This window comes from Saprospiraceae bacterium (genome assembly GCA_016712145.1).
Lineage (GTDB): Bacteria > Bacteroidota > Bacteroidia > Chitinophagales > Saprospiraceae > Vicinibacter.
In genome coordinates this window covers 2,210,858-2,326,200 of sequence record JADJRO010000001.1, presented here as the reverse complement: position 1 = coordinate 2,326,200, position 115,343 = coordinate 2,210,858, and the positions used below count along the sequence as shown (strand labels likewise).

At 35.8% G+C, this 115,343-nt stretch carries 58 protein-coding genes, 1 tRNA gene and 1 pseudogene (1 of these 60 cut by a window edge); 39 read left to right on the top strand and 21 right to left on the bottom strand.

What is annotated here, in order from left to right; all coding sequences use genetic code 11:
* Nucleotides 1–245, bottom strand: the 5' portion of a protein-coding gene (locus IPK91_09605) for a nuclear transport factor 2 family protein (protein ID MBK8297512.1). Its footprint begins 166 nt before the window's first position; the window shows 245 of its 411 coding nt (coding positions 1–245); the start codon lies at nucleotides 243–245; its stop codon lies beyond the left edge, outside the window.
* Nucleotides 246–439: 194 nt separating this feature from the next.
* Between IPK91_09605 and IPK91_09600 the strand changes: the two genes are divergently transcribed.
* The 9 genes from IPK91_09600 (at nucleotide 440) to IPK91_09560 (ending at nucleotide 24,120) form a co-directional block, all read left to right on the top strand.
* Nucleotides 440–5,008 (top strand): tandem-95 repeat protein, encoded by a 4,569-nt coding sequence (locus tag IPK91_09600; protein ID MBK8297511.1) that lies wholly within the window; start codon nucleotides 440–442, stop codon nucleotides 5,006–5,008.
* Between the two features lie 7 nt (nucleotides 5,009–5,015).
* Nucleotides 5,016–8,027 (top strand): CHAT domain-containing protein, encoded by a 3,012-nt coding sequence (locus tag IPK91_09595; GenBank protein ID MBK8297510.1) that lies wholly within the window; start codon nucleotides 5,016–5,018, stop codon nucleotides 8,025–8,027.
* A gap of 116 nt (nucleotides 8,028–8,143) precedes the next feature.
* Nucleotides 8,144–11,020, top strand: coding sequence for a CHAT domain-containing protein (locus tag IPK91_09590; protein ID MBK8297509.1), 2,877 nt, complete (start codon nucleotides 8,144–8,146; stop codon nucleotides 11,018–11,020).
* 101 nt (nucleotides 11,021–11,121) lie between these two features.
* Entirely contained in the window at nucleotides 11,122–14,328 is a 3,207-nt protein-coding gene (locus IPK91_09585; protein MBK8297508.1) for a CHAT domain-containing protein, read from the top strand.
* 266 nt (nucleotides 14,329–14,594) lie between these two features.
* Nucleotides 14,595–17,588 carry a CHAT domain-containing protein gene (locus IPK91_09580; protein MBK8297507.1) on the top strand — a complete coding sequence of 998 codons (2,994 nt, stop codon included), beginning with the start codon at nucleotides 14,595–14,597 and terminating at the stop codon, nucleotides 17,586–17,588.
* Nucleotides 17,589–17,958: 370 nt separating this feature from the next.
* A complete protein-coding gene (locus IPK91_09575; protein MBK8297506.1) occupies nucleotides 17,959–18,732 on the top strand; it encodes a DUF1295 domain-containing protein in 774 nt (257 codons plus the stop codon).
* A 97-nt stretch (nucleotides 18,733–18,829) separates the two neighbouring features.
* Nucleotides 18,830–22,156, top strand: a complete 3,327-nt coding sequence (locus IPK91_09570) for a CHAT domain-containing protein (GenBank protein MBK8297505.1) — start codon at nucleotides 18,830–18,832, stop codon at nucleotides 22,154–22,156.
* A gap of 219 nt (nucleotides 22,157–22,375) precedes the next feature.
* Nucleotides 22,376–23,788, top strand: coding sequence for a peptidoglycan DD-metalloendopeptidase family protein (locus tag IPK91_09565; protein ID MBK8297504.1), 1,413 nt, complete (start codon nucleotides 22,376–22,378; stop codon nucleotides 23,786–23,788).
* 128 nt (nucleotides 23,789–23,916) lie between these two features.
* On the top strand, nucleotides 23,917–24,120 hold the full coding sequence (locus IPK91_09560; GenBank protein MBK8297503.1) for a hypothetical protein: 204 nt from the start codon (nucleotides 23,917–23,919) through the stop codon (nucleotides 24,118–24,120).
* 87 nt (nucleotides 24,121–24,207) lie between these two features.
* Here IPK91_09560 and IPK91_09555 read toward each other — a convergent pair.
* A tRNA-Phe gene (locus IPK91_09555) sits at nucleotides 24,208–24,280 on the bottom strand.
* A gap of 417 nt (nucleotides 24,281–24,697) precedes the next feature.
* On the opposite strand from IPK91_09555, the gene IPK91_09550 reads away from it, so the two are divergent.
* Genes IPK91_09550 through IPK91_09540 form a run of 3 tightly spaced genes read left to right on the top strand, consistent with a single transcriptional unit; the run spans nucleotide 24,698 to nucleotide 26,716 of the window.
* Nucleotides 24,698–25,504: a hypothetical protein gene (locus IPK91_09550; GenBank protein ID MBK8297502.1), complete on the top strand. Its 807-nt coding sequence runs from the start codon at nucleotides 24,698–24,700 to the stop codon at nucleotides 25,502–25,504.
* Between the two features lie 59 nt (nucleotides 25,505–25,563).
* On the top strand, nucleotides 25,564–26,241 hold the full coding sequence (locus IPK91_09545; protein MBK8297501.1) for a DUF547 domain-containing protein: 678 nt from the start codon (nucleotides 25,564–25,566) through the stop codon (nucleotides 26,239–26,241).
* A 52-nt stretch (nucleotides 26,242–26,293) separates the two neighbouring features.
* Nucleotides 26,294–26,716, top strand: a complete 423-nt coding sequence (locus IPK91_09540) for a hypothetical protein (GenBank protein ID MBK8297500.1) — start codon at nucleotides 26,294–26,296, stop codon at nucleotides 26,714–26,716.
* Nucleotides 26,717–26,975: 259 nt separating this feature from the next.
* Here IPK91_09540 and IPK91_09535 read toward each other — a convergent pair whose 3' ends face one another.
* The 3 genes from IPK91_09535 to IPK91_09525 all read right to left on the bottom strand — a co-directional run bounded on the left by IPK91_09535 (nucleotide 26,976) and on the right by IPK91_09525 (nucleotide 29,873).
* On the bottom strand, nucleotides 26,976–27,338 hold the full coding sequence (locus IPK91_09535; protein ID MBK8297499.1) for a hypothetical protein: 363 nt from the start codon (nucleotides 27,336–27,338) through the stop codon (nucleotides 26,976–26,978).
* Nucleotides 27,339–27,794: 456 nt separating this feature from the next.
* Entirely contained in the window at nucleotides 27,795–28,646 is an 852-nt protein-coding gene (locus IPK91_09530; protein MBK8297498.1) for a hypothetical protein, read from the bottom strand.
* 417 nt (nucleotides 28,647–29,063) lie between these two features.
* Entirely contained in the window at nucleotides 29,064–29,873 is an 810-nt protein-coding gene (locus tag IPK91_09525) for a hypothetical protein (GenBank protein MBK8297497.1), read from the bottom strand.
* A gap of 665 nt (nucleotides 29,874–30,538) precedes the next feature.
* Between IPK91_09525 and IPK91_09520 the strand changes: the two genes are divergently transcribed.
* The 4 genes from IPK91_09520 (at nucleotide 30,539) to IPK91_09505 (ending at nucleotide 37,105) form a co-directional block, all read left to right on the top strand.
* A complete protein-coding gene (locus IPK91_09520; GenBank protein MBK8297496.1) occupies nucleotides 30,539–30,964 on the top strand; it encodes a hypothetical protein in 426 nt (141 codons plus the stop codon).
* Nucleotides 30,965–31,586: 622 nt separating this feature from the next.
* Nucleotides 31,587–33,455, top strand: a complete 1,869-nt coding sequence (locus IPK91_09515; GenBank protein ID MBK8297495.1) for a T9SS type A sorting domain-containing protein — start codon at nucleotides 31,587–31,589, stop codon at nucleotides 33,453–33,455.
* An 87-nt stretch (nucleotides 33,456–33,542) separates the two neighbouring features.
* Nucleotides 33,543–36,431 (top strand): CHAT domain-containing protein, encoded by a 2,889-nt coding sequence (locus tag IPK91_09510; GenBank protein MBK8297494.1) that lies wholly within the window; start codon nucleotides 33,543–33,545, stop codon nucleotides 36,429–36,431.
* Between the two features lie 221 nt (nucleotides 36,432–36,652).
* A complete protein-coding gene (locus IPK91_09505; protein ID MBK8297493.1) occupies nucleotides 36,653–37,105 on the top strand; it encodes a hypothetical protein in 453 nt (150 codons plus the stop codon).
* A gap of 67 nt (nucleotides 37,106–37,172) precedes the next feature.
* Here the strand turns inward: IPK91_09505 and IPK91_09500 are convergent, their stop codons facing one another.
* From IPK91_09500 to IPK91_09490, 3 genes are read right to left on the bottom strand one after another with little or no spacing between them, the layout of a single operon-like run.
* Nucleotides 37,173–37,937: a response regulator transcription factor gene (locus IPK91_09500; GenBank protein ID MBK8297492.1), complete on the bottom strand. Its 765-nt coding sequence runs from the start codon at nucleotides 37,935–37,937 to the stop codon at nucleotides 37,173–37,175.
* Nucleotides 37,934–40,861: a histidine kinase gene (locus IPK91_09495; protein ID MBK8297491.1), complete on the bottom strand. Its 2,928-nt coding sequence runs from the start codon at nucleotides 40,859–40,861 to the stop codon at nucleotides 37,934–37,936. Before IPK91_09495 ends, IPK91_09500 begins: the two co-directional genes overlap by 4 nt.
* A gap of 53 nt (nucleotides 40,862–40,914) precedes the next feature.
* Nucleotides 40,915–44,031 (bottom strand): VCBS repeat-containing protein, encoded by a 3,117-nt coding sequence (locus IPK91_09490; protein MBK8297490.1) that lies wholly within the window; start codon nucleotides 44,029–44,031, stop codon nucleotides 40,915–40,917.
* Between the two features lie 737 nt (nucleotides 44,032–44,768).
* On the opposite strand from IPK91_09490, the pseudogene IPK91_09485 reads away from it, so the two are divergent.
* Together IPK91_09485 and IPK91_09480 are read left to right on the top strand one after the other, a co-directional pair.
* Nucleotides 44,769–45,922 (top strand): annotated as a pseudogene (locus IPK91_09485) (ATP-binding protein).
* Nucleotides 45,923–46,099: 177 nt separating this feature from the next.
* Entirely contained in the window at nucleotides 46,100–49,690 is a 3,591-nt protein-coding gene (locus IPK91_09480; protein MBK8297489.1) for an HYR domain-containing protein, read from the top strand.
* Nucleotides 49,691–49,943: 253 nt separating this feature from the next.
* Here the strand turns inward: IPK91_09480 and IPK91_09475 are convergent, their stop codons facing one another.
* Nucleotides 49,944–54,209: an HYR domain-containing protein gene (locus IPK91_09475; GenBank protein MBK8297488.1), complete on the bottom strand. Its 4,266-nt coding sequence runs from the start codon at nucleotides 54,207–54,209 to the stop codon at nucleotides 49,944–49,946.
* 724 nt (nucleotides 54,210–54,933) lie between these two features.
* On the opposite strand from IPK91_09475, the gene IPK91_09470 reads away from it, so the two are divergent.
* Complete coding sequence (locus IPK91_09470) at nucleotides 54,934–57,894, top strand: CHAT domain-containing protein (protein MBK8297487.1); 2,961 nt, start codon at nucleotides 54,934–54,936, stop codon at nucleotides 57,892–57,894.
* Nucleotides 57,895–58,000: 106 nt separating this feature from the next.
* Here IPK91_09470 and IPK91_09465 read toward each other — a convergent pair whose 3' ends face one another.
* Nucleotides 58,001–59,170: a hypothetical protein gene (locus tag IPK91_09465; protein MBK8297486.1), complete on the bottom strand. Its 1,170-nt coding sequence runs from the start codon at nucleotides 59,168–59,170 to the stop codon at nucleotides 58,001–58,003.
* Nucleotides 59,171–60,262: 1,092 nt separating this feature from the next.
* Here IPK91_09465 and IPK91_09460 point away from each other — a divergent pair.
* The 7 genes from IPK91_09460 to IPK91_09430 all read left to right on the top strand — a co-directional run bounded on the left by IPK91_09460 (nucleotide 60,263) and on the right by IPK91_09430 (nucleotide 90,291).
* Nucleotides 60,263–77,401: an HYR domain-containing protein gene (locus IPK91_09460; protein MBK8297485.1), complete on the top strand. Its 17,139-nt coding sequence runs from the start codon at nucleotides 60,263–60,265 to the stop codon at nucleotides 77,399–77,401.
* Nucleotides 77,402–77,546: 145 nt separating this feature from the next.
* The gene (locus tag IPK91_09455) at nucleotides 77,547–77,843 is read left to right on the top strand and encodes a hypothetical protein (GenBank protein MBK8297484.1); all 297 of its coding nucleotides are present in this window, start codon (nucleotides 77,547–77,549) and stop codon (nucleotides 77,841–77,843) included.
* Between the two features lie 182 nt (nucleotides 77,844–78,025).
* Complete coding sequence (gene tnpA / locus IPK91_09450; GenBank protein ID MBK8297483.1) at nucleotides 78,026–78,448, top strand: IS200/IS605 family transposase; 423 nt, start codon at nucleotides 78,026–78,028, stop codon at nucleotides 78,446–78,448.
* A gap of 740 nt (nucleotides 78,449–79,188) precedes the next feature.
* Nucleotides 79,189–84,267 carry an HYR domain-containing protein gene (locus tag IPK91_09445; protein ID MBK8297482.1) on the top strand — a complete coding sequence of 1,693 codons (5,079 nt, stop codon included), beginning with the start codon at nucleotides 79,189–79,191 and terminating at the stop codon, nucleotides 84,265–84,267.
* Nucleotides 84,268–84,526: 259 nt separating this feature from the next.
* Nucleotides 84,527–85,903, top strand: a complete 1,377-nt coding sequence (locus tag IPK91_09440; GenBank protein ID MBK8297481.1) for a Gfo/Idh/MocA family oxidoreductase — start codon at nucleotides 84,527–84,529, stop codon at nucleotides 85,901–85,903.
* 83 nt (nucleotides 85,904–85,986) lie between these two features.
* Complete coding sequence (locus tag IPK91_09435; GenBank protein MBK8297480.1) at nucleotides 85,987–86,988, top strand: tetratricopeptide repeat protein; 1,002 nt, start codon at nucleotides 85,987–85,989, stop codon at nucleotides 86,986–86,988.
* Between the two features lie 135 nt (nucleotides 86,989–87,123).
* Nucleotides 87,124–90,291 (top strand): CHAT domain-containing protein, encoded by a 3,168-nt coding sequence (locus IPK91_09430; GenBank protein MBK8297479.1) that lies wholly within the window; start codon nucleotides 87,124–87,126, stop codon nucleotides 90,289–90,291.
* Nucleotides 90,292–90,351: 60 nt separating this feature from the next.
* On the opposite strand, the gene IPK91_09425 is transcribed toward IPK91_09430, so the two are convergent.
* From IPK91_09425 to IPK91_09415, 3 genes are read right to left on the bottom strand one after another with little or no spacing between them, the layout of a single operon-like run.
* The gene (locus IPK91_09425) at nucleotides 90,352–91,239 is read right to left on the bottom strand and encodes a hypothetical protein (GenBank protein ID MBK8297478.1); all 888 of its coding nucleotides are present in this window, start codon (nucleotides 91,237–91,239) and stop codon (nucleotides 90,352–90,354) included.
* A 39-nt stretch (nucleotides 91,240–91,278) separates the two neighbouring features.
* A complete protein-coding gene (locus IPK91_09420) occupies nucleotides 91,279–91,842 on the bottom strand; it encodes a sigma-70 family RNA polymerase sigma factor (GenBank protein MBK8297477.1) in 564 nt (187 codons plus the stop codon).
* 39 nt (nucleotides 91,843–91,881) lie between these two features.
* Nucleotides 91,882–92,049 carry a hypothetical protein gene (locus tag IPK91_09415; GenBank protein ID MBK8297476.1) on the bottom strand — a complete coding sequence of 56 codons (168 nt, stop codon included), beginning with the start codon at nucleotides 92,047–92,049 and terminating at the stop codon, nucleotides 91,882–91,884.
* 243 nt (nucleotides 92,050–92,292) lie between these two features.
* Here IPK91_09415 and IPK91_09410 point away from each other — a divergent pair, with 243 nt between their 5' ends.
* The 7 genes from IPK91_09410 (at nucleotide 92,293) to IPK91_09380 (ending at nucleotide 100,055) form a co-directional block, all read left to right on the top strand.
* Complete coding sequence (locus IPK91_09410; protein MBK8297475.1) at nucleotides 92,293–93,075, top strand: hypothetical protein; 783 nt, start codon at nucleotides 92,293–92,295, stop codon at nucleotides 93,073–93,075.
* A 94-nt stretch (nucleotides 93,076–93,169) separates the two neighbouring features.
* Nucleotides 93,170–93,943, top strand: a complete 774-nt coding sequence (locus tag IPK91_09405) for a hypothetical protein (protein MBK8297474.1) — start codon at nucleotides 93,170–93,172, stop codon at nucleotides 93,941–93,943.
* A gap of 66 nt (nucleotides 93,944–94,009) precedes the next feature.
* Complete coding sequence (locus IPK91_09400; GenBank protein ID MBK8297473.1) at nucleotides 94,010–95,020, top strand: hypothetical protein; 1,011 nt, start codon at nucleotides 94,010–94,012, stop codon at nucleotides 95,018–95,020.
* A 47-nt stretch (nucleotides 95,021–95,067) separates the two neighbouring features.
* The gene (locus IPK91_09395; protein MBK8297472.1) at nucleotides 95,068–96,459 is read left to right on the top strand and encodes a hypothetical protein; all 1,392 of its coding nucleotides are present in this window, start codon (nucleotides 95,068–95,070) and stop codon (nucleotides 96,457–96,459) included.
* A 754-nt stretch (nucleotides 96,460–97,213) separates the two neighbouring features.
* A complete protein-coding gene (locus tag IPK91_09390; GenBank protein ID MBK8297471.1) occupies nucleotides 97,214–97,771 on the top strand; it encodes a hypothetical protein in 558 nt (185 codons plus the stop codon).
* Nucleotides 97,772–97,791: 20 nt separating this feature from the next.
* Nucleotides 97,792–99,174: a hypothetical protein gene (locus IPK91_09385; protein ID MBK8297470.1), complete on the top strand. Its 1,383-nt coding sequence runs from the start codon at nucleotides 97,792–97,794 to the stop codon at nucleotides 99,172–99,174.
* A 47-nt stretch (nucleotides 99,175–99,221) separates the two neighbouring features.
* Nucleotides 99,222–100,055 (top strand): hypothetical protein, encoded by an 834-nt coding sequence (locus IPK91_09380; protein MBK8297469.1) that lies wholly within the window; start codon nucleotides 99,222–99,224, stop codon nucleotides 100,053–100,055.
* A gap of 77 nt (nucleotides 100,056–100,132) precedes the next feature.
* Here the strand turns inward: IPK91_09380 and IPK91_09375 are convergent, their stop codons facing one another.
* Nucleotides 100,133–100,663: a hypothetical protein gene (locus IPK91_09375; GenBank protein MBK8297468.1), complete on the bottom strand. Its 531-nt coding sequence runs from the start codon at nucleotides 100,661–100,663 to the stop codon at nucleotides 100,133–100,135.
* Between the two features lie 156 nt (nucleotides 100,664–100,819).
* On the opposite strand from IPK91_09375, the gene IPK91_09370 reads away from it, so the two are divergent.
* The 4 genes from IPK91_09370 (at nucleotide 100,820) to IPK91_09355 (ending at nucleotide 104,387) form a co-directional block, all read left to right on the top strand.
* On the top strand, nucleotides 100,820–101,020 hold the full coding sequence (locus IPK91_09370) for a dodecin domain-containing protein (GenBank protein ID MBK8297467.1): 201 nt from the start codon (nucleotides 100,820–100,822) through the stop codon (nucleotides 101,018–101,020).
* A 102-nt stretch (nucleotides 101,021–101,122) separates the two neighbouring features.
* A complete protein-coding gene (gene thrS / locus IPK91_09365) occupies nucleotides 101,123–103,042 on the top strand; it encodes a threonine--tRNA ligase (GenBank protein MBK8297466.1) in 1,920 nt (639 codons plus the stop codon).
* A gap of 3 nt (nucleotides 103,043–103,045) precedes the next feature.
* Nucleotides 103,046–103,729, top strand: a complete 684-nt coding sequence (locus IPK91_09360) for a DUF4918 family protein (protein ID MBK8297465.1) — start codon at nucleotides 103,046–103,048, stop codon at nucleotides 103,727–103,729.
* A 124-nt stretch (nucleotides 103,730–103,853) separates the two neighbouring features.
* Nucleotides 103,854–104,387 (top strand): hypothetical protein, encoded by a 534-nt coding sequence (locus tag IPK91_09355; protein MBK8297464.1) that lies wholly within the window; start codon nucleotides 103,854–103,856, stop codon nucleotides 104,385–104,387.
* 266 nt (nucleotides 104,388–104,653) lie between these two features.
* Here IPK91_09355 and IPK91_09350 read toward each other — a convergent pair whose 3' ends face one another.
* Together IPK91_09350 and IPK91_09345 are read right to left on the bottom strand one after the other, a co-directional pair.
* Nucleotides 104,654–105,709 (bottom strand): IS3 family transposase, encoded by a 1,056-nt coding sequence (locus IPK91_09350; GenBank protein MBK8297463.1) that lies wholly within the window; start codon nucleotides 105,707–105,709, stop codon nucleotides 104,654–104,656.
* A complete protein-coding gene (locus tag IPK91_09345) occupies nucleotides 105,706–106,023 on the bottom strand; it encodes a transposase (GenBank protein ID MBK8297462.1) in 318 nt (105 codons plus the stop codon). The genes IPK91_09350 and IPK91_09345 overlap by 4 nt, the downstream gene beginning before the upstream one ends.
* A gap of 340 nt (nucleotides 106,024–106,363) precedes the next feature.
* Here IPK91_09345 and IPK91_09340 point away from each other — a divergent pair, with 340 nt between their 5' ends.
* On the top strand, nucleotides 106,364–106,639 hold the full coding sequence (locus tag IPK91_09340) for a hypothetical protein (protein ID MBK8297461.1): 276 nt from the start codon (nucleotides 106,364–106,366) through the stop codon (nucleotides 106,637–106,639).
* Between the two features lie 6 nt (nucleotides 106,640–106,645).
* On the top strand, nucleotides 106,646–107,779 hold the full coding sequence (gene ltrA / locus IPK91_09335) for a group II intron reverse transcriptase/maturase (protein MBK8297460.1): 1,134 nt from the start codon (nucleotides 106,646–106,648) through the stop codon (nucleotides 107,777–107,779).
* Nucleotides 107,780–108,119: 340 nt separating this feature from the next.
* Here the strand turns inward: ltrA and IPK91_09330 are convergent, their stop codons facing one another.
* The 5 genes from IPK91_09330 to IPK91_09310 all read right to left on the bottom strand — a co-directional run bounded on the left by IPK91_09330 (nucleotide 108,120) and on the right by IPK91_09310 (nucleotide 115,267).
* The gene (locus IPK91_09330; GenBank protein MBK8297459.1) at nucleotides 108,120–108,506 is read right to left on the bottom strand and encodes a hypothetical protein; all 387 of its coding nucleotides are present in this window, start codon (nucleotides 108,504–108,506) and stop codon (nucleotides 108,120–108,122) included.
* 91 nt (nucleotides 108,507–108,597) lie between these two features.
* Nucleotides 108,598–110,460, bottom strand: coding sequence for a molecular chaperone HtpG (gene htpG, locus IPK91_09325; GenBank protein MBK8297458.1), 1,863 nt, complete (start codon nucleotides 110,458–110,460; stop codon nucleotides 108,598–108,600).
* 604 nt (nucleotides 110,461–111,064) lie between these two features.
* Nucleotides 111,065–112,423 carry a peptidylprolyl isomerase gene (locus IPK91_09320; protein MBK8297457.1) on the bottom strand — a complete coding sequence of 453 codons (1,359 nt, stop codon included), beginning with the start codon at nucleotides 112,421–112,423 and terminating at the stop codon, nucleotides 111,065–111,067.
* A 2-nt stretch (nucleotides 112,424–112,425) separates the two neighbouring features.
* Nucleotides 112,426–113,298, bottom strand: a complete 873-nt coding sequence (locus IPK91_09315) for a hypothetical protein (protein ID MBK8297456.1) — start codon at nucleotides 113,296–113,298, stop codon at nucleotides 112,426–112,428.
* 7 nt (nucleotides 113,299–113,305) lie between these two features.
* Entirely contained in the window at nucleotides 113,306–115,267 is a 1,962-nt protein-coding gene (locus tag IPK91_09310) for a peptidylprolyl isomerase (GenBank protein MBK8297455.1), read from the bottom strand.
* Between the last annotated feature and the right edge of the window lie 76 nt (nucleotides 115,268–115,343).

Genomic DNA, 115,343 nt, shown 5'->3' with positions numbered 1-115,343 from the left:
ATGCTATCAGCTACGATATGCTCATATATTAAATAGTTTGAAAGGATATGATTTAATACTTCTTGTTTTGTTTCAACCCAACCATTGGAATGACCATATGAAAGCTCGGGATGTAAGAGTTCCTCAAGTTGCATTGAATCTTTTTGAATCAAGGCATTATGCAGAGATTTGGCAGCTGAAATGATCGGCAACGATTGCTGAGCACTTGCGTAAAAGCAACAGAGCACCAGGAAGTATTTAAACATATAATATATTTTTAAATGTAAAACTACACAAAGGACTAAAATTTTCAATTTTTTATGGATATCAGGGCAAGAATGAATTTTTTCATTTGTAATTTTTTGTATCTTGGCTATTCCATTTAATATATATTAGCATTAATTGAAATATAATATTTGGAGCCAATTCAATAGTCTAATCAAACATAAATTTTAAATAAATGAAAAGCGCAATTTTATTTTTATTTTTAAGTATATTTTCACTAAGGTGTTTTTGTCAAATTAAAGACCTGGAACAAAATTCTAAAAGGCAAGAACCCAGGACAAAGAATAATTTTGATAAGGCTAAGTTAGCGCGTATCAGTTTCCAAAAATTGGATTTAAATTATAAGACACTGGAATCAGATGCTTCAGGATTTCCTAAGAGATTTTCCTGCAAATTAATACATGCAATCGAAGCAAAGCAAAGATCGACCTATTGGGAACAAAATTTATTAGACTTATTAGGCCTTAGGCATGAAACGGGAGTTAGTTATCAGAAAATTTCTGAGGACTTAGATAAAAGGGGGATTTGGCATGCCAAGTTTGATCAGTTTTACAATGGAATTATTGTTTTAGGAGGGCAATATTTTATACATGAATATATAGACCGTCAGATTCTGGGTCATGGAAATGTGTTAATGCCTGAATCAAGAATTAATGCAAGAGTTGATTCATCTCAAATTCAAAATTTTATTGAAAATTATTTTAGAAATAAAAACCTTTTGGATGACCCAATTCACGCGTCAAATTTTCAACTGGCATATTGGTTTAATACCAACGAACAAAAATGGTTTCTAATATACAAAACGACTGTTCGTTGTAATACATATGAAAACTGGATGGTATATCTGGATGCAAGCACAGGTCAAATTTTGAAATCTACAAAAACACAGTGTAGTTTTCACAAAGAGGATGCCCACATCGGAAGAGATCCCAAAGTTTGTTGTGATGAAATTAAACAAAAAAGCAATTCAGCCAATTCAGAAATTGCTGGAGGTGAAACAACCCTGGCAAAAGATTTAAATGGGGTGGACCGTACCATCAATGTTTGGCGTGAAGGAGCAGATGTTTATCTTATTGATGCTTCAAAACCAATGTTTAAAGCAGGTCAATTCCAATTAGCTAATCCTATAGGAGCTATCTGGACACTGGATGCTAAAAATTCATTCAATCCTTTTCCTGGAAAAGATCAGATCAGTTCGAAGACAAATAATTATACAACAGTATCCGTTTCCACGCATTACAATGCGGGCCAGGTGTATGATTACTTTTACAATACACACGATAGAAATTCTATTGATGGAAAAGGCACAACCATTACTTCTTATGTAAATTTTGGATCCAATTATGTAGGAGCCTTTTGGTCCAATGGAACGATTCATTACGGGAATGGAAATGTTTCTAAAGGCTATTTACCTTTTGCTAAAGGAATCGATATTGGCGCACATGAAATTTCTCATGGAATTATCGATGCATCTGCAGGATTGGAATATGATGCTGAAACCGGTGCAATTAATGAATCGTTTGCAGATATATTTGGAGTGCTGGTCGATCGAACAGATTGGACGCTTGGAGAAGATATCATTGTTCCGGGACATCCAATACGCCCAACAGGCGTGGAGCGAAACATGGCAGATCCCAACCAGGGATTGCCGAAAGACAGTTTTCGGATTGGGTGGCAACCAAAACACGTGAATCAACAATATAAAGGATTGGAAGATGGTGGTGGTGTACATTGGAACAGTGGTATTCCGAATCATGCATTTTATTTATTTGTGCAAGGTATGATCAACACAGCCGGCAGTGAGGAAGCAGCTAAACAAATAGCCGAGCAAGTATATTATCATGCATTGATTTTTTATTTGACCCGGCAAGCTGATTTTAAAGATTTACGTGCATCTATCGAACAAGCATGTAAAGATTTATATGCAAATAATGCCGATGTTTTAGCCTCAGCAAATACTGCATTTGATATGGTTGGAATCACAAGCAGCAATAATCCGGGTGGCGGCTTGTTTGATTTTAGTCAAAAAGATTTGCCGGTTAACCCCGGAACAGAATTTGTAGTGTGCACCCGATTTAATGTAAATGCCAACAGAAATGAAGGGGTTTATATTAGAGATATGACGACGCATACATTCCAGCAATTGAGTAATTTAAATATTGTAAGCAAACCTTCTGTGACAGATGATGGCACCGACATTTATTTTGTTGCTACTGATTTAAAAGTGTATCGTCTGCGATACAATCCAAGTACATTTACATATGATCAAAGTTTACTGATTGATAATCCAGTTTACCGAAATGTGAGTGTCTCTAAAGATGGTAGATTTATTTCATTGCTCGAATTACCAACGCAGAATAATAATAAATTAAAAGTACGCGATTTGCTTACTCAGGATGAGCAAATATTTACGTTAACAAATACAGAATTACAGGTAGGCTTGCAGAGTTCGACCGTTACACAAATTGGATCTATGGATTTTGATCCTAGCGGACAATATATTATGTATGATTGTTTTAGTACCAATGTAATTGTTGGAGGAAATTCATTTCAACAATGGGATATTGGCGTGCTCCGTTTTTGGGATGTTGCAGGAGATCAATTTGGAGATGGTGCGATTGAAAAATTGTTTCGCGCTCCTTTGGCTGATATCAGTCAAGATGTAGTTTATCAATTTAGAAATCCGGTTTTTGCTAAAAATTCTCCTTATGTCTTGGCTTTTGATTTTTATTTCACTGACTTTGGAAATCAAACTTATGGTGGCAGTTTTGGAATTGTAGGGACCAATATTGAAAAGGGAGAATTAAAATATATTCAACAACAACGAGTCGGATTGGCTTATCCAAATTATTCAATGGAAGATGACAGTTTGAGTTTTGACGATGGGTTTCAAACACCTACGCGACCTACTCGAATTCATACAGTCGGATTGGCAGCTTCAAAAATAGATTCGAATGGAACATCAAATCGTTTTCTCAATGGCTACCGTTGGGCGAGTCGATTTGGTAATGGGAAACGAAAATTAATTAATTATTTTCCACTTGCAGCAGCTGATCATTTTGTAACAGACGAAGATCAACAACTTGCTGCGACGGTTGTAACCAATGATCGCCCCAGCAATGATGGCTCGAATAATTGGAAATTGAAGGGCGCAAATGGAGGTGCTTTAAAAGGGACTGTTACCATGATGCAAGACGGTCAATTTGTTTATAAACCCGATCCCAATTATTTTGGATCTGACCAGTTTAATTATGTCTTGTGTGATGTTGATTCTGATTGTTCGGAAGCAACTGTTTTAATTGATATAAATTCCATAAACGACATTCCCATCGCAGTTATAGATAATTTTATAACAAATGAAGATCAGAACTTAAATGGAGATGTATCAACAAACGATCAACCATGTATAGATGGCGGGAACCAATGGAAATTAAAAGGAACCAATGGCGGCGCATTGAGAGGTGTTGTCAGTATGGATGTTGATGGTAAATTTAATTACAAGCCTGAAGCAGATTTTCACGGTCAGGATGAATTTAGTTATACATTGTGTGATGTAGATTCGGATTGTTCAGAAGCTATTGTTAGAGTAATGATTAATTCCACCAATGATATTCCCATCGCAGTTGTAGATAATTTTATTTTAGATGAAGATCAGGAATTAAATGCGGATGTTGCTTTAAATGATCAACCTAGTCCAGATGGAGGAAATCAATTGAAATTAAAAGGTTCCAATGGAGGTGCTTTAAAGGCAATAGTAACAATGAATTTAGATGGTACGTTTAATTTCAAGCCTATTTCAAATTATTATGGAATGGATGAATTTACCTATGAATTATGTGACGCAAATTCTGATTGTTCTCAGACTACAGTCAAGGTATTAATTAATTCGGTAAACGACTTACCCATCGCTTTTGAAGATAATTTTAGTTCTGATGAAGACCAGGTATTATCTGGAAATGTTAATGCAAATGATGTTTTAAGTCCAGATGGAGGAAATCAATGGAAATTAAAAGGTGCGAATGGTGGTGCTTTAAAAGGAGTAGTAAGCATGAATCCCGATGGCCAGTTTAGTTACAAACCTGATGCAAATTATTTTGGGACAGACCAATTTGTATATGAATTGTGCGATGGAGAACCCGATTGCGCAGAGGCTTTGGTAAATATTACCATCAATTCAATTAACGATTTACCGGTTGCAATTAATGACCAATATAGCACCAAACAGAATCAAATGGTGGTTGGAGATGTTTCTCTCAATGACGTTGCAAGTGGTGATGGAGGCAATTTATGGTTGTTGGTAGGTGCGAATGGAGGTGCTGCCAATGGAACCGTTAGTTTAGATCCTTTGGGTGCATTTAGTTATCAGCCTAAATTGGATTTTGTCGGAATGGATTCGTTTCGATATAGAATGTGTGATACTGATCCGGATTGTGCAACGGCAACCGTAAACATAAACGTTGAATCAACAGTAGGAACCCATGAGAAGTTAATTCCTATGGTGATATCCATAAGTCCAAATCCGTTTCAAAATAACCTCTTGATTAAATTTGATTCAAAATCAAATTCGACTGGATTGTTAACCTTTTTTAATATTCTTGGAAAATGTACAGAACAACAACAAATAACAATTAATTCAGGGCAGCAGTTGATAAATTTAAATACAAGTGATTTAAATGAAGGTATTTATATTTTAAGAATACAAATTGAAAATCAGAATCAACATATTAAGTTAATAAAGAAATAGAATTTTTATGAATTTGGTCAAGCAATTAACTTATATAATTGTATTGATTCCTTTTTTGGTATCTGGTCAAAGCAGCGAATCCATTGCGATCAAAGAGATAGACAGTTTACTTGAATTGTCTATAGATTTTGCAGAAAATCAAGAGTTTGAAAAAGCTTTTGAACTGAATGCAATGGCTGAAAAATTAGCATTAAGTAAATTTAGCAATGCATCTGTTTCTTTCGCTAACTGTTTATTAAACAAGGGCAAAATTTATTATTATAAAAGTGAATTTGTTGATGCTGAAAAGTGGTTTTTACAATCCAAACCAATATTTGAAAATACATTAGGCAAAGGAAGTTCAGATTATGCTATGAACTTGCATATGCTAGGAGTAATTAACTATATGACTGGTAATTACAATAGAGCAGAACAGTATTATCTGGAGTCAAGAGCAATTAGAGAAGAAATCTTTGGAAAAAGCAGTGTAGATTATGCAGCCAGTATTTTGAATTTGGGTCTGGTATATACGGATTCTGGAAATTATGAGAAGGCAGAACCCTTGTATCTGGAAACGAAGGAAATTTTTGAAGCTAAATTGAAAAACATGGAGCATCCTTTATACTTAAACTGTCTTAATAATCTCGGAATTTTATATTATCAGATGGGAATCTATAATAAAGCGGAGCCCTTGGGATTAGAAGCGAAACGTATTCGCGAACGTAATTTGGGAAAAGAGCATCCTGAATATGCTCAAAGTCTTAACAACCTTTCAGTATTATATACGGCAATGGGGAATTATGAAAAAGCAGAACCATTTGCTTTAGAAGCAAAAACAATTTTTAAAAAAGTTTATGGCATAGAACATCCTCATTATGCATCCAGTGTTTCCAGCCTTGCAAATTTATATTATTATAAAGGTAATTTTGAAAAAGCACTAAACCTTGAACTCGAAGCTCGTGAAATAAATGAAAAAGTATATGGAAAAGTCCATCCAGAATGTGCACTTATTATCAATAATTTGGGAAATACCTATATGGACTTGAGACAAATGGATAAAGCAGAAGTATGTTATCTTGAATCTATGCGTATCTATGAAAAAGTGCACGGCAAGGATCATCCGGATTATGCCTGGAGTTTGGGAAATCTTGCAAATTTTTATCTTGCAAACGGTCAATTTGAAAAAGCAGAAAGTTTTGCTTTGGAAGTAAAAAAATTAAGGGAAAAACTTTTAGGAAAGCAACATCCGCATTACCTGGATGTTTTGTACACCTTAGCATATGTCTATGAAATTAAAAAAGAGTATCAAATTGGAGAACGGATTTTAGAAGAAGCTGCTTCTCTTGAACAAGCTCAGGTTTCTTCAGCAATTTCATATTTATCAGAACAGGAACTTGCCAAATATATAGACATGTATAAAAGGAATGGCAGTGATATGGCAAATTATACTTTAGCCTGTAAAGAGTCTGGTGGAAATTGTAATAAACTAACTGAATTAGTATTCAATAACGCGTTATTTTATAAAGGATTTTTATTAAAAGCAAGCTCAAGGATGAATGTTTTAGCAAGTACTAATTCGCTGGCTACAGATATTTATAAGAAACTAAAAGGCTATCGTCGTCGATTGGCTTCAGAATATTCTTTACCTATTTCAGAGCGAACAAACTTATTGGAATTAGAAGACAAAGCAAATGCTGCTGAAAAGGAATTATCAAGTTTAATTTCTGAATACGAAGCTGAAAGCAAACAACTTTCTTGGAAAGATATACAATCTAAACTTACTGAAAATGAGGTCGCTATTGAGTTTTTGCATTTACCAATTCAATTTCCTCATAAATCGGGAAAGATAATTTATATAGCATTAATACTAAAATCAGGAATCCAACAAATAGAATTTATACCTTTATTTTATGAGGAATCTCTTGATTCTTTATTGCAATCGAACACCTTGCGTCGGGCTGATCATGTTAATAATTTATATACCCATTTTGACCGGGGTGCAATTGCACCTGAAGAATCTAAAAGGACACTTTATGATATTCTTTGGAGACCTCTTGTTAAGGAACTAACAAATGTAAAAACAATTTATTTCTCTCCAAGTGGCTTATTACACAGAATTAATTTGGATGCAGTTCCTATTTCTGAAACAGAGACTTTAGCAGACAGGTATCAATTAATTGGGATAAACAGTACGAGGCAATTAGCCATTCCTTCACAAATAAAAAATAATCGAAACGATGCTGTTTTATTTGGAGGAATTCAATTTGAACAGGATTTTACAATCAAAGCAGAAGAGAATTTGCTTACATCCCGTTCAATGGAGGAATTAGCATTTAGTTCTGTAGATTCTACATTGAGAGGTGGAAGTTGGAATTATTTGCCCGGTACAGAACGAGAAGTGAATGCTATTGAAAAGATCATGCAATCTAATGAATTCACTGTTGACTTGAAAAAGGGATATCTGGCTACAGAAGAAAACTTCAAGAATATTGGGACAAACAATACTCCTTCACCTCGAATCCTACATATCGCAACGCATGGATATTTCTTTGCAGATCCCAAAACTAATAGTCAGCAGTCACTATTCAATAATCAAACAGGAAGCGTGTTTAAAATGAGTGAACATCCGATGCTTCGTTCCGGATTAATACTTGCAGGAGGCAACGCAGCCTGGCAAGGAAAACAAACACTGGAAGGACGAGAAGATGGAATTCTCACGGCATACGAAATTTCTCAGATGAATTTATCGAATACAGAACTCGTTGTGCTATCCGCATGTGAAACCGGATTAGGTGATATTCGGGGAAATGAAGGTGTATATGGATTACAACGTGCTTTTAAGATCGCTGGAGCAAAATATCTCATCATGAGTTTGTGGCAAGTACCAGATAAGCAAACCTCCATGTTGATGACAACATTTTACAAGAAATTGTTAGAATTGAAAATGACGATACCAGATGCATTCCATGCCGCTCAAAAAGAATTGCGGGATCTTGGATTGGATCCGTATCAATGGGCTGGGTTTGTGTTAGTTGAGTAATTTATTAATAATTCTAAATCCTCATTCCCCGCGCTCATTATGATTCTGTATTTTACTTGGCTTGGTAGTGTAGTTTTTAAGTAGAAAGTATAATATTGCACTCTGAATGTAAAAATTTGAAATACACGAACCTTATTTTAATATTGTTGGCATTAGACCGTCTTTCCGCTCAAGCAATTGATTCTAGTGCAATTAAACAGGTAGATAGCCTCATTCGAGTATCGCGTGACTACACGAGTAAAAGAGATTTCGATAAAGCGCTAGAAGTCATTTCTGAAGCTGAACGTATCGCATTAAAAAATCTTGGAAGGGAGTCAGCATCGTATGGTAGTTGTGCCTTCAGTCGGGGTAGGGTGATGCATAACAAAAAGGATTTCCCAGAAGCCGAAAAATTTTATATAGAAGCCAAAGTCATCCGAGAAAAAGTGCTTGGCAAGGCACACCCCGCTTATGGCTGGTCCATGAATAATCTTGGACTCTTAAACAAAGATATGGGCAATTACGATAAAGCTGAATCCTATTATCTTGAAGCCAAAGCCATCTGGGAAAAAGCATTGGGTAAGGAGCATTTCAATTATGCCGCAAGTATAAACAATCTTGCAAGCCTGTATTGGACTTTGGGTGACTACGAAAAGGCAGAGCCACTCTATCTCGAATCCAAAACCATTAGAAAAAAAGTGCTGGGTAATGAACATCCAGATTATGCGGCAAGCCTCAACAACTTGGCAAGTCTTTACATTGAAATGGGGAACTATCTAAAAGTCGAGCCACTAATTCTTGAAGCCAAAGCCATCCTGGAAAAAGTGTTTGGAAAGGAACATTTTGAATATGCCAAAAGCTTGGAATATTTGGCAATCTTTTATCATGATATGGGCAACTTTGAAAAAGCCGAGCCTCTTTATATCGAAGCCAAAGACATCCGTGAAAAAGTATTCGGAAAGGAACATTCCGAATATGCCTCAAGCATTAATAACCTTGCAGTCCTGTACGATGATATGGGTAACTATGAAAAGGCAGAGCCTCTTTACCTCGAATTCAAAGCTATCATTGAAAAAACACTGGGCAAGGAGCATCCTGATTATGCAACAAGCCCTAACAATCTGGGAAACCTTTATTATGAAATGGGCAGCTACGAAAAAGCTGTGGCCCTCCACCTCGAAGCCAAAGCTATCAGAGAAAAAATGTTGGGCAAGGCACATCCAGATTATACTGCAAGTTTAGACAACCTGGCACGTGTATATGAAAGACAACATCGATATTTAGCCTCGGAACCATTACTAGAAGAAGCATTTTTCCTGAGGCAAACCAGATTTTTAAACGCCACATCTTTTCTTTCGGAACAAGAACTTGCTCAATATTTAATAAAATATCAAAAAGGCGGAGACCGATTGAATTCTTATTTATTCGCACGCCCAAACATTAAAGCACACTCCGGAATTCTGACTAATTTGGCATATAATTATGCCCTTTTTTATAAAGGCTTCCTCCAGGCCGCTGCTACTCGGCTGAATGCTCCTACGTTTATTTCAGCAGAAATGGTAGACTTGAATCTCCAACTCAAAAGCTACCGTCGTCGGCTCTCCGTTGAATACACAAAGCCAATCGCTGGGAAAAAAGGCATCGCCGAATTGGAAGAAAAAGCCAACCTTGCAGAAAAAAAACTTGCCCGTTCAGTTTCGGGTTATGCAGAGGCTATCCGTCAAGTTAAATGGCAGGATGTAAAAGATGGTTTAAAAAAAGCAGAAGCTGCTATCGAGATTGTTCATTTTAAGATCAATTTTCCTAGTTATATGGATAGTATCATGTATGCAGCCCTACTGATTGAACCTGGATCGGATCAGCCTAAGTTTATCCCACTTTTTGAAGAAAAATCTTTGGATTCCCTTTTATATTCCAAATCAGAACGCAGAGCAGATTATGTCAATAGTTTGTACACGTTATCAGATCGTGGGGCAGTAGCCATTGATGCTCCTAAAAAATCACTGTATGATATTTTATGGAAACCATTAGAAAATGAATTAAGAGAAATTAAAACGATTTATTTTTCACCGAGCGGATTATTGCACAGAATTAATTTGAATGCAATTCCCGTATCGGAAACAGAAGTATTAGCAGATAGATATCAATTAGTTGAATTAAACAGTACACGCCAATTGGTTATCCCCAATCAAATAAAGCATATCAATAACGATGCTGTTTTGTTTGGTGGAATTCAATTTGAACGAGATACTAATTTCATTTCAAATGAACCCTTGATTGTTTCACGATCAAGAGGAGAATTGTCTTTTCAAAACACAGATACAACGTTAAGAGGAGGATCCTGGAATTACCTTTCGGGAACAGAACGAGAAGTCAATGCTATAGAAACAATCATGCAACATTCAGGAGTGAAAACCAATTTAAAAAAAGGATTAAATGCAACGGAAGAAGCATTTAAAAATATTGGTATAAATAATGCTCCATCACCAAGAATCTTGCACATTGCAACCCACGGCTACTTTTTCCCCGATCAAAAAATCAATAGTCAGCAATCAGCAGTCAGTAGTCAGAAGGAAAGCGTATTTAAAATAAGTGATCATCCTATGTTGCGTTCCGGTTTGATTTTGGCAGGAGGGAATGCTGCATGGCAAGGAAAACAAGCATTGGAGGGAAGAGAAGATGGAATTTTAACTGCTTACGAAATTTCCCAAATGAATTTATCCAACACTGAATTAGTCGTATTGTCTGCATGTGAGACGGGATTGGGAGATATCCAAGGCAATGAAGGCGTATATGGATTGCAAAGAGCATTTAAAATTGCAGGAGCTAAATATTTAATCATGTCGCTATGGCAAGTACCCGATAAACAAACCAGTTTATTGATGACTGCATTTTATAAGAAGTGGTTAGAAGCTAAAATGACGATACCAAATGCATTCCATGCTGCTCAAAAAGAATTGAGGGATCTTGGATTGGATCCACATCAATGGGCGGGATTTGTATTGGTAGAGTAAAGTTTCATTTTTGATTTCATTTGGTTTTCTATTAATCACTAGAAATTGAAATTATTTTCAATTTAATACCTTCCTTTTAACATTGTAAATTTATTTTATTTATGAAATTTAAATTCTTAATGGTATTAATTCTAATATCCCATTACATTAGTTCCCAGTCAGACACAAGTATAGTATTAGATAAATTGGATAGTCTGTTTGTATTATGTGATGCCTATTCTGAAAAAGGGTCGTTTAAAGAAGCATTTGATGTAATTGTCGAAGCTGAAAATTTGAGTATTAAATGGTTTGGAAAGGAATCTGCATCTTATGGAGATGTATGTTATTTTCGTGCTTTCGTTTATAAGTTAAAATTGGAGTATGGATTAGCTGAAAAATGGCTGTTTGAGGCCAAGGCAATTCAATTCAAAGTGTTAGGAGAAAATCATCCTTATTATTCCGCAACAATTAATACATTAGGTGCTGTTTATATTGAATCAGGAGACCTTGTAAAAGGAGAAGAATGTTTATTACAATCGAAAAAACTCAAGGAAAAGTACGAGGGGAAGGAAAATGATGGTTATGCAGTTGTGCTAATTAATATTGGCTCTTTTTATCAGCGTGTTGGTAGATATGAAGAAGCATCACTTTACTACTTGGAGGCTAAAGAGCTTTATGAAAAGCACTTGGGAAAAGATAAAAGGCATTATCCAACTACTTTAAATAATTTAGCTTCATTAAATACAGAAATTGCGCAGTTTGAATTGGCTGAAACTTATTACTTCCAAGCACTTAGCAGCACAAAATTATTATTTGGCGAACAAAGTCCTCCGTATGCACTTATCCAGGATAATATTGCAAGATTGTACCAAATCATGGGAAATTATGAAAAAGCTGAATGGATGTTTTTGGAGGCATTAAATACAAGAAAAGCCTCTTTAGGTACCAATCATCCAAATTATGCATCCAGTTTAAATAATTGCGCAACCTTGTTCAGGCAATTGGGTAAATATGATAAAGCTGAGATCTTTTTACTAGAGGCAATTGAAATTCTGGAAAAAACATTAGGAAAAGAAAATGAATGGTACTGTTCTACACTGCAGAATCGAATTGATGTTCAATCGCGTAAGGGAAATTATCAGAAGGCAATTGAAATGCAAATTGAACTTAATAATATTTGGTTAAAAACTCAGGGAGATAGTAGTCTTACCTATTCAAAATCACAAATTGCATTGGCAAGTTATTATATGAGCTTGGGTTTTTTGCAAGAAGCAGAAAAATGTTATCAAATAGCTATTAAAATTGTAGAAAAAAAGTTAGGAAAGAAACATTATTCATACGCTGAAAACTTATCTCATTTAGCTAGTTTATATATTGAGAAGCAAAATTATAAACTGGCTGAAAAATTGCAGTTGGAATCCATTAAGATTACAGAAAAAGTTCTAGGTACTGAGCATATAAACTATGCAAATCGCTTGTTTAATTTAGGATTGATTTATGAATTAATGGGGAAATTTAAAAAGTCAGAATCATTATTTTCAATTTCATCTGCAGTTATAAGAAAAAATATTATGAATGCCTTATTCCACCTTTCAGAACAAGAAATGAATCAATTTATATTGACTTTTGCCGCAAAACAAGCTTTGATATTATCATTTGCACACAATACGAACGGAAGGACAAAGATAGCAACAACTTGTTTTGATAATTCCTTGTTTTTTAAAGGATTCCTATTAAACGCTTTTAATAATAATAGACATTTAATTGGCACTGATTCGATTACTATCGCGAAGATTAATTTGTTAAAATCTTACAGCCATTTGTTGGCAAAGGAATATTCTAAACCTATTTTATTGAGAAAAGGAGTTAAAGAGCTGGAAGAAAAATCCAACGAACTTGAGAAAACAATCGCACGATTAAATATTGATTTTGATCATTCCACCCAACAAATAAGTTGGAAAGAAGTACAAAAATTATTGAGTCCGGATGAAGCCATTATAGACTTTATTCATTTTAACTATTCAAATAAAAGGGGCACGGATAGTATAATTTACGCAGCTATGGTACTTAAATCTGGGAATCAGCTGCCTCTATATATCCCATTGGTTGAATCTAAACAACTTGAAGAGCTTATGACTACAAAGAAAGGCCAGAATAATTTAACCCAATTATATGCTTTTCGGGGTGTTAATCCTATTAAAGTTATTTCAATGAATACTATTTATAACTTGGTTTGGAAGAATTTAAAAGGTGAATTAACTGGAATAAAGAAAATTTATTATACTCCAACTGGATTATTACATCGAATAAATTTTGATGCCATCCCAATTAATGATACAACCATTTTATCTGACCAGTATCAATTGAATCGATTGAATAGTCCAAGGCAATTAATGTTTCCTAAAACAATGGTTCAACAAAATAATGTGGTTACAATGTATGGTGGAATTCAATTTGATCGGGATAGTTTTTTTGGCCAAACAGAAACTCACGATACTATTCTTAAATACAGAAAAGGAGATATAGTTAACTTTAGATCTATTGACACTACAAATAGAGGAGGAAGTTGGAACTATTTGATTGGCACTGAAATGGAAATAAACTCCATTGAAGCAATTACGAAACAAGCAGGCATGCAGAATATAGTTAGAAGTGGAAACCAAGCAACGGAGGAATCTTTTAAATCAATCGGAACAAACAATATGCCTTCACCAAGAATTTTGCACATTGCTACTCATGGTTATTTTTTTCCTGATCCTGACCGTACGAACTCCGCAAAAAGCGGAGTGGCGCAAGACAGTGCAGCAAGCGAGGGAACTGCGCAAGCAGCTTCATTAAATCCTATTGCTAAATTTGAAGCAACAGAAACTGTGTTTAAGATGTCAGAACATCCCATGCTTCGATCAGGACTAATAATGGCAGGCGGCAATGAAGCCTGGCAAGGAAAACAAACTTTGGAAGACAGAGAAGATGGAATACTTACTGCTTATGAAATTAGCCAAATGAATTTGTCAAGCACCGAGTTGGTAGTCTTATCTGCTTGCGAAACCGGCTTAGGCGATATCCAAGGAAACGAAGGCGTTTATGGATTGCAAAGAGCATTTAAAATTGCAGGAGCAAAATATTTAATCATGTCGCTTTGGCAAGTACCCGATAAACAAACCAGTTTATTGATGACTACATTTTATAAGAAGTGGTTGGAAGACGAAGGTCCCGATAAAGGCGGGAAAAAAATGACGATACCAGATGCATTCCATGCCGCTCAAAAAGAATTGCGCGAACTAGGCTTGGATCCATATCAATGGGCTGGGTTTGTTTTAGTAGAATAAATATTAATGGTAAATTGTAAATTATAAAGGGTGAATTTTTAATAGTTGTTAGGTGAAAGTTGTTAGTTATGAATTAATTTTTCAGACTTTCCTAATGACTACCACCCTAGAGATGCTACGCTTCTTTTCCTATTTGCGATCAGCCACAAAACCATTCAGACTCCTTGCCATGAATCAGAAGTTAATAGTCACTAGTTTATACTTTTAATATTATACTTACCTTTGAGTTTAGTATTAAGAAGGTGAAATTTTAATTTAAGACAGAAATGAAAAACAGCATCATTATCATCGTTCTATGTTGGACAAATTTTGCTTTAGCACAGGAATTGATCGATTCGGCCACCTTGAAACAGCTAGACAGTCTTCTGAATGTTTCTAAAAATTTGCGGGAGAAAGGCGACTTGATTAAGTCATTTGAATTAGATAGTTTAGTTTCAAAACAAGCTTTGGAAAAATTAGGTAGAAATTCTGCAGTCTATGCAAACAGCTGCATAAGTCGGGGAAAGTGGAATTTAGCAAAGAGCAATCACGCAGCAGCAGAAACATTTTATTTTGAAGCCATCCATATTTTTGAGACTCTTTATGGTACAGAGCACAACCTCTATGCAAAGGCACTAAATAATTTAGGAGTCTTGTATTATTTGATGGGAAAATTCGAACCGTGTGAATCAATTTATTTGAAAGTTAGGGATATTCAGGAGAAAGCTGTAGGGAAAAATCATATTGATTTTGCAGTAAGTCTAAATAATCTGGCACTTTTGTACAAAGAATTGGGGCGGTACGATAAAGCAGAACCCTATTATACAGAATCGTATTTATTATTCAAAAAAATTCTGGGGGTAAATCATCCTCAATACGCTAAAAGTGTAACCAATCTGGGTGTTTTTTATTTTATTATTGGAGCTTATGATAAAGCGGAGCCTTTATATTTAGAATCAAAGGAGATAAGGGAAAAATCACTGGGAAAGAAGCATCAAGATTATGGTGTAAGTTTAACCAATTTAGGTACGCTCTATGCTGCAATGGGCAATTTAGATAAAACAGAACGCTATTATATTGAAGCAACCCAAATATTTGAACAAGTAGTAGGCAAAAATCATCCAAAGTATGCGCAGAGTTTATACAACCTGGCTTCTTTATACAATGATTTACATAGAGACAGTCAAGCCTTGGTTTTGTTACTTGAGGCAAAAGCCATATTATTTACCGAACTTGGAACCAAACACCCGGATTATGTAAATTGCATTCACCTGCTTGCACATGCTTATAAAACTTTAAATAATTACGAGCTGGCAGAATCGTATCACCGCGAAGCATTGGAAATCCAAAAATCCATAACGGGAAAAGAGCATACTGCTTATGCAAACAGTTTGATTTCTTTAGCAAAAATATTTATGGAGACAAGCAGGGATAGCCTGGCTGAGCTTTTTTTAACAGAGGCGCAAACAATATTTAAAAGAGTAATAGGGAGTGATTATGCTGAATACGCAACCGTATTAGGATATTTGGCAATTGTTAATGAAAAAAGATCAAATGTTGAGTTAGCTGATAATTTACTTTATGAATACATGGTGCTGAGCCAAGAGAAATTAATCAAATCTGTTCTATACCTATCTCCGGAAGAATTGAATAAATACGCAGATAGAATTGCAAGAAATTTAGCAACACTTTTATCAATAAATTACAGAAGAAATATGATGGGCAACCATTCGGCAAACTTAAACAAAGCAATATTTAATACAGCTTTATTTCAAAAAGGTTTTGTTCTAAATGCCGCCAATCGCTTGAATTTGTTGGCAGCCGAAACAAGTGAATCCAATGAACTAAATACAACACTCCAATCTTATAAACGGAGGTTGGCAAAAGAATATGCAAAATTGTATTCTGAGCAAAATAAACAACTGCTGATTGAATTGGAAGAAAAGGCAAATATTGTCGAAAAGGATTTAGTTAAAAAGGTGAATGGTTATTCTGATGCAAGCACTCAGGTTCAATGGAATGATGTAAAATTAAAATTACAGCCTGGGGACGCTGTATTGGAATTTGTAAACTTTAAATTGGATTTTCCTAAGAAAACAGATAGTATAATCTACGCAGTGCTTCTGTTGCGATTTGAAGATTCCATACCAGTTTTTATCCCGCTTTTTGAAGAGCAGCAATTAAGCTTAATCCTCCAAGGGCATTCAGCTGGTAAACAAGCAGAAATTTACGCCAGCCGCGGCGTTTCTCCGATACGAGTTCAAGATTATACTAGCCTCTATAATTTAGTTTGGAAACCAATTGAGATGTACCTGATAAATAGCAAAAAAATATATCTAGCCACTTCAGGAAATTTACACCGATTGAATTTCACTGCAATTGCAATTTCAAATACCACGGTGCTAGGAGATAAATATAAATTTACTCAAATTGGGAGCACCAGGCAATTAGTCCAGTCACAGAAAAAAAGTTGGAATCAAACACCAGCTGCATTGATTGGTGGTATAAATTATAATATTAGTGAACCGAATACAACATCAAAATTGCAAGTAGAGAGCAAAGAACTTGAATTTGCAAGTTCCAAAACCAATGTTGCGAATAAGAGTTCGCAATGGAGTTTCCTTCCTGGTACGGATCAGGAAATCAGCAGCATTTTTAGTCTATTTAAGAACAATAACATTCCAGCGACTCAATTCCGCGATCGTTTTGCAACAGAATCTGAATTTAAAGCCATGGGGAAAGGAAACCAATCGCCGCGAGTATTGCATATTGCGACACATGGTTATTTTTTTCCTGATTCAAAATCCAATAGGCAACAATCAGAATTCAGTAGCCAATCGGAAAATGTATTTAAAATAAGCAATCAGCCGATGCTACGATCCGGTTTAATTCTTGCTGGAGGAAATAGCGCATGGCAAGGTGATCAAATTATAGATGGAAAAGAAGATGGAATACTTTCTGCTTATGAGATAAGCCAAATGAATTTATCAAATACAGAATTGGTCGTTTTATCAGCTTGTGAAACCGGACTCGGTGATATCCAAGGCAATGAAGGCGTTTATGGATTGCAAAGAGCCTTTAAAATTGCAGGAGCTAAATATTTAATCATGTCGCTTTGGCAAGTACCCGATAAGCAAACCAGTTTATTAATGACTGCATTTTATAAAAAATGGCTTGAAAACAAAATGACGATACCCGATGCCTTCCATGCTGCTCAAAAAGAATTGCGGGATCTTGGATTGGATCCGTATCAATGGGCTGGGTTTGTGTTAGTTGAGTAAATTATTAATAAATCTAAATCCTCATTCTCCGCTCTCATTCTGATTCTGTATTTTTGGCGGATGCCGACGCTATTGGTCGGCATGCTGACACGCTTCGCTTCGTCAGCATTTGTGTTGGTGGAATGATTAATTAGCTGATGGTTGTCAGTTGTCAGTTGGTAGGTACAACAAATAAGCTGTTACGCAAGAAAGTTCATGCTATAAATTCTCAATATTGCAACATTGCGGAATTGTAGCATTGCAGGATATAAATCAGTAGTCAGCAATTAGAAATCAATAGTCAGTAAAGCTGTAAAACAATAATCCAAAAGCCTATAGACTTCCTTTCTAGAGACTTCTTCTTGTTCTCTCAAATGAAATACATTTGTACATGAATCAAATCAATTTGGAATCATTTCTCCTGATCAATTATTGCTGGATAGCTTTGGCGATTCTTGTCCATGTTACCATGTTTTATATTAAAGCACCTTTTGGACGACATACCTCAGAAAAATGGGGCATAAGTATAAATAATAAATTGGGATGGTTTGTTATGGAATTGCCTTCCTTGGCAATCATGGTGTATTTTCTTATTTATGGCGCGAATTCATTGAAATCCTATGTTTGGATTTTATTTTTTCTTTGGATTTTTCATTATGTCAACAGAACCTTGATCTATCCGCTTCGAATTAAAGCTACGCCTAAACGCATACCGCTTGCAATTGTTGCGTCTGCCATTTTTTTTAATTTTGTAAATGCAGGTTTAAATGGTTATTATTTATCGGCTTTAGCTCCGATAAATAAGTATAATGAGCTCTGGATCGTTAGCTGGAATTTTATAATAGGCATAGCTTTGTTTTTGACTGGAATGTTTATCAACTGGAAGACAGACACTATGTTGATCCGATTAAGAAGCACAGGAGAAACCGGATATAAAATTCCAAATGGCTTTTTATTTAATTTTGTAGCCTCCCCCAATTTATTTGGAGAAATAATACAATGGCTTGGTTTTGCTGTAATGGCCTGGAATTTACCCGCATTTGGATTCTTTATTTGGACCTATTCAAATTTAGTTCCACGGGCTAAAAATCACTACGATTGGTATCATCAAAATTTTCCGGATTACCCTAAAAGTCGAAAAATTATTTTTCCGTTTATTTATTAATTTCTACTCGGTTGAATTCATTGTATTTGAAATCAATTTTTTAATTTAGGGGATCATTAATTTATATTTATATTTAACTGTTCTTTTAATAAGTTCCATGTACAGGGTATTCGGATTATTTATTCTTTTTTTTCCTTTGCTGGGTAAATCACAAGAGACCAATGCAGATGTTATTCGAATGCAGATGGATAGTCTCAATAAGGTGGTTGTCAAACATATTGATTTAGGAAAATTTTATTTAGCCTTACAGCTCAATAAACAAGTGGATTCCATTGTTTCAATTAATTTGGATAGCATTTCAGCTTCTTTTGGTCTTTATTGCTTAAACAAAGGAAGAATTAATGCTTTTTACAATAAAGTAACAGATGCAGAATTTTATTTTATAAAAGCCAAATTTGTTTTTAAAAATAAGCTAGGCAGTACCCATCCGGATTATTTAGAGACTTTAAGTTTTTTGGCAAATTTTTATAAGGAAATCGGGTCTTATAAAAATTCAGAAATATATTATGAGGAGTTAAAAAAATTATTAGCTAAAACATTTACCAAGAGGGATACTAAATACATAGCTTGTCTGAATGAAATGGGTCTACTCTTTAAAAACATGCAACAATTCAAGAAAGCAGAATCTTATTTATTGGATGCGAAGGAAATACAATTAGCAAGTTTAAGTGCAGACCATCCGGATCTTGCAAATACCTTTAACAACCTGGGCATTTTGTATAAAAATATGGGACGATATGAGGAGGCAGCTCATTATTATAATGAAGTGTTGCGGATTCGGAAAATTCATTTAGGTACGCTGCATCTACTCTATACCAGCACATTGACAAATCTTGCCAATTTATATATTGACTTAGCAAATTACTCCTTGGCTGAAAAATACTTTTTAGAGCTTATCCAGTTGCGTGGAAAAGCACACGGTCAAAATCACCCGTATTATGCAACCAGTTTGGAGGGCTTGGCGCAGTTGTACAGAGCAATGGGGATTTATAATAAAGCAATAGCCTATTCCATGGAAGTTAATACTATTCGAGACCGCAGTCTTGGAAGTTTTCACAGTGTATATGCCGGCGGACTAAGCAATTTGGCACAGATTTATACAGAAACCGGAAATTATGAGGATGCATTGCTTCTCTATCAAAAGGCCCTAGCGATCTACAAAGCTACTTTAGGTAAGGACCATTTGAAATATCTCGAATGCCTGAATCGAATGGCTATTTTATACACCTATAGAGGAAATTATGTAAAAGCAAGATCCTTCTTTGAAGAAGTGTTGGATACCCGAAGCAGGCAATTTGGAAAGCAAAATACCCAATACGCAGATGGGCTTGCTGGTTTGGCTTTTTTATTTAATGAAATGGGTGTATGCGATTCATCTGAATTCAAACTATTGGAATCTTTGAAGATAATTCAAATGGTTTTGGGTTCGAAGCATCATAAAAGTGCACAGGTGATGGATAAATTGGCGGATTTGTATAAGGATATTGGAAAAATTCAACAGGCAGATGCATTGTTTAGAAGGGCTAAAAATATTCGGGAAGACATGTTGGGCAAAAAACACTTTCTCTATGCTATGAGTTTAGCGCACGTAGCTAATGTCTGTGAAATTCAAAAAAAATACAATGAGTCCGATCAATTATTAGCGGAATTAAACGAACTTGATCAGAATCGAATGCGAAGTGCAGTTAGCTTTCTATCAGAAATAGAACTTGCAAACTATATTCTTTCTTTTCAATTGCGTACAAATGAATTGGGTGCATTTATAAATTCACGGCCCTTGAATAACCATGAAAAGTTGACAAGTCTTATTTTAGATAATACCATTTTCAGCAAGGGTTTTCTGTTAATGGCAGCTTCGCAGTTAAATTATAGTTTCTCTGATGATCCAACGTTTGAAATAGATAGAAATAAATTAAGAGGATTGCGCAAGCAACTTGCTGTTGAATATGCTAAACCAAAATCTGAACAGCGGAATGTATCTGAGTTGGAATCGAAATCCAATTCGATTGAAAAAAAATTGAGACGATTGAATTTAAATTATTTACAATATGCACAGCAAGTTAAGTGGCAGAAAATACGAGATCGGTTGACAACCAATGAAGCAGCCATTGAATTTATTCCATTTCAGATTCAAAATCAAGATAAACAAGTTGCCGTAATGTATGCCGCCATTGTACTTCGGGCGGATTCTAAATCTCCCCGATTTATTAGCTTGTGTAAAGAGACAGATCTTGATTCTCTTATAAAATCAAAATACAAATTGCGGCAAGATTATATTAATGCAATGTATAATCTTTATAACAGAGGGGTTGTTGAGGCTAAAATTTTGAATAAATCTTTATACGAATTGGTGTGGAAACCTATTGAGTCTGAATTAAACGGAGTCAAAACTATTTATTATTCACCTGGTGGATTGTTTCATCGAATCAATTTGAGTGCGGTGCGTTCTTCTAAAAATACGACCCTTGCGGATCAATTTCAATTAGTCGAACTTAACAGCACCAGGCAACTCATTTTGCCAAATAATTTTAACAGTACAACAAATAATGCCATCCTTTATGGAGGCATCTATTATAATACTTCGGATACTGCTTCTTTAACTGGAGTAACACAAAATCAACAAGCGGATTTAAAAGATATAGCTATAGATTCAACCAGAGGTAGAAGTTCCTGGCCATTTCTGGATGGTACAGAACACGAAGTGAAGACTTTGAATGATCTATTGATAGCTGCTGGATTCAGTGTTACATTAAAAACGGGTTATGATGCAAGCGAAGAATCTTTCAAAGAGTTAGGTTTATCAAGTAAACCGTCACCAAGGATCATTAACATAGCAACCCATGGATTTTTTTATCCTGACCGAACGAGTTCTGCCAGAGGCAGAATGGCGCACGACAGTGCGGCAAGTGAGGGAACCGCAAAAGCGGCTTCAATAAAGCCTCAATTTATTACAAGCGACCAGCCTGAGTTTGTAATTTCTGAGCAACCTATGATGCGTTCCGGATTGATACTTGCTAATGGAAACGATACCTGGCAGGGGAAGAATATCCTAGCTGGCAAAGAAGATGGTATATTAACTGCTTATGAAATTTCTCAAATGAATTTATCCAATACCGAGTTGGTTGTTTTATCAGCCTGCGAAACAGGCTTGGGTGATATTCAAGGAAATGAAGGAGTGTATGGATTGCAACGGGCATTTAAAATTGCAGGTGTTAAATATATCATCATGAGTTTATGGCAGGTGCCAGATTTAGAAACATCTGAATTCATGATTTCATTTTATAAAAATTGGTTGGGGGTCGATCCAAGCGATAATCAAAATAAGAATAGAAGCATTCCGGAAGCATTTCGATTAGCCCAAAAAGCAATGAAAGAGCGATTTATCAGTCCTTATCAATGGGCAGGATTTGTGCTGGTTGAATAAAAATCAAATGTCCATACTCCGCATGCTCCGCTCACATTCTGATTCTGTATTTTTTTGGCGGGTGCTGACGCATTTGGTCAGCATGCCGACAAGCTCCTCTTCGTCACCATTTGTCTTGTTTGAATAAAGCAATCCAAAAAGCAGTATTGGGCAAATAAAAACAGCTCAGGCAGCATATTTTTCTTTTGTTGACTCTTTAAATTAGTACCTTAGATCATTATGAAAAATCATTGTATAAAGACATTATTGATTGCAGTTTCAGTCTTGCTTAGTATCCCATTAATCGCTCAAATTCCAATTCATGATCCTGGTATTCAAGTGGACGAATCAAGTTTTTTTACCAACAATGCAATGAATCCATGTGTGACGGAGACTTTATATAAAAACATTGAACAACGTTGCATGGAAAACAACCAGCGAATGCAGCCAGAAAAGAAGATGCAAACAGCGGTCGTCTCATTGGAATGGCCGCTTCGTGCAGCGGACCGTTTAACGGATTGTAGTTTTTATCGGGTTTCGGCATATGTAGATCAGAATACGACATCAGGAGCATTTCAGGATTTTAATTGTGGGACAAACACCTACGATGGACACAGAGGGACCGATATTTCGATTTGGCCTTATAATTATTTAAAAATGGATTCTAATTGGGTGGAAGTGATTGCAGCTGCTCCCGGAATGATCATTGATAAACACGACGGAGAATTTGATAAAAATTGCGCTACGAATACCATGATGCCTAATTATATAGTAGTACAACACGCAGACGGTTCCAGAGCCTTGTATTTGCATATGAAAAAGAATTCACTAACTGCAAAAACAATTGGTCAAAGCTTGGAGCTTGGAGAATTTATTGGAATTGTAGGAAGTTCCGGAAATTCATCCGGTCCGCATTTACATTTTGAAGTGTGGGCTGGTGCTACGGTAGCAACCCGTATAGATCCATTTAAAGGAACTTGCAATGCATTAAATACGACGAGCTGGTGGGCAAAACAAAATGATTATAAAGAAACAGCCATTGTGAAAGTTTCAAGCAACTCAACAGACATCGTAATTCCTGCATGTCCTGCAACAGAAATTCCAAATGAAACGAATGTTTTTCAAATCCCATTTCAAGGTTCGGGATTGCCCGCAGGGTTTGCAAAATTTTATATTTTTTTAAGAGATGAACTCAGCGGTATGACCGCCGATATCAGTATCTTAAATCCGGATGGCTCGGTATTTACCAGTTGGACTTATACCAGCCCTGCAGACAGTAAGACCCGCATTCAGGGCTGGTCAAAAAAATTACCTACCAATCCTGGTAAATATACGTTTAAGGCAATATACAATGGAAAAACCTGTGTTTCACAATTTGAGATCACATTGCCGGTTCAGACAAAAACTGAAAAAGTGAATTCCGACTTTATAATTTATCCAAATCCTACCAATGGACAATTTACGATTCAATTAGGAGAAGCATGTGATGGAACGCTGAAAATTTCCACGATGTTGGGTACAACTGTTTATACTGAGCGGATAAGTCAAAGGCGAACTGAATTAAATATTCCTGTCAGAAATGGAATTTATTTTTATGAATTTCAAAATGACAATGGACAGAAGCAATCTGGAAAAATACAGATTGAAAACTAACAAAGGGCTGTAAAATACAATCAAATTTCATTGTTTTAGTAAAAACACATAATTTAAGCGAGACAAACGCTGACATTTTCTTATATTTATCATTAAGAATTTTAATTCAGCAATTAAATCAAACAATTATGAAATTACTAGACCTCTTGACCCCTGCCGGATTTCACATTCATATTAATCCAAATCACATTATTCATATACAAAACTCCGGCACAAACAATACTCTAATTCATTTTGTAAATTCTTCAAATACAAAAGAAGGAGTTGCACCCTATTCAATCATTGTTAAGCATACACTGAATGAGGTGTTGGATAAAATAAGCAAGATTTAAATTACTGGCTTTTTATTTATCCTGAATTGAAATAAAAAGGGTAAAAAACAAAACCCTTGTAAATTTTAAACTTACAAGGGTCATTTGTGGTACCTCCAGGAATCGAACCAGGGACACACGGATTTTCAGTCCGTTGCTCTACCAACTGAGCTAAGGTACCTCCTTCAAATAGATGAATTTATAAATTCATCTATTTGAAATTGGGATGCAAATATATATTAAATGTAAAAGACTGGAAAACAAAAACAAAAATAATGAATTCTATAAGCGATATAAAATATAAATAATTGCAAATCAATATATAATGTATATAAAATAAAATTAATCTAAAAAATTAATTCACATAAGATCGTAATAAAAAGCGATAAAAATTGAGAAGGATTTTCAGTCCTCCCGCCCCGGCGGGATGAGCTAAGGTACCTCCAGACACGATGAAAATAAGGATCTCCCATCGTTTTAAGGAAATTGGGCTGCAAATTTAAACCCAATCCTTAAACATTTAAATCAATTGAAGCTTTCTCTGTAATTTTATGCAACATTTTGGAAGCCAATTCATTATATATTTTTAATCCATTTCATGCCTAACCGAATTCTTCAAACTATCCTATTAAGTCTTTTTGGATTGACCCTTTTATTTACCGATAAAAGCACGGATGCCTGCCTTTGGTATATCATTCCCACAGGCATTTTGGCTATGGCCAGTTTCGTCTTAGGTAAATTAATTAATGAGTACTGGTTTACCAAATACAAGCCCGTTTTGGATGATTATGAAATAAAATGGGTCAGTAAATTCATACCCTATTTTATGCATTTAGAGGACGCTAATAAGGTAAAATTTTTATCACAACTGGCACTCGAATTGAAGCAAAGGGAATTTGTTTCAATGACCGATAAAAAATTACCGGAAGAATTAAAATTAATGGCACTTGCACCTGCAGTTCGTTTAGGTTTGGATCTCAACAATCCGTTGGCTGTAAAGTATCACAAAATCGTTTTTTATCATACGGCGTTTCCTTCACCCCAATATCAGTATTTGCACCTATCAGAAACGTTTCATGAAGACGGCGTTTTGATTTTTGCCAGCGATGCATTGCAATCCGCTCACGTCCAGCCCGGCGCATTTTTTAATACAGCACTTTATGAATGGGCATGCGTTTTTATTGAAATTTTTAATTTGCAAGATAAATTTCCACTTGATGATGCAGAATCCTGGATACTCATTGAAAAAATCTTACATACTGAGAAAAAACGCTTACACGATTATATGGGCATTCCAAAATTAAATGTCGCAGCGATTTTAATCTACTGTTATTTAATGTATCCACAAAAATTAGAAGAATCAAGTCCGGATTGCTTTAAGTTTATTAATAGTTTAGTTGATTAATGCGAAATTTTATCATTCTGATTGGTTTGTCTATTTGGTTTGAGTGTAACTCACAATCCTTGTCGCATAATCTATGGAGTGACATTTTGAATTCCAGCGTTGATACCAATGGAAACGTGGATTATAAAAGAATAATGAAAGACAGCATCCAATTAAATGAATACCTTGAAAAATTGTCAAACAATCCACCAAGGCCTACCTGGACTGTCAATGAGTCAAAAGCATATTGGATCAATGCGTACAATGCCTTTACAATTCAATTGATTTTACGTAATTATCCGATCCGTTCAATTAAAGACATTGGGAGCCGCATTCCGTTTATCAATTCAACTTGGGATATTCCTTTTATAACGATTGGATCTGAATTGCTTAGTCTAAATACAATAGAACACCTAATACTTCGAAAAACTTACAAAGATCCTCGCCTTCACATGGTATTGGTTTGTGCATCTAAATCCTGTCCGTCGTTAAGAAACGAAGCCTATACAGCAGGATCACTGGATCTTCAACTCGACGAACAATGTTATAAATTTTTAATGGATCCCGGTAGAAATAAAATTCAAACTTCGGAGTTAAAGATCTCCCAACTGTTTAAATGGTATTCATCTGATTTTAAGAAAAGGGGTGGAATCATTCCATTCATCAATAAATACAGTGAAGTAAAAATTCGAAAAAATGCCCAAATTGACTATTTGGAATATGATTGGTCATTAAATGAAAAAACAGCTCCTAATTAAACCATTTTTTAATTTTAAAGTCTTAATTTAGTATCAACAAAATAAATCTAACATGAAAAATCTATTAAAAGCCATTCAAATCCCACTATTCTTGATGTTGTCACTGACTTTCATCTATGCTGCTAACACAAATTGTCCAGAAGCCCTTCAAGGTCGTTGGGAACAATTGGGAAGTCGCACCGTAAAATTTGGTATGGACCGAGATGAAATTTTGGTGATAGCCAAAGAAGGATTTTTTACCGGATTAAAAATCCGAGTTACTAATTCTGCTTTAAACATGCATAAAATGGTCATCCATTTTGGTGACGGCACCACCCAAGATGTAGAATTAAAAAATAATTTCAAAGCTGGCCAAGAAAGCCGGGTGATTGATTTAGCAGGCAACCGGAGGGTGATTACCAAAATCGTATTTTGGTACGATACAAAAAATGCACGCCAAACCAAAGCGGTCGTTGAACTGTGGGGAAAGCATTAATCAATTACGAATTACGGATTATGGGAACGTAGTGGACATCCCGCGTACTCGCGGGACGAATTACGAATAGAGGAATTAAACCTTGGATTCTAATTTTCGGTAGTAGTTGTGAAGGTGAGGCGGAAATTCCTGTTTGCTCAGTGTATTTATTAAGTGTGTCTTGCTGCAATCATTTGTTAGGACATTAATAATAAAAAAGTCAGTTCAAAAATGAACTGACTTTTTTTATGCTTTACAAATACTATACAGCCAATCGGCTTTAGAGCCAATAAGCCGTATTTAGCTGCTTATTTCGTGTGATAAGCTGGGTTGTGGGTAAGTGGATTGCCACATTTAGCACAATTGCCTGAGCACCGGCACCACCTGGGCAACCTTTGCTGCAGGTAAAATGCCAAACACCTGCTGCATTTTGAGCTGGTTCAGGAGCAGTGGTTGGAGCTGGAGGGGTAATGGTAGTTCCACCAGAAGCATCTTGCGTAGCAGGAGCCGCACCGGCATTTGGATCTTGAGCAGGAGCAGTAGTTTCCGTAGCAGGAGCCGCATCTGCTTTTTTCTCAGATTTACAAGAAACCAAGCAAAGCCCTAATGAAAATAATACAAAATAAAGGATAGAAGATTTCATAATTTGAAGGTTTGTGATTAAGGGGCAAAAATAAGGATCTATTAGGATTTTTTTGAATATATTTTGGAGGATTGGGGGAATGGGATTTGGCCAATGTTTAGGAAAATAAGACCTCGGGAGATGCCTATTCTGGAATATATTTAAAAACAAAAGCCGGTTAATTAGGCCGGCTTGTTTCATGAAAAAAATGATTGTCAAGCAAAGCTTGGTTGTTGTGTATAATAGGTAATCATCAAAGTATGTAAATAGAATATGTACAAATAAGAATAATTAAAATCTTTCATATCTATCCCCAAAATTGTAATTCTCTTCATGTTCTCGCATGCGTCTTTCCCAGGGAATATCTCCTGGAGGGTTTTTAAATGCTGTATTCCTATTTGAGTCGATAACTTTGATTTTAACAACATTCCCCTTTGTATCCCAATTAATGGCACTAATCGGTTCCTATTATTCCCACTATCTAAAATAATGTGAAGCATCGCCATACTTTGAAATAGATGATTCATATTTTCCAGATTTTCGTTCTCGTGTAATAATTTCTTTCTTAGTTGAATCTTTATATATTATGTCGTATTCGACTTTCGGAAAAGACCATACATTAATAGTGCCTTTTCTATCAGCGTTTGATTCAGATACAGAAATGCTATATATTACTTTTTCTTTATATGGATTCTTGGTAACACACATAACGCTCGAATCAATTTTTTCAACATAGGCTTGGTGTTCTTTTGTGGTCCAACACCAAAGATCCATCTTTTTGGGAAAATATGATGTGTTAATTATTGGTTTCCAGTTTGAATCTGCATAAGCAAAACCTTTCTTTGGAATTGATTTTCCGTTCTCCTTTCTCCTCTTAGATGCCCACCATGTACATTCACCATATTGACGGGAAGCGATTGCTGGAACTAATTTCCCAATATTGAAACTAACTGAAGTTGAATTATTTCCAGCTGGTTTTACTGAAATAATTGCTTTTTCTGTAGGTTCACTATTGAAATTTGCTTTGAAAGTTACAACAATAATTGCATCTGACCAACTTTCAATATTAGTAATTGAATATGAATTGACACCAGTAATTTGAACTGCCCCTTTGCTATTTCCAAAACCAGATCCTTTAATTTTCAATTGACTTTTTACAGACGATTCGGTATCTCCAATTATATACCCCAAAAATTTGTTATTATCGTATGAAGTTGGGTAACCCAATATAGTACCTGAAATACTAGTTATTTTTGGAGGTGCTAGCACTTTATTTGGACTATTTGATTCAATGAATAATAAAATAAACAAACAATTAATAAAGCTCATAATAAAATATTTTAAGCAATTAATTCTTAAAATTATGATTTACATTTCGATCAAACATACAACACCGAAAATTTGGGTTATTATTAAATAATTTGGCGCATATTGTTGATGATTATGTTATTGTCAAATCTCACTTGGTTAAGACGTATAATTAAAAGATCTAAATGGTGTTGATATATAACAATATTAGCATGTGTCTTATAAGACTTGATTATAGATTTAATGCAGTATTTAGTTGAAAGGATACGTTTAATTTAACATAAAACATATCCCAAATTAAAATCTAGATTTTGAAACTAAAGGGAAAAATATTTTATTTACTATGAATTAATGCTTTAATAAATAATAAGTTTGAATTTTATTATAAATAGGTTTTGTTTTTATAATATTTTATCAAATGATTTATCAGTAGAAAAGTTAACGAAAAAAATGGGTAGCTTTCATATCATTTGTAGATTTCCCGAAATAGCCTGTTTTTATGATTCTTTTATTTTGCGAAATATGCTCTATTTCAATGAAAGCTTTTGACCAAACATCTGTTTGACCATTTTTGTCAGGATTTGATTCAGATAAATCTATTTCATATTTAAGTATAGGGCGTTTACTATTGCCTAATTGTTTTACATTAATTTTTTCTATAAAGGCAAGTTGAGAGTCTGAAAATTTCCAAATGTCATGTTTCATAGGTTCATAAAATTCATTAATATTTTTGTACTTTGAATCTGTGAAAATTGGAGTAGGTATTGTCTTTCCAAATTCTTTTCTACGTTTTGCTACCCACCAAGTGCATTCTCCAAATTGGTGGGTGCCAACAGATGGAGCAATTTTAAAGTCATGTGAAACATTTTGGCCGTTAATACCTGAAGTTTTAAGGTTAATTATCGCTTTTCTTGGTTGTGCATTATATCCAACTCTAATTGTGAAAATGATTTTGGTATTTGTCCAGGAGATTATTTTGTTTATTTGGATGTCTTTGCAAACAATATTTAATGTGCCTTTTGTAGCACCTGTACCTTCTATTCCAAAGCCACTTCCTTCTAGCGTTAATAAATTTTCCTTCTCTGTATCCCCAATTATGTATCCTTCAAATAAAACGGGATTATAAGAAGTTTGTTTAGCAACATGATTGCCTGTAATTTTATCAATTCTTGTATTCTCATTAATTGAATTCGATAGAAACGAATGTAAATTCGTAACAAATAATGAATTCGATGGTATTTGACCCATCGAGAGGCAAACAATAAATAGATACTTATAGAGAATCATATTTTAAATTTTGATTTAAAATTAATTGCAGCAGCTAGATATATGATAAATCTATAGATGTATTATATAATTCGGCGCCTTTTAATAAAAAATGGATAAATAGTAGAATGATTTTATAAATTCCACAATTAATTACCCATATTTTTAGAATTTACATTATTTTGAACGGTGAACGAATTAAACGGCGTTGAAAATTTAAGTGAAATATGCTAAAACGAACCTTATATTAATTGATAGTTTGAATTTAGATTAGACCTGGATTTTTTGTATTACTATTGAATGTAGGGGGTATTGTTCTCCAAATTTTTAAATTATTCTCCGAATTTTGCGAAACAAAACCTTCTTTGACCCAGAGGTATAATTTTGTTTAGCTTCACAATTTGAGAACCTTCTAGGTTTAAATATTAATGACCTGCAGTATAGGACAGATTTAATCTTAATAGATATGAAATATATTGAAATTACTATAGATCTTTTCATTTTTTCTTATTCCTCCTGAGGGCAAAGTTCTTCGTTTATAATGTTCCAATCGTATAATAGATATTGATGTGTATAAAATTAAAATTGTGAAATAAAGTGATATCTGAATTTATTAAATTATATGACAAATTTAAATCATAACTAAAATGAATAACTTTAAGTTAATCGCTTCAGTGATAATGACTGTCTTTATATTGACGTTTGTTCACGGACAAGATGAAGGACCTATTTCAGAAATGTATTTGAAAGGTAAATGGAATGCTGAGTGCATTATGGAAGTATTAAATCATTCACTTATTCGTAGTTGCGAACTATGTCCTTGGGTGGTTGACCCAAACAATAAAAGCAACGTATCAAACAAAGATATTGAAATGAATTTTGGTGCTGACTCATTAACCTTAAATCATAACGGAGCAATTACAACTGTTCCATACACCAGGAATAAAGACACTCATGCTTTCACTTTCGCCTTGAACAACAGGCAATACTCCTTCCGTGTTTTCTATTACAACAAGCAAAGAATTCTTGAGGACAGTGACGGACTTCTTATGGTTTTGACAAAAGTTAATTAGTAGAAATTGAAAATGCTGCGAACTAACACGCAAGACCAGGCCGCGATGCATGCTCGGACAAAGCGTGTTCGAACTTTAAATGATTCAGCTTCATGGCAAAAGTGCGGTGATCCGTATAATATAAAGAGTAAAGGAAATATTTTTTTTGAAGGGTTTGTTCGATTATCAAAGTGTGGGCTTCTAACGGAGTGTGCGCAGGTGCAAAAAAGGCGAACTGCTATGCAGTGTAAACTTACATTCTTATTATTTGCATTTTTTACAGAGACAGTATCGTATTTAATCACTCAAAAAAATTACTTTGTTAATCTCTACTTCGTTACTTCAATAAATATGACGAAAGAAATTTTAAATCATTTTGATTAACTTTTATTACTGAATTGTTTCATTTTGAAAATTTGAACTTTATGGACTATACATACTTAAAAATTTGAAATGTTACTTTATGACATTTTATAGTCTTTATAATTCTATGTTATTACTATATAAGTATTTGAATAATAAATTTATAATTAGTAAAAATATGTGTGAAAATATATTTAACAGGATAGTAATTTGTATTTTGTTTATTTTATTCTTGCAACCGACCACAGTTAACTGCCAATGCAATAGATTAAAGGATTCATTGTGCCTTGTTGCATTCCATAATTCTGCAGGAGGTTTAGATTGGTTTAAGAAATGGAACCTGAATGAGTCTATGGACAATTGGTGGGGTATCAAATTGAACTCAAACGGATGTGTTACATGTATTGATATGGATGGTATTTTTGATTGCGGCGCACAAGGCAATAGAAAGGGTAACAATTTAATTGGAACATTAAATGATTCTATATATTTTCTTAGTGAGTTATCACAACTTAATCTAGAATACAATAAATTAACTGGAATACTTTCTCCTGATATAGGAAAATTGAAAAATTTATTAGTTCTTAACTTTGGTTTCAATCAATTTAGTGGAAGGATTCCTTATGAAATAGGTACCCTTCCTAATTTATATCAATTAAACCTTAAGAATAACAATTTAACAGGAACCATACCAGGGTCGCTTGGAAATATTCCACTGCAGATACTTTGGTTAGAGAATAATGATTTGTCAGGTTGTTTCAATGACTCGTTAAGATCGTTATGTAATGTATGCTGGAATGGAAATTTTAACAATCCAAAATTGCCATATAGTGGAGGTACATGGACGAATTGGAAATTCATTTTTTGTGGGGGAGAACAGCAAGTAGGAGCACCTTGTAATGATGGAATTACAAATACTTTGAATGACACCATTACTCAAAACTGTGAATGTAAAGGTAAACCTTTGGCGCCTTGTGCAAATTACGATTCTATATATTTAATTTCTTTATATCATAGTACGAATGGTCCCAATTGGATAAACAAATGGAATCTTTTGACTCCTGTTTCACAATGGTATGGCATTAGTCTTAATCCAGGTGGTTGCGTTAGTGCAATACAATTAAATAATAATAATCTTGTGGGTGTTTTACCAGATAGTCTTTTTGAAATACTTGACCTTGAGAAATTAGAACTATCTGGGAACTTGTTATCTGGTTCTATCTCAAATTCAATCAATCAATTAAGAAATTTAAAATTATTAGATTTATCTAATAATTTATTAAATGGATCGGTTCCACCAGATTTAGGTGACCTTTGTGAATTAAAGTCAGTTTTTTTAAATAATAACAGGTTTATTGGAAGCCTTCCTATGGATCTTGTAAAATTATACAATTTAGATAGTTTCAATGTCAATGGTAACTTTTTTGAATCAACTATTCCTCCAGTTTTTTCAGTATTATGTAGTATTAATTACATTTTGTTTAACGACTCAAATCAATTGAATGCATTTCAAATGAAGTGCAGTGATCAATTTTGGTTGGACCAAGCAGATGATTCTTTAATTCTTAATTTGCCATGGCTGATGAAGTTTAGAGACGACGTGAATTGTGATAGTTCATTTTGGGAATGTTCAAGCTTAGAGAATTTAGAAATTGGTTTATGTGAAGTCAGAAATGTACCTTTCATTTTTATTAGTGGTGGATGCAAATTTTTGGAGCAAAAAATTACTTGGGTAAATTTATACACCACAAATGGTGAAATTATTGAAACGATTACTAAAATTGATAGTTTTAAATATATTAAAATTGGGATATTGCCAGTAAAGGAAATCGATTTAATTGAGTTTGATACTTTATGGCATTGTTTAAAAAGTATTACTTCGACAAGTTCAGCAAATGAAGGTTTAAAAATAGAAATAAAATGTGCCCCTAATCCAGTTAGCAAAAATTTAATTTGCAATATTCCTGAACTTTGGGGCCTTGTAAGTATTAATGTATTTGATTTATTTGGAATTAACGTTTTAAATTTTAAAGAAATCAGCTGTGGAAATGTTGTTATAGATTTTGGTGATTTGAGAAATGGAATGTATATTATGGAGATAAGTAATAATAAATCAAGATTTGTTACTAAAATTTTGAAATCTGACTAATTGTCCTGCAATTATTATTTACTAATTCTAATTTTTACTTATACAATTGTAGCGAATTTATTTGTTATTGCATTCTAAGGTTCTTGAATGAAATTTACATACTTATTTTGTCTATTTTTTTATACTTTTTCTCTTTTCAGTCAAAGTAGTTCTATAGCTGTTAAAGCTGAGCTTACTCTTGTTAAAAGCCTATTAGATCAAAACAATCCTGTAAAAGCTTATAAAACATTAACTACATTGGTTAAAAATTCAACTAGCTTTTATCAAGAAGATAGCCTTATGATATATAGTTTGATGATTCAATGCCATGCATCTTTAAAAGATTATGAAGCCGCCATCAAAGATTATCAAAAAGCGCTTACACAACAAATTCAGAATGATACTCTTCTCGGTCAGATCCACGATCATATGGGTCGTTCGTTTTATCAACTAGCTGATTATTTAAGTGCAACGGTCCATATTCTTGAAGCACGGGATTTATATAAAAAGCTATACAGCAAAGAGGATAGTTTATATATCTCTACGTTCAATACACTTGGTCTTATATATGCCAGCCAAGCACGTTACAGCGACGCTGAAAAAGTTTTTCAGGAAGCAAGACAAATAAACCAGCGGAAGACTGGCGGTGGCAATATTCAATATGCCCGCATCATTAATAACCTTGCGGATGTTTATTGTAAGTTAAACCGATTTGATCAAGCAGATGGATTGTACACTATTTCACTTAGGATAAAAGAAAAAATAAGCGGTGCTTTTAGTAAAGATTATGCAAAGACGCTCTACAATCTAGCAAATTTTCAGGCAAGTTTGGGAAGATATGAAAAAGCAAAAAGTACAATTCTGCAAGGCATTGCAATTTATGACAGTTTAAAAGATACCAAATCAACAGAATATTTAAAATTTCTTGACAACCTTAGTATTCTGACTGAAAAAACAGGAGATATAAAAAATGCAGAGCGATTGTATTTAGATGCCTTAAAAAGAAGAGAGCTTGTTGGCACTATTAAGTCCGCTGAGTATGCAATTAATCTTAGTAATCTTGGCAAGTTGTACCTTGATCAAGGAAAATCAGAAATAGCATTTCAATATATTGAAAAAGCGGTCCCGCTTACTGCAAGTATCTATGGCAAAAATCATCCTATTTATGCAGGGATATTGATCTCAATGGCAACCATTCAATCAAAACAACTGAAGCACGATCAGGCTAAATTAAATTACGAAGAAGCTATCCGAATAATACAAAAAACCTTAGGAAAAGATCACATTGAATATTTTCATTCTCAATTTGAATATGCAAAATTTTTGCGAAAAACTGGAAATAAGGAACAAGCCATTGCGCTTTTTCAAACTATTGAAAAAATACCCCGAAATTTTTTAAAACGAGCTACTCGATTTTTATCAGAACTGGAATTGGATGAAAAAATTAAAGAGTACAAATCATTTATTTATGAAATTTATAGCTTTCAGTTAGCAAACCCTCAAGACAAAAACCTTGCTAAACTTGCATATAATATTAGTTTATATTATAGAGGATTTATCCTTAGTAATTTGCAGCGCATACGCATAGGAATGGATAAAGCCCGTTTCGTTGCCAATTCTCGCGATGAAGTAATTTCCTTGCATCGACAATTGGAGTTTGAATTAAATAAAGCCATAGGTGAACGGGCTAATACTACAGAATTAGAGCGAAAGATTTCTGAAATGGAAAGCCAAATTTCACATACCATTGGATCTTTTTCAGAGGAGTCTATGGAATATTCTTGGGAAGACATTCAATTTGCTTTGAGCGAAGGAGAAGCAGCAGTGGAGTTTATTTCATTCCCAGTTGGATTATCTCAGGACACTGTGTTTTACGGAGTGCTCTTAGTAACAAAATATGCTGACGCACCCCAATTCATTAGCCTGTGTTATGAATCCGAATTTGAAAATTTATTAAAATCCAATACCAATCGAACAGCCGATTATGTAAGTAGTATTTACAATTTTTCCAGTCGTGGTGCTATGGCATTAGGAGAGAAAAAACCTTCACTTACAGAATTGATCTGGACACCTATACGCGAGCATTTGAAAGAGATTCAAAGAATTTATCTGGTACCCGATGGCTTGCTAAACCGGCTAAACATTGCCGCCCTACCCATTTCTTTAGAAGCTGTAGTTTCAGATAGCTTTGAAATTATATTAATGAGTAGCACAAGACAAATTGTCCCAACAGATGTTCAAATTCTAGCATACTCAAATAAAAATTGTTTGGTAGTTAGCGGGGTGGATTATGATATTGAATCAACAGAAACATTTGCAAGCAGGAATTCAAATCCCTCCACAGCAGGTACTCAAACAAAAACTTGGACTGCCTTGCCATGGGCTGAAAAAGAAGGTGTTGATGTTTCTAAATTATTACAATCCAATGGATTTAAGGTTGCTTCTTTACAAAATACCATCGCTACAGAAAAAGGAATTTTTGATAGTTTGGAGTCCAAGAAAAACTGGAGAATTCTACACTTTGCAACGCATGGTTATTTCAATACTTCAAAAAACCAGACTCCGTCTTCAAATTTTTATGGATCCGGTATGATGAATAGTGGGCTGGTCTTATCTGGTGCCAATAGTTTTCAGTCAATCCAAAACGATACCAAGACGGAAGACGGACTATTAAGTGCTTATGAAATTAGTCATCTTGATCTATCCCAAACAGAATTGGTTGTGCTTTCAGCTTGTGAAACAGCTTTAGGTGATCTGAAAGATATTGAAGGGGTATATGGCCTTCAAAGGGCTTTTAAACTGGCAGGTGCAGGACAAATGATCATGAGTTTATGGCAGGTTCCAGATCGTGAAACCAAAGACTTTATGTTGAGCTTTTATAAAAATTGGATTTCCGATACCTCCAGCATTCGAAATGCATTTAAAAAAACACAATTGGAATTCAGGCAACGATTTGTAAATCCCTATCAATGGGCTGGATTTGTTTTGTTGGAATGAAGGGGAGTTGATAGCTGATAGTGGTTAGTTGATAGTTGTCTATCGTCCATGGTCTTTAATCGGTTAGTCCAATTAACAATTCTGAATTCTTTGTTCTAATTCGCCCTTTGAAAAATACTTGCTTTTTTATAAAAAGTACTATATTCAAAGTGACAATATTGTATAGGTTCACTATCCAGTAGTTAATTTTTATAATATAAAAAAAAATCCTCATTTGCTTTTTGATTTTAAGTAATTTCCGTAGTTATAGTCAAACTCAAATAGCTTGTGATCGCAGTTCAGATAGTTCAGAGTTAGTTAAATTTTATCAAAATTTTAATGGTAACCAGTGGAATATTCGAACGAATTGGTTGGTTCAAGGAAGGCCCATTTCTACTTGGTCAGGAATTTTATTGAATGCAAGTGGTTGTGTTGAAGAAATAAATCTGGATAGAAATAAATTAAATGGCGTGATTTTCGATTTTAATTTTCCCAATTTGCGCAAATTGAATATTGATTACAACAAGATCCGCGGGACAATTCCTGACTTTACAAAGCTTTCTGAATTAAAATTATTAAATTTAGCACACAACGAATTAACTGGATCCATTCCCAATTATTTCTCATTGGCAAAATTGACCAACTTGGATTTAGCAAACAATTTATTAGATGATAGCATCACCTTGATTAAGTAAATTAAAAGATAGAAAATTAATACGGCTACTATTTTGATGAGAATATTTGAATCACAAATTGCATTTCTCACCCTCCACACAACCACCTCTTCAAATCCTCGCCGCCTCTGCGCGAAGCTAATATGGGATCTTGCCAATTGTGAAGGATGAGGGTTTTACTTTGATGTATATAGGATTTTAAGTAATTGAGATTTACTAAAATACTTTGACTCACCGTGAAAAATTGAGGATGCTCCAGTAAGAGTTCTTTGAAGTACCCTAAATGACGGGAGGATACAATGGGATTTGAATGTTGTGTACAATATATCTTCGTTAATTGCCCTTCGTGTGAAGATTGTAAAAATAAAATTTGATCTAAATCAAGCAACTCGATTTCTCCTTTGATTTTAGGCACCCGTAGTTTGTTGCTGTGAAAACCTCTAATCGGAATTTTGTCTTGTACTTGAGATTGCATGAGATTCTGCTGATGGATTGCCTGATCGATGCTGATTTGCAATTTCTTGCGATCAATGGGCTTGGTTATATATCGGAGTGGATAGTATTCGAAAGCTTTTAGGATTCTGTCTGAATCTACATAGGCAGTAATAAATATAATGAGTTTCGGACAATACAATCCTTGATTATGTAAATAGTCCAGCAACTCAAACCCATCGTGACTTCCTAAATTAATGTCCAATAACAAAAGATTGGGTTGAACTGTTGGGATTTGTTTTATAGCTGAAGTATAATTTTCAGCAAATCCAGTTAAATGCAATTGAGGAAAATCCTCCTGTATATATTTTTGAATCAATTCCCGGGGATCGCACTGATCTTCTACGATGTAGTAATTCATGACTTTATTTTAGGATAGCTGATTTGTACCATCGTGCCATTTTCATTGCTGGATATTGACAAGCTGATATCAATACCCATGGATTTTAATAAGGCCAGCCGCTGCTTTACTATTTCTGCTCCGGATTCTTCTTGTTTTCGTTCGCGATGCATGCGCGATCTTTTTGCTTGGTCAATTCCAATTCCATCATCTTCAATGATAACATCCAGGCTGTGTTGATGCTCGGTGAGTATAATGCGTATTCTTCCTTTTCTCGATTCCCGACCGTCAATACCCCAGACGACCGCATTTTCAACATAAGGCTGTAAAATTAATGGAGGTACACACCATTCTGTTGCATCAAACGCTGGTGGCAATTGAATTTTCCAATCTAAATTTCCATTGTGCAATACATTTTGCATTTCTAAAAAAATACGAATTATTTCTAATTCCTCATTGATGCGGATCAGACCGCCTTGTTCATTGCTATTGATACTGCCAAGAAATTTTCGTAAAAAATCGGCAACCTGTAATAATTTTTCATTGGCACGTTCTGTATCCTGGTAACTGACAGAATTTTGTATGCTTGTTAAGAAATTACTCATAAAGTGGGGATTGATTTGAGCAGTCAGCATGCGAGCCTGGTGATATTTACTTTCTTGCTTAAGCAGGTGTACTTTTTTCTGACTCATTTTATAATGATAGAATGCATAGATCAATCCTAAAATGAATAGTACCAGTATGCAACTGACTAAAATTGGAAAATAGGGTTCTTTCCAAATTTGTTGTTCTACTTTGAATTTTAATAAAGCGGCTTTACCAAGAGGATTGTTTTGAAGTTCATCCCAATTTGTTTCCAATTCCAAATTATAGGTACCAGATGCAAGTTCAGGTAAAATAAAATACTGGTATGGAAACCAATCACTCCAGCCTGTTTTATTTTGGATGCGGTATCGAAATCTGCAATCAACTGGGCGGTTGGTGCCGATGAGGTCAAATTCAATACTAATCCCTTTACCATTTTTACAAGTAAGTATGTTGGATTGATAGGCTATATATTGGCCGTTTAATTTCGTAAACTGTATGCGCAATGCTTCTTCATCATGCCATAAATCAGTTACGGGTATTACACAGAGGCGGTCAAAGGCACCAACATAATAATTAGAGCGGGAATCAACATAAGCTGCATTTTGATCTGGCATCATACCCGGAAAACCATTGTTATAATTGAATTCGCGATACTGTGTTTTATCTTTCAGGTTCCAAACTGTGATTCCTTTATTGTGACTAATCAATAAAAGACTGTCTTTATAATTAGTCAGGCTGCTAATAATGTTAGTATTTAGAATTTCTAAGGACAAGGAATAAGTATTTGAACGAATTCCAAATTCCCATACACCATTATAGGTGCCTATATAGAAACTGGTATCACTTGCCTTGCATATTGACAGTATTCCTTTAGCCAAACACGCTTCATTTGGAAAATACTGAAAGTTTTTTTTCTGAATATCATACTTGATCAATCCTTTCCTGGATCCTGCCCAAATCATTCCTTCAGTGTCTTCATATAAACAAAGTGTATGAAAACTTAAAAAATCTTTATGATCCCATTTCACAAATTCTAGTTCCTGCGTAGTTGGATCATAAATAAAAAAACCACCTCTTTGAGCTCCCAATAATTTATTAATTCGTGAGGACCAACTCAAGAATAGGGAAGCTGTGAAATCTGGATTTTCTTTTGATAGTTTGGGTATTAACTGAAGCTTATTATCTATAAGGCTGTATATTTCATTTTCTCTATAAAGGAAAACCCTACCTGTTGCGTCCATGCATGGATGAAAATACCAAAGCTCTTTTGAACTAATTCGTTGGATGGAACCATCCGGTTTTATCAAAAAGAGTCCATTTAAAAAATCTCCAACAATTAGTTCATGGTTTTTATTTTCAATGATCGCCCAAGGAAACGGAATGCTATCTTTATTATAAAATAAAAATCCTGCCTTTGAAATTTTAATCAAGCCCCGTTCCGTTCCCAGCCAATAATTATAAGAATCTATGCAGAGTGCTGTGATATCGGGTTTACCTCTTTCATTTTTAAAAAAGGCATGCAAATTCAAATTTTTGTTATTCAAACCATTTAATGCATTCCAAAATAAAGATTCCCTCCCTTCGTTTGGAGTATAGATGTATTCCCCCTTTTCAAAAAGTACAGGTATTTTGGCAATCAGGCTATCTTTTAGATCGTAAATCAAAGCAATACCGTCCTTAAAAGTACGGTATAAATAAGTTCTCATTACTGGATAGGATCCCAGTTCTTCGGCTTGATAATTTTTAAAAATTCTGACCGTATCCTTATCATAAACTCCAATTGAAAAACTGTTAGCCAATACAGTATAAAATTTATGTGTAAATGGGTCATAAAATATATTGCGCAATGGTTTTCCACAAAGGTTTATCAGGTTCCTTTTGCTAAAATTACCATTGGAGAAAATGTTTAGTTCGCTGTAACTGTCAATGAAATAAAAACTGTCCTTGTAAAATGCTGAACAAACTGCATCATGAAGGGCGGATTCAAATTTATAGGCCTTCCATTCGACGCCATTGTATATGGTGAGTCCATCTTTAGCGATAGCCCATATACAGTGACTGCTATCTTCATAGAATTGATGGATATCGCCATAGATTCCCAATTGCGCTACATCAAAGTTTTCAAACGATTTGCCATTAAATCTTGAAACACCACCCTTAGTTCCAATCCACAAATAATTGCGCGTGTCCTTAAAGAGTGTAGTGATTTGAGGATGTATGAGTCCTTCGTGGGTGGAGTAGGTTTTGGAATAGGGGGATTGCGCGAAAGATGAAGGCAAGCTTACTAATAGCAAACTAAGCAAGACCAATCCCCACTCAACAAGTTTATGAAAAATCGATTCAAAACCAGGTTTCAATGTTTATGCTAAATTGATTGCAATCTAAATGCAATATTTGAATTCCAAACTATTTATAATTTAATTAGTTTAAATAGCGCTGCTACGGTCGTGTTATCCAGTTTAAGAAAATAGATGCCACTTGGAAACTGCGTTAAATTTAAATTGAATGTTTTGCTAAATTGACCTTCCTGAATCAATTTTCCAAGCTCATTTATAACTTGATACTTGATAAGCTCGTATGGAAAATTGGTATGAATATGAAATATATCTTTTGAAGGATTTGGTGAAATTTTAAATCGTTCATTTTCACTGGTAGTTATAATTTTAGAGAATATAAATTGAATCTGATTTGAAGTGTCTGATGAGCAAGCATTTTCAGTTACTACTGAATAGAAGGTTCCATTGCTAATAGGAGTATATTCCTGAGCTGTAGCCCCAGCGATGGATCCATTTAAATCATGCCATTGGTTACCAGATTGAACACTTGAATGGAGCGAATTTCCAATAAGGCTAACAACCGGGGTGGTGGGTTTACCAGAAATAGTAAATGATTGTTCGGGTGCCCAAGCACTTGCAGTCTGTGCCTGATCAACTGCTTTAACGCTCCAGTAGTAGGTTCCGGGTTGTAAGTTATTTAAGTTGTAAAAGTTATTCTGGATATAGTTACTATTATGTATCGATGCCACATCGGAAGCTCCCGGGTTACTGCCAACATAAATTTCATAAAATAATGTGTTTACCGGTGAATGATCATCCGCAGATTCCTTCCACGAAAATTCAACTTTATTACAGCCCGTTTTGGTAATAAGTAATTCGGGAATAGATGGAGGTAAATTATCGTATAAGTTACAATTTTTATACAACTTGTTTGCTTGTTCGTAATGTCCTTCCCGAATTACATCAAGTTTTCCATCATTATTGTAGTCTGTAAATGATATGTTTTTTCCCTGCCAATTTTTAGGAACCCAAGTCGGTTTGAATTGGTCTTCTTCTGCCAATTGATATCCTTCAATCGTTATTATATCAGAGAAATCAGCAGGGAGATATGCATCAATCGAATTGAAATTATCCTGACCATCGTTGCGTATAATTCTTGGAGCTGAACGATAAATGACAGAAGGGGTCCCTCCACCAGTACCTCCAACAGACCATTGCATTCCGAGAGCTCCAAGAATCAATATGTCCAAATCACCATCATTGTCATAATCACCCCAATCTATTGAGCTGTATGCATAAATAACCCATTTTTTATAACTGATTTGTTTTTCAAAGTTAATTCCTTGTAGATTTTTAAATATATCCAATGTAGCAGCAGGCCTCGTATCAACACTTAGGATTCCACCTGGATAAGTGACAGAGATGTCCGCGCGATTTCCAGTTATTGAAATATCAGGCCAACCATCATTGTCGTAATCTCCGAATTTCGCACAGCCGTTGTCCACATTAGTAAAATGCATTCCGGTTTCAAATAAATTCCCATTGTCATTGCGATACAACAAAGTATTACGCTTGGTTCCATCATGTCCAGTAAGAAGCACATCTGCATCCCCATCATTATCGTAATCACCTATATTACAAGAACTATTTTTTAGTAATGGTAAATTATGTGGCAACTCTATGAATTCTTCATTTAATACACTAAATATTTTACAAATTATGGTATTTCCATTTCCCTCGCCTCCTAAAAGAATTTCATGACTCCCATCTTGATCGAGGTCAAAACTTTCAATATATCCTTCTTTGATTCCAGGAATGTTAATATTCATAAGTTCAAAATTTCCTATATTGTTTTTATATACAAAGCTTCGACAAGTTGAATCCTTGCTTTGGTATCCGCTTAAGATAAAATCATTCCACCCATCGTTATTAAAATCAATCCAGAGTGCTGAGGACAAACTTAAACGAGGAAGTTGGATATTCACCAGTTCAAAAGTGTCGTTACCCATATATCTATACAGCGAAGATGAATCGAAGCCCGTAACGAGCATATCCTTAAAACCATCTTTATCATAATCAGCCATTTTAATATTTCCCTTGTAATTTGTAAAAAAGTTTTGCTTCAGCTCATGGAACAACTGTACTTTAAAATATCTGGAAATGAATTGATTTTTTTGACAGTTACCACTATTCAAAACAGCAGTGATTTGATTAAAGCCCTCATAATTGTAATAAACTTCATATGGCCCTGCTCCGCTACCTGACAATACCTTGCCTTGTCCGAAATCCCAAACTAATTTATCGGATAATTCTTGCTCTCCAATAAATTTTACAATAACATTTGATGGTGCAGTTTTTGATTGTTCAACATGGATGTCGTAAGGGGTCGAAGAAAGTTGAAAGAAAAGCTTTCGAATGGATTTTTCATTTTTTAAGTTAAATTGCCTGATAGGGTGTACATAATTATATGGATGACTCTTAGGGTGTTTGTAAGAAACACTATCAAAGAGTGCGAAATACCAGGCTTCTGACTTTGAGAACTCTGAGGATGACCAATAATTGTATGCATTCGGGGGTACGATGCCGAGATGACCAATATTTTTTAGAAGCAATTCTAATTCCTCCTTTGATGGCAAATACCAGTCCGAATAATTATTTAAATTTAAAGTGTCACAAAAATAAGCAGCTATATTGGTTTCCTTACATTGTGCAATAATGTCTAAGGTATTTTGCTTCCCATCTCCGATCCCTAATAAATCGCTGCCGTTTATTTCTTGTCCATAACAGCCCCAAGCCATAAATTTAGTGGGAATAGTTGAAGCTATTAAAGCAAGATCTTTAGTTGCATGATAGAAGTAACCTCCTCTAAGAAAGCTGCCAAAAGGTAACTGCTTAATATTGTTCACAATACGATATTTGAAAACATTGCTGAATTGTGGACATGAATCCTGAATAAATACCAACTTAGCTCTGAGCTGTGCCAATCCTTCTAAACTATCCGGGACTGAAAATGCAAATGGATTTATCGTTGCCCCTGAAATATTTATCCAGCTGGAAAATGAATCACCGCGAATCTGCCATTGTATTTTAAAACCACTGGTATCCTTGAGTTCTAAAATCAAGGTATCTCCACTAAGTATGGATTCTTCTTGAGAAAATGCAGCATGACTAAATGTAAAAAATGTTAAAAGTATTGCTATAAACCTCCACTTATTTGCTATAACGTAATTTGGAGTTCCTGAATTAAACATAAATTAATTATTTGTTTCCCAATAATACTTCCTTTGATAGGCATTATGGACAAAGCTTTAATTTCGGTAATTATTAGTAAAATCTGGTGAATTCTAAGCTAAAGTCCAGCTGATAAATTCTCACCAACAGATTCATTTAAAAACATTAATGTAGCATAAAGAAATGAGCCCAATAGACTAGGTGATAAGTATGGTCTCATTTTTTCTTAAATAGATCTAATAAAGTGGTTTCAAATTCAGGATTTGGTTTATGTTTAGAAAGCAAAAGAAAGGTGAAGAGTGAAACGTGTTATATTTCTAAAAAGTTAATTATAATGAAATTGCGCAGAGAACAAACTTATTCACCCCCTACTAGCTTTAAATTTCACAAGATGACAATGTCCAATTCTATGAGATTTTAATCTGCAAATAAAATATTTTCCAAAAGTCTTTCTGTATTGCTTTTAGGGCTGCCACTGAAATCGGGTTTTATTTTGGATTTTAATTTTAGGCCCTAGGCAAATCGCATTTGTAAGTTTTGATTGTTTTCAATACAACTTACCTATTAAAAAATGCCTGGTACATTACTTATAGTTTGAATTATTTAAACTAATTCTGTAATTTCAAGAACCAATATTATTATTTAATATTTACTTAAAACTATGATAATCAAGTTAATATAAATAATAAAAATTTCCAATTATCAATAAAATGCTTTTTATGGAATTAAATTCCATAAAAAGCTGTATTTTTTAAAAATGGTACCCAGAGTAGCTGAGAAAAAACTGTTGGAACTAGCTTCTAGTTTCAAGTCGGTCGCTGTGACAGGCCCACACCAAACAGGAAAAACGACTTTGGTCAAATACCTTTTTAAAGATAAACCCTACGTATCTTTAGAAAACCCAGATTTTAGAAACTTTGCACTAGAAGACCCTCGTCGATTTCTACAAACGTATTCTAATGGTGCAGTATTAGATGAAATCCAAAGAGTGCCTGATTTGTTTTCTTATCTCCAGGAACTATTGGACAATTCAAGTCAAAAAGGTTTATTTGTATTTTCAGGTTCTAATAATTATTTATTACAACAAAATATTTCTCAGTCACTAGCTGGCAGAGTAGCTTTCATGAACCTCTTGCCTTTTTCTTTAAGCGAATTAAATTATGGACATTATTTATACCCACATCAGATGATGAGTTAATGCTCAAAGGTTTTTATCCACCAATCTATGACCAAAATATTCCATCAACAGATTGGTGTGCAAATTATATCAGTACCTATATTGAAAAAGATGTTCGGCAAATTAAGAATATTTTTGACCTTCATACGTTTGAAAAATTATTAAGCTTGTTGGCAGGCCGAGTTGGTCAGGAACTCAATCTCAGTAGTTTGTCTGTAGAACTTGGAGTTGATATTAAAACAATAAAATCCTGGATTGGAATATTAGAGAGCAGTTTTATAATTTACTTATTAAAACCTCATTACATTAACTTTAATAAAACCCTGATAAAAAGACCCAAACTTTATTTTCATGACACAAGTCTTGTCTGTTATCTTTTGAAAATTTATTCATCAAATCAATTAGCAATCAATGCTTATAGAGGTCCAATTTTTGAAAACATGGTTATTAGTGAATTATTAAAACATTATACAAATTTAGCCATACCTTCTCAACTATATTATTGGAGAGATAAATCTGGATTGGAAATTGATTTGATTTTAGATAATGGTACCGAGCAAATACCCATTGAAATTAAATCTGGACAAACCATCACATCAGAGTATTTTAAAAATAGTTCTAGGTTCATTAAAATAAGCGGAGCAAAACGAGCAATCATTCTTTATGGAGGTAAAGAAACGCAATTGAGAAACGAATCCATCCAAATAATGCCATGGAGGAATTTTTCCATATAATTTATTATCCTAAACATAGCCATTCTAGCTTTCCTCCCTTCAGACTTCCTTTCTAAAGACTAATTTTTCTTCTTTCCAATAAATTCCCTATCTTCACAGTTCCTCTCGTCGACTTTTCATTAATTACAGCCCTGGCTTTTCGCTGCCATAGTTTTTACAATTTTCAAATTCAAAACTATGGAATCTCAAAAGACTTTAATTTTAAGGCGGGTATTCATGCTCGTTTTGGTGTTACTTGCATGTAACAGTAACTATGGCCAACCCAAAAAATCATTTAATTTCTTCCGGGCAAAAACCCGGATTGCTGCATGTACTGTAGCACCGATTATTACTTGTCCTCCTGATTTTCATGCCTGTCCGGGCGTTTCAACCGGACCAGGGAATACTGGCTTTGCAAGCGCAATACCAGGCGGACCAAATTGCAGTCCTCCCTTAATTAGCTTTAGAGATGCCGTCATTTCTTCCGGACCTTGCGTTGGAGCTATTGAAATTAACAGAGTATGGACCGCCAGCGATCCTCAGGATCCGATTTTAAATTCTTCCTGCCTCCAGAAAATTATCCTTAAAGACGATGAAGCACCTACCATTATTAATTGTCCGCGAGACACCAGCGTCATGGCAAACAGCAATTGTTTTGCAAATGTATTTTGGAACCCTCCGTCTGTTTTTGATAATTGTGGTAAATTGTTTTTAAGTGCTAGCCACATTTCTGGTGACCAGTTTCCTATTGGGATCACAGGAGTTTCTTACAATGCGGAAGATCCTTGTGCAAATAAAAGCAGTTGCAGCTTTAATATAACCGTTATCGGTTCTTGTTGCGATACGCCGCCTTTGATTACCTGCCCTGCAGATTATTCCGGTTGTCCTAATGACGGACTGGACCCCACAATCACCGGACAACTTACCATATCGCCTGGGTCTGCACGATGCAATCCGCCCGTGTATAGATACCGAGATTCAGTCCTATTTAGAGGAGCCTGTCCGGGTGAAATTCGGTTGATCCGCATTTGGGAAGCCTTTGATCCAATTGATACCACGAAATATGCATTTTGTCTGCAAACGATTGAATTGAAAGATGATGCCGCACCGGTGATTACTTGTTGTCCTGCTGACATAACCGTAAGTCCGGGTATTAATTGCAAAACAACAGTACATTGGAAAGCACCTGCAGTTAGTGATGGATGCAGTGGAGTTGTATTGCAATCAAGCATAGCTTCCGGAAGCAGTTTTAATGTGGGTACCAGTCCCATATTATATACTGCAACCGACGTTTGTGGTAAATCAGCGACCTGCAGTTTTACAATAACAGTTTCAGAATGTTGTAATGTCAATCCAAAAATAAAATGCCCTGCTGATTATGTGGCTTGTCCAGGTTCTTCTCTTGAACCCTCACACACAGGAATGGCAATAGCTGATCCTGGAAATCCTGGATGTGCAGATCCAATTATAAAATTTGAAGATCTGAAGATTTCTGAAGGTCCATGTTATGGAGCCATTCATATTGTACGGATTTGGACAGCAACCGATCCAAATGATCCTAAATTGAAAGCAAGTTGTTTACAAAGCATTCAATTGAAAGACAGCATTCCACCTCAATTTATTTCGGGACCCAGAGATACTTTTGTAAGCATTGATACATTGACATGTTTAGCTATTGTAAACTGGGCAGAACCTGTAGTCTTAGATAATTGTAAAATTGCTTCTTTAACGAGTAATTATAAATCAGGAACTGCATTTCCTCCCGGATTAAATGCAGTTATTTATACAGCAATTGATTCTTGTGGAAATATCAGTTCGTATTCATTTAAAATACTTGTAACTGGAAATTGTTGTAATAAACCGCCAGTGATCAAATGTCCTTCAGATTATTATGGATGCCCTGAAGCCAATTGCAATGCTTCAAGATCAGGCACTGCAACTGCAATTCCTGGTTCGGTTTCTTGTGAAATTCCAATCATCACCTATTCGGATATTTTGATAAAAAATTATCCCTGTTTAAATGCAAAACGGTTTAAGCGGATTTGGCGTGCAACCGATCCTAAAAACAGCAAGTTGTATTCAGAATGTACACAAATTATTGATTTAAATGATACCATAGCTCCTGTGTTTACGTATTGCACTCCTGATATTACAGTGGATGCGAAAGGTGATTGCGAAGCAGCCGCCTGGTGGAATCCACCCATTGCTATAGATAATTGTAGTATCAAACAACTAACTTCAAATTATAAGCCCGGTAATGTTTTTCCAGCGGGTACTACGATTGTTGTGTATTCAGCATATGACCATTGTGGAAACATTACAAATCACAGTTTTAAAGTTACAGTTTTGGGTAATGGATTAAAAATTCATTGTCCACCAAATATTACAGTAGATAAAGATCCCAATGTGAATGGAGCCATTGTCAACTGGAATCATCCCAATGTTACCACCTGCAAACCATGCAAAGACACCATACCCGGATTTGTATATATGGGTACCTATTTAGGGAATCGGTATTTCTGTTCGCGACAAACTGCTACCTGGCCGGATGCAAAATATATTTGTGAAAGCGTTGGTGGCAAATTATGTGTGATGAATTCTTTGGATGAAAATCAATGGGTGGCTTCCAAACTAATGGGACAAACTGCTTATATTGGATTGCATGATAGTCGCATCGAAGGATTGTTTGAATGGATCGATGGCAGTCCGATATTATTTACCAATTGGTATGCTGGACAACCCAACGATGCCAATGGAAATCAGGATTACGTAGAATTAATACCGGATGGAACCTGGAATGATCAATACAATTCTACTACACGAGAATTTATTTGTAAAATGCCATGTTATACCCTTAAACAAATAGAAGGACCACCTTGTGGAAGTTTATTTCCTTGTGGAACAACAAAAGTTACCTATGTTGCATACCAAGGCAGTGTAAGTGATACCTGTAGTTTTTATGTCACTGTGAATTGTAATAATACCTATTGTGCCTCTAAAGGATCCGATTGCAGTATCATGTGGATCCAGTGTGTAAAATTGGCAAATGTTGACAATTGTTCTGGTCCAAATGGAGGTTATAAATATTTTCCGAATCCTTGCATAGAAGTCATCACAGGTCAAACCTATAATTTATGCTTAACACCTGGATATTCCGGTACGGCATACACTGCTTATTGGAAAGTTTGGATCGATTTTAATGGCGATGGTGATTTTGAAGATGCGGGTGAATTATTTGCATATGGAAATGGCAATACCCGTATTTGTGGGAATGTAACCATACCGGGATGCACTCCAAAGTCAACACGGATGCGGGTATCTATGTCTTATGGTTCCTATCCTCCCAATTCCTGTTGCAATTTTGCATATGGTGAAGTGGAAGATTACTGCATCAACATTGCAAATAATTTTAATGGAGGAACCAACAGTTTGATTTCAGAAAATAAAACGATTTATCGTTTGTTGTGCGCAGAAAATTGCATTGATGCTAAAAGCGAGGACGGAGCTATACCATCTGATCAGCAAAGCAGTTTCTTTGAATTGAACGATCAATTAGTTGCTTTTCCCAATCCGGCAACTGACAACATCAGTGTAGCTTTAAAAACAGGAATGCTGCGAAGCATTCGAATTTTTAATAATCAAGGCAAACAAGCCGAGTACATTCAATTTGATGATGAGTTAAAATTGCATACCATCACTATTCGCAACTGGCCCGAAGGATTGTATGTAATTCAGGCAGAAGATCTCAATGGTAAAATGTACAACGGAAAATTTGAATTGATACGATAAGAACAACATAATAAAAAAACCCAACTCAATTTACTTATTGAGTTGGGTTTTTTTATTTGGAAGAGGTGTACTTAAACCCAGATTTTTCTTTAACTTTCTGTTACGAGCCAAAATTCCTTCAAACTCAAGCACGTACTCATATTTTTATCCTCAACCAATTATGACTATGCCTGCGGTAAAAATATGAGTACTAGATTTCATTGGACTTTTGACTCTTACTACGAAACTCAACTGATAAATTTGGGTTTAAATATTATTCAAGAATTGTAAGTTTTTTAATCAGACGCTGTTTAGTTGATTCAATCACCACAAAGTATAATCCGGGACTTACGGACTGATTAAAATGAGAGATTGATATATCAATTTCTATTGTTGGAAATTGAATCTGTTTTGTATAAACAGAAAATCCTCGGCAATCAATTATTTTGATTTGAGCATTCTCAACGAAATCTTTAAAAGTAAGAATAAATCCCTCTTTAACCGGATTGGGTGAGATGACAAATTCATTCAGATCAAGATTTGATTGTGCTTTATGCAAAGATTCATAGTAATTTAAATATTGAATAGCCTCTTCAAATTTTTCCAAATTGCCACCACAGGATGCATTGCCACATGGCCCCAGATAACCACCAGCATTGATATGGGTTTGTAATGCTGAATAATAAGTACAAACAGTTTTATAACCACCTGAAGGTGTTTTCGTACAAACCTGTACTTTTGAATTTCCACTGCATTTCCAGGCAGAAATAATTGAAGCAAACGCAGGTGGATATTTGCAATCTGGTTTACCATCATTATTATTATCTATTTTATCATTACCGCCCGGACACACATCACAAACGTTTCCAACACCATCACAATCCGAATCGGCTTGGTTTGAATTTGAAACAGTGGGGCAATTATCCAGACAATCAGATATTCCGTCATTATCCATATCAAAGTCTTCATCAATTTCTCCATCACAATCATCATCTATGTCATTACATATCTCAGTTCTGGCATTTATAGTTACTGTGAAAGTACAGGTTTTGGAATTTCCGCTTACATCAGTTACTGTAACCAATACAGTAGTGACTCCGATATTAAATGTTGATCCACTATTAGGAGTGTAGCTGATAGTAGATACTTCACAATTATCAGTAGCCGTAGCAGTATAAGTCATCACTTTTGTGCAACTTCCTAAAGAATTACTGTCAACCTTATTGCTCGGACAGGTTACTGAAGGAATTTGTGTATCATTTACCGTTACAGTGAAACTACAAGTTTTTGTGTTATTGCTTGCGTCAGTTACTTTAAAAGTATTGGTGGTTATCCCTACTGGAAATGCGGACCCACTTGCCAAACCTGCTGTTCTAACAGTAATTGCTCCTGTACAATTATCGGTTCCTGTTGGTGCTGTATAATTAACAACAGCAGAACAAACGCCTGCATCGTTTGAAACTTCCTGATTAGAAGGACAAGTGATTGTTGGAGCTTGTGTATCATTTACTGTTACAGTGAAACTACAAGTTTTTGTGTTATTGCTTGCGTCAGTTACTTTAAAAGTATTGGTGGTTATCCCTACTAGAAATGCGGACCCACTTGCCAAACCTGCTGTTCTAACAGTAATTGCTCCTGTACAATTATCGGTTCCTGTTGGTGCTGTATAATTAACAACAGCAGAACAAACGCCTGCATCGTTTGAAACTTCCTGATTAGAAGGACAAGTGATTGTTGGAGCTTGTGTATCATTTACTGTTACAGTGAAACTACAAGTTTTTGTGTTATTGCTTGCGTCAGTTACTCTAAACGTATTGGTTGTGACCCCAACTGGAAAAGGGGAACCGCTAGCTAAGCCAGAAGTTTGAGTTGTTGTTTGGCCTGAACAATTATCTGTTCCAATGGGAGGGGTATAAGTTGCGATAACAGAACAGACATCAGCATCATTCGATAAACTCTGATTTGATGGGCAGCTTATTGATGGTAAGATAATATCAATGTAATCCAAAACTTTTGTATGACTTGCGGTGCATCCATTATCATCCGTTACGGTTACTGAGTAGCTACCTTCCAACAGATTGCTAAGATCCTGACTATCATTGTCAGGATTTTCCGGTCCATCATTACTCCAATCATAAGTGATCGTTCCCACCCCACCGGAGATACTTAAATCAATTGAGCCATCCGAAACAAAACAATTGCTTGGTGTAACAATGGATGAACTTAATGAAATGGCTGCCGGTTGCGTAATTGTTGCAGAGATTGTTTTCGTACATCCATTAGCGTCTGTTACTGTCACCGTATATCCTCCAGCTGATATTCCTGTAAGATCCTGAATGGTTGCATTATTTGACCACATATAAGTATATGCTGAAGCCCCACCAGTTGCAGTCAAATCAATTGAACCTGTAGAAGCTCCATTACATAAAACATTGACTTGATTGGTACTCAACATAATTGCACTTGGTTGAGTAATTGTATTAGAACTTGTTTTAGTGCATCCATTTGCATCGGTTACTGTAACAGAATAGGTACCCGCTGCTAAACCTGAAATATCCTGAGATGTTGCATTATTTGACCAAATATAATTATATCCTGGAGTTCCACCATTTACTGTCAAATCAATTGAGCCCGTTGAAGCTCCATTGCATAAAACATTGACTTTTGTAGTACTCAAAACAATCGCAGAAGGCTCTGTTATTGTTGTTGTAGCAGTACCGGTAAGTGCATTGGCGTCTGTAACAGTAATAGTATAGCCACCAGGTGTAAGGCCTGTAAGATTCTGGGTAGTTGAACCATTGCTCCACTGAAAAGTATAAGGAGTCGATCCATTGGTAACGGTAGTTGTAATCATACCATCTGCAGCTCCATTACAAGTAACATTCTTAGGTGTCAAGCTTGGGATTGGAGCAGGACAATAAGGCTTGCTGTTGGGTACACTCACATTATCAATAGTCATTGATTCATTATTTGAATTGAATTGTGCGCAAATTTGAATTTGAATGGTGCTTCCTGAAAGACCGGTTTTGGTAACAGTCAATGAACCACTCTGGTCCAATCCAGCAGCATATTGTATGGTTCCGACACCACCTCCTATCAAATTTGGAAGCGTGGTATAGCTTCCACCATCAATACTGTATTTTACATTTATGTATTCATCCGTCTGAACATCAAATCCAGTCCAACTAAGGTCAACTGAAAATTGCGTTCCTGTATTTAATGAAATCAAAGGGCTTGTCCAACAGATATCCTGATCAAAATCCTCACCCAGTAAAACGCCACTGGTGGTACGAAAAAAATCTACAGCATCTCGCCCAAAAGGAGCAGGAGGTTCAGGTGACCAGGAACTCATTGTCCAGGCAACAGCAGAAAAGTCATCCACATAATTTGCCAGGTAACCTTTATTTGGAACATTGAATTGTTCGTTATAGGCTACAGTTGGTTGGACCCCTATTGTTAAACTCTTCGTTGCTGTGCAGCCACTGGCATCAGTTACAGTAATGGTATAAGTTCCTGTACCTACAGCAATTAAATCCTGAGTATCATTGTCTGGATTTTCTGCTCCGTCATTACTCCAATCATAGGTGTAACCGGGTACACCTCCGCTAACATCAAGGCCAATTTCTCCATCTGAGTTTCCGCCACAACTGGCATCCAGTATCTGAGTAGTAAGTGTGATAGCAGGTGCATTTGAAATGCTTGCACTTGTTGTTGCTGTGCAAGAAGCCGCATCGGTAACGGTCACCGTATAAGTACCAACAGGTTTGTTGCTAATATCCTGTGTAGTTTCATTATTGGACCAGAGGTACGTGTAACCCGGAGTACCGGCACTGACTGTAAGATCAATTGCCCCGCTATTGGGATTAGAACAACCAACGGGTGTAACCACAATACTCAGTACTGGTGCGGCACAACCAACAGAAACACCTGATTGTGGTACACTTACATTATCTATAGTAACCATTTCTGCATTGGCGTTGGTAGAGACACAAACTCTGATCTTCAAAGTACTGCCACCGGGAATACCGGTTTGATTGATATGGACATTGTCGTTGAATGGGGCTCCTGATGCACCAAAAGGATAGGCTACGGTAGCGCAGGAATTGCCTCCTTTGACATTGGGGATCATGGTATAAGCACCTCCATTTACACTATAAAACACTTTTATGTAATCTCCAATACAGCCACCACCGGCAGCATCAGTGTCAAACCCCACCCATGTGAGGTCCATTTCTAAACTCACAGGATTAGCTGCAACCGTATTAATAAGTGGACTTTCCCAACAAACTTCCTGATCAAGGTCAATAGATTCTAATACACCAGCTGCCGTTGTATTGAAATAATCAGTTGGATCTCGTAAATCAGCTGTTTGGCACGTTCCGGTTGCATCCCATGAACTTAGTGTCCAGTTCATCGTTGTAAAGTCATTGGCACAACTAATTTTATAACCTTTGTTGATGGTTGGAAACGATTCCGAGTACTGTGCAGTTAAATTGCCAAGTACTAAGACACATAAGTTAAGGAAAAGGATATTTTTCATTTTTATTTTGTTTTAATAACTCTATAAGGATTTTCCTTGTACTATTCTAAAATTGACATAAGCAAATAGTTTAGTAAATTGGCGTTCGCTATAAACTGTTCCAAAACTAGTCAGTTTTATCAATAATATAAAATTAATGGAATTATATTAATTACAAGATATCAAAAGCTAAGCGATATTCAAATGTCCTGCGCTTATTTAATGATTCATAGTTATTTGTATTATTAAAATGTAAAGAATCGCTGGTGTTAAAAATTGTTTAGTTCTATTTCTTTAGAAGAATAGATTTACAATCCCTTTTAAGTAAATTTTTACCCGAAGATTTAAAGTTTATTTACTGGTACCGGCTTGGTTTGAAATAGAAAAAGGACTTGCTTTTTACCTGTTTTGAAATTTTAATTTAAATGGTTTAATTCTTATACTCAGAATTCGGGTATCGCAATTGCAATCATCATCGGTACTCACATCATTTCCACCGGTATCTCCTATCACTCTGATTTCATCAATAACGCTTTTTGTTCTTCCTTTCGAATCGCAAAAAATGTCTTCATTACTCAGATCAATTACTTCTTCTCTACCATCGCAACCATTATTTATTTCATTAAACCCTGAATTAATTAATATATGAAATACAAGTGATGTGTTTAAGGCACTGAATCGTTTTGAATTATAAATTGTGTGTCTAATTATATTGAATATTTTTACATTGAAAAAATAGGTGTAAATGAAGATAGGATTTCTGTTTTTTATCGTTTTAATGAATCAAAATATTTTTGCCCAATCTGTTGATTCGTCTGCCATTAATCAAGTGGACAGCCTCATCAAGGTTTCCCGCACCCTTACAGGGCAGCGGAACTTCGACAAAGCCCTCGAAGTGAATGCCGCTGCCGAAAAAATCGCCCTCGAAAAACTGGGGCGTGAGTCGGCGGCGTATGGCAGTTGTGCCTTCAATAGGGGCAGAGTGAATTATTTAAAAAAAGACCATCCCGAAGCTGAAATATGGTATCTTGAAGCCAAAGCCATCCGGGAAAAAGCTATCGGCAAGGAGCATCCCGACTATGTTTGGAGCCTGAACAACCTTGCGCTTTTGTACAAAGACATAGGCAACTACCAAAAAGCCGAACCCCTCTACCTTGAAGCCAAAGCTATCTCGGAAAAAACCGTCGGCAAGGTGCATCCCGACTATGCAATGATTTTAAACAACATGGCGGTTTGTTACAAGGAAATGGGCAACTATGAAAAAGCCGAACCCCTCTTCCTTGAAGCCAAAGCCATCCGGGAAAAAGCCCTCGGCAAGGAGCATCGCGACTATGCCCAAAGCCTGAGCAACCTGGCTGCTATGTACATGGAAATGAGCAACTATGAAAAAGCCGAACCCCTCTACCTCGAATCCAAAGCCATCCGGGAAAAAGCTATCGGCAAGGACCATCCAGACTATGCGGGGAGTCTTAATAACTTGGCAATTTTGTACTCGGACATGGGCAACTACCAAAAAGCTGAACCATTCTTCCTTGAAGCCAAAGCTATATGGGAAAAAGCCCTTGGCAAGGAGCATCCCGAATATGCAAGAAGCCTGAATAACCTTGCGATTTTATACAGGACCATGGGCAACTACGCAAAGGCCGAACCCCTCTACCTAGAAAACAAAGCCATCTGCGAAAAAGCCTTCGGCAAGGAGCATCCAGACTATGCAAGGAGCCTGAATAACCTTACAAATTTGTACTCAATCATGGGAAACTACGAAAAAGCCGAACCCCTCTACCTCGAATCCAAAGTCATCTATGAAAAAAGCTTCGGCAAGGAGCATCCCGACTATGCGAGGAGCCTGAGTAACCTGGCGCATTTGTTTAAGGACATGGGCAACTATGAAAAAGCAGAACCCCTTTACCTCGAATTATCCTCAGTAAATCAAAAGCTACTGGAAAAAGCCTTGCACCACCTCTCGGAGAGTGAACTGAAAAAGTACATGAAAAATTTTACCACAAGTCAAAGCCGGGCGCTATCCTTTATGCATCAAACTGCAGGGACGAAGGCAAGGGCTATCTGTTACGACAACAGTCTTTTTTATAAAGGTTTCTTGCTCAATGCCGCCAACCAAATTAAAAACCTGGCGCACACCGACGCCACGACCACCGAAAAATTCAACCTATTGAAGTCTTACGAGCGCCTCCTCGCTGCCCAATATGCTCTGCCCATTGCCGAACGTGACAGCGGAAAAGTCGCCGATTTGGAAGAAAAATCCAACACCCTCGAAAAAGACCTCGCCCACACTGTAGCAGGCTTCGGCGATGCCATGCGGCAGGTCAATTGGCAGGAAGTACAGCGCAATCTGGCGGCTGGTGAGGCGGCTGTCGAGTTCGTCCACTACGGGTTTGTCGAAATAAAGCAGACTGATAGCATAATGTACGCCGCCCTCTTACTTTTACCAGAAGCCCAACAGCCCATCTTCATTCTGCTTTTCGAAGAAAAATCATTAGACTCCTTGTTGCATTACAAATCAGAGCGAAAAGCAGATTATGTCAATTCATTATACACACTTCCAGATCGCGGTGCAATTGCCATCGAAGCACCCAAAAAATCATTATATGAAATTTTATGGCAGCCTTTGGAGAAAGAGTTATCAGGTATTAAAACCATTTATTTTTCACCAACTGGATTATTGCATCGAATCAACCTCGATGCCATTCCTGTTTCTGAGACAGAGACCTTAGCAGACCGATACAATTTAATAGCACTCAACAGTACCCGACAGTTGGTCATCCCTACACAAGTAAAAATTTCCAATAATGATGCCGTTCTATTTGGTGGTATTCAATTTGAACAAGACAGTATATTGCAAATTAATGAACCATTACTTGCATCAAGATCCCGAGGAGAATTAACTTTTAAGTCAGTGGATTCAACACTCAGAGGTGGCACATGGAATTACCTTGCAGGTACAGAACGCGAAGTCAACTCCATTGAAAAAATTATGAAGACTTCAGGAGTAAATGTTAGCTTGAAAAAAGGCTACCAAGCTACGGAGGAATCCTTCAAAAATATCGGTGCAAATAATTCTGCTTCTCCTAGGATATTACACATCGCTACACATGGTTACTTCTTTCCGGATCCTGACCGAGCGAACTCCGCAAAAAGCGGAGTGGCGCACGACAGTGCGACAAGCGAGGGAACTGCGAAAGCGGCTTCTTCAATTTCAAAAGCATCAATATCGGAGCAGGAATCTGTATTCAAAATATCAGATCACCCCATGCTTCGGTCCGGATTAATCATGGCCGGAGGCAATGCAGCTTGGCAAGGTAAACAAACGCTGGAAGGAAGAGAAGATGGAATATTGACTGCATATGAAATCAGCCAATTGAATTTAAGAAATACTGAATTAGTTGTTCTCTCAGCCTGTGAAACCGGACTTGGAGACATCCAAGGAGACGAAGGAGTGTATGGATTGCAACGTGCATTTAAAATTGCAGGTGCAAAATATTTGATCATGAGTTTGTGGCAGGTACCCGATAAGCAAACATCTTTATTAATGACTACTTTTTATAAAAAATGGCTGGAGGCGGCCGAAGGTCCCGACAAAGGCGGGAACAAGATGAGCATACCAGATGCATTTCATGCGGCGCAAAAAGAATTGCGTGACATGGGGCTGGATCCTTACCAATGGGCAGGATTTGTATTGGTAGAATGATTAATTAGTTGATAGTTGTCAGTTGTTAGGGGATAATTGTTAATTGGTTAAATTAATTCAATGAGCATTGCAGCATTGCAGAATAGTAGTATTGCAGCATTTGATTTTACCGGATTTGATACAAAAACTTTCGTTTGTCTGTAGGATCCTGAATTCTTGAGACCAATTCAACACCCCGGATCTTATAATATTCATGATTAATCTCTTTAATTAAATTAGATCGTTTGGAACGTTGCGTTTCTGCAGGGTTAATTTGGTCTATTCCAAAAGCAATGTCTAATTGTTCTTGACTAAGCGTTTGACCAGAATATTCCATAAGCCGTATCAGCATAGGATGCTCTAAAGGAGTGGATATTTGTTTTTTCGATTGTATTTGATTAAAATACCAAATACTAGCTAAAAATACCAAAAACATGAACGCATAGGTATAATAAATAGATTTGGATTTTTGTACAATTGGATGTGAAATATCTGAAAGGTTTTTATAAATTGAATCCAGAGCAATGTTAATTTTTTCTGTAGCATTTATAGAAACTGTAATTGAATCTCCACGTATTAAGACGAACGATTGTGGATTGACAGCAAGTAATTTAACCAAATGCGTAAGATCAGAATATTTGTAAGTCATAGCTGATTTATTAATAATCTGAAACGGATCAATGGATGTTATGTAATAATTATTGGTTTCATAATGGGTAGAAAATTTTAGTGCATCTAATTTTGGATCTGTTTGGAGAATGGTGAGTTGATGCGATTGTAAATTAATTTTATACAAACCCTGATGCTTATTAACCTGATTAATGTGTTGATTTCTGGATACAGGATTAATTATATATAAATAAGCTTCTTTAACAAAAGATACACCGGAACCAATATCTTGATCCGTTTCTATGATTTCGGTTTCCCATTCATTTCGTTCCCAATCATAACGGATTAAGTCCCCGTGTTCGCGCCAAAAACCATACCCACCAAAAGAATAGATTGAACCACTATAACCAAATTTTTTTGAAATAAAATTATAACCGTGATAGCTGGAATTAGAAACTAAATTCCATATTCCATTTTGCCATTTATACAGATTTAAACGACCATCTATTGCTAGGTATTTTTCATTATTTATTTCCAAAATTTCAAGGGTAACACAGGCAATTTTTTGTTGTTTAAAACTGTCCTGAATCAATAAAGATTGCTTGTAAATAGATTCGGTTTCAAAAGGGTCGGAATAAGGCAGGTGATCTGTATATATTATTTGGCCAAAGCCTTTAAAGCTTATCATTAAATAATTAAACAGTAGCAAACAAAGGGCTCGCATGAAGTTGGTTATGTTTCAAATATAGAAATAGGATCCTAAAAGTTTGAAGGAATTTTTTAATATCCTAGAATAAGTTCCTAAAATTAGATGTAATTTTCTAATTATTTGTAAATTTCAAAAAATATATTATTATATAATGTTTTAAAAATCAGTTAAATGCAATACGCGCAACCGGTTTAAACCGGTTATGTTTGGTTTCTATGCAGGCATGGGATTGCTTTGTAGAATAAATCTGATAAATGACTGAATTTCAGTCAAGCGTTCATTGAAGAAGTTGCTTTTCGTTTTGGTGCATTCCAGCATTTAATTTTTTTATTATTGAAATTCTTGTTTTTTTTCTTGAATGATTGGTTTCGCAAAAGGTGGTTTTACAGTAATTCTTGAGCCTAAAATCATTGATTAAATTAAAATTTTAACAAATGTGATACCATTTATTGAAATATGCTGCCGAATTTGAGAAATTTTAGAATGCATTTAATTCTAAACCTTATCTTAACAAATAGATATTATAAATATGTTTGGTTAAATTCTTCTAAACGGATCTTTTGTAGTAATTTAGCCGTATTGTATTTATAATAGCTTTTAAATAAGCTTAGTGTTCAATCCTAATTTCAATGTCTCAAAAACCAGACACTCAAAACATTGTTTGTATTCAAAATGACCCTCCGTTAAATGGCCGTAAGCAATCTTCATTATTGGCTTGCTGCCTATACATGGTACTAAGACGAATCCCATCAAAAACCACATATAACATCATGAATTTAATGAAATTTAAAATTCAAAAGTGTTGATCGGTTTCTGATGATTTTAAGCAGATTTTAAGTTTTGAGATTTTCAAAATCAAAGCACTTGTAAATTAATTTTTACCAGGCTTTGCATTTTTAAGAAAGTTAAGCATGAACTGCATTTTAAGATTAAACAATTAATTAACCAACCTATATTTAATTAACACACATTTTTATGAGCTTAATTACTACACTTTTTCAAAAATTAACAAGGTTTTTTGTTGATTCAATCTTTACATTGTTTACATGTAGCAATTCTTTAAAATTGCTAATGATAAACCTACTTGTGTTTAGCCTTACCAATATCGCTAGCTCACAGTCTGGAGAGTCCTTGGATTTTGATGGTACTGACGACATCGTAACCATATCCGATGCGTCCTGGAATGATTTTGGATCAAATAATTTTACCATCGAAGTTTGGATAAAAAAGCAAGCTGGTTCAACAGGAGGTTCAAATGTGGCTGCTCTAGGCAAATGGAACGACCCTATGGATGCAGGTACCAATGAATGGTTGATTTCCTTGTCGGCTGATGGGGATAACGAATTCCCTGGATTTGCTGTCGAAATAGGTGCAGCAATTTATAGTTGTACTGCCAGTACTGCATTGACCCCAGGGACCTGGTATCATCTGGCTGCTGTCAGAGTTGGTACAGAACTTAAACTTTACGTAAATGGCATTTTGGAAAATACAACTGCCGGAGTAGTTGGAGCGCTTAACAATATTTCGGGTCGTGATATTTTATTAGCTAAAATTAATAGTTCATCCAACCATACGAATATGGAAATGGATGAACTTCGTATTTGGAATGATGCGCGGACTGCTGCTGAAATAGCAGCGTATATGAATTGTGAAATTCCAACTACAGGATCCGATTTATTAGCAAATTATCATTTTAATCAGGGAGTTGCCGGATCCAATAATGCTGGCGTCACAACGCTCAATGACGATGCGGGTAGTAGTAGAAATGGAAGCTTGTCGGGTTTTGCTTTAAATGGATCTACTTCTAATTGGGTTGCACCGGGAAGTCCTGCTGCCGGAATCAGCTGTGGTCCGGTACATAACCTTACGCAAAATACCTATTTTAATACCATACAGTCCGCAATCAATGCAGCAAATGCAAACGATGTATTACAGTGTGCAGATCAAAGCTATGCTGAGAAACTTACAATTGATAAGTCCCTTACCTTAAAAGGATTTACAGAATCTGCATGCATTCTTGATGGCACCGGATTGGGTACTGGTTCTGGAATTTACATCAACAATGGCATTACTAATGTCAATATTGAAAAATTTACAATTAAAAATCATGCTGGAACAGCCCCAAACAGCTATGCTGGAATTTTTGCAGTAGCTGGAAATAATAATCTTACTGTAAAAGATTGTACCATTAAAGACAATATTGGGGGTTGTGGATTTTATGCAAATGGTCCTATAAATGGCGTGACTTTAAACAATCTGGATGTATCAGGACATACAGCTGCATTTGGCGCAGCACGTGGTATTGTCATCTGGAATGGTTTTAAACAAAATATCAGCATTACAAATTGTGATGTCTACAATAACAATTGTTGTGGCATTGAACTATCTGATGGAACTGCTTCCGGAGTCACCATGAGCAACAACAATGTACATGATAATGCAGATAACGGATTTGGATTATTAGGCTTAAAAGCAGGTGCAGGTGCTAATGTAATTTCCAACAACACGGTAGCTAAAAATGGCCGTTTTGGGATCGAACTAAAAAATCCAGATGGAAATGGTGCAACTTCAGGAGATGGAAGCATCTATTTAGATAATAATATAGTTTCTTTTGTTACATCTGTTGGTATGAACATTAGGGATCATGCAGGGATTGCTGTTTTTAGACGCTCGTTTCAAGCAGGAAATCCGGATGGATATCCGGATGTACCAACCGGTGTTGTAATTAAAAATAATACCGTAGATGGATTCATACATTCCAACCCCTCACGAACAGAAAGTGAAGGTTTTGGAATCGTGATAGAAGGAACCAATCATGAAGTCAGTTCGAATGATGTTAAAAATAATGACATTGGAATTCAACAACAAGGTGGTGGTCACCCTACTCCAAATTATGTCCCAAATGATGCCGGGGATGGAGAACAAATAGATGGATTTTCTGCCAACTATTTCGGCAGAGGCAATGCACCGGTAGCATGTGGGAATGAAATCAGCGGAAATACATTTACATCCAATGGTTTAAATACCAGGAACTCCACACCTGGAAGCGGTGGAACTGGATATGTTCTAAATTCAAATACTGGAGAAACATTTTGTTCAATTCAGGCTGCAATAAATGATGCGAATACCTTAGCCGGCCATGAATTAATTGTTTCCAGTGGCATCTTTTCTGAAAATGTGAATGTCTCTAAATCACTAATCATTAAAGGGGCAAATCAAGGAACTCCAGGATGCGATGGAGGTCGGGTGACGGAAAGTCAAATTCATGGTGGAGTTGGAACTGCTGTAACAATTTCAGCTAATAGTGTGACTTTAGATGGTTTTGAACTGCGTGGTTTAGTTGGAGTTAGCTCCTCAGGATTCAATAATATTGAAATTATCAACAACCTAGTTTATGTTAAAGGTGTTGGATTGCAGATATCCAATGTTTCCACAAGTTCTGGAAATACGTGTTTGATAGAAGATAACTGCATTGATTTAGTTACTCAGGTTTATGGTGGAACCAATACTACGGTTGGAGTTTATTTTAGTGGAGCAAACGGTACTGAAAAAGTTACAATTAATAACAATACAGTTACAGACGGATTTTATGGGTATGTTTTGCACGACATAAATACCAATCCAAAATCCAAAATTACCAATGGAACAATAACTGGTTGCATGCAAGGGATAGCTATGGTTAACACTATAGGTGGGCCTTTAGCAATGGTTGATATAGAAATTATTTCAATGAGTTTAACTGGCTTTTCTGGTAACTATCCAAGCTTACCAGCACAAAATTTTCATGCAGGTATTTATACGTTTACAACTGCGACGACAGTCCCGGCCAATGGAATTCAGGCCTTAATTCAAGGTTGTACAATTAGTGGAACTGGTTCGTTAAGCCCTTCTGGTGCCGGAATATATCTGGGTGATTTCAGTACAGGTGCCGTCACTGTTCAAAATATTAGTATTGATGAAAACACCATTTCAAACAACCTGAATCGGGGAGTGGATGCAAGAGGATATGTTCAAGCTACGATTACACAAAATATTTTTACAGGTAATGGATCGGCCCCTTGGGGAGTTGGAGGAAATGATGGATTTACGATTATTGCACAACGAGGCGCAATAGTCAATGCGAATAATAATTTTATTACACATCCTGCATCAAGTACGAATCCGGTAACAGCATTTTTTACAGGGAATGCTCCAACCAATACAATAATTGCAAACGACAATAGCGTATTGATGAATGGCAATGCAATGGCTTTTGGAGCAAACGTTGCAGCCGGTACAGGAACCATCAGTGCAGAATGCAATTGGTGGGGAGTTACAGGTAGTGCTGTGCCACCTTTAATGTCTGGAAACGTAGATTTTGAATTGTTTCTTACTTCAGGAGTTGATGATGCACCGGGAACTCCTGGTTTTCAACCAGAGGCTAATTCTTGTAATGGTTGCAGTAGCGGCAATCTAGTAACCAATACCAATACTGCTGAAACATTCTGTACAATTCAACAGGCCATAGATGATCCGCAAACATTAGATGGTCATATTATTACAGTTGGACCCGGAACTTATATTGAAAATATAGTACTGAACAAATCCTTGCAATTGCGAGGTAATAATTACGGTATTAATCCAAATACCGGAATGCGTAATCCGGAGTCAATTATAGTACCTGCACTATCAGATCCTGATCCAAACAGTCCTACAGCATCAACCATCATGTATTTACCTCCTTCAGCATCAGGAAGCACCATTGATGGATTTACCTTGGATGGAGACAATCCAAATTTAACCAGCGCCGTAAATATAAACGGTGCTAACATCGATGCCATTGAAGCGATGAGCGCTTATGAAGGCTTATCCAATGTATTGGTTAAAAATAATATTATTAAGAACCTGAATTATTCAGGAATTGATTTTTACAATTACTACAATGGTGGAACTTCAACAACTGGAAATTCCATTACAGAAAATAAATTTGACAATATCATTCCTACTGAATATGGTATTGGTGTTTTGATTTATAATAATTGTTATACAAGCATTACAGATAATGTTATGACTCGGGTTAGAGTCGGTATTCAAACCGGCAATTTTTATAATGCAGATGGCGGAACAAGTCATAGCATTACTGGAAATGAAATTGAATCTTCGCGAAGAGGAATTTTCCACAATCTGGCATATACCAATGCGGCAACATTTGATATTTCAAACAATAATTTTACAACAGTAGCAGGCGCAACGTATAATGATGGAATTGCAATTTCATCTATTCAATCTGCTGTAGGTGTAATTTTAAGTAATAATAATGTTACGGATGCACGCAGTGGATATAATTTATGGAACTGTCCTACTTCCAATACAGTTACAATCAACGGAGGTATATTAACGGATTGCCAAATTGGAGTTTTTGCAAACAATTTTGATGGCTATGCATCAGATGCATCTACCAGTTTGTATGCAATGACTGGTGTAACAACTTCCAACTGTGATACCGCTATTTGGGTACGTGATAATATGTTAAACAGCAACGCAGCCACAGTGGCTTTGCAAATTAATAATGCTACAAATAGTGTAAATGGTACGGGAATCGGTGTTTTAGTAGAGGGAGCAGATGCTTCGGTAAGCTTTAATGGCGCAATTCCAGTAAATTTCAATACTTCATTAATTAAATACATTAGTCTGATATCAAACGGAACCAATGTTCCTGCTGCTGACATCAATGCACAAAATGTTCAGTTTGGTGGAACGAATGGTGCTGGATTATCAAATGCACAGTTATTTGCAGTAGAAGATAAAATAGATCATAAAATTGATTGGAAAGCACTAGGATTTGTTTCTGTAAAAGCAAATAATGATTATGTAACGGATATCAACGCTGGACAGTCTGCAACAAATAACGATTATACAAGAATCCGGAACGCCGTGGAACAAGCTTCCAACAATTGGACCGTAAACTTAAAAGGTAGTTTTGATTGGACCGAGGCAAATGCAGCCAGCTCATGGTCATTGGGAAATGACGGAGTTGTTTCTCCAGCGGATGATTATTCCATATTAGTTCCTGCAAATATCAACGGAGTAACATTTACGGCCCCGGAAGGATTAGGCAATGCTTCCATCAACGGCCCTGGTGATTTAGCCGCTGCAAATCTGGAAGGTGTACTGATTTTTGATGGAGGAGACAATCAAAATTGGACGATTTCTAATATGGAATTCAAAGAGTTTGATTTGTCCATCGGCATGTTTAATGGAGCAGGTGGTACTGATGCGTTTAATGGAACTACAATTACAAATAATACATTTAATATCGCAACGGACTTAAATGCAATTGCTGCACCCGCAGACGTAAATCAGAATATTGGAATTCATTATTCATTTGGAACGAATCAGACAATTTCTAACAATACATTTAATGTGCCAGGGGATGGCGTAAGCAATGGTGCTAATTTTTCATCCACAGTTTGTATGCAATCAAATACCAGTGGTGGAGCCGTTTATGATGGATTGTCTATTTCTGGAAACACGATTAATATTCAAAATGCACAATCCGCAACACCACAAGTGGTACTGGGTATTTGGGAAAATGCACACGGACATTCAAGCAATATAACAGTTAGTAATAATCAGTTTTTAAATTTAGCTGGTGGAAACAATCCCGCACTCAATTTACAGAGAGCGTTTAGAGTAACATCTCATTCAAGTGGAGCAAGTACCGTTACCTATTCAGGCAATACTGTTAAAGGAGCAAATATTGGTTTTCAGTGGATTGCTGGTAGTAATTTCAGTGGTGAGCAAGCTGTAAAATTGACCAGTAATATTTTAAATAGCAATGAGATAGGTGTTCTTTTACAATCCAATGGGAAAGCTCATATTACGACGAATGATTTTGATGATGCAACGGATAACACCCGTGATATTCAGGTTCAAGCAGGTTGCATCTTAACAACAGGTGATGGAAATCAATTTGGAGGCGAAACGTATTATGTAGAAAATTTAAGCTCAACGGGTTTAAATATGAGCGCAGATCTGTTTGATCAAAGCAATAATTTCCGTCGTACAGATAGGATGTATGAAGCATTGGATAATGTAGCTTCTGGCTTAATACGATTCAATGGAAATAATTTATATGTATCAGCACCGGGAACCGGAAGTTCTGATGAAACAATTCCAAATGCAATTGCAGCAGCAGCAGCGACCGGAGATATAATTCATATCGAAACAGGAAGCTATGCTTCCGGAGCAGATGCAAGTAGCAAGGAAGTTACATTCGCACCAGGATCAAGCCCGGGTTGTGTAACATTAGCAGGAAACATGGTGCTTACAAGTGGAGATGCATTAGCTATGGAAATCAACGGAACGACTGCTTGTACCGATTACGATCAATTTATAGTAAACGGAACAGTTACATTAGGTGGAGCTAACTTGGTTGTGACATTAGGCTATACACCCGCCAATGGAGATCAAATCACCATTATTGCAAATGACATGGCGGAGGCGGTATCAGGTCAATTTGCGCAGGGGAATGTCATTACGGTGAGTGGCTATACTTTTGATATAAATTATGCAGGTGGGGATGGCAACGATGTAGTACTTACTAAATGTGCAGGAGTTACTAATACCAATACTTTGGAAAATTTCTGTACCATTCAGGCAGCAATAGATGATCCTCAAACACTTAATGGTCATACCTTAACAGTATCTCCTGGATTGTTTAATGAAAATGTAACGGTGAACAAAGAATTGACAATTACCGGATCAGGCAAAGGAAGCAATCCCGCTACAAATACAGTTGTTAAACCGGCAAGCTCATGCAGCGGTACAGGCTTTACAATTGCTGCAGCCAATGTGACGATTCAAGCTATGTATATTACATCCTTTCAGGATGCTGTATTATTGAATGGAGTATCAAATCCAACTTTAAATAACCTGGCATTAATAGATTATTGCAGATACGGAATAACATTTGGAGGAAATAATTCAGATATTGATATAACAAATACAGATATCCAGCGGACCAGTTTATTGGCAGGCACCATAGGAATGCGAAATGGCACTGCGAATGGAGTAAATGGTATGTTGATAGACAATTGTACGATTACCGGAAATGCATTACAGGGTATTGTAAACTTTCAGTCAACGACACCATCTGCATTTGATAATATTGTAATAAAGAACAGTACGATCAGTAACAACCTTCAAAAGGGCATGTACTTTGAAAAGCTGAGTAATGCAACATTTGAAAAGTTGACGATGAATAATAATGGAACGGATGCGACGTATGGATTTAATAATGGAATTGATATCAATTTAAAATATGCAAGCTATTCAAATATTACAATTAAGGAATGCGATATTACGAATTCGGGCAATACAGGTACAGCAACGGATCCACAAAATCCCGCAGTGATAGCAATCAAAGCCAGGGACGATGCGTCCTCATACAATACAATTCCGGCAAGTTTAAATAATGTTACAATCATAAACAACAAAATCACAGGCCCACAAAATGGAATCCGAATAGGTGAATTTGGAAAGATAAACAATACGCCAACGAATTTAAAAATAGAAGGCAATGATTTATCGTATGGATTTGCAAATAAAACAATTGTAAGTAGAATCAATAGCAATGTTCAAGTTGAATGTAACTGGCATGGTACCACCAATCTGGCAACGATATTGGCAACATTTGCACAAGCTGGAACGGGTACTATTGTATTATCAACCGTATTAAGTACTGGAGTAGATGCAAGTGGAGCTGTTGGATTTCAACCTTCTGGAACCTGTGTTTGTGCAAATGGAAATTTAGTTACTAATATTAATACCACAGAAACATTCTGCACGATTCAACAAGCCATTAATGATGCAAATACACAAAATGGCGATACGCTTTCTGTTGGGGCAGGAACCTACATTGAAAATTTAATTGTAAGCAAATCGCTGGCAATTTTAGGACCGAATTCAACCATCGATCCTTGTACAGGTACTCGAGTTCCAGAAGCCATTCTTGTTCCTGCAACAGCAAGTATTTCTGCAGGAGAAATTATTCATATTGCAGCTTCTGATGTAACAATATCTGGTTTGACTATTGATGGTGATAACACCGCAATTACTTCTGGCTTTAGCAGTACCAATGGTGCCGATATAGACGCTGCAGAAGGCATTACCGTTTATGAAACAGGAATCAATAACCTTACTGCAACAAATAACATCTTTAAAAATCTATCTTATTTTGGTATAACGCTGTACGACTATCCAGCAGCTGTTCCTTCAAGTGGGCATCTTATTGCTAACAATAAATTTCAGGATTTTGGAACCTATGATGCTGGTTCCGGGATTGAATATTGGGGTGGTGGCGTCTTGTTGTATAATAATCAGTATGCACGAGTAGTCAACAATTGCATGATGAATCTTCGAATCGGTGTTCAAACTGGTAATTTTCATTTGGCAAATCCGGAAGCATCCACTTATCAGTTTATTGGTAACAACACCATGACCGTGAGAAGGCGTGGTATTTTCCATAATTTATTTTATGGCACTGCTTCACCGCTTACATTATCAGAGAATATCATAACAGGAATCAACAATGCCAATGAATCATTTTGGGATGGAATTTTAATTTCTTCACAAAGTATAGCTTCTTATGCAGTAGATAATTCTATAAATGGCATTGCGATTATTGGTAAACCAACAGAAGGATACGAAGTTTGGAATGTTAAAAATACCAGTCCAGCCGAAATCACAGGAGGAACTGTTAGCAATACCAGCATTGGACTTTTTGTAAACAATTATGAAGGATATGTTTCAGATGCAGGCGATGGAGCTCATGCTATTGTAAGTGGACTGACCATTACGGATTGCTCAACAGGAGCTAAAATTTCTGACAGCCCATTGAGCACCCATGCAGCAGTATCTGCAACAATAAAGGATGACACCGAAATCAGCTATACAGGTACTGGTACCGGTATTTTGGTTGTCGGAGCAAATGCTTCTGCAAATATTGTAGATAATGATGCATCGATTCATGGATTTGCAATAGGTATCGATGTAGATGCAGGTTCAGCAACAATTGATCATAATCATATATTTAATAATGGTATTGGAGTTCGTTTTACAAATAATGGAACGGGTACCGTTAAAACAAATAAATTTTACGATGCTTTAGCCAATGGAAAAGACATTCAGGCTACTGCAAGCGCAGGACTTGTTACTGCTACACCTAATAACTGGTTGGCAGGTACAACATTTGGTGTAGAAAATTTACACGCAACAAATGTTATTGACGCAACAGCAAATTATTGGAATCATCCTTCTGGACCCGGCGCTATTGCTGGAGGAAGTGGCGCAAACATTACAAGTCGTGTAGCTTATTGCCAATGGTTAGATGACGAACCAATCATTTATGGTGGTATGCCTAATTTAGTTTCTCCAACAGTTACCATCGTGACTACAGATAACAGTGGCAACACCAGCGATGCAACTATTTGTAATGGAGGAACAGCAACATTGGATGCAACAACCACAGGTGCATTGACTTATGCCTGGTCAACCACGGAATCAACAGCAAGTATTTCTGTAATGCCTGGATCTACCACGACCTATACCGTAACAGTAAGTTTCGCAGATTGTCAGGTAATCCAAACGCAAACAATTACTGTTAATCCATTGCCTTCTTGTACAATCACTGGGGCAAATGGCCCAGTTTGTCCAAATACCTCAAATGATTATTTAGCACCGGCTGGATTATCTTATTCATGGTCAGTTTCGGGTGCTGCAATGATTTCAGGATCGTCATCTTCACAAACAGTAACCATTGTAGCTGGATCAGCTTGTAACTCCAACTATACCCTAAATTTAATTACAACGGATGGAAATTTGTGTAGTTCAAGTTGCAGTAAAGTTGTTTCAGTTTTAGACGATCAGGCTCCCAATGTATCCGCTGGCTCAATCAACAGTTGTTATCCTACACAGGCAGCAGCAGAAAATGCAGCACTTGCAGCTACGACTGCAAGTGATAATTGTCCGGGAACATTAAACTATTCAGTAAGTACTTCAGGTACCTGTTCAGCTGTGATTACAGTCACGGTTACGGATGCATGTACGCATTCAGCAAGTGTAACATATAATACACGCATAGATAACACACCACCAACATTTTCTTCATGCCCATCTAATATAACTATAGATGCAGGTGTAGGTGTTTGTGGCAGAAATGTTCATTATACAGATCCGACTGCAACGGACAATTGTCCTGGTACAGTAACGATCACCCAAACGGATATGAGTGGTTATGTAAACCATGATTTTTTCCCAGTCGGTACTACGACCCAGTCATTTTTAGCAACGGATGCTTGTGGATATACAGCAGTTTGTAGTTTCACGGTATTGGTTGTAGATAATCAAGACCCAATCATTACTGGATGTCCGGGAAATATTGGTCCATTAAATAATGATCCGGGTCAATGCGGTAAAGTCGTTACCTGGACAGCACCTACTGCATCTGATAATTGTCCGGGTGTAAGTTTGATGTCAACACACAATCCAGGTTCATTTTTCCCTGTTGGAACAACTACAGTTACCTACACTGCAACGGATGCAGGTGGCAGAACAAAAATCTGTCAATTTACAGTTCAGATTATTGACAACGAAGGACCGGTGATGAATTGTGAATCAAATCAAACCGTTAATTTAAATGCGGCTTGCAAATTAGTGGTTCCAAATTTAATAGATGGTTCTACAGCAATAGATAATTGCTGTGCTTCGAATACTTTTTCATGGAGTCAAAATCCTGTTTCCGGAACTGAACTTTCATCTGGAGAAGGATCAACACATACTGTTACAATTACTGTTTCAGATTGTAATGGAAATTCTTCTATTTGTACAGTTATTTTGACTGGCGATGATGTAACACCACCCGTTCCAACTTGTGAATTACCTCAAACAATTACTTTAAATTCATCTTGTATTTTAGTTGTTCCGGATTTAACAAACGGAGCGAGTGCAACCGATAATTGTTCTGCATCATTTACATGGAGTCAAAATCCAGTTATTGGCACCGGTTTAGCATCGGGTGAAGGCGTTACACATACAGTAACCGTTACCGTAAGTGATGGAAATGGAAATTCAGGTACTTGTACAGTTGTTTTAACTGGCGATGATGTTAGCTTGCCAATTGCTACGTGTGAACCTCCTCAAACAATTTCATTAAATGCAAATTGTCAATTAGTTGTTCCGGATCTTACTAATGGAGCCACCGCAACAGATAATTGCAGTACTACATTTAATTGGACTCAGAATCCTGCAATGGCTAGCTTATTGGCTTCCGGAGAAGGAACAATGCACACAGTAACGGTAACCGTTTCAGATGGCAATGGAAATTCTTCAACATGTACAGTAAAATTAACTGGAGATGATACAACTCCTCCGACCGTTTATTGTCCAGGTCCTCAAACGATCTCATTAAATTCTTTATGTCAGCTGTTAGTTCCAGATTTATTAACAGGTTCGTCAGCAGTTGATAATTGTTCAAATACATTTACCTGGAATCAAAATCCAGCATCCGGAACATTTTTAGCTTCCGGTGAAAATATGACACATACTGTAACCATTACAGCTAATGATGGAAATGGAAATACAGGCCAGTGTTTAGTTGTTTTGACAGGAGATGATGCAACACCACCGGTTCCAACTTGTGAACCTCCGCAAACCATTTCATTAAATGCAAATTGTGAGGTAGCTGTTCCGGATCTTACAAATGGAGCATCTGCATCTGATAATTGTTCTGCAACATTTAGCTGGAGTCAAAATCCTACAATTGGTAGTTTATTGGCCTCTGGAGAAGGAACCATGCATACAATTACAGTAACTGTTAATGATGGCAATGGCAATTCTTCTACCTGTACAGTTAAATTGACAGGAGATGATACAACACCACCGGTACCGACCTGTGAATCAGCACAAACTGTTTCACTCAATGCTTTGTGCAGACTTCCTGTACCAAACTTAATTGATGGAGCTTCTGCAACAGATAACTGTGCCAGCACATTTACCTGGAGTCAAAACCCAACGGCTGGAACAACGCTTGCATCTGGGGAAGGTGTAATGCATACGGTTACCATAACGGTCAGTGATGGAAACGGTAATAGTTCTACCTGCACAGTTAAATTGACAGGTGATGATACAACACCTCCGGTACCTGTTTGTGAGTTTGCGCAAACAATTAATTTAAATGCTTCTTGTCAGTTAGCTGTTCCAAACTTAACAGATGGAGCTTTTGCAGTTGATAATTGTTCATTTAGTTTTAGTTGGACTCAGAATCCAACATTAGGCACCTTGCTGGCATCTGGAGAAGGTGTGATGCATACAGTTACTGTTACTGTAAATGATGGAAATGGCAATTCGTCTACATGTACTGTTAAATTAACAGGAAATGATGTGACACCCCCGGTTCCAACTTGTGAAGGCCCTCAAACAATTGCTCTAAATTCTTCTTGTAAATTAATAGTTCCCAATCTAACAGATGGCGCAAGCGCAACGGATAATTGTTCAACAACATTTAGTTGGACCCAAAATCCAGTTTTAGGTGCTATGTTAAGTTCAGGTGAAGGAACAACGCATACTGTTACCGTAACAGCAAATGACGGCAATGGAAATACAAGTACATGTACCGTTGTATTGACTGGTGATGATACTACACCACCTGTACCCACTTGTGAAAGTCCTCAAACAATCGTATTAAATTCTAATTGTGAATTGTTGGTTCCGAATCTTTTAGATGGAGCTTCTGCAACAGATAATTGTTCCGGATCATTTACATGGTCCCAATCTCCAACGAGTGGATCTTTATTGGCTTCAGGAGAAGGAACAACTCATACAATTACAGTTACAGTAAGTGACGGTAATGGAAACAGCTCTACATGCACGGTAATATTAACCGGCGATGATACAGCCCCACCGGTACCAAGCTGTGAAGGATCACAAACAATTGTATTGAATGCATCCTGTCAATTGATGGTTCCTGATTTAACAAATGGAGCAAGTGCTACAGATAATTGTTCGACAAGTTTTAACTGGACTCAGTCTCCAACGAGTGGAACCTTATTGGCATCCGGTGAAGGAACGACGCATACTGTAACAGTTACTGCAAATGATGGTAATGGAAATAGTGCGACGTGCACAGTTCTGTTAACCGGTGATGATACAACACCACCGGTTCCGACCTGTGAAGGTCCTCAAACGATTGTGTTAAATGCATCGTGTCAATTGATGGTTCCAAATCTGACAGATAATGTTTCAGCAACTGATAATTGTTCAACAAGTTTTACCTGGTCACAATCTCCAACGAGTGGAACATTATTGTCATCCGGTGAAGGAACTACCCATACTGTTACAGTAACAGCAAATGACGGCAATGGAAATAGTTCAACGTGTACAGTAATATTAACTGGCGATGATACTACGCCACCTGTAGCATCATGCGAGGGACCACAAACAATTGCTTTAGATGCAAATTGTAAATTGTTGGTTCCTGATTTAACAGATGGGGCAAGTGCAACAGACAATTGTTCAACATCATTTACCTGGTCACAAAATCCAACAGCTACAACCTTGTTAGCGTCAGGAGAAGGAACTACCCATACTGTAACGGTCACCACAAATGATGGCAACGGAAATAGCGCAACCTGCACAGTAGTATTAACAGGTAATGACAATACACCTCCTGTGCCTAGCTGTGAAGGACCACAAACAATTGCTTTAGATGCAAATTGTAAATTGTTGGTTCCGAATCTTTTAGATGGAGCTTCTGCAACAGATAATTGTTCAACAAGTTTTACCTGGTCCCAATCTCCAACAAGTGGAACTTTATTGGCTTCAGGAGAAGGAACAACACATACCGTAACAGTAACAGCAAGTGATGGAAATGGAAATAGTTCCAGCTGTACGGTAGTGCTTACAGGAGACGATACCACTCCGCCAGTACCAACTTGTGAAAATTCGCAAACAATTGCTTTGGATGCAAATTGCAAATTAGTTGTACCAGATCTTACAAATGGAGCAAGTGCAACTGATAATTGTTCTGCAACTTTTAACTGGAGTCAATCTCCAACAATTGGAACCTTATTAGCCTCTGGAGAAGGATTTTCACATACAGTTACAGTTACAGTTAGTGATGGTAACGGAAACAGTTCAACTTGTTTAGTATTGTTGACAGGAGACGATACCACACCGCCAGTACCTACTTGTGAAGCGCCACAAAATATAAGCTTAAACGCAAGTTGTCAATTGAGGGTTCCAAATTTGATTGATGGAGCAAGTGCAACTGATAATTGTTCTGCATCATTTACCTGGAGTCAAAATCCTTCAAATGCAACCATGTTAGCATCTGGTGAAGGGATGACACATACAGTTACAGTTACAGTAAGTGATGGAAACGGAAATACAAATACCTGTACAGTTGTATTAACAGGCGATGATGTAACACCACCAACACCAACCTGTGAAGGACCACAAACAATTGCATTAAATCCATATTGCACATTAATTGTACCAGATCTTACAAATGGAGCAAGTGCAACAGATAATTGTTCTGCATCATTTACCTGGAGTCAAAATCCTGCTATTGGAGCAGGACTTGCATCCGGGGATGGAGTAACACATACAATTACCGTTACGGTAAGCGATGGGAATGGAAATACAAATACATGTACGGTAGTCTTAACTGGTGATGATACGTCTGCACCAGTTCCAACCTGCGAAGGTCCACAAACTATCGTGTTAGATGCAAATTGTAAATTGGTCGTACCAAACTTAATCGATGGGGCTAATGTAAATGATAATTGTTTTTCATCATTTAGCTGGACGCAAAATCCAACAGAAGCGACCTTGTTAGCATCCGGAGAAGGGACAACACATACCGTAACCGTTACGGTAAGTGACGGAAATGGAAATAGTGCAAGCTGTACCGTTGTTTTGACGGGAGATGATACAACTCCTCCAGTACCTACATGCGAAGGCCCACAAACCATCGTGTTAGATGCAAATTGTAAATTGATGGTCCCAGATCTTACCAATGGAGCGAGTGCAACAGATAATTGTTCCGCTTCATTTAGTTGGAGCCAATCAACCACTTCCGGCACTTTATTGTCTTCCGGAGAAGGGATGACACATACCATTACTGTAACGGTAAATGATGGCAATGGAAATAGTACAACGTGTACGGTAGTATTAACGGGAGATGATACCACACCACCCGTACCGACATGTGAAGGACCACAAACGATTGTGCTTAATTCAAGCTGTAAATTGATGGTTCCCAATTTGGTTGACGGAGCTACCGTTACGGATAATTGTTCTTCATCATTTACCTGGACTCAATCAAGTCCTACAGGAACCTTATTGTCATCTGGTGAAGGAGTAATGCACACCATTACCGTAACGGTAAGTGATGGCAATGGAAATAGCAATACCTGTACTGTTAAATTAACAGGAGATGACACCACACCACCTGTCCCTACTTGTGAAGGACCGCAAACAGTTGTGTTGGATGCAAATTGTAAATTGATGGTACCGGATTTAACAAATGGTGCGAGTGCAACAGATAATTGTTCCGCTTCATTTAGCTGGAGCCAATCAACAGCTGCTGGCACGCTGCTAAATTCAGGAGAAGGAGTAAGTCATACAATTACGGTTACAGTAAGTGATGGCAATGGAAATAGTACAACGTGTATGGTAGTATTAACGGGAGATGATACAACACCACCAACAGCAAGTTGTAAAAGCATAACGGTTCAATTAGATGGAACAGGAAATGTAAGCATCGTTCCATCAGAAGTGAATAATAATTCTACGGAGAATTGTTCAGGACTTGTGTTAACGAGTGTATCACCCAATAGCTTTACTTGTTCAAATAAGGGAGCAAATACAGTTACTTTATTTGTAACGGATGCAGCTGGCAATGTATCATCTTGTACATCTACTGTAACAGTTCAGGATAACATACTACCACAGATTAGTTGTCCGGGAAATAACACAGTAAATAATACACCGGGCATATGTGGAGCTGTTTACACATATACAACACCAGTTGGAACAGATAATTGTCCAGGAGCTAATACCGTGAGAACTGCAGGATTAGCAAGTGGGGCAACATTTCCAATTGGACCAACTACAGTAACATACAAAGTAACAGATGGAGTTGGATTGACGGCAACATGCAGTTTTACGATTACGGTACTAGATAATGAAAAACCAATGATCACATGTCCTGCAAATATTGTAGATAGTACGGGAGTAGATTCCTGTATTAAGAAAGTGACATTTGCAGTATCAGCAACAGATAATTGTGAATTAGCTCCAATAAGCTATTCACATACAAGTGGCAGTACCTTTCCAATAGGAACAACTACTGTAACAGTAACTGCGACAGATCTTAGCGGAAATTCTAAAACATGTTCATTTACAATTACAATAAACCGACGCACAGAAAAGTGCAATGGTAAAGACGATGATTGTGACGGTTTAATTGATGAAGGATTTGACATGGATAATGATGGAATAGCAGATTGTTATGATAACTGTCCAACTGTTTCCAATCCAAATCAGGCAGATTCGGATTGCGATGGAGTCGGAGATGCTTGTGATGTTTGTCCAGGTGGAAATGATAAAATTGATAATGATAATGATGGCAGACCGGATTGCAAGTATCCACCTTCTTTTGCAAACATTATTTCAGCTTGGAAATGCAGTGGCGGTACTAAAGTTCAGGTATGTACCAGAACAAATAGCGGCGGTTATAAAACTGTTTGTACCTATTATGCAGCGTTACAAACCCACATCAATTATGGTGGATATTTAGGACCTTGTGGAAATGCAAATTGCAATGGAAATAATCTGATTCAACCTGAAACGGATGAAATTCAGCTTAAGAAATATTTGGATGCACCAGAATTTGATCCAAGTTCTTTAGGATTGAATGACATGATTGTGTATCCAAATCCGGTTCAGGATGCGTTGAATATTGAATTTGAAATTCCGGTTAATAATGGAAAAATCAAATTAATTAATGCTCAGGGTGAGGCAATTTATATTCATACAATCACGCAACCAACAGGATTGGTTAAATTAGACCTTTCGAGAATCGTCCGGTCGTTTAATTCAGGCGTGTATTTTGCAATTTTTGAAGATGCAAATCAACGCATCATTCGAAAGTTCACCGTAGTCGACTAAGTATTAGAGTTTAGAAAGTGCAGCTCCAACTAGAATTAATTATTCTGGTTGGAGCTGTTTTATTTTATTGATGTATATTTGAATGAATATTATTTATTTGACTTTGGTAATAAAATGATTTTCATCAAAACTAAATAATCAATGTATGTGGGCTTTTCTTAAATCCTTTCTGTTTTATATCGGTTTCGGAATTAATGCAATTGGAATTCTGGTTTCATTGGTAATAATTATTTCAGATGCTATTAAAGGCTCCTCTTCAAAAAATGGAACGTGGCTTTTAATAGTTCTTGGCCTATGCCTATGGTTAGCCTTGTGCTGGTATTTAAAAAGTATCGGGAAAATCGGTTTAGCGACCAATATGGTCATGTTGCCTGCAATCCCAATTGGTGGTTATGGTTTGTTCATTTTGATGTTTATTATTTTGAAGCCTGATATGAAGTAGTTTTTTAATTTTGCTCATCGCATTCCTAAAACTGGGGTTGAAACCCCAGTTTTAGGAATGCGATTCAATCAATGGACTAGTCAGTTCAAGAAAAACTTCAGTTAGTTTAATAATTTTTGAATTCTAAAATTCAACTAGTATGAAATATTTTATATTTTGGTTTGAATTTAGCACCTTAAAAAATGTCTTTAATATTAGTTTACATACACCTTGTATGGATCACAAAAAGGCGAGTTCCATATTTACATTCAAAGGAACTTAGGAAAAATACATGGTTTCATATATTGGACTATGCAAAACTTAAGGATATAAAAATAGATCACATCAATGGATTTAATGATCATTGCCATTGTTTGGTCCAATTGAAATCAAATCAAAATCTACAGTCCATAGTTCATTTACTTAAGGGAGAATCTTCATATTGGATTAATGAGCAAAAACTAATTCCGGAAATATTTCAATGGCAAGCTGGATTTTATACCGCCTCGGTGTCACAAAAGAGTTTAAATTTTGTGAGAAGGTATATTAGAAATCAAGAAATTCATCATCAATCTGGTTTTCTTAAGGATGAATTAGAGAATCTCTTTCCGAAAGCCGGGGTTTAAACCCCGGTTTTCGGAAAGAGATTCTCATCCATTTAGCAGAATCAAGAATGAAATTAACCTGCTTTATAATTCAATCAAAATAGAATTACAAAAAAAAGGTCTATGATGAATCCCAGAAGGTGAATTAAGAAATGATTTTTTTTCAAAATTGGAAATGCACTCTTCATTCCCAAAACTGGGGTATAAACCCTAGTTTTGGGAATAGGAGCTACAATAAAAATGAAGTAATATTACTTTACCAAAGCAGCAATAGAAAATCAATCAAAATAGTAATGCTAGCGTAAAATATAAGAGGAATGAATCCCAGAGGAAGGATTAAAGTATTTTTTTTCAAAATGGAATGCGTACTCTTCATTTCCAAATCATGGGTTTAAACCCATGATTTGGAAATAGTAGGATATTTTCAATTCAGCTTCAAAATTTATTAATTTCACCCAGCATATTTATCAGCTACCTACTATTTCTAAAATTTTATTTGTTGTATAAGTCATTTTTATGAATGTATTGCTGCCTATTTGAACTGTTTTTATATTCTAAAAACCAATCATATAAATTTTTCAAAAAAAAGATTAGGTAGTTTCGGCTACTTCAAATTACATTTACAATTCGTTTAGTAGCACCCACTCTCAACACTTCTTTTAATACACCCTTTCTCTTTGCTCAACATTTAATGCCAGATCCAAAACGGATTTAATACCCTTTCTTGAGACTCTAAAGATTTTTTTTATTCATACCCTCTTATGGAAAAGCAATTTTACCCCCAGCTAAGGGAATTAGCTTGTATTGTACTAATTATTGGTACATATTTTTCTGGCTTGTGTCAAGTTGGAAAATATCAACAAGTATCCAAAGAACGGATATCCGTTTTTTGTACAGCTCCCCCTAGTATTACCTGTCCCGCTGATTTTAAATCTTGTCCCGGAAGTTCTATTCATCCCAATGTAAGTGGCACAGCTATCGCGCTTAAAGGAGGTCTGCAATGTGACGAGCCAATTGTTACTTATAAGGATATATTAGTTAAAGCTGGAAATTGTTTAGGTGCTTCTTTAATTCAAAGAGTATGGACGGCAACAGATCCAAATGATGCAAGTCTGCGAGCATTTTGCATACAATATATAAACACCTTAGATACCACAGCTCCTGAACTTTATAACTGCCCTAAAGATACCGTGCTATTAAGTAATGATAAATGTACAGTAAGTTATACATGGAAAATGCCTTTAGTTTCAGACCATTGCGGCAACTATTGTGTTACAAGTTCTCATGTAAATGGTGGTGAATTCGCCATTGGTACGCATACCGTTATAATTACGGTAACAGATGATTGTGGAAACACAAGCCGATGCGTTTTTAATGTGGTTGTAATTTCTAATTGTTGCAATGTACCACCAATTATACATTGCCCTTCAAACGTCCTTGCGTGTTCAGGTACCTCAATTGATCCGGGCACAACAGGGAGACCAACCGTATCAAAGGGAAGTCCTTCTTGCAAAGAACCCATTCTCAATTACACAGATAAATTAAATTATTTTTCAAATTGTAATTATTCGATTGAAAGAACCTGGACTGCAACAGATCCAGATCATTCTAATTTATCAGCACATTGCACACAGTTGATTCAAATTAAGGATACCATTCCCCCTAAAATTACCTTTTGTCCACCAAATATAACGGTCCAATCAGATGCCGATTGCACTGCTAAAGTGAGTTGGTCAAATCCGATTGCAACTGACAATTGCGGGATTGCTTCAATTACAAGTTCTGTTCCATCTGGATACCAATTTACACTCGGACTGGCAGCAGTTTCAATTATTGCAACAGATAATTGTGGAAATACATCTAAATGTGAGTTTTTAGTAACCGTTGAAGAAAATTGTTGTAACAAGAATCCTATAATTCATTGTCCCGCTGATTTTCAAGGTTGCCCAAATAGTTCAACGAAACCAGTTGTAACAGGTCAGGCATCCGCAAGTCCTGGTAGCTCAAAATGCAGACAACCACTCATTACTTACAATGATGATACAATTCACCACACTGCGTGTTTTACAGAAATACATAGAACCTGGCTGGCAACTGATTTGGACAAACCTAGTTTAATGGATTATTGTGTTCAGAAAATTATTCTAATAGATAATCATCCCCCGGTGATTACATTTTGTCCGCCCAATATTACGGTTCAATCTGATGATGATTGTCTTGCTACCGTTCGTTGGAACGAACCCGCTGCTACCGATGATTGTGGAGGTGTTTCAATTACAACTTCAGTACCTTCAGGTTACCGTTTTACATTAGGTCTTGCAGCGGTGTCGGTTATTGCTACGGATCTATGTGGTAATACCAGTAAGTGTGAATTTTTAGTCACAGTCGAGGAAAATTGTTGTAAAAAAGCTCCGGTTTTACACTGTCCAGCAAATTATAGTTCTTGTCCAGGATCTGATATTCAACCTGCAACCACAGGAGTCGCCAATGCAACACCTGGAAGTGCTCATTGTGCAAATCCGGTATTAACGTATCGGGACGATACCATTCAGAATGAAAATTGTTTATTACTTTTAAACAGAACCTGGAAAGCAACGGATCCAACGCATCCTTTGTTAGCGACGACTTGTATTCAAACCATTCGTTTAGAAGACAAAACCAGCCCGGTATTAACCAATTGTCCGGCAGACATTACGATAAAATCAGATGCAGATTGTACAGCAAGTGTTGCTTGGAATCATCCAATTGCAACGGATGCTTGTGGCGATATTACATTAACTGAATCCATTGCATCGGGATCTAAATTTCAAGTTGGAACAACTAGTGTTTCAATTACTGCTACTGATAAATGTGGAAATACATCACGTTGTACATTTAATATAACAGTTGAAGAGAATTGTTGCAAAACCATTCCAATTATTCATTGCCCTGCAGATTATACAAGCTGTCCGGGAGCGGTTATCGAACCGGGAATATCAGGACAAGCAACGGCATCTCCTGGGGATACCAATTGCAGACAACCCATTATTACATACACTGATGTAATAATAAGTCAATCAGCTTGCTTTACAAGCATCAATAGAATTTGGAAAGCAACGGATCCAATTTTCTCTAATTTATTTAGTACCTGTATTCAAAAAATTATTCTTCAAGACATTGAAGCACCCGTATTTACATCTTGTCCTATTGACTTAACAGTTGCTTCAAATGATTTGTGTACGGCTGTAGTAAGCTGGAATGATGCAACTGCAACGGATGCTTGCAGTCAAGTTGTACTTACAAGTTCCATTGCATCTGGTTCCACGTTCCCATTGGGAATAACACATGTTGTGATTACTGCTACAGACGCTTGCGGAAATTCAAGCAGTTGTAATTTTAATATCACAGTTACTGAAAATTGTTGTAATAATCCACCAGTTATCAGTTGTCCGGAAGATTTTACCGGATGTCCAGGTTCAAGTTTAGATACTTCTAATACGGGTAGAGCCATTGCAGATCCATTTCAACCAGTGTGTCAAGCTGCGGTCATTGCTTTTACAGATGTGGTTTTATCAAACGACCCATGTCGTACAATCATAGCACGATTATGGACAGCTACAAATCCTAAAAATAATTTACAAACACAATGTACTCAGACGATTTTACTTGAAGACGTGGATCATCCTGCTTTTGCAAATTGTCCTGGAGACATTACGGTAGACCCACAATATGATTGCAATGCAAATGTAAGTTGGATCGAACCTACCGCAAGTGATAACTGTGGAATTCTTTCAGTTGAAAAATCCCATGAACCAGGATCCGTATTTTCAAAAGGAAGCACGCGTGTGGTTTATACTGCAACCGATTTATGTGGAAATACAAGTTCCTGTTGGTTTTTTATTGAAGTATCTGAAAAATGTTGTTTTAAAAATCCTGTTTTAAATTGTCCGGCTGACTTTCATGGATGTCCTGGATTAGGTGTAGATCCGTTTGTAACGGGTATTGCTACGGCTGCTCCAGGTAGTACGGAATGTTTTCAGCCAAACATTACTTACTCTGACCGAATTCTTACGGATGGTCCATGTGCTGGTGCGATCAGTCTTGAACGGACCTGGACGGCAACAGATCCTGCATTGCCAAATTTAAAATCCGTATGTATACAACGCATCGAATTGAAAGATGATGTAAAACCTATTTTGATGAATATCCCTGCCAATATAACAGTGGATGCAAATGGAGCATGCAATGTCGCAGTTTATTGGCCGAAGCCTGAAGCAGCTGACAATTGTAAATTATTAAGTTTAACTTCCAATTATAACCCCGGAGATTTATTTTCTAAGGGAACCACTAATGTAATTTATACTGCAAAGGATTATTGTGGAAACACAACAACAAATGGATTTCAGGTTTTTGTTGATGGTACAGAAGTAGCTGTAAAGTGTCCGAAGGATACTTCAGTAATTCGTACAGATCCATTTTTAAATGGAGCTTTAGTAAATTGGAACAACCCAACAGTAACTTATTGTCAGCCATGTCAGGATAATATACCCGGTATGATCTACATGGGAGAATTAAATGGACATAGATATTTCTGTTCGAAAGGTGGGGCTAACTGGAATGCTGCACGCATTTCATGCGAATTAATGGGAGGAGCTCTTGCAAGTATTAATTCCGCAGAAGAAAATAAATTCATAGCTTCTAAATTAAATGGTCAAACTGCTTGGATTGGTGGAACGGATGAAAAAGTGGAAGGATGGTTTGAATGGTTAGATAAATCTCAATTTAGTTTTACCAGTTGGATGCCAGGACAACCAAATAATGGATCCGGAAATGAGGACTACATAGAAATGTTTCCAGATGGGAACTGGAATGATCAAAATGCATTAGCAAACAGAGAGTTTGTTTTGGAATTGCCATGTTATGAACTAAAACAAATTGGGGGTCCAGTTAAAGGAGATCTCGTGCCTTGTGGAACGAACCAAATTACCTATGTGGCAACTAAAGAAGGAAAATCAGACACCTGTAGTTTCAATGTAACGGTTGATTGTGATGAGATATCAAGCTATTGTAAACCAAAAGCACAGAATAGCAACTACATGTTTATTGACAGAGTGGAATTTTCAACAATTGATACAACTACTGGTAATAATGGGGGTTACCATTATTTTAATAAACCATGCGGCGCTATAGATGAAGGACAAACCTATTGGTTGTGTGTTACGCCAGGATATTTAGGTAGTATTTATAAAGTATATTGGAAACTTTGGATTGATTTTAATGCAGATGGATATTTTGATCCATTTACTGAAGAAGTTGTCTATGGATATGGCAATACGTCCATGTGTGCAAATATTAAAATGCCTTTCAATTTACCAAGAGCGCTTACACGGATGCGTATTATTATGTCGTATTCAGATTATCCACCCAATCCATGTTTTTCACCACTTTTCGGAGAAGTTGAAGATTATTGTATTGCTATGGATGGAGCTGTACAATTAGGTTCGGGAATTGGTACAGGATCCATTCGTGTAAAACCAGAGGAATTGGTTTCTAAAGAATTCAATCGTATGGAAATAGCTGATGAAAAACTTACAATTTATGAGGATCCACAAATTTCATTTTTGGTTGATTTGTTTCCAAATCCAAGTTCCCAGGCTGTAAGTATTAATAGTATTGTTGGTGAAATTTCAGAGTTTGAAGTATATAACAGCAATGGAAAATTAATTCTACATAGTGATCCGCAATTGACTAAAAATGAAAATTTAATTTCAGTTGAAGATTGGGCAAATGGAATTTATACAATTATAATTCGAAGTAAATCTTCAGATCAAATTATTAAGCGATTTGTTGTAAACCACTAGAATCAATTACGAATTACGAATTACGAATTTCAAATGGACAATGGTTGAAATAATTCGTAATTGAATTTCTGAAACGGTATGAAGCAAGCCGGTCTGTTTTATAATGGATCGGCTTTTTTATTTTAAGTCGTTATGAAATTGTTACGAATGGTAGTCTTGTGGTAATTAGAGTAGCTCAAATCGATTTGTAAGGATTTAATAGACTAGCGGTACATTGAATATTATTGTTATTTTAGCATTTCAATAAAAACCAGTATCAATGTCTTACTCTCGTCGTGACGTTCTAAAAACCTTGGGAATTGCAACAGGAGCTTCTGCATTTCATATCCCGGATTTAGCGAAATTGTTAGGAGAGATTCCCAATCCGCTGCATAAAACCCTAGACAAACCAATTACTGCAATAACTTTAGGTGCGGGGTCTAGAGGCAATGTATATGGAAATTATGCAATTTCAAATCCGGATCAAATAGATATTGTTGGAGTAGCAGAACCCATCCCTTTACGAAACGAACGGTATAGTAAGAAGCATAAAATCGCAGCAGAAAATCGTTTTGTTACCTGGGAACATGTTTTTCAAAAGCCAAAGTTTGCTGATGCAATTATCATTACTACACCTGATCATTTACATTACGGTCCGTGTATGAAAGCACTCGCTTTAGGTTATGATGTACTTTTAGAAAAGCCAATGGCTCAGACCGAAAAAGAATGTCGGGATATTTTAGCCCTTACAAAAAAAACAGGAGCCATTGTAGGATTATGCCACGTTTTGAGATATGCACCTTACTTTATTAAATTGAAGGAGCTTATTCATAATGGTTCTATCGGTGAACTTATAAGCATTCAACATTTTGAGCCAATTCAACACATCCACATGGCCCATTCGTTTGTAAGAGGAAATTGGCATAATTCTAAAGAAAGTACACCAATCATATTAGCAAAATCCTGTCATGATTTAGATATCATGCGTTGGTTGGTTGGGAAACCCTCTGTTCGTGTAGCTGCATTTGGAAATTTAAAATGGTTTAATAAACAAAACGCACCGGCGGGGAGTACCGCACGATGTCATGACGGTTGTGCAATTGAATCAACCTGTCCATATTCTGCAGTGAAAATATATTTACGGGAACGAAGCTATACCTATGTGTTTGATTTGCCAGAACAAAAAGAATTGATTCCGGATGCGATTATGAATTATCTAAAAACAACTAACTATGGAAGATGCGTGTATCGTATGGACAACGATCAATGTGATCATTACGTTATGAGTTTATTGTTTGAAGGTGGAATCACTGCCAGTTTTAATATGGAAGCATTCACAGGATACCATGGACGACGAACGCGAGTCATGGGAAGCATGGGCGATTTGACTGGGGATATGGAACAATTTACACACACTGATTTTCGAACCGGGAAAACTACCAATTGGGATAGCAAATCCTTGGACGAAGGCGCCTATAAAAATCATGGACACGGAGGTGGTGATTACAGGCTAATGCAAGATTGGGTTCAGGCAGTTGCACAAAAAAATCCCAGTTTGCTGACTTCTACAATCGAAGCATCCATTGAAAGTCACCTGATGGGATTTGCAGCTGAGAAAAGTCGCAAGAATAAAAAAATTGTTGATATTAGATTGTAGTGTTTAAGGTTTAAAAATTATCTAACACTCTGATTTTATGAAATTTCAATTGTTAAAATATTTTGTGATGCATTGATATGAGTTTGAATAGAAGAATACCGCTGCTATTAGTTTGCTATGTGTTGTTTTTATTTGCTTGTATTAAAACAGAGCAATCTAAAAAGGTCTCAAGCAATTCAGAACATGCTGAATTAGAACGCTTGAATCAATTAATCTCCCAGCATCCAGATGTGGACTCATTTTATTTTATGAGGGGACTTTATAATTTTAATATAGAAGCTTATGAATTGGCAATTGAAGATTTTCAGATGGCTTTAAAAATTGATTCAACCCGACAACCCATTTATTATTTTTATTTATCAGATGCGCATTTGTACAATTTACAATCCTGGGATGCTTCTCAAGTAATGGACAAAGCCATGAGTCTATTTCCAAATCATGCAGAAACTATTTTAAGAAGTGCCAGACTTAGATTGGTCCTTAAGCAATACATACCGGCAATGACGGTGTTAGACAAGTTATTTGTAAGAGACCCTCAGAATTCAAAGGCATATTTATTGGCGGGGCAGATTTTTTATGAGATGGGAGATACCGGAAGAGCAGTAAATGCCTATCAAAAAGCCGTAGATTTTAATCCGGAGTTGAGAGAAGGTTGGATTCGACTAGGCGAGTTGTTATGTGAATTGGGAACTATTAAATGCATACCCTATTTTGATAATGCAATTCGGATGGATAGTTTGGATCCGGAAGTATATCATAAAAAAGCGTTTTGTTATGCACAATTGGGTAAACAAAAGGAAGCCATTGAATCCTATAGATCCAACATCTTTCGATTTCCGGCATACGAACCCTCTTTTTATAATTTGGGATTGCTGTATCTGGAGATGGATTCATTGGATCTCGCACTGGAACATTTCATGATATCGGTTCAAATCACCCCAGCTGAAGCAAGCAGCTATTATCAGCGAGGAATTGTTTATCAAAAAATGAAGAAATCGCAAGAAGCAAAAAATGATTTTCAGAAAGCATTGCAATTGGATAGCAGTTTGATTGAAGCTAGACAAGCGTTGAATTTGATTAAATAGTAAAAATGTATTATTTAATTCAACGAATTGACCACTGGGTATTTGATTTTAACCATCGATCTCTTGGATTTTTATGGTATTCAATGATTTAGTTAGTTTTGTTAAGTTACCCATTTATAAATATGAAATAATTTTATGATAAGATTGCAAATATTTGTTCCTTCTAATTACAATGTTTTGTTGCGAATAGTTTTTACTTTTTTTTTAAATTTTACTATCGTTACACATAGTGTAAAGGCTCAGAATCAAGATTCGTTGCAATTAGAGATGCAAGTTGATAGTTTGATAAAAGTTTCTGCAAAATTCACTGATCAAAAGGAATTTAATGATGCTATTGATGCGATTAAAATTGCTAATCAGTATCTTGAAAACCGGGGCGACTCTAGTTCATCTTTATTTGGTAAGGTTTGTAATTCTCATGGTAGGATTTATTTTTTTAAAGGAAATTATCCTAAGGCAGAAGAATTATATTTAAAATCAAATGCAATACTAAAACAAGTAGACAATAAAAACAGATTAGCATATTTAACAAATATTGGGTGCCTTGGATCTTTGTATTTGAACACAGGAAAACTTGAGAAAGCTGAACGGTATCTTTTGGAGGCTGATCATTTGGGAAAAATTACAATTGGGGAAAAACACCCTGACTATGCATTAAATTTAAGTAATTTAGGCAGAGTCTATAGATTGATGGGTCAATTTGAAAAAGCAGAATATTTTATGAATGAAGCTTTAATACTTCGTGAAAAATATATTGGAAAAGAAAGTCGAAGTTATGCTTTTTCCTTAAATAGTTTAGCGATTTTGTACAAAGATCGTGGTAATTATCTTAAAGCCGAGAAACTTTACCTGGAAGCAATAAGGATTCGTGAAAAAGTTTTGGGTAAAGCACATGGAGATTATATTGCTAGTTTAACCAATTTAGCAATATTATATAAGAGCTTGGGAAATTATGAAAAATCAGAGTCGCTTTTTCTCGAAGCATTGTCAAATTGTACCCAAAATAATGAAAGAGAATTCTTGGAATATGCTAATATTCTTAGCAACTTAGGAGTTCTAAAGTATCGAATGCAGAAATTTGAACAAGCTGAGTCTTTATTACTGAGAACGATAAACATTCTGCAAGGTAAATTTGAGAGCGATCATCCAACATTTGTTTTATGTAAAGCTAATTTAGCGAATATTTATAGAGCTACTGGTGATTTTTTGAAAGCCGAAGTTTTACTCTTGGAAATTTTGAGTATGATTGACCAATCCAAAGGTAAGAACAATTATCATTATGCCAACGCCTTGCATAATTTAGGAATTTTATATGATGAAAAGGGAGATCAAAACACAGCTTTGTTAAAATGTAAAGAGTCACTTGAAATCAGAGTTCGGATATTTGGAAGGGACCATCCTTATTGTGCTGATAGTTATGAAGCATTGGCGGATATCTATTTTCATATGGGGGAGTTCCGCAAAGCAGAAGTATTTTTTGACAGTCTGGTGAATTTAAACATATTACTATATAAACGATCTATATTGCATTTATCTGAATATGAATTAAGTCAATATATAAATACTTTCAAGAAGTTTCAAAATAAACTTTATTCTTTAGCATTTTATGCGGCTAACATAGATAATCATATCGCGATTACGTGTTTAGAGAATAGTTTGTTTTATAAAAACATATTATTAAGATCGAATGCTTTGGTTAAAAATAGATTGAATATTGATACTGCCAATTATGAGAAACTACTTTTGAAGAAATCGCTGGAATATCGCTTGTCGTTAGAATATTTAAAACCTCTAGTGAGTCGTGATAGTATTCAATTTAATGATTTAATGGAACAATCAATTGGACTGGAGAAGAATCTAATTGGGAGTATTGTAAGTAGCGAATTGAAATTTGATCGGATCAATTTTAAGGATATTCAGAAAAATTTAAAGTTTAATGAAGTCGCAATAGAATTCATTCATTTTAATCAAGTTTATGGAAGTAGAATGGATAGTATTTTATATGCAGCAATTTTAGTTAAACCTGGAATGCTGAAACCTGAGATCATTTTTCTTTTCGATCAAAGGCAGTTAGAAGCATTGCTGGAAAATAAAATGAAATGTTCAACTAAGCAGTTTCTGAATTTATTATATTCCGGAGTTAATAGTCAGGCATTTAGTCAATGTACATTTGATACTATTCCTTCATTATTCGAACTAATATGGAAGCCTATTATGAATGAGTTGATTGGAGTAAGTAAGATCTATTTATCCAAAACAGGATTATTACATCAAATAAATTTGACTGCAATTTCTGATCAGAATGGAGTATTGCTTAACAGCAAGTTTAATATTGTTGAATTAAGTAGTACACATATATTAATGGATCATCAAACAAGGAGAAAGGATAATCAAAAGGCTTTACTTGTTGGTGGAATATATTTTGAAAGGGATACCATGGGTGTGCAAGATCAAGAGAATATAACTGACAATGCGGTTCAAAACAATTCTCATGTATTGAATTTGAAGAATCCTATAGACCAACTTGGTTTTGATTCAGAATTTATAGACTCTATGTTTAGAGGAGGAAACTGGAATTATTTACATTGGACAGACAAGGAGATTAATTCCATTGATGAAATTGTTAGAAAAGTCAAGATTATTCCTATTCTACTAAGAGGAAAATATGCAACTGAAGAAAAATTTAAAGAGATTAGTCAAGAGTATATGTCTCCCAGAATTATTCATTTGGCAACTCACGGTTTTTTCTTTCCTGACCGAACGATTTCTGCCGCAGGCAGAATGTCGCACGACAGTGCGGCAAGTGAGGGAACTGTGAAAGCAGCCACACCAAAGTCAAAGCTGGAATTTGAAACAAATGAACCTGTATTCAAAATTTCAGACCATCCAATGATTCGTTCAGGTTTACTCATGGCTGGTTCTAACTATGCCTGGAAAACAGGAAAGCCAATTAGGGAAGGTATGGAAGACGGTATCCTTACCGCTTATGAAATTAGTCATATGGATTTATCAAACACAGAATTAGTAGTATTATCTGCCTGCGAAACAGGCCTTGGAGATATTCAAGGCAACGAAGGCGTTTATGGATTGCAACGTGCTTTCAAAATAGCTGGAGCAAAATACTTGGTGATGAGTTTATGGCAGGTACCCGACAGAGAAACCAAAGAATTTATGGTGAGCTTTTATAAAAACTGGTTAGGTAAAAAGAAAAGCATACCGGATGCATTCAGGATGACACAAAAAGAAATGCAAGAACGTTTTATAAGTCCCTATGCATGGGCGGGGTTTGTGTTGGTGGAGTGAAGCGTTAATTTGGTATCACCATGCATTTAACTTTTATAATTAATTAAAACAATTGAATCGCTATTTATATTTTCTTCGGACGTGTTTTTTATTTAATATCAATTGTACTTGTTTTGAATAGAGATGATTCGAATTTTTTTGAATGGATTGTGATAATTTTGTAAATTCTTGGTTGCAGGGTTTCCCACAAGCAAGTGCATTTAAAAATGAATACCATTCTATTTCCATCCTTTTTTCATTGTTAGTGCTTTTACTAAGAGAAAGTTTAAATAAATCTCCGGCTTCAGCATATTTGCCGAGTCTGAAAAAGCACAAGGCCTGGAAATAATATTTTTCAAAACTACCAGTTGTTAATTTTTGAAGATACAGTAACGCGTTTGCGTACGCTTCTGCATTGAACTCCATTTTTGCTGAATCCAAAGGGCTCTCAGTCGAACTTCCTCTCAAATAAGAAAAATCTTCAGGAGTCGAATAATAATAATCGGCCATTTCTTTTGCGGCCCTTGGATCTTCCCAGGCAAAAATAGCTGGCTCATTTTGAAGAGTATCTTGTTCTTTTAATAAGCTGTCCCTTAGGGGTTCTTTTGAATTGGTTTCCAAACTGTCCTTCAATAAAAAGGCTTTGTTGTTATCCCCGGGTGCTAAAATAACTTCAGTTGGGATTTTACCTGTATCAAGAGCACCATTCATCGTGTAGAAGTAAAAGATAGCTAAACTTATTAAACCTGGAAGTGCAATCCATCTAAACCATTTCAACCATCGGTTTCTTTGTTGGGCATGTATTATTTTTTCAGAAAGACCAAGCTGTCGTAAGCCTTCTATCAATTCTTTGGTATGATTGACTTCGGATTGTAAACCTGGGTCGAGTTTTAACCGACTTTCGAAGGATTCCAGTTCATCCCCCTTCATTTCACCATTTATATATTTTTCAATGTCAAAGTTGTGCATAACTGGATTTGTATTTGGTTGATAAAGCCAACAATTTTTTCATGCACTGGCTTCTGAAACCCGCAAGGATTCCAAACTGGAATATTTAGTTAGTTTATTTTTAATTTGTTCTTCATCAGAAAGTTCGGAAATATATTTAAGATCTATGAGTTCTTTGCAGGGCGAGCCGAGTTCATTCAACATTTTTTTTAATAGCGTTACTTTTTCTAGAATTAGAATTGAATTCGATTCTTCTGCAATCATTGTATTTTCAAGTTCATCCAAACTCATTGAACTCGAATGTTTTTTTTGTCTGGATGCATTCATGCAAAGATTCTTACATATCGCAAACAGGTAAGTTTTTGGAGATGATAGTTTGGAATTAAATTGCTCTGATTTTATTTTGTAAATAAGAATTAAAATGCCATCATGCAGAATCTCCTGCAACTGGGTAAGTGAAATTCCATATTTCGTTAAATTTCTTGAAACCATTTTCTCCACTTGCAATAACAAGCATTGTATGGCCGAAGTTTCTTCATGCAGTAATCCTGTCAGTAGTTTATCATCTGAATCATATTTTTTACAAGGCAGGATTCGTTCTGTGAAACTCCTTTTGGAATCCATTATACGTATTGAAGTTAATTTGATTGCAAACATACGATATTAGCTATTGTACACATAATTCGTAAATGTAAATACGGGAATAATTGAATTACTTGTAGTTATGTTTCCAGAAATGACCAATAGACCAAATTCTAATTCCTGCATTATTGAAATAAACAATGAATCCAATCGCTCTATTAGTGGACTTGAATGAAACTTGGCATTCATAATAACTGAAGCTTAACGGACTGATTTATTTTAAATTTTATGTAGAAGTTTTAGAATCTAATTGAGTATAACTATCAGATTATTAATGGTTTAAATTGATTATTGATTAAATATTTAGAAATTCTTTACATTTTAAAACTCGGTAACAATATACTTATAAGCCTTTGTTGAATCAAAATTGGCTATCGTGTCATGTATTTGTATGGGCACGCGAATGAATTAAAATTTAGAGAAAAACTTAATATGGTGCAATTATTCTCTTGTTATTTGTTAAAATTCTGGGTAACATCTTTTGTGCTCTTGATTTCAGTAATGGGGCTTTTTTCTCAAGATATTAAATCTGTTTGGTTTACAGAAAGTGGACAAATGGTATGTAAAATGTGTCCTGGCAGACCAAATTATCAACTTAATTACGTGGGCACTAATTGCAATAAATGGGAAGCGGTAGCAGTAATGAATGGTTCTTATAATGTTCAATATGTAAAATTATTAAATAGAACAATTAATAATTCAAATCAAGTACAGCAAGTTGTGGCAATAGACTCTGGATATCATATTATAAATGCAGTTAAATTTAAGAAGAAAGGTTCAAGTCAAACATTTGTATATAATCTGAATAGTAAGGAAACGCCACCTGTATTTGTAGGCTATCATTGTTATGCTGAACCTACTCTTTTTCAAAGAAAAGTTTCGTTTAGTCAGAATGGAATCAATGTTTGCTCATTGTGTGTTGAGGGTGGATTGTATCAAATGAATGTTGAGGGAGATGATGTATTTATTGCTGCTAACTTTAGTATTGTAAATGACCATTCAAAAAAAATAGAATTACTTATAGAAAGTGTTGGACCCAAAAGATTTATTAATTCAAACAAATACCAACAAGATGTTAGGGCAATAAAAGGAGGACTCGGTTTAATTTCTAAAGTACATTTCTTTAAAATCTTATCGACTGGATCTTCATATGACACTGCAATAAGTCAGGACTTTGGTTTAAATCCAATATTTGTTGGTTACCATTGTTATTAATTTATCAAGAGGAAGGATGGTAGGTTATATTTTAAATATTTTGTAATTTAATTAGATTGTAAATAAATTTATTATTACTATTAATTTCAATTTTATGCATTGGTTTAAATTTATATTTTCTTGTTGTTTGACTTTATTTGCATTCCATTTATATTCCCAGGAAATGCTTCTTAAGTCTAAGGATTTTGATATGATTCTAAGTGATTTTAAAAAGAGTGAATCATTCAAATTTGCTCATAGTGATTTAAGTAAAAAAGGATTTAAACAAGGCAAGAATGTGGAATCATTTTATGCAAATTTTGAACTCTTGGATACTGTAACTATGAAAAGCGTTAAAGTTAAATGTGTTGCAATTGGGTATGAACATGTGAAATCTGGAAAATTGGCAGTGATTTCAAAAATAGAAAAGGACAATAATTCTTATTCCAGTTTGATTTATGTATCCAGGGATAATAGCGCAGAGGAGTTTCAAATTCTTAAAGCTGGAAATAAAAATTCATTTAAAAGACAAGTCGGCCCGGGATCAATTTGGGCTGAGCCCGAAGTATCTAATTTTATTATGGCAAGCAATCCGGCATATGTTGCAATCGACTTTCTAAGCTGTATGATTTCGTCGACTAACGAATGCAGTAGGGCTTGTAGAAAGGAAATCAGGGATTGCATAAATGCGAAGGATGGTGCATTTAAAAGAGCTATTGATAGAATTAATAGAACAAGAGATCAAACCAGCGCTGAACGCAACGTTAGATTGCAAATGCGCTTGGCGCGATTTGGTGGAGAAATATTTGAATGTATCGGTGGAATGACATGTGGTTATTGTTTTACCTGGGAGGTACCAGATTGTATCGCTTATGCACTTCGGGACTAAAAAGGATATCACTTTAAATCCATATAGGAGTAGTCATATTAAAAAATAAACCTATAAGACTGAAATATGCAAAGTTATCTATCCATAATTTATTTTTTTATCATACTTGCTGTAAATGCAAGCTGTCAAAATAGCAGCACAAATAATGTATCGGGGCAAAATCAACATGATGAGAATGTGGGTATGTCAAATCTAAGTCAGACGGATCCTTTTATTGGAATTTTTAAAGGTAATATTGATAATAATCCAATAATCATTCAATTAAGTAAATTTTCAGCAGATGAATATAATTTTTATTTCAATGGACAAGGACCTGATAAAATTCAAAAAACTGGAAATAGAATCATGATGCAAGGTGTTGGAATTGATTTTAGTTTAGAGCCTATTGCATCTGGATTGTTATTAAGAGGAAATGGAAAAGAAGTTATTCTACAAAGAGATGAACCCATGCCAGATTCCAATGCTTATCAAGAAAATCAAATTGAAGACGATCCTTTTAGTGGAAGCTACGATATGCTATCAAATGGTCAAAATCTGGGAAAAGTATCATTGACAAAAACGGGTGCCGCTAATTATCTATTCACATCCGCACAAGGGGATGATATTGCACAACGAAATGGAGATCAATTGTCTGGAACGAGTTTTGGAACTCCTTTTACCATCAAACAGCATGGCTCTAATTTGATTTTGAATCTACAAGGCTATGATTTTTTACTCACAAACAGACAGACACAGTCAAACAATCAAGCAAATCCTGGAAACGGACAAATTGATCAAAGACTGGTTGGTACTTGGAGTGTTTCTACTGCACGAAGTGGAAGCTCATCTCAGCAAACTTACAGGTTCAATTCAGACGGAACTATGCAATATCAATATTCCTATTCTGCTGGAGGCAATGGCTGGTCAGCTGGAAAAACATCAGATCCGGTTGAAAATTCAACGTATTCAGTAAGTAATTTAAACGCTAATGGAGGTATATTAATAATCAGTGGCCAACAAAGCGCCTATGAATTTTCGAATTTTGGCGGAGAAGAGAAATTGATTATAGGAAACAAGATATTTAAGAGGGTTTATTAATATGAAACATAATTATTTTTGAATTTAATTTAATAAAAAATTACTTTATGGTTTTTAACTTTAAGATTATTTATTTATTTATAATTAAACTTTTAGTTTCAGTTTTAGTAATACCGTTAGCAATTTCACAAGAGAGTGGAAATATAGAATTACCTCGAAATTCTAATAGATTAAAGGTCAATGAAATAATATTTTCACCTAATGAAACTAGCTATTCTGGTAAATCGTTTTCTAAGATTTTTACCATCAGTAATGTTGATACTGCAAATATTTCAATTGTACCAACATACAGATCTATAATTGATAAAGGAATTGATATTAAGGTATTAAAAATTAAGGGAAACTGTGTACAAATAGTAGTAAAATCTTTACCTAATTGGGTTCAAAAAGATACTATTAAGGTAATGGTGAAGACGAATGGTAAAATTAGCCCTAGTAATGGGATTATTTTTTTGGCAAAAATTGAATCTCCAACTAATAAAAATTATGTTAGTGTTAAAAGTAATTTGCCTAAAAAAGATATGGTAATTGCAAAAATAAAGAAGGATGTTAAATTGAAGACTGGTAATGCAGAGTTCATTACTTGTGTACCAATTGACACATGTGTTGTTAACGGGACGTTGAAGATTTATTTAACTAATATTGACCATGTTAAAAAAGTATTTTTTGGATCAAAGGAATTAAGGATAATAAAGTTTATTAAAGATGGTGGTTTGCTTTATGGTAATCATCCATGTATCATAGTTGAAGCTCCTGCTTTTGAAGGAACAGCTGATTTGTTTATTGAGTATTCTAATTTGCCAAAGGTTAAAATATTTCCTGTCAAATCTCAATATGTATTTTTATTAAGTTCTAATCCTAAATTGCCTAAGCCAAAAGCAAGAATGGTGCAAAAAGACAAACTAATTGCAAGTACTTTTTATATGCCATTTTCTAATGAAGATGTAGGGGTAAATGTAGGGTGCGAATATACTGTTTGGTATGTTTTGGAAAATTTACCTGGAGATATAATAAATGGTTTGCCAGATATACATGAAATGCAGGGTTCACTACCATATAAGGGACCTTTATATTTATATTCTAATAATTATCTTGGTTCTCAAGATCTATTTGGTAATAACTTGCAAACTGCGTATGGCCAGGAAACAATTGCAGAAGTTCAATTGCAATTTACAAGTAGTATTTTTGAAGTTTATTTTGAAATTAATACGTTGTTTCATACTGAAACAATATTGAATTCGAGAAGCACGGAAACAATTATTAGGGGTGATAAAATAGTTCCAATTTCAAGGCAAGAGTATATTATAGATGATACTTACCCTTTACAAAAATATTTAAAATTTTATAATGATTATTCTTGGGGTCAAGTAGATGGCGAGTTTGATTGTATTGGATGCGATCCTGTAAAAGTTGGACTATTTAGTAAGAATGACGATTGAACGTTTCGGATATGCACAGGTAAAATGGCACCTGAAGCTAGTTGGGTCTCTACTCCATTTGCAATCCCAGAGGGTTGGAGAATAAAGGAAATTCATTGGGATACATGGACAAACAATGTAGATGATCCAAATTGTGATTATTCTTCAGGCGTAAGCGTTAGGCAATCTAGCCCATTCCGATCTAAAAGTATATTGGAGCAAAACTTACCAAGACTAAATATAACTGATGAATGTAATAATTATAAAATTGAATTTCTTTTCATGATTTTCCAAATGATGCGAATTTTGCAGGATATTCAAAGTGCAAACTTCATAACGAATATATAAATACGAATAGCAGTTTTGAATTTGAAATGGATCTAGATCAAGTTAATTGTTATGAGTATCATACAGAGTCTATAATAAGTTTGGAAAGATTGAAATTAATTGCAAATCATAGACAGAAAATTAAGGGAATTGTTATAGGATTAGATTGTTCGCAACCTTGTTTAACTAATGCTGAAAGGCGAACAATCCAATTAACTAAAATAATTGTTGAGGGACCCCCAGGAAAGAATCCATTAGATTGTTTTAAATATTTAGATAAATTCGGTGTGGAGGACCTAAGAGATAATGGGTACTTAACGCCACCAATGAAGTTTGTAAAATGGCATTAATTCTGAAAAAAATTTATGCAATTTTGTTTAAATATAAATTGTAATTCTAGTTAAGTTAATCAATTTGAAGTTTGAATGAAATTGTGAATTTAATTGTTATGAAGAATATTTATTTATATATAGTTTTACTATTGGTAGTTATTTCATGTAATGGGGAAGAGAATATTATCCAAGAACCCTTCTTCTCCTATTTAAAAACACCTAACAGCACTATTGATACAATAAAAAAGGCAGCGAGTGTATGGGAATATGGCTTCAAATTTAAACCAGTAAAGGGTGGTTACTTAAAAGCATTGGGTGTAAAATTGCCTACTGTTGGTGCCTACAAAGTAAAACTTTACAATATTTCGACAAATGTTGTAATCCTTGATACCATGATTCAAGCCCCATTTATAAATTCGGAATCATTCATTGATGTGGCTCCAATTCCTTTAAATGGCAATACTGAATATGGAGTTGCTCTGGTCGCAGACGTTTTTTTTAAAGTTCGACAAAATAGTAATTTGGAGTTTATATTTCCACAAGAAATAGGGAATATAAAAGTTATAGGCTTTTTTGAAGAAAAATGTGGTAACAATGGATGTCTAAGTTTTCCAGTTGTTGCAAATAATTTGGTTATTGCACCCTGTGTCAGTTTTAAGTTTCATTCCAATTGAATTTAATAGTTATATAGTGTATGAATGTAAAAATATTTTTAGACGGAATTAAAGCTAAATTTTTAATACTGCTGTTGGTTTTTCAAATAGTCAGTACTCTGAAAGGAAATCCTTGCATGACATCTCTTGGTTTATTAATTGCGCGAGATTTTAATCCACAATCTATGGATTCGAATATTGGATTGGTTTCGGATCCTTTCATCGGTAAATTTATTGGGCAAATTATTGGCCAACAATTAATTATTGAAATACGAAAGGCTGCCAATGGTAATTACGAGATCTACGTAAACGGACTAGGTCCAGATATTGCTGTTTTGAAAAATGACGTATTAAGTGGAACCTCTGATGGTTTTGCTTTTAGCATTAGCCTTTCAGGACGAAATGTTATCTTAACTATGTTTGAGCAACCTTCCTTGTTTGTTAGAGATGAAACAGGGGTAAATAACAGCACGGTTACTCCGACTACAGATTTTCCAGGGAATGCAAATTCTGGTAATCAAGTTGTTGAAAATGAACAAGATTTTCTTGTTGGTACATATTCAGGCTACGGAGAGAATAATATTGGTATTAAAGTGGTAATTACAAAAGGTGCAGAGCAGGAATATTTATTGACATTTAATGGAGTGGGTCCGACACGTGCTGAAAAATCCAATGGTATGTTATTGGTCTACGAAAGTGGGGTACCGTTTAGCTTTGAAGCAGATGCGGAGGGATTGTATTTTAAAGGTAATGGAAAGTCCATACGTTTGAAACGAGATAAGCAAAGTCATAAAGTATCTAAGAAAAACCAAAATACGATTCCTGTCAAATTTGAAGGAACGTATAATGCTTATGGTGATGGGAAAGATATAGGCATGGGTAAAGTAACAATAAAAGCAATTGGAGATAATTTTTACAATCTTACATTCCAAAATGGAACAATTAAAGTACGAAAGAGTGGCGAACAATTGTTTGGCACCATGGATGGAAAAGAAATGAAGTTGGTAAGTGTTAGGATTCAGGACAATGTATTGCTACTATGTATTTCTGGAGTCGACATAGAGCTTACCAATGGGATTCCTGTTTATTCTGATCAGAGCTCAAGACAAATAGATCAAAGAATTATTGGCAAATGGCGCGGATCAAAAACGTACAATAGTGGATATGGGGGTGGTTCCAGCATCAATGAAAAGTTATATTTGTTCAGAGAAGATGGCACTTATGAGCATAAAAGTTCTAGCTCCTTTAGCGGTTCAGGATGGAGCTCTAGCTCAGATGGCGATGTTGTTAAAGGTGGTTACTTACTGCTTTGGTTAACCGAAGATAAAAGTTTCATGAATATTGGAGGCAGACAAGTCATGTATGAAATGTTTAACTATAATCGAAGTATGAAACTTGATGGAATGATATATGAGAAATTATAAATTTTGGTTACATAACAATTTTTTTAATGATTTGCATAATTTAAAATATGAATTTTCAATTTGTTAATTTATTTAGAGGGTTTTTATCAATACTATTCTTTTCAATTGTAATGCAGCAAATTATTGCTCAAGAAAGTGTATGGGACACAGATGACTGGCGTTACGTAGACCATGAATGGTTAATTTTGAGTCACAATGTGCCCGTGAGAGCCATTTCAACTGATAGAAGTAATCTATATTTGACGGATAATAATTTAATTGCTTATCGATATACTCCACCTAGTGACTGGTATGGCAATCCAGGAATCTTTGCAAAATATGTAATGAGAAATATGCTTGAATTTCACACTACTGGTGTAGCTGGTCAACATTCTGCATATATAAACGATCGTGGGAAGATTTATCTTCAAAGTCGTCCCAATGCAAGGTTTACTTATCTTCCTTCACAAGATGCAATAAGCATTGCACTAACTTCACAAGCTGAAGGAATTTTGATGATAGATATTAGAGGAAATATTTATAATAGGTCTCTAAGCCAAAAAGAATGGAAGAAAATGCCAGGAACTGATGCAAAGAAGATTGCAGCATATGGAGGCACATGGATGATGATAGACAAAAATGGTTTTATATATGAATGGAATGGAGAAAATTGGGATAAAAAACCCGGAAGTGACGCATCTGATATTTTTGTTTGTCAATCAGGCGTCTGGATGATTAAAAATAGTGGAAAAATTTACAAATGGAATGGAGAAGGTTGGTCACAAATTCACGGCAGAGATGACGGACTAAAAATAGCTGGTACTTTTGATGATATATTTATGGTTAATAAATCGGGATATCTTTATACAATAAATCTCCACAAAATTAGACCTGCTCGGTAAGTATTTTTGATAAAAAATAGGTAATGTTAGAAATTTTAAGAATACAAACAATTGGTTGCTTTATCTCATGATCCAACTCAATTCCCCGAATACTTCAATATAAATTTTATATACTTTATTTTAGATAATAGAAAAAGTACATCCTGATCTGCATTGCCGCTGGTAGGAAAACTGATTTCTACGACAGAATCAAACGATCCGTTTCCAACTACAAAGGATGGCAATAAATTTACTGTAGCGGTTCCAATCAATAAGGAATTATCATCGAAAAGGGGAATTGGCGTAGTAGTAATCGGAATATTATGTTCTTCTTTGGCAAGTATTGAAAACTCCGCAGGATTATAGGGATCAAAGGTTTTTACGGCGACATTAACCTGAATTAAATCGTAAATGCAAACATCCGTGGTGGTCCGATACCATTTATAGACTCGGGTGTTTCCGGTTACATAGGTATCGTAAGTCAATCCGCCTGCATGCGCATTCACAGGTGCAGTGATTTCATAGGTGTTATTCTTGTGTTTGGATGCATCGCATTTTGCATCATTTTCATCACATTGAAAACAAAACAAAGAAACAAGCATAAAATGAAGAGAAGATTTAAAATTCATCGCAAGCCATTTAATAGTTAAAAATTTGGATTTAGGATGATTCTTATAGCAAGATAAACCAATTTGTTTGATTTATTCTAAAATATGGAATCATTTTAGCTCAGGAATTGTTATAAATAGATAGTATTCAATTTATTTTTAAAAAGAACCCATCATATGGCTGTATTAAAAGTTATCGAAATCATGTCCTCTTCCAAAAAATCCTGGGAAGATGCTACCGAAACCGGAATCGCAAAAGCATCCAAAACACTTAAAAACATTCGCTCTGCCTGGGTACAGGACCAATCTGTAGTCGTCGATAAGGGGAAAGTTAAAGAATACCGCGTCAGCCTCAAGCTGAGCTTTGAGGTGGTTTAAATATTATACAAATAGCAGATAATTAATTTAATACATATTAAATTAATATCAAATATTAAATCTCTTTAAAAGCCTTAACTTTGGCTTTTGAAATTTAGTGTGATGATCCAGATTAGCTTTCCGGACGGAAGAAAACAAGAATACCCTGTAAATACTACAGCTTTAGAAATTGCAAAGTCTATCAGTGAAGGCTTGGCTCGCAATGTTTTGGCAGCAAAAGTAAATGGTGTCGTTGTCGATGCAGATCGCCCCATTGATTCCAATGCATCCCTTCAATTATTAACCTGGTCTGATAAAGAAGGCAAATCCACCTTTTGGCATTCTTCGGCGCATCTGATGGCTGAAGCTTTGGAAACGTTTTTTCCCGGAATCAAATTTGGTATCGGTCCACCAATCGAACAAGGTTTTTATTATGATGTAGATCCTGGAGATCAGGTAATTTCTGCTAATGATCTTTTAAAAATCGAACAAAAAATTATCGAACTGGCTCGCCAGGCCAATCCCTATAAACGAGAATCGGTTTCTAAAGAATATGCACTCAACTATTTTAAAGATAAAGGAGATGAATATAAACTCGAATTAATTAACGAGTTGCAAGATGGAAACATCACATTTTATCATCAGGGCAATTTTACAGATCTCTGCAAAGGTCCTCACATTCCAAATACAGGATTTGTTAAAGCCATCAAATTGACAAGCATCGCAGGTGCTTATTGGAGAGGAGATGAAAAACGCAAACAACTTACACGCATTTATGGAATCAGTTTTCCAAAAGCTAAGGAACTGGAGGACTATTTGATTTTATTGGAAGAAGCCAAAAAGCGGGATCACAGAAAATTGGGACAGGAATTGGAGTTGTTTATGTTTTCTGAAAAAGTGGGAGCCGGTTTACCGATCTGGTTACCAAAAGGAACTGCCTTGCGTCAACGACTGGAAGATTTTTTAAAACAAGAACAAATTAAACGTGGATATACTCCGGTAATTACACCACATATCGGACATAAGTCATTATATCAAACCAGCGGCCATTGGGAAAAATACGGACAGGATTCATTTCAACCGATTCATACACCACGTGAAGGTGAAGAGTTTTTATTGAAACCTATGAACTGTCCGCATCACTGCGAAATTTATGGTCATAAACCCAGATCATACCGTGATTTGCCTTTGCGAATTGCAGAATTTGGAACAGTATATCGCTACGAACAAAGTGGAGAGCTGCATGGATTGACCCGAGTGCGTTCGTTTACTCAAGATGATGCACATATTTTTTGTACACCGGAACAAGTCAAAAATGAATTTTTAAATGTGTTGGACTTGACCATGTTGGTTATTAAAAAATTGGGATTCGATCATTTTACTGCTCAGATCTCCTTAAGAGATCCTGAAAATAAAGAAAAATATATTGGCTCAGAAGAAAACTGGGTTAAAGCCGAACAAGCAATTATCGATGCAACAAAAGAAGTGGATCTGGTAACGACCACCGAATTGGGTGAAGCTGCATTCTATGGACCTAAATTGGATTTTATGGTTAAAGATGCTTTGGGTCGTTCCTGGCAATTGGGTACCATTCAAGTAGATTACAATTTACCGGAACGCTTTCAACTTGAATACATTGGTGCAGACAATGCAAAACATCGTCCGGTAATGATTCATAGAGCCCCCTTTGGTTCGATGGAACGTTTTATAGGCGTACTCACCGAACATTGTGCAGGTAAATTTCCATTATGGTTGACTCCGGATCAATTTGCAATTTTACCAGTAAGCGATAAATATCTTGATTATTCCAATACGCTCCAATTAAAATTAGAAGCAGCTGGTTTCCGCGGATTTATTGATGATCGTGTGGAATCAATTGGCAAAAAAATTCGCGATACAGAATTAAAAAAGGTGCCTTACATGTTGATTATTGGAGAAAAAGAAGTGGATCAACAAAATGTATCTATACGTCGTCAAGGTTCAGGGGATCAGGGTGCAAGCACTTTGGACGAATTTATTGCCTTGCTACATTCCAATTTATAGTGTTTGCATAATCAGACTTCTTTTCTAGAAAAGCTACTTGAATATATTAAGGGTTTTGAACACCAATTACCTGAACTTCCGGATGGAATTCTTCCATTGCTCCCATACAATCAAGAAGAAGTGTTGGAATTGGCAAAACAGTTTTACAATAAATTTTATTCAAATAATAATACGAGATCATTGATTCTTGGAATTAATCCAGGTCGCCTGGGTGCGGGCTCGACCGGCATTCCATTTACCGATGCAAAACGTTTATTCGAGGATTGTGGAATTCAAAATCAATTAAAATCCTATGAACCTTCTTCGGTATTTATTTATAAAATGATTGAAGCATATGGCGGTGTGGAATTATTTTATTCCGACTTTTTTATTAGTTCAACATCTCCAATTGGGTTTGTAAAAAATGGTAAAAATTACAATTATTACGATGAAAAAAACCTACTGACTCGTTTAAAACCATACATGCTGTTTCAATTAGAACGCCTTCTGAACCTAGACCTTAAAAGGAATAAAGTTTTTTGTTTAGGAGAGGGCAAAAATTATCAATTCTTAAACGAAATGAATAAATCGAAGCAATGGTTTGGGGAAATCCAGCCACTGCCTCATCCACGATTCATTGTCCAATATAAGAGCAAGGAACTGGATGCCTATATTGATCGATATCTACAAGCATTCATATTAAAATAATCCGTATTTGTTTTTTAAGTTTCCAGATTTATTAACGTTCCATTTGCCAAATCTTAAAAGCATTTAACATTGATCAGATAAGAAAAAACTAATTTTGTGGCCTCAAAATTAAACACAATACAAAATGAAAAAATTAATTGCAATTATTACCCCGGTATTATTTTTAGTTTCCTGTAAAAATGTAGAGCAATTCCGTGCTCCTATTGAAGCATTATCTGCTGATTGGGAAAAAGCTACAACTGCTGTTACAGAAGTTGGAACGATGTTAGGCGCTGCACAATCTTCATTGGCTTCTTTAAAAGATAGTTTAATGGTAGATCCAAAAATAGCTGCTAAGATGAAACCTGAAATGACAGCTTCCTTAGACTCTATGAAAACTGCATTTATGTCACAAACTGAAATGATCGGTGGAATGGCTTCTGAAGTTACTTCTTTTGCTGGTAGCTGGCAGGAAATGTCTACCAAATTAGCTGCTTTGAAAGAAGGCTTGGCTTCTGGAAAATTAGAAGGCGATGTAATGGCTCAGGTAAACGAACTTAAAACAGCTGTTATGGATGCTTCTACAAAAGCAGATGGATGGAAATCTAAATTAGATGCTACAAAAGCTGCTGCAATGGCTGCTTACGAAATGTATAAGCAAAAAGCTATGGTGAAGTAATTTCACCAGGAATAATAAATCGAAATAGATAAATCAAAGGGGATTCCGGAAACGGGATCCCCTTTTTTATGTGCGCTATGCATACCATTAATCTTTAGGGTGAAAGTCCCGAACGAGCCATCCAACGGGAATCGTTAATCCAAAACAAGGGTGTTTGTCGTGAGACAGAATCTGAAGGAAGTGGCGGATAAAATTGTGATCCAACGAACAGAAACAGAATACAAGGCTTATGCTGATGGTAAGTGGGCATTAGACTGCGAAGTGTCTTAACCCCCAATTAACTGGACGGAATTTCTAAAACAGTTTTGTACTAAATCATCATTATCCTGATCACCTGCCAGGCGAAGATAGGCCGTTTCGTTGAACAAGTCAAGGTTAAACGGAGCGGACTCATTGCGCAAGCCTTCGCTGTCCGACCTTGACATGTCCACCGAAGCCGGCTCAAATGATTGCCTAACAGGTGAACAGGATAAACCTTGTTCCCATTTTTGCATCGGAGTTATATTTCCAATTGCGCCATGTTTTCTTTTATAATTGTACCAGTACATGTATTTTTGGATATGTTGTCTTGCATCGTAATAACTTGAAAATATAAATCTGTCGATCAATTCGGTTTGCTCAATTGAATGAAATGCTTCGATGTATGCATTCTCTTCTGGTGTTGATACATGTGTGAATTCCTGTTTTGCTTCCAATTCTTTTAATGTTTGGCGTACGCTGTTTGCTAAAAACTGTGAGCCATTATCATTACGTATGATAACTCCTTTCAATCCAAAGCGTAAATCCAACCATCTCATCAATGCGACAACATCTGTTTGCCTGACACTGGGTTTAAAGATCCAGCATAAAATTCTTCTGCTGAATACATCCATTATTGCAAGTTGATAATACCAGCGTTTATCTCCTTGGACCCAAACATATTTTATATCAAGACATAGATATTCCATAGGCCTTTTTGCATCGATCCGACGGTGCTTCACCCATTTTCGTTTTCCTTGTACGCTTATTCTTTTGCCACTCAATAAATGATTCACTTTCATCAAACGATAAACCTTCTTCTTATTAATCAGATATTCTAAATCTCGAAGTTCACAAGTCATTTTTGCATAACCATAAACGCAATAATCCATTGAAAGAATTGCACGTATTTGATCAACAACTAATGTGTTCTCTACCATCCCACATTTACCAATTGGTGTGTGGGTGCTAGGTTTCATTCCTCTTGGACTCGGATGAGCTTTATAGTATTGACTACTCTTTGCCACTTCAGCCCATTTGCAAAGATTTTCAACACTTGTTCGTGCTTTATACCTAATTATCATTTCCTTTCTATGTGATAATGGGCATCGCTTTTTTTTAAAAGCTCTGTTTTAAATTCCAGCTCAAGGGCTTGGTTACCAATGATCCGCTTAAGTTTTGCATTTTCTTCCTCTAATAGACGTACCTGTGGATCTACCCGTCTGTATTCAGATTTTAAGCCTTCCTTTCCCTTTGCTAAATATTTACGCCTCCAATTATAAATTAAGGACGACGACAGACTGTATTTTCTACAAGTCTCTGTGTGGCCTAAACGCTCTGCCTCCTGTAAGATACTATGCTTCTCTTCCGGAGTAAATTGTCTTCTTTGTTTTGTCATTTTTCCTAAAATTACTGTGACTAAATTGATTTTCAATATTTGTCCAGTCTTTTAGGGGGCTAAGACAGAAGCCAAATAGTTGGACGTAAACAGCAGTAGTAAATTCTGTGGATTACAAGGAAAGAGTAATGAGTTTACCATAGGAGATCTGTGAAGAAAAGCGGAGGCGAAGACGAGCGAACTGGAATAGCAAAGCATCTAAACAGAAGTCAGCAGAGGTCATAGTACCAAAGAAGTTTCTGTAATGGAAATGGAGGGAAGGACTGAATCCTTAAAGTTGATGAAGTTTTTTTTTTTTAGGTAGTAAAAGCTAAAATCGAAAGATTAAATGGACAGGAAAATGTCGAATATCCAGATGAAGTCTGCGAGACAGAAAGAATGTGATATAAGCGACAGCCTTTTCGCTGTGGCCATACCCGTATGGTATGAAAGCAGCGGAAAGGTAAGTCCTCAATGGCTATCTGCGTGTGAAGAACAACGACATCAGACGAAAGATTTAATGGAAGCAATAGTAGATCCATTAAATTTAGAAGAAGCGTGCAAGCGAGTAGTACGCAATGCAGGCAAAGGCGGAGTAGATGGAATGCAAGTAGGAGAACTAAGAAAATGTTTGTAAGAAAATTTGCAAACAATACAAGATGAGCTACTTGACTGTAAATACAAAGCGGAAGCAGTGCGAGGTGTACAAATTCGCAAACCCAAAGGGACAGGCTATCGTCAGTTGGGAATTCCAACGGTACGAGACCGATTAGTACAACAGGCCATTGCGCAACAATTGCAAAAGTGGTATGACCCAAGTTTCAGTGAGAACAGTTACGGATTCCGGCCAAAACGAAATGCACATCAGGCATTAAGTAAAGCAGCGAAGTATGTAACAGAAGGAAAGCGTCATGTAGTTGACATAGATTTGGAAAATTTTTTCGATGAAGTAAATCATCACCGATTAATGTGGTTACTAAGCACACGAATTAGTGATAAACGAGTGTTGTGGATAATCAAAGAATTTCTAAAATCAGGGATACTACAGGATGGACTAATGCAACAACGGACAAAAGGTACACCACAAGGGAGTCCACTAAGTCCGTTGTTATCGAACATAGTACTCGATGAATTAGATCAAGAACTAAATCGACGAGAGATAAGCTATGTAAGATATGCCGACGATATGCAAATATTTGTAGGCAGCAAAACTAGTGCAGAACGAGTAATGAGAAGCATTACAAAGTTCATAGAGGGAAGAATGAAACTGAAGGTAAATCGCAGTAAGAGTGCAATTAGAAAATATTATGAAACAAACTTTCTGGGACATAGTATTTTAAATCAAGGCAGAGTTGGATTAAGCAGAGAAAGCGAAGCAAAGCTAAAATCAAAAGTGAAGAAAATAACACGACGTAACCGTGGAGTGTCATTCGATCGCGTTTTACACGAACTTAGACCAGTATTACAAGGGTGGCTTAACTACTTCAAATACGCAAGTATGCAAAAGAAGCTCAAAGTAATCGATGGTTGGTTGCGAAGGCGCTTGAAATGCTTTCGATTGAGGCAATGCAAACGCTGCATAGGAATCGTACGATGGCTAAGGAAACTGGGAGTTGAGGAAACATTATGCTGGAGAACAGCTCTCAGTGGTAAAGGATGGTGGCGTTTAAGCAACAGTCCTGCCCTTAACATTGGAATGAACAACGATTGGTTCGCAGTTCATGGCTATTACAGTCTTGCATTACACCATGAAAAGCTTCACCGTAAGATACTTTAAGGAAACCGCCGTACACGTAAGTACATACGGTGGTGTGAGAGGACGGTAAAGCTTAGACTTATAGTTTATCTTTACCTCCTACTTTAATTTGATACAAATTGTTGCGGTGAATAGAAGAAGAGAATTGCCACGAATGCACGAATGAATGCAAGAATGGAATACGAATAAAAGAATTGCCACGAATGCACGAATGAATACACGAAGGGAACACGAATAGAAGAATTGCCAAGAATGCACGAATGAATACACAAAAGATAATTTCTTCATTCGTCTTTAATTCGTGCATTCGTGGCGAAATTCTTTCATTATTTGTAATTGATACGAATATTCTTCATAAAATCTAAATAGATTTACTAAAAGGTTTGTATTTGATAAAATAATATCCCGCTAGTAGTAAAAAGGGCATTGTGGAAGCAATTATTTTAAAATTCATACCTAAGAGTCCCACCAATAATATAAAGAGCACCAGCAAAGACAAGGCAAGAATTCCAATGCCGTTGAGTTTATTTAAAGGCCTTGGATAGACTATACAAATCAACAAAATTAGCTGGCTGAGAATGCCAGTTAGAATCAGTGGATGGGTCAGCGTATTTAATAGGTCTCCTTCTTTAGTCAATATCGTCAACTCAAGTTGATAGAAAAAGGTAGAATGATCACCCGGCCATTCCAAATAACAAAAAGAAAAGCTAATAAGTAATAATATATTTAGCAGTCTTTGAACCAACATCGCTTTTTATTTTAGATTAAAAATAATCAAACTTGCTGATTTCAAATAAATATTGAAATTTATTTAGCTGTGAATTTTATATGGAATTTAGCTAGACCCGATCCAAACTTTTCTTAACGAAATCATGCAGACCTTCTCCTTGCAACATATGTTGATCGAGGAGAGCTAATTTAAACAGGTAATCGGCAAGTTCCTTTTGTTTTTCCGGGTCCGTTTCTGAAAGAATCTTTTGGGAGACCAGCGGATGATTTCCATTGATTACACTTTCAAAGTGATTTAAAAAGGGATTGTCTTCTGAATCTCCTTTCATGGCTGACATCATGTATTGCATTTCTGTCATGCGTCGCATGAATTCTGGCTTTACTATGAGTACGGGAGGATCATTCGGGGAAAGGGATTTGACTTCAGTTTTACTGGCTTTATTGGTCGATAAAGATTTAAATAATTCTTCAATGGTTTTTTGTTCACTCTCCGATAACACCAATTCTGTTTGTTCTCCTTTATCTATCAAATGGTTTAGGGTATCTGAATCGACTCGCTTAAAAGTCATTTCAGCTTTCATTTCCAAATGCTGAATGAAGTGATTATCCAGTACATTGTTTAATAGCAATACATCATAACCGTGTTCTTTTGCATTTTGAACACTTCGATAGTGTAATTTTAAATCATTCGTATATAATGCTACCAGGCGATTGTCTTTGTCCTTCTGAGTATCTTTTATTTTTTCTTTATATTCTTCTATAGTGAAACAGTCTTTATCTGAATTTTCCAATAAGGTAAAGGACATGGCTTTTTCAGCAAATTTTTCATCGGATACCAATCCGTATTTTACGAATGTACTGATGTCTGTCCATTTATTTTGAAAGTCCTTTCGATCTTTTTTAAACAGTTCACTTAATTTTTCCGCAACCTTTTTGGTGATGTAACCTGATATTTTTCGAACGTTGCTATCTGCCTGTAAATACGATCGGGATACATTCAATGGAATATCCGGAGAATCAATTACACCATGTAAAAGCATTAAAAATTCTGGAACAATTTCTTTTACATCGTCGGTTACAAAAACCTGATTGCTGTAAAGGTGAATTTTATTTTTCTGAACTTCAAAGTTTTGTCTGATTTTAGGAAAATAAAGTACACCTGTCAAATTAAAAGGAAAATCAATATTCAAATGAATCCAGAACAAAGGTTCTTCTGCATAAGGATATAGTTCACTGTAGAAGGATTTGTAGTCTTCATCTGTTAAATCAACCGGGGTCTTTTTCCAAAGGGGATCGGTGTTGTTGATAATATGAGCTGTTTCAATCTCTTTTTCAGTTTCACCTTCTTTAATGGTTTCCTTTTTTGTTCCAAACTGAATGGGGATCGGTAAAAATTTGCAAAATTTTTCGAGCAGGCTTTCAATTTTAGTATGCTCTAAATAGTCTTTACAGTCTGCTGAAAGATGCAGTATAATATCAGTTCCGCGCGCAGCTTTATCGGTGTTTTCAATAGTAAATTCGGTATCGCCATTGCAAGTCCATTTTACCGGAACGGAATTTTCACGATATGATTTTGTTACAACTTCAACTCGATCTGAAACCATGAATGCTGAATAGAAACCCAATCCGAAGTGCCCAATAATAGAGGCCTCCCCTTGATATTTGCTGATAAATTCTTCAGCAGAAGAAAAAGCCAACTGGTTCAGGTATTTTTGAACTTCTTCTTCATTCATGCCAATTCCTTTATCCCGGATGGTTAGCGTGCCGGCTTCTTTATCGATAACGACTTCAATTGTTAATTCGCCCAAAGCTCCTTTTGCTTCTCCTTTTGAAGAAAGAACTTTTAGTTTCGTTGTTGCGTCAACCGCATTGGAAATTAACTCCCTGAGAAAAATCTCCTGTTCAGAATAAAGAAACTTCTTAATTATGGGGAATATATTCTCCGTTTGGACTGAAATTCTACCGGATTGCATGATATTAGGTTTTTAGTTATAACTGAGCTAGTCAAAGCCTGTGCCATCCTATAAAAACTGTCAAATTGACTCAAATTGTGAGCAGTTTCTGACATTTAGGGAAAGGCCCCACCTTATATAAAGGGAATCAGACATGAATTCTAATTCTATAAATTAAATGAATCATTTTCTGATCTGCTAAAGTCGTGTTTTGGCACTCCTTTCTGGAATGCGGAACAATTTCAAATGCAGTTCAAATCAGTCCTTTTCTAAACATTTAATCCCTCACATTAAACAATTTGAAATGCAATTACATAATCAAAGAACTTAAAATACGAGTTTTTTAGAAATAATAATAAACTGATAATCAATGATTTAAATGCTGTAAATTTATTAGAATGGGTAAATATGTAAAAAAAACTTGATTTCTACTAAAATTGGCAAGATTTCTGCATAATACTAGATGTCCGCTTGAAAACCGGACGCGTACCCAAAGAATTGGATACGAGACAATTTTTGAGATCGGTTTGCTGGGGGGTATAAACCGATCTCTTTTTTTTTTATCCAAAGCAATTTGTTAGAAGCCCCTAAGGCTAATATTCCTTGGCTTTATAAATCAACTAATTTATTCTGAAAGGATCCAACTGCCAACCTCTGGGCAAAGGGCTTTAATACTCGGGTCAATTTCAATATATGCTTTTGGGACATTGTTGCCCAACCACTCTTGAAACTTCATATTCTTTTTAAAATCTTTTGCAGCGGATTGAATCTTAGCATAATCTTGTTTTAAGTTTGCTTTATGTGGTGCTGTTTTAGAGAGCAGTTTTACAATCCGGTATGATTTTGAGCCATCAAGATCTGTGGAAACAAAGGGTTTTGATATATCTAAAACTTTCAAGCCATCAATTGCAAAAAATACATCGGGATCTAAATCACCCGTTTCAAAAGTTGCGGTTCCCGTTTTTGGATTTAATAATTGACCGCCATTGTTAAAAGATTCTGCTTTCTTATCTGAAAAATAGCGCACTGCTGTTTCAAATGGGATGCTGTCTTTTATAATTAGATTTCGGATAGAGTCTAAGTAGTGTTCCGCTAATTTTAAATCTTCAGTTTCAACTTTGGGCTTAATTAAAATATGCCTGCTTAAAATGGAATTTCCGCGGCGTTCCAACAATTGAATGATGTGTAATCCGTATTCTGATTCTACAATTCCTGAAATCGAATCTTTCTCAAGGTTATAAGCCACTGCTTCAAATTCAGGCACCAGACTTCCTCTTTTCATCCAACCCAAAGCACCTCCATTTTTAGCAGAACCCACATCGTCTGATACTAAACTGGCAATTTTACCGAAATCTTCACCATTCCGGATCCGCATTAAAATTTTCTCTAGCTTTTCTTTAGCAGCTTTTTTCTGAGCGGCATTAATTTTTGGTTTATATACAATTTCAGAAATCTCAACTTCGGAATTAAAATAGGGGATGCTATCTTTTGGAATTCTATCAAAAAAAGCTTGCGTTTCTTCAGGGGTTACGCGAATCTCTCCGATAATTTTATTCTGAAGACGTTCTGCAAGCAATTGATTTTTCAAATCTTCTTTAAATCGTTCTCTTGTATCAGCAACACTTTGACCATAGTATTCTTCAAATTTCTGGAAGTCGTTATTAAAATAAGCTAAAATCTGTTCCAATCTCGCATTTAATTGTTGCTCAATCTCTTCATCTTTAATTTCAATACTATCCACTTTGGCTCGGTTGATCATAAATTTTTGAATCAATAAATTTTCCAAAATGGAACAGGAGGGATCATCCAATGAAGCCCCTTGTTTATTTTTCATAAAGCTGATTTGTTCTTGCCAATCAGAATATAAAATAATTTCACCACCAACCTTAGCTATTATTTTATCAATTGTTTTGGATTGTGCGTATAGATTAAAACTAAACTGGAAAACCAATAGGAATAAAAAAATGAATTTTGATACCTTCATACTTATTTGTTGAGAAACTGGATGTGTTTGTTTTTTAATTCGGATTCATAAAGCTCATTTTTTATTTTCTCCAGCAATTTAATTTTTCGCTGATGAAAAATGGCTTGCGTTGCCTGATCCTTAAAAAAGGATAGGGGCGGTTCTTGATTCGGTCTGACCACTTCATAAAATCGAACCCGGTAGCTATGATTAAAATCTGCAAAATCACGTGTGATGCCTGATTGAATGGTATTTTCAGATATAAATTTTGAAGGCAAATGTTGTTTTACTTCATCCCACTTATACCATTTCTGAGGATTTAAATAACAGATGTCAGCATTATTCTGGCAATATAGATTCAACAGTTGCAAATTTACCTGGTTGATATTTTTCCATAAATTCTCCAGCGTTTTAGATTCTGCAACCGGTTTATTTATTTTTAAGAGTACAAACCTGAAAATCGTACTTTCTAATTTATATTTAGCTTTATTGCTCCGATAATATTCTAATAATTCCTGTTCTGAAATGGTTGTATCTAATTTTTCACGGAGGATTTTTTCTTCAAACTTCAATTGAAGTAATTCGTCTCTAAACTTTTCAGTCAATTGATTGATTTCATCCTGATTCGTAAGCTGTTTTCGGGCTTCTTTGACCATGATTTGATCTTTAAGCCATTTCTCTATAAAATTATTTACAAGCTGAATGCTGTCTTTTGGTGAAAAAGTCTGTTGTGCCTGTTCGCTTAATTCAGAACGTGTTAATTCATGATCATTATAACGAATCATTACAGGATTCGCATCATCATCGGTTGGGTCTGCTGATTTTTTACAAGCCCCTATCAAGCTTATGATAGCTATAAATGAAAGGAACTTTAAAAAAAACCAGCGTTCATCCATGCAATCATTAATTTTTTACCAAACTGTTGAAAACAGTTTCGTTAACTTTTACGGGATATTTGCTTTTCAATTCTTCAACCCAAAGCATTTCAAGATGATCTTGATAATCTGCAATAATGTATCCACGTGCTTCATCCAAAGTTTTAATACCAGCAGGTAAATTTTCTTCAACTTTACGGAATGAATAACTGGTTAAATCTGAATCAAGGCTTAATTCAGTCATACTGCCTTGAGTAAAGCCGATTCCTTTATAACTATCAGGTGATTTTTTCTCGGCAATCAATTTTTGAAAAGAAATATACCTTTTCTCTACATCAAATTTAGCTAAGACCTTATTGATTGAATTCTTTTTAGCAAACTTATAAATTTCGTCTGCAAGTTTTTTATTGGTTGTATCGATACTGATTGCATGAATCACAGCCCGTTCATCCCATTTATAGTTTTGTTTGTTTTTTTCATAATACAATTTCAAGCCTGTGGTATCTTCTGAAGCGCGATCCCATACAACATTTTTTGTAGCTTCAAATAATAATATGCCTTCACGGTATTCTCTCATAAGGGCTTTAAAGTCTGGATATTTATCTTCCAATTTTCCTTCTTCAAATTGAAGACATTTTTGAGAAGCATATTCTTTCAACATATTTTTTAATGTAGTTGAAACATCTTTTTGGTCACCTCCTTGTAAACGTTGACGGGTATTTGTTTTTACATATTCAGCAAAATCACGCGTTCCGAAGTTTTGATTACCCAATGAGAATAATTTTTCATCCACCAAACTGTCTGGTATTCTCCATTTATAAGTAAAAAAGTTTGTATCCATTGCATTGGTAAATCGCATCAATGCTTCTTTATTTTCCTTGTATCCGGATTCTGTTTTTATTTTTTCAATTAATGTAGCTTGTGCAATAGCAAATCGTTGATCTCTTTGAATGTCAGCCTGAATTTTACGTTTAGCTCGTTCATAAGGAATCTCCTCATCTTTATGCAATCTTTTAATAATATGCCAACCAATGCTGGATTCTACTGGCAGGCTGACGTCCCCATCTTTCGCTAGTTTAAATGCAGCTTCTTCAAAAGCAGGTTCAAATTGATTAATTCCAAAGTAACCTATGTTGCCACCTTGTGGAGCTGTAGTTTTATCATCGCTTAGGGTTCTGGCCAGTTCTTCAAAACTCTGTCCTTCTTTTATTTTTTTATAAAGGCTGTCTGCTTTTGATTGAGCAACTAAATCAGCATTGTAGCGTGAAGATTTTTTAATAAGGATATGTGCGGCTTCCATTCTTCGATAGGCAGGACGTTCTGATTCCAAACGGAGCACATGAAACCCAAGTTTTGTTCTAATTGGGCTCGGGTAAACTTGACCAGGCTTTAAGGAATAGGCTGCATTTTCAAGATCATAAAATCCGTCTGGAAACATAGAGGAAAACCATCCGAGGCGACCGCCTTTTTGTGCAGAATTCATATCATTAGAAACTTTACAAGCATCTTCCCACCGAACACCATTTTTTAAGGTCTTAATTGCATTTGCTGCTAATTCATAAGACTTCATCGTATCCGCTCCCGTTGCATTTGGACTTAAGCTAAATAAAATATGATTGATCAAAACATCCTTTTTTTGACGTTCATACACTTCTCTGGCTAGTCTGTCCGTAACTTCCCGATCATTCAGATAATTGGTTGTCAGTTGTTGGCGGTAAACTTCTAATTCCTTAATAAGGGCTGGAATGGTATCAACACCCATATCCCGGGCTGCCTGAACCTTTAATTTAAATTTAGTGTACAGGTTTAAATAATCCAAAAGGGATTTCCTACTAAAATCAGCTTCTTTTTGGTTATTCTTACTATAGATATACTCAAATTCAGAAACCCGAACCTCTTTACCTGAAACAGTAAACAGAACAGGATCTTTATCTTGTGATTGGCCAATCACTGGAATTAACAATAAAAACAGGTAGCTTATAAATCTCATATTTTTTAGTTTAAAAACGGTCAAAATTAAGCAGTAGATACGTTTATAGTTTATTTTATTGGGTGCTGAAATGCCG

Coding starts and splice junctions, on each gene's coding strand:
- IPK91_09375 (MBK8297468.1), bottom strand. CDS start 100,663: ATGAATTTTAAATCTTCTCTTCATTTTATGCTTGTTTCTTTGTTTTGT.
- IPK91_09500 (MBK8297492.1), bottom strand. CDS start 37,937: ATGAATTACTACATCGTAGAAGATCAGTGCGATCCCCGGGAATTGATT.
- IPK91_09565 (MBK8297504.1), top strand. CDS start 22,376: ATGAAAAATCATTGTATAAAGACATTATTGATTGCAGTTTCAGTCTTG.
- IPK91_09405 (MBK8297474.1), top strand. CDS start 93,170: ATGCATTGGTTTAAATTTATATTTTCTTGTTGTTTGACTTTATTTGCA.
- IPK91_09350 (MBK8297463.1), bottom strand. CDS start 105,709: ATGATAATTAGGTATAAAGCACGAACAAGTGTTGAAAATCTTTGCAAA.
- IPK91_09430 (MBK8297479.1), top strand. CDS start 87,124: ATGATAAGATTGCAAATATTTGTTCCTTCTAATTACAATGTTTTGTTG.
- IPK91_09440 (MBK8297481.1), top strand. CDS start 84,527: ATGTCTTACTCTCGTCGTGACGTTCTAAAAACCTTGGGAATTGCAACA.
- IPK91_09320 (MBK8297457.1), bottom strand. CDS start 112,423: ATGAAGGTATCAAAATTCATTTTTTTATTCCTATTGGTTTTCCAGTTT.
- IPK91_09470 (MBK8297487.1), top strand. CDS start 54,934: ATGAAGATAGGATTTCTGTTTTTTATCGTTTTAATGAATCAAAATATT.
- IPK91_09390 (MBK8297471.1), top strand. CDS start 97,214: ATGAAGAATATTTATTTATATATAGTTTTACTATTGGTAGTTATTTCA.
- htpG (MBK8297458.1), bottom strand. CDS start 110,460: ATGCAATCCGGTAGAATTTCAGTCCAAACGGAGAATATATTCCCCATA.
- IPK91_09475 (MBK8297488.1), bottom strand. CDS start 54,209: ATGAAAAATATCCTTTTCCTTAACTTATGTGTCTTAGTACTTGGCAAT.
- IPK91_09460 (MBK8297485.1), top strand. CDS start 60,263: ATGATAAACCTACTTGTGTTTAGCCTTACCAATATCGCTAGCTCACAG.
- IPK91_09425 (MBK8297478.1), bottom strand. CDS start 91,239: ATGCACAACTTTGACATTGAAAAATATATAAATGGTGAAATGAAGGGG.
- IPK91_09570 (MBK8297505.1), top strand. CDS start 18,830: ATGTACAGGGTATTCGGATTATTTATTCTTTTTTTTCCTTTGCTGGGT.
- IPK91_09595 (MBK8297510.1), top strand. CDS start 5,016: ATGAATTTGGTCAAGCAATTAACTTATATAATTGTATTGATTCCTTTT.
- IPK91_09355 (MBK8297464.1), top strand. CDS start 103,854: ATGAAAAAATTAATTGCAATTATTACCCCGGTATTATTTTTAGTTTCC.
- IPK91_09445 (MBK8297482.1), top strand. CDS start 79,189: ATGGAAAAGCAATTTTACCCCCAGCTAAGGGAATTAGCTTGTATTGTA.
- IPK91_09465 (MBK8297486.1), bottom strand. CDS start 59,170: ATGATAAGCTTTAAAGGCTTTGGCCAAATAATATATACAGATCACCTG.
- IPK91_09315 (MBK8297456.1), bottom strand. CDS start 113,298: ATGGATGAACGCTGGTTTTTTTTAAAGTTCCTTTCATTTATAGCTATC.
- IPK91_09550 (MBK8297502.1), top strand. CDS start 24,698: ATGCCTAACCGAATTCTTCAAACTATCCTATTAAGTCTTTTTGGATTG.
- IPK91_09510 (MBK8297494.1), top strand. CDS start 33,543: ATGAAATTTACATACTTATTTTGTCTATTTTTTTATACTTTTTCTCTT.
- IPK91_09420 (MBK8297477.1), bottom strand. CDS start 91,842: ATGGATTCCAAAAGGAGTTTCACAGAACGAATCCTGCCTTGTAAAAAA.
- IPK91_09380 (MBK8297469.1), top strand. CDS start 99,222: ATGAATTTTCAATTTGTTAATTTATTTAGAGGGTTTTTATCAATACTA.
- IPK91_09490 (MBK8297490.1), bottom strand. CDS start 44,031: ATGTTTAATTCAGGAACTCCAAATTACGTTATAGCAAATAAGTGGAGG.
- IPK91_09395 (MBK8297472.1), top strand. CDS start 95,068: ATGGTTTTTAACTTTAAGATTATTTATTTATTTATAATTAAACTTTTA.
- IPK91_09580 (MBK8297507.1), top strand. CDS start 14,595: ATGAAAAACAGCATCATTATCATCGTTCTATGTTGGACAAATTTTGCT.
- IPK91_09385 (MBK8297470.1), top strand. CDS start 97,792: ATGAATGTAAAAATATTTTTAGACGGAATTAAAGCTAAATTTTTAATA.
- IPK91_09560 (MBK8297503.1), top strand. CDS start 23,917: ATGAAATTACTAGACCTCTTGACCCCTGCCGGATTTCACATTCATATT.
- IPK91_09310 (MBK8297455.1), bottom strand. CDS start 115,267: ATGAGATTTATAAGCTACCTGTTTTTATTGTTAATTCCAGTGATTGGC.
- IPK91_09345 (MBK8297462.1), bottom strand. CDS start 106,023: ATGACAAAACAAAGAAGACAATTTACTCCGGAAGAGAAGCATAGTATC.
- IPK91_09340 (MBK8297461.1), top strand. CDS start 106,364: ATGTCGAATATCCAGATGAAGTCTGCGAGACAGAAAGAATGTGATATA.
- IPK91_09415 (MBK8297476.1), bottom strand. CDS start 92,049: ATGAATGCCAAGTTTCATTCAAGTCCACTAATAGAGCGATTGGATTCA.
- IPK91_09480 (MBK8297489.1), top strand. CDS start 46,100: ATGGAATCTCAAAAGACTTTAATTTTAAGGCGGGTATTCATGCTCGTT.
- IPK91_09370 (MBK8297467.1), top strand. CDS start 100,820: ATGGCTGTATTAAAAGTTATCGAAATCATGTCCTCTTCCAAAAAATCC.
- IPK91_09520 (MBK8297496.1), top strand. CDS start 30,539: ATGAATAACTTTAAGTTAATCGCTTCAGTGATAATGACTGTCTTTATA.
- IPK91_09540 (MBK8297500.1), top strand. CDS start 26,294: ATGAAAAATCTATTAAAAGCCATTCAAATCCCACTATTCTTGATGTTG.
- IPK91_09530 (MBK8297498.1), bottom strand. CDS start 28,646: ATGAGCTTTATTAATTGTTTGTTTATTTTATTATTCATTGAATCAAAT.
- IPK91_09400 (MBK8297473.1), top strand. CDS start 94,010: ATGCAAAGTTATCTATCCATAATTTATTTTTTTATCATACTTGCTGTA.
- IPK91_09600 (MBK8297511.1), top strand. CDS start 440: ATGAAAAGCGCAATTTTATTTTTATTTTTAAGTATATTTTCACTAAGG.
- IPK91_09575 (MBK8297506.1), top strand. CDS start 17,959: ATGAATCAAATCAATTTGGAATCATTTCTCCTGATCAATTATTGCTGG.
- thrS (MBK8297466.1), top strand. CDS start 101,123: ATGATCCAGATTAGCTTTCCGGACGGAAGAAAACAAGAATACCCTGTA.
- IPK91_09330 (MBK8297459.1), bottom strand. CDS start 108,506: ATGTTGGTTCAAAGACTGCTAAATATATTATTACTTATTAGCTTTTCT.
- IPK91_09410 (MBK8297475.1), top strand. CDS start 92,293: ATGGTGCAATTATTCTCTTGTTATTTGTTAAAATTCTGGGTAACATCT.
- IPK91_09455 (MBK8297484.1), top strand. CDS start 77,547: ATGTGGGCTTTTCTTAAATCCTTTCTGTTTTATATCGGTTTCGGAATT.
- IPK91_09535 (MBK8297499.1), bottom strand. CDS start 27,338: ATGAAATCTTCTATCCTTTATTTTGTATTATTTTCATTAGGGCTTTGC.
- IPK91_09525 (MBK8297497.1), bottom strand. CDS start 29,873: ATGGGTCAAATACCATCGAATTCATTATTTGTTACGAATTTACATTCG.
- tnpA (MBK8297483.1), top strand. CDS start 78,026: ATGTCTTTAATATTAGTTTACATACACCTTGTATGGATCACAAAAAGG.
- IPK91_09585 (MBK8297508.1), top strand. CDS start 11,122: ATGAAATTTAAATTCTTAATGGTATTAATTCTAATATCCCATTACATT.